Below are 115,343 nucleotides of genomic sequence, written 5' to 3' on the forward strand. Positions count from 1 at the left end.
GCTTTGCTACACTTAATGAATCAATAGCAGGAGCAGTTATGCATACGCATCAACGATTAGGACGCTTTCACAAAGGGAAACGTATGCGTCAGCAGCGTCTGCGTGCACGTATTTTTCATCGAGACTATCTGGCGGCAACCGAAGTGAAAAAACCACGAGTCGTTGTGTTAACCGGGGCGGGCGTTTCCGCGGAATCAGGCATCCGAACCTTTCGCGCGGCCGACGGCCTGTGGGAAGAGCACCGGGTTGAGGATGTCGCCACCCCGGAAGGTTTTCAGCGCAACCCCGAGCTGGTGCAGGCATTTTACAATGCCCGCCGTCGCCAGCTGCAGCAGCCGGAAATCGTGCCCAATGCGGCGCATTTGGCGCTGGCTAATCTGGAAACGCTGTTGGGGGATAATTTTTTACTTATCACGCAGAATATCGACAACCTGCACGAGCGCGCCGGCAGCCAGCGGATTATTCATATGCACGGCGAGTTGCTGAAGGTGCGTTGCTGCCAGAGCGGACAGATTGTTGACTGGCCGGGCGATCTCTCCGCCGACGAACGCTGTCACTGCTGCCAGTTTCCCGCGCCGTTGCGCCCGCATATCGTCTGGTTTGGCGAAATGCCGTTGGAAATGGAGCGCATTTATCAGGCGCTGGCGCAGGCCGACTATTTTATCGCCATCGGCACCTCGGGGCACGTCTATCCCGCCGCCGGGTTTGTGCATGAAGCGCATTCGCACGGCGCTTATACCATTGAGCTGAATCTTGAACCTAGCCAGGTGGAAAGCCAGTTTGATGAAAAAATCTATGGCCCGGCCGGCACGGTGGTGCCCGAATTCGTCAGCGCCTGGCTGACGCGACGGAAAAATATAGCATTTTGATCAGACCGTTAACAAAGTTCGTTATTAGGGAGAGCGTGGCGAGGGGTCGTAGCGGCGTAAGCCGCCGACAAATTTGCCGGGAGCAAATTTGAACAGCATTTATGCTGGCCCGCAGGGTGGGACACAAGGATGTGTCCCATAATAGCCCCTCGGTACGGTAGGCCCGGGTATCTCAAGCTTATAGACGAGTTTGTCCGTAATCTCATTTTAATGATTTCGTTTTCGTTGCCCCGCCTTTTATTCGATTAGCGAATAACTAATAAACTTTATATTATTTCCTTACATTGACTGGCTCGGTAGGATCTCTCCGAGCCAGGTCATTAACACATTCTTTCTTTTGCGGCCGGATAGGATCATGTGACGATATCGGCGCGATGAGTTTATTATAAAGTGTGATTTAACTCCTTAATAGTTAAGAAATAAAAAAATAATGGGATGTGCTTCATAATGATTACTCTCTCGAATGTCTCGAAAGTATTCGATAGTTCCACTGGCTCCATCCGCGCGGTAGAAGACGTAAGCCTGAGCGTTAAAACCGGGCAGATTTACGGCATCATCGGCTACAGCGGCGCCGGAAAAAGTACCCTGATTCGCCTGTTGAATGGCCTTGAAACCCCCACCGGCGGTTCGATTGTGGTTGACGGGCAGGATATCGCCAAAGCCAACAGCGCTGAGCTGCGCGCGGCGCGTTTGCGCATCAGCATGGTTTTCCAGCACTTTAATTTGCTGTGGTCGCGAACGGTAAGTGAAAATATTGCCTTTTCGATGCAGATCGCCGGGGTCAAAAAAGCGCAAATCAAGGCCAGAGTGGCGGAACTGGTCGCCCTGGTGGGGCTGCAGGACAGGGAAAACGCCTATCCTTCCCAGCTAAGCGGCGGACAAAAGCAGCGGGTGGGTATCGCCCGCGCATTGGCGAACAATCCTGTGGTGCTGCTGTGCGACGAAGCGACATCCGCGCTCGATCCGCAAACCACCGACGCTATTCTTGATTTGCTGCTGGATATCAACCGCAAGCTGAATCTGACCATCGTGCTGATCACCCATGAGATGCACGTGGTGCGAAAAATTTGTCAGCGCGTGGCGGTGATGGAAAACGGCCGCATCGTGGAGGAGGGCGCGGTGCTGGATGTTTTTACCCATCCTCAGCAGGCGATTACCCAGCAGTTTGTCAGCCAGGTGACGCAGTATGAAGAGGCGCAGGAGAGCTTTAATCCGCTGCTGGTGGAGTCGCTGTCCGGCGCGGTGGTCAAACTGACCTTTGTCGGGGTACAAACCCGGCAGCCGGTGATTTCGGAATTAATCCAGCGTTACGGTCTGACCGTTAATATTTTGCACGGGAAAATAACCCAAACGTTAAATGGCGCATTTGGCGAACTCTATGTTCACGTCGCAGGGAATGAGCAGCAGTTGGAAAACATGCTGGCATTGGTACAGGAAAGGAACATTACCGCCGAGGTGATTAAACATGCTTGAGACACTGTTCCCTCACCTGCAGGTCGACCGTCTGCTTGATGCGACTTATGAAACGATTTACATGACGGCCATCGCCGGGCTGGCGACCTTTGTGCTGGGGGTGATACTGGGCGTACTGCTGTTCCTTACCTCCCGCGGGCAGCTGTTGCAAAACCGTCTGGTGTACACGCTGGTTTCGGTGGTGGTAAACGTATTCCGTTCCATCCCGTTTATCATTTTGATCGTGCTGCTAATCCCGTTTACCCGGGTTATCGTCGGCACCATTTTAGGCGCCAACGCGGCCCTGCCGGCATTGATTATCGGCGCGGCGCCGTTTTACGCCCGCCTGGTGGAAATCGGCCTGCGCGAAGTGGATAAAGGGGTAATCGAGGCGGCCCGCTCGATGGGGGCCAGAATCAGTACCATCATTTTCAGGGTGCTACTGCCCGAGTCTTCACCGGCGCTGGTTTCCGGTATTACGGTAACGCTAATCGCGCTGGTGAGTTATACCGCTATGGCGGGTGTTATTGGGGCCGGAGGGCTGGGCAACCTGGCCTATCTGGAGGGTTTTCAACGCAATCACGGCGATGTGACGCTGGTGGCGACGATAATGATCCTGCTGCTGGTTTTCATTATCCAGTTTATCGGCGATACCGTAACGGCAATTCTTGATAAACGTTAATACTATAAAAGGAATGATGATGATGAAGACGCGTAAAATTTTAATGCTGGCTTATGCCTCTCTGACCGCACTGAGCGTGACCGCGTTTTCAGCGGTCGCGGACACCAAGCTGGTGGTGGGAGCCTCGAACGTTCCGCACGCCGAAATTCTTGAACAGGCGAAACCGATTCTGGCGAAAGAGGGCATAGACCTCCAGATCCAGCGATTTCAGGACTATATTCTGCCGAATACGGCGTTAGCCAGCCGTGATATCGACGCCAACTATTTCCAGCATGTTCCCTATCTGGAGAGCGTACTGAAGGATCACGCCGGCGATAAGAGCTACGATTTCGTCAATGCGGGGGCGATCCATATCGAACCGATCGGTATTTACTCCAAAAAGCACAAGAGCCTGCAGGATCTGCCGGAAAACGGCAAGCTCATCCTCGGCGACGCGGTGGCTGAAGAAGGACGTATCCTGTCCATCTTCGAAAAGGCGGGGGTGATTAAACTGAAGCCGGAGGTCAAGCGCGTTGACGCCCGTATCAGCGATATCGTCGAGAACCCGAAAAAGCTGCAATTCCTGCCGAGCGTAGAGCGCGGCCTGTTACCGCAGGTTTATGCCAATAACGAAGGGGATGCGGTGGTTATCAACGCCAACTACGCCATCGATGCGGGTCTGAATCCGACCAAAGATCCCATCGCGGTAGAGAGCGGCGAAGATAATCCGTACGCCAATATCATCACCGTCCGTCGCGGCGACGAAAACAAACCGGAGATTAAAGCGCTGGTCAAGGTTCTGCACTCCAAGGAGATACAGGACTTTATCAAACAGAAGTATGCCGGCGCGGTTATTCCGGTAAATTAATAATCTTTGCGATATGGATATAAAAAAGCGGAGCATCAGGCTCCGCTTTGCCATTGACAACCCCGGCCGGCCTCCCCCTTGTCACTGTCTCTTAGTCACATTTACTGTTAACGGTATATGTAAGCTCAGTGCAATTTCGTGCGCGAAAAGAAAGGGATTTTTATGCCACGTCCTAGCACGCGCCCGACTCAGGGCGCTCAAACGCCGCAGCCCTGAGAACCCAGGCTATCGGCTGAAATTATGCCGCTGCGCGGTGCCTTCGGCGCCCATGACCGCTATTCGAGCCACCAGTGACGGAATACTCGTCTCATCCCTGAGACTCGCTCTACCGGGCCAGCGCAAGCGCTGTTCAAAAACGCTCCCGACGTTTTTGTCCGACGCGGCACTGGTTTTCGCAGCATCCCTGCTGCTCACTCGGCGGTCAAGTTCACCTCAGCATAATTTCTTACGCCGGGTAACGGCAAAACCCGTCATGAACCCTTGCATTTGTGTATAAGAGACAGTTGTCAGGGGGAAGAGCTAACGTCATCCGTCAGGCGCAATCCGCTGCGCCGTTTTCTCCTGCTGCGTCGCAGTACCATCCGCACATTCATTGATCTGATCAACGGCGAACGTGGCCGAGTGATTAAAGAAACAGAACTCGCATTCATCGCAGCGGGCGTGGGAGGCGGCGGCTGATGGCGGGATATCGCGGGAACGCGATAGCCGTTGGATGGCACTGCGCAAAATCGTCAACATGGTCCTATATCCTCGCTGAAGCCTGTCGGGACGGTCGCCGGTCATCAATAAATGAGAGCTGTTCTCATACGACTAATCGTAGCCGATATTTTGTCAAGCGCGGAATGGCGAATGTCAATGTGCGTCAACGGGCGCCGCGTGACAATCAGGCGCGGAAGCGGCCGCTAAAATCGGTTACCATAGCGCAGACGCCTGTCGGGACAGGCGTCTTTCCTTTGTCGCGGATGGATTATGCAGCCTTTGAATTCGGGGTATACCCAGTTAAAACAGCGGCAGCGCGTGCGGGATCGCCGGCGGTTAATCCTGCTGTTCCTGCTGACGCTGTCGACGCTGACCATCGGCCTGTGCGCCGGCGAACGCTGGATTTGGCCGTTACACTGGCTGGATGAAAGCCAGCGCATCTTCGTCTGGCAGCTGCGTTTACCCAGAACCCTGGCGGTGATGCTGGTAGGGGCGAGTCTGGCGATGTGCGGCGCGGTGATGCAGGCCATTTTTGACAACCCGCTGGCCGAACCGGGGCTGCTGGGCGTCGCCAACGGCGCGGGCGTGGCGCTGGTGCTCAGCGTACTGCTGGGACAGGGCATGCTGCCGGTATGGGCGCTAAGCCTGAGCGCCATCGCCGGCGCGCTATTGATTACCTTTCTGCTGCTGCGCTTTGCCCGCCGCCACGTTTCCAACGCCCGTCTGCTGCTGATTGGCGTGGCGCTGGGCATTATCTGCAGCGCGGTCATGACCTGGGCGGTCTATTTCAGCACCAGCCTGGATTTGCGTCAGCTGATGTACTGGATGATGGGCGGATTCAGCGGAATAGACTGGCGGCACGGCTGGCTGATGCTGGCCCTGCTGCCGCTGATCCTGTGGCTGAGCCGCCGGGGAGAGGTGCTGAACGGGCTGGCGCTGGGGGAAATAGCGGCGCGCCAACTGGGCGTGTCGGTCTACCACTGGCGCAACCTGCTGGTGTGGGTGGTCGGCGCGCTGGTGGGGCTAAGCGTGGCGCTGGCGGGGGTGATCGGCTTTATCGGTTTGATTATTCCCCATATGCTGCGCCTGTGCGGGTTAACCGATCAGCGCTATCTATTAACCGGCTGCGCGCTGGCCGGCGGTTCGATTCTGATGCTGGCGGATACGCTGGCGCGCATCGCGCTGGCTTCCGCCGAGTTGCCGATTGGCGTGGTTACCGCTACGCTGGGAGCACCGTGGTTTATTTGGCTGTTGCTGCGCAACAGACTTTAGTGTTTTGCCGCGCGGACAAATAAGTGACGACCTCCCTTCTCGCAGGATAAAAAGGAACAAGACGATGAGTAATGAAATCTATGCTATTCCGCTGAAAACCATTACCGGGCAAGAGACGACGCTTGAGCCCTATCAGGGCAAGGTGGCGTTAATCGTCAACGTTGCCTCAAAGTGCGGGTTGACCAAACAGTACGACGCGCTGGAAAAAGTCTACCAAACCTATCGCGATAAGGGTTTTGTGGTGCTGGGATTCCCGTCGAACGAATTCGCCGGGCAGGAGCCGGGCAGTGAGGAAGAGATTCAGGCGTTTTGCCGCACAAATTTTGGCGTGCAGTTCCCGCTGTTCAGCAAAATCGAAGTCAACGGCGCCGGCCGTCATCCGCTGTACCAGCTTTTGATCCGCGAGCAGCCGGAAGCCGAGGGTTCGCTGCTGAGCCCTTTTTACGCTCGCCTGGTCAACAAAGGCCGCAAACCGGCGCATCCGGAAGATATCTTATGGAATTTTGAAAAATTCCTGGTTGCCCGCGATGGCAGCGTGATCGCGCGTTTCTCCCCCGATATCACCCCCGACGACGCGGTGATTATCAAGGCCATCGAAGCGGCGCTGGCAAAATAGTTGGCGCCGCACTCTGCACCCTTGTTGCAACTGCGGCAGGCGGGGGTTTTCCCCCGCCTGTATCCGGTTGACGCCGCCTGCTGTTCCGGCCGGCTGCTGCACGTTATCGGCCCCAACGGCGCGGGGAAAAGCACGTTGCTGTCCAGGATCGCGGGCATGCTGGCCGGCGAGGGGACGGTCTGTCTCTCCGGCCGGCCGCTGGAGGCGTGGTCCGCCCGGGATCTGGCGCGGTGCCGGGCTTACCTTGCCCAGCAGCAGCCTGCCGTATCGATGATGCCGGTGTTCCAATACTTACGCCTGCACCAGCCGCCGCTGGCCGATGAGGCGGTTATCGAAGGGGCCGTCGATTTTCTGGCCGCCCGGCTGATGCTGGCCGATAAACTGCCCCGCTCGCTGACCCGGCTTTCCGGCGGGGAGTGGCAGCGCGTCCGCCTGGCCGCCGCGTTATTGCAGATTTGGCCGCAGGCCAATCCCCACGGCCGCCTGCTGCTGCTGGATGAACCCGGCAACAGCCTGGATGTGGCGCAGCAGGTTGCGCTGGACGATCTGCTGCGGCTGCTTTGCCGGTCGGGATTGACGGTGATTGTCTGCTCCCACGATCTCAACCACAGTCTGCACCATGCCGACGATATCTGGCTAATGTCAGGCGGAAAACTGGTCGCCGCGGGAGAGACCGAGCAGGTTATGCAGCCGCAGACGCTGTCGTCCGTGTTCGGCGTCGATTTCCAGCGCTGCCGGGTTGACGGCCGCCACTGGCTGATACCCCGTCGCGCCTGACGTTCGGCGGCGGAAAACATCGCCTTTACTTGCCAGTTACGCCCTTTCAACGCTAAATTACATGCATATCATTCAGATAGTTATACTCCGCCGGTTTTCTGCATCAATCCGCGGATTTTCAGGTAAAAAAGCATGATACGTCTAAAGCAGCTATTGATGTTGGCAAGCCTGATACTGGTGGGGTGCGGCAGTCATCGCAATCCGCCGCCGGATGCGCGACTGAGCGATTCGATAATGGTGGTGGCGCAGTTGAACGATCAGCTGAATCAATGGTATCGCACGCCTTACCGCTATGGCGGTCTGGATCGTAACGGTATCGATTGTTCCGGCTTTGTCTACCTGACCTTTCGCGACCGCTTCGGCATCCGCCTGCCGCGCAGCACCGATGCGCAAACGGAAATAGGGGCACGCGTGGACCGCGACAGCCTGATGCCGGGCGACCTGGTGTTTTTCAAAACCGGCAGCGGCGGCAACGGTCTGCATGTGGGTATCTACGATAAAAACGACCAGTTTATCCACGCCTCCACCAGTCAGGGAGTCATCCGCTCATCGCTGGATAACGTCTATTGGAAGCGGGCATACTGGCAGGCCCGCCGTATCTGATTCGCCCTTGAGGGCGTCTATGGAGTCTTATGTCTTCTCTGCGTCTATTGCTCTCCGACTCTTTCGACCCGTGGTTTAATCTGGCGGTCGAAGAGTGCATCTTCCGGCAAATGCCGACCACGCAGCGGGTGCTGTTTTTATGGCGCAACGCGGAGACCGTGGTCATTGGCCGGGCGCAGAATCCGTGGAAAGAGTGTAATACGCGCCGCATGGCGCAAGACGGCATCAAACTGGCGCGGCGCAGCAGCGGGGGCGGGGCGGTATTTCACGATTTGGGCAATACCTGTTTCACCTTTATGGCGGGCAAGCCGGAATACGATAAAAGCGTTTCAACCCAAATCATCCTTAACGCGCTGGCGGCGCACGGGATTAACGCCAGCGCCTCCGGCCGTAACGATCTGGTGATTGATACGCCGGACGGCAGCCGAAAAATATCGGGTTCCGCCTACCGGGAAACCAAAGATCGCGGTTTTCATCATGGCACCCTGCTATTAAACGCCGATCTGAGTCGTTTAGCCGACTATCTTAATCCCGACGTGAAAAAATTACAGGCGAAGGGAATTACCTCGGTGCGTTCGCGGGTAGCCAATCTAATTGAGCTATTACCGACGCTTGATCATCAGCAAATATGCCGGTCGGTGATACAGGCCTTTTTTGATTATTACGCCGAACGCTGTGAGGCGGAAATTATTTCCCCCGCCGCCTTTCCGGATTTACCGGGATTCAGCGAGCAGTTTGCCCGCCAGAGCAGCTGGCAGTGGAATTTCGGACAGGCGCCGGATTTTAGCCATTTACTGGATACCCGTTTTGCCTGGGGAGGCGTTGAATTACATTTTGACGTTGAGCGCGGCGTAATTGTCCGCAGCCGGATTTTTACCGACAGTTTACAGCCGGCTCCGCTGGAAGCCCTGGCGGCGGCCCTGCGCGGTACGGCGTACCGACCGGAAAATATGGCGGGTATTTGTCAGCAATTGAGCGCGGAATTCCCGCAACAGCACCATGAATTACAGCAAATGGCCGCGTGGCTGGCGGCAGGCATTGAGTAATATACGGCGCTTCCGTTTTTCGGTTTCCTCTGAGTGAAAAATATACAGTACTGGTCTATAGATTAGGTTGCTAATTTTATTAGGCTATAGCTGCTGTATGCTTATCCGGCTGGAAGTGGACTATGTTAGTGAGTATGTTTTCTGGCCTATTTATAGCCTGGAAGGGCGCTTATTGGCGGTTGAAATGATCAGCCGGTTTAATAGCCGGTCCGGAAATCTGAGTATCCCGCCTGATATTCTTTTCAATGTGCTGAGTAAATCGCAAAAGCATGATTTTATTAAAGAACAGCTGGCATTTATAACAAACAATGCTGACTGGTTTATTGATAAGCGTATTCTGCTGGCGCTGAAAGTTGACGCTGATACGGTGGATTTTCTGTTAGCGTCAAAGACGGTGCGCAATGACATTACCAACCTGCCGTTCGTTCAGCTGGAAATTAATGAGCTCTTTCCTGATTTGATGCAGGGAAAAGAAAATACCCGTCTTTTGAGATTGAGCAAATCATTTGATCTGTGGCTGGATAACTTTGGTTCGGGAAAAAGCAACCTGAAACCGTTGCATGACGGCCTGCTTAGTACGCTGAAAATGGATCAGCATCTGGTGGAGCATCTATTATCCCGATCGTCGAACACGTTGATTATGGAGCCGTTATTACGGATCATTAAAAACTATTACCCGCGAGTGAGGGTTATCGTCAAAGGCATCGATACCGCGGATTGTCTGGCTAAAGTCAGTAATCTGAATATTAATGGACTGCAGGGAAATCTCTGGCCGGCGGTTCACTTAGATGAGCTGAAAACGCAGATTGATTTTTCTCGCTAAGCCTTATTTTTACCCCCTGGTTATTAGGCGCCGAAGAATATCCCCACAGTTGGATGGGTGTTAATTCCCCGATGGCCGCTCTACACTTTGCGGTAGAGGGGAAAAACATGCCGCAGAAACCATCGTTCATCAATCACTACCATCAACAGTTGCCGGGCTTCTACACCGAACTGCAACCGACGCCGCTGCAGGGCGCGCGTTTGCTCTATTACAGCCGCGGGCTGGCGGATGAGCTGGGGCTATCCGCGCAATGGTTTACCCGTCAGTATGACGCGGTGTGGCGCGGCGAGGCGCTGTTGCCGGGCATGAAGCCGCTGGCCCAGGCGTACAGCGGCCATCAGTTCGGCATGTGGGCGGGGCAACTGGGCGACGGGCGCGGCATTCTGCTGGGCGAACAGCAGTTGGCGGACGGCCGCAGCATGGACTGGCATCTTAAAGGCGCCGGGCTGACGCCCTATTCCCGCATGGGGGACGGGCGCGCGGTGCTGCGCTCGGTTATCCGCGAGTTTCTGGCGTCCGAAGCCATGCATCATCTGGGTATCCCGACGACGCGGGCGCTGACCATTGTCACCAGCGAGCAGGCGATAGCGCGCGAACGGGAAGAACCGGGGGCGATGCTGCTGCGCGTGGCGGAAAGCCATGTGCGCTTCGGCCACTTCGAACATTTCTATTATCGCCGCGAAGGCGAAAGGGTTCGCCAGTTGGCGGATTTCGTCATCGCCCGCCACTGGCCGCAGTGGCGGGATGACCCGCGGCGCTATGCGCTATGGCTCGGCGATGTGGTGGAGCGCACGGCGCGGCTGATTGCCCACTGGCAGAGCGTCGGCTTTGCCCACGGCGTGTTGAATACCGACAATATGTCCATCCTCGGCTTAACCATTGATTACGGACCGTTCGGCTTTCTGGATGATTACCAGCCGGACTATATCTGCAACCACTCCGACCATCAGGGACGTTACGCCTTTGATAATCAACCGGCGGTCGGGCTGTGGAATCTGCATCGTCTGGCGCAGTCGCTATCGGGGCTGATGGACACCGAGGAACTGGAAACGGCGCTGGCGCGTTATGAGCCGGCGCTGATGCAAAAATATGGCGAGCTGATGCGCGCCAAATTGGGGCTGTTTACCGCGGATGCCGAGGATAACGCGATTCTGGTGGAACTATTGCGCCTGATGCGGCAGGAGCGGCGCGACTATACCCGCACCTTCCGTCTGCTGGCCGACGGTGAAAAAAGCGACGCGCTTTCCCCGCTGCGCGATGAGTTTATCGATCGTCCGGCGTTCGATCGCTGGTTTGCGGCGTACCGTAAACGTTTGGCGCAGGAACCGCAGCATGACGCCGAGCGCCGGCAGCGAATGAAGGGCGCCAATCCCAACTATATTCTGCGCAACTATCTGGCGCAGCAGGCCATCGAACGGGCGGAAAAAGAGGATATCAGCGTGCTGGCCCGCCTGCATCAGGCGCTTTGCCGGCCCTATGAGGAGCAGCCGGAAATGGACGATCTGGCGGCGTTGCCGCCGGAGTGGGGCAAGCATCTCGAAATATCCTGCTCCAGTTGAAAACCGGTCGCTCCCTGAGTGACCGGCATTGGGCTACTGGCGCAGATGCACCTGCGGGATCGGGTAGTCGGGGTGCCGGCCGACGTTCAGGTCGGCCTGATACCAGCGGGTCAGTATTTCCGTTTGCAGCACCTGATGCGGCGAGCCTTGCGCCACCAGTTTCCCCTGATGCAGCAGCAGGATCCGGTCGGCGTACAGGGCGGCCAGATTAAGATCGTGCAGCACGCAGCAGACGGCCAGCGGCTGCTGCCGGGTCAGCTGTTTTAACAGGCGCAACAGATGCTGCTGATGGTAGAGATCCAGCGCCGAGGTGGGTTCGTCAAGGAACAGCCAGCCCGGCGTCGGCTGCGGGTGCCACAGCTGAGCCAGCACGCGGGCCAGCTGTACCCGCTGCTGTTCGCCGCCGGAGAGATGGCGGTAATCGCGATTCGCCAGATCCAAACAGCCGGTCTGCTCCATCACCCGGCGGATAATCTCATCATTCCGCCGGTCGCGTCCGTAAGGGGAGCGGCCCATGGCGACCACATCGCGTACGCTGAAGGCGAAAGCCAGTCCGCTGTGCTGACGCATCACCGCGCGGGTTTTCGCCAGCGCGCCTGGCGCCCAGTGGGAAAAGGGCTTACCGGCCAACAGACACTCCCCCTGATGCGGCGTCAAATACCCGGTCAACAGACGCAGCAGCGTGGACTTGCCCGCGCCGTTGGGGCCGATAATCGCCACGATTTCGCCGCAGTTCACCTCCAGCGAAACCTCCTCGGTGAGGTAGCGTCCGCCGATACGATAACTCAGATTATGGGCCACCAAGGCGTTATCCCGTCCGGCGCTATTCATTTCCGCGTCCTTTATGCTGCACGATCAGCCATAAAAAATAGGGGCCGCCAATCAGGCTGGTCAACAGCCCGACGGGCATCTCCGCCGGAGACAGCAGGGTACGCGCCAGGGTATCCGCCACCAGCAGCAGGCAGGCGCCCCCCAGTACCGAGCCGGGAATAAGCCAGCGGTGGTCGGCGCCCAGGTGCATGCGGATCAGATGAGGGATCACCAGCCCGATAAAACCGATCACCCCGCTGACGGCAACCGCCACGCCCACCAGCAGCGAGCTTAACAGCAACAGCGTATATTTGGTGCGCTTCACGTTAACGCCCAGATAGTGCGCCTCTTCGTCCCCCAGCTGTAACAGGTTTAAGCGTCGGGTCTGATACAGGGTGATCGCCATGGCGGGCAGCGTCAGCGTGGCCGCCACCAGCAGCATCGGCCATTGCGCCTGTCCCAGACTGCCCATGCCCCACAGTGAAAACTGACGCAGCTGCTGGTCGTTGCTGATATAGGTCAGCACGCCAACCACCGCGGCGCACAGGGCGTTAAGGGCGATGCCGGCCAGCAAGAGCCGCGTCAGTCCGCCCTGTTCGCTGCGGCTAAGGATAAAAATGATCGCGGTAATCGCCAGACTGCCGACGAAGGCCGCCAGCATCGGGCTGTAAAGCGACAGCAAGGGCGGCAGGCCGAGCGGCAGAACAATGGTCAGCGCCACGCACAGCGCCGCGCCGCTGCTGATCCCCAGCAGGCCGGGGTCGGCCAGCGGATTGCGAAACAGCCCCTGCATGATGCCCCCTGAACAGGCCAGCGCGCTGCCGACCAGAACGGCCAGCAGCACGCGGGGCAGGCGGATATGCAGCCAGATATGCCATAGCGGATCGTCCAGGGACGTCTGCCACAGCGTGTGAAACGATAGGTTGAGCGCGCCCAGGTTAGCCGCGCATATCATCAGCGCCAGCAGCAGCAACAGCAGCCCCGCCAGCCAATAACCGGGATGTAGCCGTGGCGTCATTTTATCTGTTCTGCGGCCTGACGCAGCGTGGCCATCAGCGCCGGCGTCTCCAGCGTAAAGCCGAGTATCGCCATGTCGTCAACCACCAGCAGACGGTTGTTTTTGCCCGCCGGCGTCAATGCCAGGCCCGGCAATTTCCAGATTTGCGCTTCGCCGCCCAGGCTCTTCAGCCCCTGAGTGGAGATCACAACCAGGTCGGGAGCGCTGGCGATCACCCCTTCCTGCGATAATGGCTGATAGCGTTGGCTGCCCTGCATGGCGTTGTGTAACCCGACGCTGCGGAAAATGGTATCGGCGGGGGTATTCTGCCCGGCCGCCATGGCCGTCATCCCGCCGTGGCTGAGGATAAAAAGCGCCTTAACCGGCAGCGGGGTGTCGGCGACCTTGTCCAACTGCTGGCGGTAAGCGTCAGTCAACGCCTTGCCTTGCGCCTCTTTATCTAACGCCTGGGCAATGACGTTAATCTTTTGCGGCACGGTTTCCAGCGCCGGTTTGGCCGGCACATTGATCACCCGGGTGCCGCTTTCCGCCACCTGCTGCAACACCAGCGAGGGCTGCGACAGTTCGCTGGCGATCACCAGCGAGGGCTTCATCGCCAGAATGCCCTCGGTATTCAGCTGGCGCATATAGCCCACGTCGGGAAGTCTGGCGGCGGCATCAGGATGCAGACTGGTGCTGTCTCTGGCGACCAGATCTTTTTCCGCGCCCAGCGCGTAGATGATTTCGGTGACGTCGCCGCCGACGGACACAATGCGTTCCGCGGCCGAAACGCTGAGCGGCAGGAGCGTCAACAACGGCAATAGCCAGTTTTTCATGCGGCAAGATCCTTACGTGGTTTCAGCGCGGCTATCTGCTCGCGCCACTGCTGCTGTTCGGCGGTGCCTTCGGTGCGCTGGCCGAATAATTGCGCGATTTGCGTACCGTCCGCGGCATACAGTTCCAGACTGGTCACGATACCGTCGGCGGTCGGTTTGCGCGTGACCCAGCTCTCGGCGATGGCGTTCTCAATCAGATGCAGCGTGAAATCCTGATTAAAGATATTAATCCATTCGGCATGCTGCTCCACCCGTTCCACGCGTTCGATTTTACCGGTAAAAATCTGCACGCAGCCGCGGTTGCCAACAAATACCATAATTTCATTCTGCGCGTCTTTGGCGGCGAACAGGATCTGTGATAGCGCATGGTTATCAACCTGATAAGCCAGGTCGTCGCTGACGGCGCGGAACGCCTGCTGGCGGGTGAGATTGTAGCGTTTCAGCAGGATAAAGAACTGGTGAACATCGGTCATCGCCCGCCAGTCGGCTTCGAATTCCGGGTTATGCTGCGCCGCCGGTACTGCTGCTGCGTCGGCGGCCGGCGGGCGGATCAGCAGCGCGGGGTTTTCGCCGCTGGCGAATGTCGCGATAACCTGCCGCCAGGCCTGACTGTCGGTGTCGTCGGTGGGGTAAACCTTCAGAATGGCGTCACCCTGATGGTCGAAAAACTGAATGCTTTCACGCTCTCCGCGCGGCGTGGTTTCGCGCAGGAAGAAGGCGGAAGCCCATGAGTGCAGAAATAGGCGTAAATCCAGTTCGCGCGGATTTAGGATCAGGCCGGCATGCCCGTCCAGATGCTGATTGCGATAATATCCGACGTGCTCATGAACGGCGTACTCATTGCGCGTAATCGACTTGGTCTTGCCAACCTGCTCCAGCGCGCCCAGCCAGCTTTTGGCGTCTCCTTGCAGGCGCTGCGCGTCATGCCCGACGCGCGCGTGCGTTAATTCCGCTTCGCTGATGCCGAGCAGGGCGGCCAGATCGCGGGCGTATTTACGCGGATGCGCAGTTTTAGCATCGAGGTATTGTTGGTAAAGTGAAGTCTGCATCATCGCTTCCTCATTCTTTGTCATAGTCACAGCATAGCCACATTGGTCAGAAATTAATGAGAATCATTTTCATGTAACAAAAAAGTTACATCAAGTGAAATTTTCTTAATCCATCAGGATGAAACGGCGACCGGGGCGGGGAAAATGCAGGCTGACGGCGAATTAATTCAGTTGATAAATACCTGACTGCCAGGGTTGCAGCTCCAGTTTGCCGGCATTGGTCCGCACCTGTTCCTTCATGCCGCTTTCCAGCAGGGTTTTCTTGATTGAGAACGACTCAGGCAGCGCATAGCTGACGGGCTGTTCCCAGAAATTTACCACGATAAGATATTTCTCGCCGTCCAGAATACGGGTATAAGCATAGACGTCGTTATTGTCGGGATCGAGATACTGATAAGCGCCGTAGATTAATGCCGGGGTGGCGCGCTGGGTTAACGCCATCGTGGCCAGCGCTTTGGCGGAAAGTTCGCGCCACTGCGCACGATCGTCACCGAAGTGCGACACCAAACGGGGATTATCGTGATTGTTCAGGAAGAAGGTATTCCAGCCATATTCGCCGGTCATGTTATTCAGACGGTTATTAATCTGACGAAATTGCGATAATTGCCACGTTTTCTTGCGCCATCTCTCCTCAGACGAGCGGTCAACGCGGATCAGATCGAATAGGTCGCTGCTATGGTTAACCACCACGTCGATCATCATATGCATGTCGCGTTTTTTCATCTCGGCTATCAGCAGCTCGAAATCTTCCATGGTGCCGTATTCGCGTATTATTTTGCGGTAGTCGCGGATATCGTAACCATTATCCACATTCGGCGAGTCATAGTGCGGATTAATCCAGATGCCGTTAACGCCGAGATCTTTTAAATAATCCAGTTTTTCGGTAATTCCTTTCAGGTCTCCGATGCCATCGCCATTGCTGTCTTTAAATGAACGAGGGTAAATCTGATAAAACACGGCCTCTTTCCACCAGGAAGGATGGACCGAAGCGCCATCGTTAATTGCCACAACGGATGAGCTCTCTATGCCGTTATCCTGAGACGATGCGCTGCATAAACCGGAGAAAGTCAAACTCGCCAGTAATATGGCGCTGAGTGTTAAACGTTTTTTTAGCATAATCATATAATAAATAGAGTTACTTATAATTGGTTTTTTTATGACGCTTAAATTATTAATCGCCATGCCGTTTTACATAGGGTGTCAGGCGCGAAGATGGAATTAATTGCTATAAAAACAATATAATGTAACCGCAATAAGTCATATGTCTTGACTTTGAATTGCGCACTTTACCGGGGAATTAATAATGGTCAACTTATAGTTTGCCGCGGTGATTTTATTGTGCGGGAAATAGCGTATCGAGGTGGGCTTAAAAATAAAAACTTAGCGGAATTATAATATTAAACTTATTTTTAAACCAAGGTAATAAAAAGCGCTCAAATAATAATTTGAGCTTTGAGTGACGGCGGCGCATTTTTGCTTGAACCGCCAATTAGTACATGCGCCGGCTCATACCAAGAATATCAATGACTCTGGCGGAAATTTCCTCAACCGAATAATTGGTGGTATTGATATATTTAATCTGGTGTTTGCGAAACAGTGCCTCGACCTCGTTCAACTCCATACGACACTGGCGCAGGGAAGCATAGCGGCTGTTGCCTATCCGTTCTTCACGAATGGCCGCCAGTCGCTCGGCGTCGATGGTCAGCCCGAACAGCTTGTGCTGGAAAGGTTTTAACGCTTCAGGCAACCGCAGGTTATCCATATCGTCGGCAATAAAGGGATAATTGGCGGCGCGGATACCGAACTGCATCGCCAGATAGAGACTGGTGGGCGTTTTGCCGCAGCGCGATACGCCAAGCAGGATGACCTGCGCCTGATCGAGATTGCGCAGTGAAATACCGTCGTCATGAGCCAGCGTATAGTCTATTGCGGCAATGCGCGCGTCATATTTACCCAGATTGTTGGCCGTCAGTCCATGGGTGCGGTTGGCGATGGGGGTGGGCGGAATATTGAGTTCTTCCTGTAAGGGAGCCACCAGCGCCTGCACGATATCCTGGCAGAACCCTTCGCTGCCGGTGATGATGTTGCGCACCGTCGGGGTGACGATAGAGTAAAAAACCAGCGGCCGCACGCCGCTCTGGTGATACAGGGTATTGATCTGCTCGCAAACGGCTTTGGCCCGCGCTTCACTCTCGACGAAAGGCAAGGTATAGCTGACGGTGTTCACCGGGAATTGCGACAGCACCGCATGGCCGAGCACTTCGGCGGTAATCGCCGTACCGTCCGAGACATAAAATACGTTTCTTTCCACGTAAACTCCTTAAATGTTTTTTGCCGCCCAATCTCATCAAAATTGTGTTTTGTAGATACTTTTATTAAAACAGCTTTTCATTATCTCCATGATAAAGATAATGAACTTTTACCATATTGGATTTTTAGCTCATTAACCAATTTTGAGCGATGAAATGGGGTTTTTTCCCAGGTTGATCGATTCACCTGTCAATACTTTATAAATCGCTATGCTACGCTGATTAGGTTGAGACTGATTCTTGACTGAATATTTCCATACCCTAAATTGTATGCAGAAAGGATTTTTTCGATGTCCAATAACGGCCCTGATTTGCGTAATGTCCTCTGGTATAACCAGCTTGGTATGCACGACGTTGAGCGGGTGGGGGGCAAAAATGCCTCTCTGGGTGAGATGATCACCAACCTTTCCGAACTGGGCGTTGCCGTTCCCAATGGTTTTGCGACAACGGCGCAGGCGTTTAATGATTTTCTTAACCAAAGCGGTATCAATCAGCGTATCTATGAATTGCTGGATCATACCGACATTGACGATGTGAACCAACTGGCGAAAGCGGGAACGCAAATCCGCCAGTGGATTATCGATACCCCTTTCCAGCCGGCGCTTGAGCAGGCGATCCGCGCTGCGTACCAGCAGTTGGCCGAGGGGGAGAAAGACGCCTCCTTTGCCGTGCGTTCTTCCGCCACCGCGGAAGATATGCCCGATGCGTCCTTTGCCGGACAGCAGGAAACCTTCCTCAACGTTCAGGGCATTGAGGCGGTGATGACCGCCGTGAAGCACGTCTTTGCCTCTCTGTTTAACGATCGCGCCATTTCCTATCGCGTTCATCAGGGATACGACCACCGCGGCGTCGCGCTGTCGGCGGGGGTTCAGCGCATGGTGCGCTCCGATCTGGCCGCCGCCGGGGTGATGTTCACCATCGATACGGAGTCCGGCTTTGATCAGGTGGTGTTTATTACCTCCGCCTATGGTCTGGGCGAGATGGTGGTGCAAGGGGCGGTGAACCCGGATGAGTTTTACGTGCATAAACCCACCCTGCGCGACAACCGGCCGGCCATTGTGCGCCGTAATATGGGGTCGAAAAAAATCCGCATGGTATACGCCGCCAGCCAGGAGCACGGCAAGCAGGTGCGGATCGAGGATGTACCCGAGCAGCAGCGTGCCCGCTTCAGCCTGAGCGATGATGAAGTACAGGCGTTGGCGCGTCAGGCGCTGCTGATTGAGCAACACTACGGCCGGCCGATGGATATCGAATGGGCGAAGGACGGTCACAGCGGCAAGCTGTACATCGTTCAGGCGCGTCCGGAAACCGTGCGTTCCAACGGGCAGGTGATGGAGCGCTATCATCTGCCGGCAGGGGGCGAGGTGCTGGTTGAGGGCCGGGCCATCGGGCATCGCATTGGCGCCGGCGAGGTAAAAGTCATTCAGAACATCAGTGAAATGCACCTGATTAATGCCGGCGACGTGCTGGTTACCGATATGACCGACCCCGACTGGGAACCGATCATGAAGAAAGCGGCCGCCATCGTGACCAACCGCGGCGGGCGCACCTGCCATGCGGCGATTATTGCCCGCGAGCTGGGGATCCCGGCGGTGGTGGGCTGCGGAGACGCCACCGAACGGCTGACAAACGCCCAGAAGGTGACCGTCTCCTGCGCGGAGGGCGATACCGGCTATGTTTACCACGACCTGCTGGATTTCACGGTGAAAAGCTCGCAGATTGATGCGATGCCGGACCTGCCGCTGAAAATCATGATGAACGTCGGTAATCCCGATCGCGCGTTCGATTTCGCCTGTTTGCCGAACGAGGGCGTCGGGCTGGCCCGTCTGGAATTTATCATCAACCGGATGATTGGCGTGCATCCCCGCGCGCTGCTGGAGTTCGACCAGCAGACCCCGGAGCTGCAGAGTGAAATCAAAGCGCTGATGAATGGCTATGACGATCCGGTGGAGTTCTATATTGCCCGGCTGACGGAAGGCATTGCGACCCTGGGCGCGGCGTTCTCGCCGAAACGGGTGATCGTACGGCTGTCCGATTTTAAATCCAACGAGTATGCCAATCTGGTGGGCGGCGCGCGCTACGAACCGCAGGAGGAAAACCCGATGCTCGGCTTCCGCGGGGCGGGGCGCTATGTTTCCCCGGATTTCAAAGCCTGCTTTGCGCTGGAATGCGCGGCGGTGAAGCGCGTTCGCAACGATATGGGGCTGAAGAACGTGGAGATTATGATCCCGTTCGTACGTACCGTGGCGCAGGCGGAAGCGGTAATCGACGAGCTGGCGCGCCAGGGGCTGCGGCGTGGGGAAGACGGACTGAAGATCATCATGATGTGCGAGATCCCCTCCAACGCGCTGCTGGCGGAGGAGTTTCTGGCTCACTTTGACGGCTTCTCCATCGGTTCCAACGACATGACCCAGTTGGCGCTGGGGCTGGATCGGGATTCCGGCGTGGTCTCCGAGCTGTTTGACGAACGCAACGATGCCGTCAAGGCATTGCTGTCAATGGCGATCAAGGCGGCGAAGAAACAGGGTAAATACGTGGGTATCTGCGGCCAGGGTCCTTCGGACCACGAAGATTTCGCCCTCTGGCTGATGGAGCAGGGCATCGATAGCCTGTCCCTCAACCCGGATACCGTGGTGCAGACCTGGCTGAATCTGGCCGAACACCAGTAACCCGGTAAAATAATGCGCCCGGTAACGCTTGTTTACCGGGCGTTTTTTTAGCGGGCGATAAGAAAGGATTTGAACTGCGGCGTCATTACGGCGCTGAAGCCTTTATCGGTTTTGGTGATTAAGTAAACCGCCAGTCCCTCCTGCTGCGCCAGTTTTAACGCTTTTTCCGTGCCCAGCACCATTAACCCGGTGTCCCAGCCGTCAGCCTCCAGCGCCGTTGGCGCGATAACGCTAACCGAAACCAACTGATGGGTGATGGGTTTGCCGCTCGCCGGATCGATAACATGGGAATAGCGTTTGCCGTCCTGTTCAAAGTAATTGCGGTAGCTGCCGGAGGTGCTGATGGCGTATCCCTGTAAATCGACCGCCGCCTGAATGGCGTTTTCCCGATCGGTCGGTTTCTGGATCGCCACGCGCCAGGGGACGCCATCGGCATTGACCCCCCGGCTGGATATTGCTCCGCCCACGGAAACCAGATAGTTGGCGATGCCTTTGCGCAGCATCAATTGCGCCAGAACGTCGGCGCCGTAGCCTTCCCCCAGCGTCGACAGATCGACATAGAGGTCGGGGAGATCTTTTTGCAGCCATTCGCCGCGTTGATCGCTGAGCAGCCGAAGATGGCTTAACCCGACGTTCTGCCGGGCCAGATCGATCTGCTGCTGGCTGGGGATCTGCGTGGGCTGTTTTTGCGGACCGAATCCCCACAGATTGACCAGCGGCCCGACGGTAATATCCATGGCGCCGTCGGTTGCTCTGCCGATACGCTGCGCCGCCAGAATAATGTCCGCCATGCCGTTGCTGACGGGTCGGGGCTCGCCGCCGCGATATTGATTGAATCGCGATAGCGTCGAGTCGTTACGGTAGGTGGAAATCTCGTCATTGGCCTGCTCCAGCAAGCCATCGATCTCCTGCTGCAGCCGTTCCTTGCTTTCCGCCACTTCGCCGCTGATTTTGACGCTATAGAAAGTGCCCATGGTTTTTCCCTCAATGGTCAGCAGCGGACGAGGGGCGGCGACCTGGGGGGCGCTATCGCAGGCCGTAAGCAGGCAGAGCACACAACCAACAAGTAGTAATCCCCTGGCGAGATTAGTCATGAAAAAACTCCCAAGAATAAAGCAAGGCGCTAACAAATAAAGCAAAGTGCGAGAAATGCAAATAGCAGATTAACAAAAACCTGGCCGACCGCAATTTATGGCGAGAAAAGCGATGGGGCGGCCTGAAGGAAGAGACAAAAAAAAGCCCACCTCAGGGGATGGGCAAAGACTACACACAGCAATTCGTTACTAACTTTGACGAGGAGAAAACCTCATTGACAAACAGTAGGTTAAAGCTAGCTTTAAAATCTATGCTAGAGATTATGCTAAGCCGAGTCATTAAGAATCATCCTAATGGTTAATTATTTTTTAAGGATTGAGAAAGAGGTAGGTTATTACTGCAATAAAATTACACCGATAATCTGAAATAAGCAAAATTTTTAGGAATAGTCCCGCAAAAACCAGCGTTAATCATTAGATTTTTTTATTTATTGTGAGGTGGTAGCCACGGAAGATCTCTTTCGTGGCCGCCGCTATTGCATGGTGCCGCCTACTTTTTGTCGGTGTCCTGCTCAAGAGGAACGATATTTCCCGGTTCGGGAATTTCCTCCATCCAGGCGAAAATCAGCCGGTAGGATACGGCAAGTACCACCGGTCCGATAAACAACCCGATCATACCGAAAGCCAGCAATCCGCCAATTACGCCGCACAGGATTAACAGCAGCGGCAGGTCGGCCCCCAGGCGAATCAGCACCGGGCGGATAAAGTTATCGATGGTGCCGACCACGCAGCTCAGGACCAGCAGTACCGTTCCCCAGGTGGTGTCTCCGCTCCAGTAGAGCCAGATAATGGCGGGGATCAGTACCGGGAGCGGGCCCAACTGCACCAGGCAGAACAGAAACATCAGCACCGTCAGCAAGGTGGTGTACGGAATGCCGGAGATGAACAGCCCAAGGCCACCCAGCAGCGACTGAACGATGGCGGTCACCACCACGCCCAGCGCCACGGCGCGAATGGACTGCGCCGCCAGGATCACCGCGGTATCGCCGCGCTCCTGCCCGAGGCGGATAGCGAAATGGCGCACCGCTTTGGCGACGGCTTCCCCTTTATAGTAAAGCAGCGCGCTGAATAACAGCATCAGGGCGCAGTGCACCAGGAAGCGGCCGACGTGCGCGGCCTGCGCCACCAGCCAGGTGGCGGTTTTGCCCGCATAGGGCTGAATTTTGGAAAACAGGCCGCTGCCGCTGCTTTGCAGCAAGGTTTGCCAACCGCTGAACAGTTTGTCTCCCACCAGCGGAATAGAGGTCAGCCACTCCAACTGCGGCAGCGAGAAATTTTCCTGGCTGGCTCCCCAGCGCATCAGCGCCGAACTGTTGTCGATGGCGCTACTGACCAGTACGGCAATCGGCAACACGAACAGCAGAATCAGCAGCAACGTCATGGCAAGAACGGCCAGGGAACGTCGCCCCCAAAGCAGATGCTGAAGCTTAATCATCAGCGGCCAGGTCGCGATGACCACCATAGAGGCCCAGGCAAACCCCAGAATAAAGGGTTGCACCACCCAAAAGCAGGCGATGATCATAATGGCGATAAACAGCAGGCTAAATAATATTCTGGCCAGGTCGAAACGCTGTTGTTGAGATTTTCTTATCAATGAATAATACCTCGGTAAGTAGACATAATGTCTGAAAGCAACGCCGCTTTGGCAAGGCGATGAAAGCGGCAATGATTTATCATGAGATATTTCCGCCGTTTTTAACAGTCCGTTGAACAGATTGTTGGTCAAAGGGTGTAAACCCGTTACGCCGTGTGTTTTTTATCGATTCAGCGGCGCGGCCGCGTGAAATATGATAAAACGTGATAAGTCTGATGGTCGGATAAACGGACGGCTGGATTACAGGGATGGTTGGCGCAAATCGTTTCATCACAGACACCTAACGTCATATTGGCAAACATTTCTTGTTCGGACAGGGTCAAAAAATAATGATCCCACAGATCTCTCAGTCTCCCGGGCTGGTTCAGCCGGTGCTTAACTTTTTGGAAGCATTGAAGCACAGTGGATTTACCGGCGATACGGCGACAAACTACGCCGATCGCCTGACGATGGCGACAGACAATAGTATCTATCAGCTGTTGCCGGATGCGGTGGTTTTCCCCCGTTCCACCGCCGACGTGGCGATTCTGGCGCGTCTGGCGGGGGAGACGCGCTTTCTCGGTCTGACGTTCACGCCGCGCGGCGGCGGCACAGGAACCAACGGTCAGGCCCTGAATAAGGGCATTGTGGTGGATATGTCGCGTTATATGAACCGCATCCTGGAGATTAACCCGGAGCAGGGTTGGGTCAGAGTCGAGGCCGGCGTGATTAAAGATCAGCTCAACCAGTATCTTAAACCGTTCGGCTACTTTTTCGCCCCGGAGTTATCCACCAGCAACCGCGCCACGCTGGGCGGCATGATTAACACCGATGCCTCGGGACAAGGGTCGCTGGTGTACGGTAAAACCTCCGATCATGTGCTGGGCCTGCGCGCGCTGCTGCTCGGCGGTGAAATGCTGGATACGCAGGCTATGCCCGTGGCGTTGGCGGAACAGTTGGCGCGGGAATCCTCCGCGGTCGGGCGGATTTATCATACCGTGCTGCACCGCTGCCGCGAGCAGCGTCAGCTTATTGTCGACAAATTTCCCAAATTGAACCGTTTTCTTACCGGGTACGATTTGCGCCATGTTTTCAGCGATGACCTGCAAACCTTTGACCTGACGCGCATTCTTACCGGGGCCGAAGGGACGCTGGCGTTTGTTACCGAAGCCAAGCTCGATATTACGCCGCTGCCGAAAGTGCGGCGGCTGGTAAACGTCAAATATGACTCCTTCAACTCGGCCCTGCGCAATGCGCCCTTTATGGTGGAAGCGCAGGCGCTGTCGGTGGAAACCGTGGACTCCAGCGTATTGAATCTGGCGCGCGAGGATATTGTCTGGCACTCCGTCAGAGAACTGATTACCGATGTGCCTAATCAGGATATGCTGGGGCTGAATATCGTGGAGTTCGCCGGTGATGATGAAGCCTTGATCGACGGGCGGGTGCGCCAGCTCTGTCAACGGCTGGATGCGCTGCTGGCAAGCGGCGAGGCCGGGGTTATCGGCTATCAGACCTGTAACGATCTGGCGGACATTGAACGCATTTATGGCATGCGCAAGAAAGCGGTCGGTTTGCTGGGAAACAGTAAAGGGCTGGCGAAACCGATCCCGTTTGCCGAGGATACCTGCGTGCCGCCGCAGCATCTGGCGGATTATATTGCCGAATTTCGCGAACTGCTGGACAGCCACAACCTGACCTACGGTATGTTCGGCCATGTGGATGCGGGGGTGTTGCACGTACGCCCGGCGCTGGATATGTGCGATCCGCAGCAGGAAATGCTGATGAAGCGGCTTTCCGATAAAATTGTGGCATTAACCGCGAAATACGGCGGCCTGCTGTGGGGAGAGCACGGCAAAGGGTTTCGCGCCGAGTACAGTCCGGCGTTTTTCGGCCCCGAACTGTATGCCGAGCTGCGGCGCATCAAAGCCGCGTTCGATCCCGATAACCGGCTTAATCCCGGTAAAATCTGCGCTCCGCTGGAGCTGGATGCGCCGATGATGAAAGTGGACGCCGCCAAACGCGGCACCTACGATCGTACCATTCCGCTGGCGGTGCGTGGCTCTTTCCGCGGCGCGCTGGAGTGTAACGGCAATGGCCTATGCTTCAATTTTGATGCCCGCAGCCCGATGTGTCCTTCGATGAAAATCACCGGCAACCGCATCCATTCGCCGAAAGGCCGGGCGACGCTGGTGCGGGAATGGCTGCGTTTGCTGGCGGAGCAGGGGGTTGATCCGCTGGAACTGGAGAAACGACTGCCGCAGCAGAAACTCAGCCTGAATACCCTGATCCAGAAAACCCGCAATAGCTGGTATGCCCGTCAGGGCGAGTATGATTTTTCCCATGAGGTGAAAGAGGCGATGTCGGGGTGCCTGGCTTGTAAAGCCTGCTCGACGCAGTGTCCGATCAAGATTGACGTACCCGGTTTTCGCTCCCGTTTCCTGCAACTGTATCACACCCGCTATTTGCGGCCGGCGAGGGATTATCTGGTGGCCGGGGTGGAGAGCTATGCGCCGCTGATGGCGCGCAGTCCCAAGACCTTCAACTTCTTTTTGAAAATGCCGTGGGTGAATGCGCTGAGCCGTCGGCAGATCGGCATGGTCGATCTGCCGTTGCTCTCTTCTCCGTCGCTGCGCCAGCAGTTTGCCGGTCACCGCGCCGGTAAAACCACGCTGGAACAGCTGGAAAAATTGTCCGCGCAGGAGCGCCGGCAATATGTATTAATCGTTCAGGATCCCTTTACCAGCTATTATGATGCGCAAGTGGTGGCCGATTTTGTGCATCTGGTGGAGAAATTGCGCTTGAAACCGGTGCTGCTGCCGTTTTCTCCCAACGGCAAGGCGCAACACATTAAAGGCTTTTTGCAGCGCTTTGCCAAAACCGCGGCGAAAACCGCCGATTTCCTTAATCGCGTCGCCAGACTGGAGATACCGATGGTCGGCGTCGATCCGGCGCTGGTGCTGTGCTATCGCGATGAATACCGGGAGATACTGGGGGATAAACGGGGCGACTTTAAGGTGCAACTGGTGCATGAGTGGCTGATGACCTCGCTGGCGGGAAAAACCGCTCAGGCCGTCGCCGGCGAATGCTGGTATCTGTTCGGACACTGCACGGAAACCACCGCGTTGCCCGCCAGTACCCAGCAGTGGGTGGATATTTTCTCCCGCTTTGGCGCCCGGCTGGAAAACGTCAGCGTCGGTTGTTGCGGCATGGCGGGAACCTACGGCCATGAAAGCAGCAATCTGGCGAATTCGCAGGGTATTTATGCGCTCTCCTGGCAACAGGCCCTGCAGAAGTTGCCGCAACAGCGCTGTCTGACCACCGGCTACTCCTGCCGCAGCCAGGTGAAACGGATGGAGGGTCGCGGGCTGCGTCATCCTCTACAGGCCTTGCTGGAGATTATCTGATGCTATGGAAACGACAGGTTACCCTCGAACAGCTTAATCAGCAGAGTCGGGGGTGTATGATTGGCTTGCTGGGGATCCGCTACACGCGGATAACGGACGATTGCCTGGAAGGGATGATGCCGGTGGATGACCGTACCCGCCAGCCGTTCGGCCTGCTGCACGGCGGGGCGTCGGTGGTGCTGGCCGAGTCCCTCGGTTCGGTGGCCGGCTATCTGTGTACCGAAGGGGATCAACAGGTGGTGGGTATGGAGGTCAATGCCAATCACCTGCGCGCGGTGGTTGACGGCGAGGTGCGCGGCGTGTGCCGCGCTCTGCACGCCGGGCGACGCAATCAGGTATGGCAGATAGATATTTTCGATAGCCGGGATCGCCTGTGCTGCACCTCACGCCTGACGACCGCGGTAATTACGCCGTAGCCCTGACCGACAACCGCACCGGCCGCATTTTGCCGTCCGCTGCGGTTGGTTTGTCAGGTCGTGGCTTATGCGCTATGGGCCGTCAGGGCAAAAAGGGAACCCGCTTGACGAAATCGCTCTGGAAAGCGGTGGCTTTATCCCACGAACCCTGGATGCTCAGTTGGTGGCAGATGGTCTTTAGCGTATTGCGTGCGAAGTAGTAGCTCTGGACCCGGAACAGGTGGCAGCGCTCCTCATTATTTATTTCTTTAATCAGTCGGTTATGTAATTTTACCAAGGCGTGGAGATAGCTGGCGTCGTCGCCGTTTCTCAGACAAAGATCGACCATATCCATGCAGGCGTTATGATAGCGTCTTAGATGGTCGATATGGCTTCCCGGCCGATTCAGACGCGCCTCCGCCATATAGAAATCCACGGTGGCGTTGCGGATTTGGAATTTATATTCGTCAATCTGATGTTGCAGCCAGGCATTCACGGAAAGCATGGGATCTCAACCCTGAATATCAAATGATAATCATTATCATATTTATAAAAATAGTCGGGATCAATGGCTAAAACGATCGCTAGCCATAAAAAATCGCCGGGAGCGATTTTCAACGTCGCTTGCGACGGCCCGGAGGGTGACGGGCAGGGATAGCCCGTCATAAAAATTTGCTGCTGATGAAATTAAATCATCATTTACTTTCCCTGTTTTATAAATAGGTATCCTCGATGAATGTTATACTAATGATAATAAATTGATAACTTTTCCCTGGGCGTGACCGGCAAGGGATATAATTTAGTCTTTGTTTATCAATGGATTAATCTGTAATTCACCGGGCGATTTTCGCCGGGGAGGGCGATGCGCGCGGGCGGCCGCCGCCATGCAAAAGCAAATGTTACGAATAGCCCTGCAAAACAAGAGGTTGAAGCTATATCCATTATCACTAACATTAGGGGAAACCAGCCTGAAACTGGTACCACACGTAATGAGGTATGCCTTATGCAAACGGAAAGTGTAGGAACGTTTTCACTGGATGAAAATATCTGGCAGGGACTGACGCTGACGGATAGCGCGGCAAAACAGATAACCAACTTAATGCGGCAGGATGCCGCGATAAAAGGTTTACGGCTTGGCGTCAAACAATCCGGCTGCGCCGGGTTTGGCTATGTGCTGGATCTGGTGCGCGAGCCCGAACCGGATGACCTGTTGTTCGAACGCGACGGCGCAAGACTTTACGTACCGCTAAAGGCGATGCCTTTTATTGATGGCACCGAGCTCGATTTTGTCCGTGAAGGGCTGAATCAGGTGTTCAAGTTTAATAATCCCAAAGCTCAGCATGCCTGTGGATGCGGCGAGAGCTTCGGCATTTAAGTGATGAAAAATTATGGCACGTAGCACAGTAGATGTACCCGATGATGTCCAGATCTGGATGGGAGACGGCCGTTACAAAGAGGGCTTCTTCACCGAACTGGCGACGGATGAACTGGCACGCGGGATTAACGAAGACGTGGTCCGGGCGATTTCGGCCAAGCGTAACGAACCCGAATGGATGCTGGAGTTCCGGCTTAACGCCTATCGGGCGTGGCTGGAAATGGAAGAGCCTCACTGGCTGAAAGCGCATTATGTCAAGCTCGACTATCAGGATTATAGCTATTATTCGGCGCCGTCCTGTGGTCACTGTGACGACACCTGCGACTCCCAGCCGGGCGCTACCCAGCAGTCCGGCATTACGGACGTCAACAATTACCTGACCAGCGAGGTTGAAAACGCCTTTAACCAACTGGGCGTACCGGTGCGCGAAGGCAAGTCGGTCGCGGTGGACGCGATTTTCGACTCCGTTTCCGTGGCGACGACCTACCGTCATGAACTGGCCGAGCAGGGCATCATTTTCTGTTCGTTCAGCGAGGCGATTCAGGATCACCCGGATCTGGTTCGCCAGTACCTCGGTACGGTGGTGCCTTCGAACGACAACTTTTTCGCCGCCTTGAATGCCGCGGTCGCCTCCGACGGCACCTTTGTCTATATCCCGAAAGGCGTGCGCTGTCCGATGGAGCTGTCCACCTATTTCCGTATCAACGCCGCTAAAACCGGGCAGTTTGAGCGCACCATCCTGATTGCCGACGACGACAGCTACGTCAGCTATATCGAGGGGTGTTCGGCGCCGGTACGCGACAGCTATCAGCTGCATGCGGCGGTGGTTGAGGTGATCGTCAATAAAAACGCCGAAGTGAAATATTCCACCGTGCAAAACTGGTTTGCCGGTCAGGACGCCGAAGGCGGGATTCTGAACTTTGTCACCAAGCGGGCGCTGTGCGCCGGTGAGTATGCGAAAATGTCATGGACGCAATCGGAAACCGGTTCGGCCATTACCTGGAAATACCCCAGCGTGATTTTGCGCGGCGACAATTCGGTGGGCGAGTTTTTCTCCGTGGCGCTCACCAACGGTCGCCAGCAGGCGGATACCGGCACCAAGATGATCCATATCGGTAAAAACACCCGCTCCACCATCATCTCCAAAGGGATTTCCGCCGGCCACAGCGAAAATACCTATCGCGGGCTGGTGAAGATCATGCCGAGCGCCACCAACGCGCGCAATTTCACCCAGTGTGATTCCATGCTGATCGGCAGCGACTGCGGCGCGCATACTTTCCCGTATGTGGAAGTGCGCAACAACACCGCGCAGTTGGAGCACGAGGCGACCACCTCGAAGATTGGCGACGATCAGCTGTTTTACTGTCTGCAGCGCGGCATCAGCGAAGATGACGCCATCTCGATGATCGTCAACGGTTTCTGTAAGGATGTTTTCTCTGAGTTGCCGCTGGAGTTTGCGGTCGAGGCGCAAAAGTTACTGGCGATTAGTCTGGAACATAGCGTGGGTTAATTCGTCGGTTGCCGATATTTCTTATCATCGGTCACAAAAATGATGAGCGTCACCAGATGTAAGACGCCGGAAGGATAGAGCATGTTAAGTATTGAAAATCTGAAAGTCAGCGTAGAAGGCAAAGAAATCATTCAGGGGCTGAATCTCCAGGTCAAGCCGGGTGAGGTCCATGCCATTATGGGGCCGAACGGTTCCGGGAAAAGCACCCTCTCCGCGACGCTGGCCGGGCGTGAAGAGTATGAAGTGACCGACGGCACGGTGAGTTTTAAAGGAAAGGACCTGCTGGAGCTTGACCCGGAAGACCGGGCCGGCGAAGGCATCTTTATGGCGTTTCAGTACCCGGTGGAGATTCCCGGCGTCAGCAACCAGTTCTTCCTGCAAACCGCGGTCAACGCCGTGCGCAAATACCGCCAACTGGAGCCTCTGGACCGTTTCGACTTCGCCGACTTTATCGAAGACAAAATCAAACTATTGAATATGCCGGAGGATTTGCTGACCCGTTCGGTGAACGTCGGTTTTTCCGGCGGCGAGAAGAAGCGTAACGACATTCTGCAAATGGCGGCGCTTGAGCCGGAGTTATGCATTCTGGATGAAACCGACTCCGGCCTGGATATCGATGCGCTGAAAATTGTCGCCAACGGCGTGAATTCGCTGCGCAACCAGCAGCGCGCATTTATTATCGTCACGCACTACCAGCGTATTCTGGATTATATCCGGCCCGATTACGTTCACGTCCTGTATCAGGGGCGCATTGTTAAATCCGGTGATTTCTCGCTGGTGAAACAGTTGGAGGAGCAAGGCTATGGCTGGCTTACCGACCAACAGTAAAACCAATACGCAGCGCAAACAGGAACAGGCCTTGCAGCAGTGGCATAACCTGTTTGAAACCTATAGCGCCCGGCGATCGGCGGAGGCGCATCGGCACTGGCAGGAAGTGCGGCGCCTGGGGTTGCCGCAGCGTAAGCACGAGCACTGGAAATATACTCCGCTCGACGGGCTGCTGGCGCACGAGTTTGTGCTCCCCAAGGCGCCGCAGGTCGACAGGGCGGCGCTGGATGCGCTGGCGTTGCCGGTTGACTGCTGGCGTCTGGTATTTATTGACGGCGTGTTCAACGAGCAGCTCAGCGATACCCAGTGGGGGCCTTATCAGGTTGATATCAACGCATCGCGCGCTCAGGGCGAACTGCCTGCCGCCGTCCAGCCCGAGGTGTTTCTGCACCTGACGGAAAGCCTGGCCGCCGCCAGCACGCTGATTCGCCTGCGCGCCGGGCAGCAGGCGGAAAAGCCGCTGTATTTGCTGCATATCAGCAGCGGTCGGCAGGACGCCGCGCTGAATACCGTCCACCATCGCCATCACCTGAACGTGGAGCGCGGCGCTGGCGCGAAGATTATCGAACACTATGTCAGCCTGGATGAGCAGGCGCACTTTACCGGCGCGCGCCTGACGATCAGCGCCGGAGAAAACAGCCGCGTCGGTCATATCAAGCTGGCGTTTGAAGCGGCGGCCGGCTACCACTTTTCCCATAACGATCTGGTGCTGGCGCGCGACGCGCAGGTGCGCAGCCACAGCTTCCTGCTGGGCGCGGGGCTGACCCGCCACCACACCAGCGCGCAGATGAACGGCGAAGGTGCCAATCTGGCGATTAACAGCCTTATCATGCCCGTCGGCAGCGAAGTGTGCGATACCCGCACCTATCTGGAGCATAACGACGGCTACGGCGAGAGCCGCCAGCTGCATAAAACCATTGTCAACGACCGCGCCAAGGCGGTGTTTAACGGTATGATCAAGGTCGCTCCCCGCGCGCTGAAAACCGACGGTCAGATGACCAACAATAACCTGCTGCTGGGGCGGTTGGCCGAAGTGGATACCAAGCCGCAGTTGGAAATCTATGCCGACGACGTGAAATGCAGCCACGGCGCCACCATCGGCCGTATGGACGAGGAGCAGCTGTTCTACCTGCGTTCACGCGGCATAACCCGGCAGGACGCGCACCAGATGATCATCTTCGCTTTTGCCGCCGAGTTGACGGAAGCCATTGCCGATGAGTCACTACGGGATGTGATCTTAAAACGTATTGCGCTGCGCCTGCCGAACGCACAGGACGATTTATTGAAGGCGGAGCTATGACTTATCCAATCGAACGGGTTCGGGCCGATTTCCCGCTGCTGGCGACGGAAGTGAACGGACAACCCCTTGCTTACCTGGACAGCGCCGCCAGCGCACAAAAACCCCAGGCGGTGATCGACCGTGAAACGGCGTTTTACCAGCATGAATACGCCGCCGTCCATCGCGGCATTCATACCCTGAGCGCGCAGGCCACCAGCGCCATGGAGGGCGTACGCGAACAGGTCGCCGCCTTTATCAACGCAGCTTCGGCGGAAGAGATCGTCTTTGTTCGCGGTACCACGGAGGCCATTAATCTGGTGGCCAACAGCTACGGACACACGTTCCTCCAGCCCGGTGACAACCTGCTCATTACCGAGATGGAGCATCACGCGAATATCGTTCCCTGGCAGATGCTGGCGCAGGCGCGGGGAATTGAAATCCGCGTATTGCCGCTGGCGGCGGACGGAACGCTGGACCTGACCCGGCTCCGCGCCTCGTTGGATGACCGCACCCGCCTGGTGGCGGTGACCCATATTTCAAATGTGCTGGGCACCCTGAATCCGGTGAAAGAGATTATCGCGCAGGCAAAAGCCGCCGGGGCGGTGGTTCTGGTGGACGGCGCGCAGTCGATTATGCATCAGCCCGTCGACGTGCAGGATCTGGATTGTGATTTCTTCGTCTTTTCCGGGCATAAAATCTACGGTCCGTCGGGGATCGGCGTGTTGTATGCCAAAAGCGCGCTGTTGCAGGCGATGCCGCCGTGGGAAGGCGGCGGGGCGATGATCCGCGAAGTCAGCCTGAGCGCCGGCACCACCTATGCCGATGCGCCATGGCGTTTTGAGGCCGGTTCGCCGAATACCGCCGGCATTATGGGGCTGGGCGCGGCGCTAAGCTATGTCACGGCGCTGGGACGCGAGGCGATCCAGCGCTATGAGTCCGCGCTGATGAGCTATGCGCTGGAGGCGCTGGCCCAGGTTCCTGATTTGACGCTGTACGGCCCGGCGGAGAGAAAGGGCGTTATCGCCTTTAACCTCGGGCGGCACCATGCCTATGATGTCGGAAGTTTCCTCGACCAGTATGGAATTGCCATTCGCACCGGTCACCACTGCGCGATGCCGCTGATGGAGCACTATGCCGTTTCCAGTATGTGCCGCGCCTCGCTGGCCGTTTATACTACCCGCGAAGAAATAGACCGGCTGGTTGCCGGGTTGCAACGTATCCATCGATTACTGGGCAACTAAGCGCCGCTTTGTCGCCTGGGGAGGAAAAAATGGCAAGTCTGCCGGATCCGCAGAAATTGGTGCGTAATTTTTCGCGCTGTCATAACTGGGAAGAAAAATATCTTTATATTATTGAATTGGGTGCGCGGCTGGAGCCGCTGCCCGAGGCATGGCGCCGGCCGGAAAATCTGATTGCCGGTTGCCAGAGTCAGGTATGGATAGTGATGCAGCCTGATGATCAGGGTCGGGTGACCCTGCATGGCGACAGCGATGCGGCCATCGTCAAAGGGCTGATCGCCGTGGTGTTCAGCCTTTATCAGGGGCTGAGTGCGCAGGAAATCGTTGCGCTGGACGTGCGTCCTTTCTTTCAGGAACTGGCGTTGACCCAGCATCTGACGCCATCCCGCTCCCAGGGGTTGGAAGCCATGCTCCGGGCCATTCGCGCGCGGGCGGCGGGGTTGTCCTAAGCGTTCGCCATTTACTTCTTATTTCCGCGAAAAAACGCCCGGCCTTCAATCCGGGCGATGTTTTATAGCGCGCAATCCTGCGGGACTCATTTTGAAGTATCCTTCTGATATTTCAGAATGAGTCCCGTAGATTTATCCCCCGCCAAAATTTATCCTGAAACGGATATTTGTAAAGAATTGAATATCAATCCCTTGATTTTCAAATAAAAGATAATTTTGTTACCACAATGCTAATATTGCATAAGCATGATACCGGTTGCTGAATAAAGAACCGGACATCGTTTATAAACCTGCATAAATCAGTGACGTAGGGAACTTTGTATGAAACGCGCGTTAACTTTACTTGGTCTGGTATTCGCCACGTATCTGGCAGGCAGCGGCGCAGCCGGCGCCACGGAATATCCGTTGCCGCCGCCGGGCAGTCGCCTTATCGGCGAGAACATCGCCTATACCGTCCCCGATGATGGCCGTCCGCTGGAAGCTATTGCCGCTGATTTCAAGATTGGCCTATTAGGCATGCTGGAAGCGAATCCCGGAACCGACCCCTATCTGCCGCAGGCCGGTTCGACCTTAACCATCCCCACGCAGATGCTGCTGCCGGATACGCCGCGTGAGGGCATTGTGGTCAACCTTGCGGAACTGCGGCTTTATTATTATCCGAAAGGTAAAAATACCGTCATCGTCTATCCCATCGGCATTGGTCAACTGGGGCGCAAAACTCCGCTGATGGTCACCTCTGTTTCTGAAAAGCGGGCCAATCCGACCTGGACGCCAACGGCGAATATCCGCAAACATTATCTGGAAGAGCAGGGCATTACGCTGCCGGCGGTGGTACCCGCCGGGCCGGATAACCCGATGGGACTGTTCGCGTTACGTCTGGCGGCGCACGGCGGCGTGTACCTGATTCATGGAACGAATGCGAATTTTGGTATCGGCATGCGCGTCAGTTCCGGCTGCATCCGCTTGCGGCCGGACGATATCGAAGCGCTGTTTAACGCCGTTCCGGTCGGTACGCGGGTGCAAATCATCAATGATGCGCTTAAAACATCGGTTGAGCCGGACGGTAAACGTTACGTGGAGGTTCACCAGCCGTTGTCCAAAACCGATCGGGATGACCCGCAGACTATGCCGATCAGCATCAATAAAAAGACCAAAAAATTTATTGATGACGATGAGACCGACGCCAAAACCGTCGCGGACGCCATCGTGCGGCGTTCCGGGATGCCGATTCTGGTAAATGTCGGGCAGGATATCAATACCTATCAGGAGCCTATACAGTCGGTCTCTGAAGACGCAGCGTCGCCGCAGGGCGCGCCAATCACCTCCGTCAGCGCCTCCCGGTAAGATAGCGGGAATAAACCCGGCTGAGGGCGTTCTGTGGCCGGGGTGGGTGCCGCGCTACGGCGCGCCCCGACAAGTGCAAGCCTGTGAAGCGAAAAAACGCAGACAAAAAAATGGCGCACAATGTGCGCCATTTTTACTACTTAACCAGTTCGATTACTTTTTGTAAGTGCGAACTTGGTTGTCCAGACGCTGGTTGGCACGAGCTGCGTCGTCTTTAGCAGCCTGTACGTCAGAGCGGATTGCGTTCACGTCGTTGCTCAGTTGGTCAACTTTAGCGTTCAGAGTCTGAACGTCAGAAGACAGCTGGTCAATTTTAGCGTTGCTGGAACAACCAGCCAGCAGTGTAGAACCCAGAATTACCGCGCCCAGTACCAGTTTAGTACGATTCATTATTAATACCCTCTAGATTGAGTTAATCTCCATGTAGCATTACAAGTATTACACAAACTTTTTTCTAATGAGAATAAATTTTTGATGAGAACATGCTTAATTTTGATCGTTCGCTCAAAGAAGCAGCGAGTTTTGCGGAACAATGAAAAAAGTAAAGAAAACAGCGTCATTTCCATCGGAATAGTCTGAGCTTTTTGCTATTAAAATGGCCTGTCGAATAAAGGAATTAATTTAGCGCGCTACGGATAAGCATGATAACCGCAGAATATATAAAAGCGCCGTCAAAGGCGCTTTTTTAATATGTGGAAGCGTAACGGATTTACAGACGGTGCACCGACGCGGTATTGGTGGTGCCGCTTGGCACCAGCGCGCCGGAAACCATCACCACCACATCGCCGGCCTGCGCGTGGCCGCTGTTTAGCGCCGCTTCCTTACCGATACGGTAGAAATCATCGGTGGAGGCGATTTCTTTTACCAGCAGCGTATCCACGCCTTTGCTCAGCAGAAGCTGGCGGGCGGTGAGCTCATTGGTCGTCAGCGCCAGGATGCGGGCATTGGGGAAGTATTTACGGATCGACTTGGCCGACTTGCCGCCGCTGGTCGCCACGACGATAAGCGGCGCGTCCAGTTTCTCAGCCGTTTCAACCGCGCCGCGGCATACGGCCTCGGTGATGCGCAGTTTACCCAACGGCTTGATGGCATCCAGACGGGCTTTCATCACGGTGTCGGTACGGCGGCAAATGGTCGCCATGATAGTGACGGACTCAAGCGGGTATTTCCCTTTGGCGCTTTCGCCGGACAGCATCACCGCATCGGTGCCGTCAATGATGGCGTTGGCGACGTCACCGGCTTCCGCGCGGGTAGGGCGTGGGTTTTTAATCATTGAATCCAGCATCTGCGTTGCCGTGATAACGACTTTACGGGCCTGGTTACATTTCTCGATCATCATCTTCTGGGCGAAAATCACTTCTTCAACCGGAATTTCGACTCCGAGATCGCCGCGGGCAACCATAATGCCGTCGGACGCATCCAGAATTTCGTCAAAATTGTTCAGACCTTCCTGGTTTTCGATCTTGGAAATGATCTGGATGTGTTCGCCGCCGTGCTGCTGCAGGTGCGCTCGAATTTCTTCAACATCGGAGCGTTTGCGGATAAAGGAAGCGGCAACGAAATCGACGCCCTGTTCGCAGCCAAAAATCAGGTCGCGTTTGTCTTTTTCCGCCAGAGCCGGCAGCTGGATGGAGACGCCCGGCAGGTTAACGCCTTTATTTTCGCCCAGATCGCCATTGTTCAGGACCCTGCAAACGACTTCATTACCGTTGATGGCGGTCACTTCCATGCCGATCAGGCCGTCATCGACCAGAACGATGTTGCCGACGCTCAGATCTTCAGGGAAGCCGGCATAGGTAACCGCAACGCGCTGGCTATTGCCGATCACGCTCGAGTCGGTGGTGAAGGTGAATGTCTGGCCCGCGGTCAGCGAAACGTCGGCGCCGTTTTCCAGCTTCATGGTGCGGATTTCCGGTCCTTTGGTGTCAAGAAGAATAGCGGCCTGCTTACCGGTTTTTGCCAGCACGGCGCGCAGGTTTTTGATGCGTTGACCATGTTCAGCGTAATCCCCGTGCGAGAAGTTCAGGCGCATAACATTCATTCCGGCGTTCAGCAGATTGCTCAGCATTTCTTCTGATTCCGTTTTAGGCCCGATGGTGCAAACAATTTTTGTCTTTTTCATACGATAGCTTCTACAAGTTGTGATGGATAAAAAGCGAGTGAACCGGCAGTTGGCATAGAGCGACTTCCGGAAAAAATGCGTTTGGCAACGGCCAGGAAGAATAAAGTATAGATGATGAAGCGCGTCCGATTACCGCGTTTGAGCATCGGGATAAGGGTAAGCAATGCCGTTGATAACGGTTCTAATGATAGTGGCACGTCGATTAGCTGAAACCATTCAATCGAAACAACGTTCCGTATTATAGTTATTAGTCAATGAGAAACAAGGTGGTAGATGGCCGCAAGTCGCATATTTTAACCCGTTTACGCAAAAAAAGGACGATTTGTGGTTTTTACCAGACTTAGTTGCGCAACTGCCTGTGATCGGCCTCGGCAATCGTTAAGCAGGGGAGTCATGGTGTTGTATAATAATGTGTTCTCGATCACTTTTTTTCGCAAAAAAGAAAAGGATATGTAAACAGAATGTTTTCTTTCGATCGATATCACGTTTCTGTTCCGACGGAGTTGAGAAGATCATGATTAATGGTAGCTTGTCCACCATTAAGGATTGTTACTGCGTAAGCAGGCAAAACCAGACTCCGTTCTTTCAACGGGCGTCTGGTTTTTTTGTTTCCAGGGTATGAATAATGAAAATTGCCAAGATACTCAACAATAATGTCGTGACGGTTATCGACGAAAACGACAATGAGTCGGTTGTCATGGGCCGGGGGCTGGGTTTCAAAAAACATGCCGGCGATCGGCTGGACGAATCGCTGATTGAAAGAGTGTTCGTTATGAAAAGCAGTGAATTGACATCACGTCTGAAGGAGCTGCTTTCCGAGATCCCGCTGGAGGTGATCACGACCGCCGATAAAATCATTTTGCTGGCGAAGGAGCGTTTGCCGGGAAAGCTGCAAAACAGCATCTACATTTCGTTGACCGATCACTGCCATTTTGCGATAGAGCGCCACAGGCAGGGGATAGATATCCGCAATGTATTGCTATGGGAAATCAAACGTCTTTATCCAAAAGAATTCAGCGTAAGTCTGGAAGCGTTGGATATTATTGAGCAACGCCTGGCCGTACGCTTGCCGGAAGACGAAGCCGGTTTTATTGCGTTACATTTAATCAATGCCCAGCTTGATAGTGAAATGCCGGAAGTGATTCAGATAACCAAGATCATGCAGGAAATTCTGAATATTGTTAAATATCAGTTAAGTCTGGATTATAATGAACAGGCCTTAAGCTATCATCGCTTCGTTACCCATCTTAAGTTTTTTGCGCAACGGCTGATTGGGAAAAATACGGTATCCAGTGATGATGAATCACTACACGATGTGGTTAAGGAAAAATATCAGATAGCCTATCTCTGCGCTGAAAAGATACAGATGCATATCGAACAACAGTATCAATATCATTTGACGAAAGAAGAGTTAATGTTCCTGACCATCCATATTGAACGGGTAAGAACAGAACCGTTGGAAAAAATCAGACGGTGAAGTAAAAAGGAAAGTTTGCTATTCATCACAGAATGCTGTTAAGAGGGAATAAGTTACTTGCAGCGACGTTATCTTGGATAATAGAATTTTCCCATTAACAGTTTTAAGAAAATCTGGATTGTAACTGTATCGCTGGCTATCAGCTTTACAGGCAAAACCTAAACCGATTCTTTCACGAGCCATGATGGTGACGAGAGAAAAACGGTTTAGGTTTTTTTCGTTTAAAACGGCATTGGGCGCTCATAACGCTCTGATTTATTTGTGTTGTTGCTGAGTGTTAAGGATAGACAATGAAATACAAGACATTAGCTGGTGAGATACTTGAAGGCGTTGGCGGCAGTAGCAATGTGAACAGCGTGTTGCATTGCGCTACGCGACTGCGGTTTAAATTAAAGGACAGAAAGAAGGCGGATATTACGGCGCTTAAGAATAATCCGGGAATTATTATGGTGGTCGAAAGCGGCGGTCAGTTTCAGGTGGTTATCGGTAATCATGTAAACGAGGTATATAATGATTTTCTTAATGTTTCAGGCATAACCGACTGCTCTGCATCCGATAACGATGACGGACAGTCAAAAGAAAATCTTTTCTCACGCTTTATCGATATTATTGCCGGCATTTTTACCCCGCTGATGGGGATTATGGCCGCATCAGGGATATTGAAGGGATTTCTGGCGCTAAGCCTGGCCTGCAATTGGTTAACTGAAAATAGCGGAACCTATAAGATTTTATTTTCAGCCAGTGATTCATTATTTTATTTTCTTCCGATTATTCTAGGTTATACCGCAGGTAAAAAGTTCGGCGGCAATACCTTTGTCACCATGACCATTGGCGGCGCGCTGGTTCATCCGACCATGCTCGCCGCATTTAATGCCATGTCGGCCGCGGATTATCAACCGCAGCATTTTCTGGGGATCCCGATTACCTTTATCAATTATGCGTCATCCGTTATTCCAATCATTTTCGCATCATGGGTTTCCTGCCGGTTGGAAAAGCCATTGAATGCGATATTACATGCCAATATCCGTAACTTTTTTACTCCGGCGCTGTGTCTGCTAATTACCGTGCCGCTGACGTTTTTATTGATCGGCCCGATAGCGACCTGGCTGAGCCAGCAATTGGCTAACGGTTATCAGCTTATCTATGGCGCCAGCCCGACGATTGCCGGGGCGTTTATGGGCGCCATGTGGCAGGTTTGCGTCATCTTCGGCCTGCACTGGGGATTTGTTCCACTAATGATTAATAATTTCAGCGCATTGGGGCATGACACATTGATGCCGCTGCTGCTGCCGGCGGTGCTGGCGCAGGCCGGCGCGGCGCTGGGGGTGTTTTTACGTACGCGGGATATGAAACTGAAAGGCATCGCCGGGTCGGCATTTTCAGCGGGGATCTTCGGCATAACCGAACCCGCGGTCTACGGCGTTACCCTGCCGCTGCGCCGTCCTTTCTTCTTTGGCTGTATCGGCGGGGCCATTGGCGCATCGATCATCGGCTATTTCCACACCACGCAGTATTCGTTCGGGCTGCCGAGCATCTTCACCTTTACCCAGCTTATCCCCGCCACCGGGATAGATGTCTCGGTGTGGGCGGGCATTATCGGTACGGCGATCGCCTTTATTTTCGCCACCACGGCCAGTTGGCTGTTTGGTATAAAATCCGCCCCCGAAGCGGAAATTCCGGCGGCATCCGACACTACGCGAAAAGGAACCGCTTTGACACGCCAACAGTCCGTCGGCAGCCCGATCGCCGGTGAGTCCCTGCCATTGGAACAGGTTGGCGATCAGACCTTTGCCAGTGGTTTGCTGGGAAAAGGTATTGCCATCAAGCCGCAGTCCGGGCGAGTGGTTTCGCCGGTCAATGGTACGGTCGCATCGCTGTTCAAAACCAACCATGCGATCGGCCTGGAGTCTGATGAAGGCACCGAAATATTGATTCACGTCGGAATTGATACCGTAAAACTGAACGGACAGCACTTTACCGCTCACGTTAAAACCGGGGATGCGGTGAAGCAGGGCGATCTGCTGGTGGAATTTGATTATCAAGCCATTGAAGCGGCAGGATATGACATCACCACCCCGGTGATTATCACCAACAGCGACGACTACATCGATGTGTTGCCTGCGGCGCAGGGGGCCGTATCCGAACAGGCGCCGTTGTTAACGCTAGTTCGTTGATTTAAAACATTTAATAATCGAATTGAGAAGGAGATTAGCCATGAGTCATCGTTTTCCCGACAGTTTTTTATGGGGCGGCGCGCTTGCCGCCAATCAGGTGGAAGGCGCTTACCTGACGGACGGTAAAGGGTTATCCACCTCCGATTTGCAGCCGCAGGGCGTGTTTGGCGAGATAGTGGAAAGAACCGCGGGAGACAGCGGAATAAAGGATGTGGCGATCGATTTCTACCATCGCTATCCGGAAGATATCGCGCTGTTTGCCGAAATGGGCTTCAAGTGTCTGCGCACGTCGATCGCCTGGACGCGCATTTTTCCACAGGGTGATGAGGAGACGCCGAATGAAGCCGGCCTGGCATTTTACGATCGCTTGTTTGACGAGATGGCCAAACATCACATTCAACCATTAGTGACATTATCACATTATGAAATGCCGTATGGCCTGGTGAAAAACCATGGCGGCTGGGGCAATCGGCGGACGATCGCCTTTTTTGAACGCTATGCCCGCACGGTGTTTCAGCGTTTTCAGCACAAGGTGAAATACTGGCTGACGTTTAACGAAATCAATATGTCGCTGCATGCCCCGTTTACCGGCGTCGGTCTACCGGAAGAGAGCGACAAAGCGGCCGTTTATCAGGCTATCCATCACCAACTGGTCGCCAGCGCGAAGGCGGTGAAAGCCTGTCATGAAATTATTCCCGATGCAAAAATCGGCAACATGTTGTTAGGCGGGCTGCTGTACCCGCTGACCTGCAAGCCAGCCGACGTGCTGGAAGCCTTGCAGCAGAATCGGGAGTGGATGTTTTTCGGCGATGTCCAGGTGCGCGGCGCTTATCCCGCCTATATGAAGCGCTTCTTTAAACAGCGTGCCATCGAGTTGCAGATCACCGATGACGATCGGGCCTCGCTTAAAGAAACCGTCGATTTCATTTCCTTTAGCTATTACATGAGCGGCTGCGTGACGACGGATGAGCAACTTAACCAAAAGGCGCGCGCGAATATCCTGAATATGGTGCCGAATCCGCATTTGGACAGCTCGGAATGGGGCTGGCAGATCGATCCCGAAGGGCTGCGCATCCTGTTGAATGTGCTGTATGACCGCTACCAGAAACCGCTGTTTATCGTGGAGAACGGTCTGGGCGCCAAAGACCGGATTGAAAGCGATGGCAGCATCAACGACGACTACCGCATTCAGTATCTTAACGATCATCTGGTTCAGGTCGCTGAAGCGCTGGAAGACGGCGTCGAGGTGCTGGGCTATACCAGTTGGGGGCCGATCGATTTGGTGAGCGCGTCGAAAGCGGAAATGTCGAAGCGCTACGGTTTTATTTATGTCGATCGTGATGACCGGGGCGAGGGCACGCTGGAGCGCAAGAGAAAGAAAAGCTTTTACTGGTACAAAGGGGTTATCGACAGCAATGGGGGATCGCTGAAGTAAATCCGCAGCGGGTGAATTACGGCGGGAAGATAAGCGACAGCCATCGCTTATCTTCAGGTAATCGCCACAGTCAACAGGACGAAAAATGAACAGAAGAGAACTGTTAATTAAAGCGGCAGTTGTTGCATCTTGTATTAAGGCATTGCCCCTGCGTGCGGAAGAGAATAAAGCGAGCTAATAGTTATTGCCATGCCTGGAGTTGTACGCCGAGTTATTTTATTCGTAACCGTTTTACCGCATAGGGAAAATAACAATAAATAACCATCTCTGCGAGCTATTTTTAACGTTATAAGGGAACTTTGCCATAAAAAATAGTCAGTGCAGCTGCATCGACGCCATTTTATAAAAAATGAAGATGATGACTCCGTTCATCAGGAATTTTCTTGTCTCTCATTCAACCATGTATTGTACTTGGAATAATATTATGCATAAGAAAAATACTCTGAAGCTGATTGTATTATTAATATCTTCAGCGCTTGTATCCAATAGTGCTATTGGCGCCAGATTGACGGTCGAAGAAAGACTGGAGTTATTGGAAAAAGAATTGGCGGAGAATAAACAGGCGTTGCAATCGACAAGAAAAGAGTTACAGGAATATAAAACCCTTGTCGATAAGCAGCAAACGCTCATCGCGGCCAATAGCGCCGGCCTGACGGGCAAAGAGCGTATTGCCGTACCGGTAAGCGCCACAGCGGGAGAAACGGCGCAGGGCGCATCCGTCACGGCGGGCGCGTCGACCACCGGCGCCGCGCGGCAGCAGGAGCTGACGCTGGATGAGATAAGTAAATACGTTAAAGACGATATCGGCTTCAGCTATCGCGGCTATTTCCGTTCCGGTTGGAGCACCGGAACGCGTGGCGCGCCGAAGTCCTACGCCATTGGTTCCGTGGGGCGCTTTGGCAATGAAAATGGCGCCTGGTTCGATCTGGAACTGGCGCAAAAAGTGTACGATCGCGATGGTAAGATGGCGAAGGCCGTGGTGATGCTGGACGGTAACGTCGGCTTGCAGTACAACGGCGGATGGTTCGACAGCAGTACGGAAAACGTGCTCGCTTTTTCAGATATCTATCTGACCACCAAAGGATTCCTGCCCTTTGCGCCGGAAGCCGATTTCTGGGTGGGGAAACATAATTTGCCGGTCTATGAGATTCAGATGCTGGATTGGAAGAGCCACCGCACCAACTCCGGTTCCGGTATCGGCATTGAGAACTGGCAGCTCGGCCCCGGCAAGCTGAATGTGTCGCTGACCCGGCAGGATCTGAACGCCCACGCGGTGGATTACGACGCCTCGGGCAATAGCCAGCAAGTGAATACCAACGGCATCGATCTGCGCTATAAAGAGATCCCGCTGTGGGAAAACGCGACGCTGGAGGTGTTCGGCAGATATGTAATGGCGAACCGCAACGACACCAACCGCAAGAATGAAGACGACGGCAGCTATTACAGCGTGAAGGACGCCTGGCACGCCGGGGCCATTCTGCGGCAAAATTTCGCCGGCGGCGGGTTCAATGAGTACACCTTGCAGGCGGCCGATAATTCCATCGCCAGCGGTTTTGCCCTGATTTCCGATTCGAATCCTTCTTACGGCTATGGCGACGACTACTACGGCGAACACTCCTATGGCAAGGCATACCGCCTGATTTCCCAGGGGGAAATATATTTGCGTCCCGATATCATCATGGCTAATGCCCTGGTCTATGCCTGGGGCAGCGATATCTACAGCTACGATACCGGCGCCCATAGCGATTTCGAAAGCGCACGCGCGGTTATTCGTCCGGCCTATATTTGGGATAATAACAATCAGACCGGCGTGGAACTGGGCTGGTTCGATCAGAAAAACCGCGCCGGCGGCGTGGAATACCATGAGTCCGGTTACAAAACCACGCTGTTCCATACCTTTAAGGTGGACACCAGCCTGCTGACCTCGCGTCCTGAAATTCGCTTCTATGGCACCTATCTGAAGGCGCTGGATAATGAAATCAGCCAGTTCCAGTTTGCCGATGCCAAGAGCGATCAGTTTACCGTCGGGGTACAGGCGGAAGTTTGGTGGTAAGCAATGTATTTTATGGCGGGCGTTCGTTCTGCCCGCTACCCACCTAAATATTTTATTTTGAGTATAACCCTATGTCTATTAAACGGTATTTTCCTCAAATGGTCAGGATCGGCGTGGCGCTGCTGGCATGCTGTTCCTTTATTGCTGCGGCTCAGTGTCAGCCTTTCGAGGTTGTGCAACATAAACAGATTCGCGTCGTCATCAGCGCCGATGCCAAAAACGAAGCGGATGATGATTTTGCGGTGGCGCATGCGGTATTGACGCCGACGATGAAGGTTAAGGGGCTTATCGCCGCGCATTATGCCCGTACCGCACCGATGATGAAGCGCGATGGCGAAAACAGCATGATGGAGAGCTACAACGAGTTGCAGCGTTTGATGAAGGTGATGGGAAAAGCGGATGTGCCCATCTATCGGGGCGCAAAGCGGGAACTGGCTGAAGGCGACAAACAGACGGAGCTGAGCGAAGGCGCGCAAGCGTTGATTCGAGAAGCACTGAAAGAGGATAGTAACCCGCTGTTTGTTCTGGTGATGGGGCCTATCACCGATATCGCCGCCGCGTTGCGGGCCGAACCGCGCATTGCTTCCAGAATGACGGTGGTGTGGATCGGCGGCATGCCTTACCCGCAAGGCGGATGGGAATACAATATGTTCAACGATCCTGTCGCCGCGAATGAGGTCTTTAAGTCGCAGGTTGCGCTGTGGCAAGTGCCGCACAATGTCTATATGTCGGTCCGAGTCTCGCTGGCGGAACTGGCCGCAAGAGTCAAACCGCAAGGTGAAACAGGAGAATATCTGTGGCGGCAACTGATTGATTTCAACAAGATGATTTCCGCCGTTATGAAAGATGTGCCCTGGCCGAAAAGCGAGGTGTGGGTATTGGGGGATAATCCGTCCGTCTCTCTGCTGCTCGACGAGCATGAATACAACTATACCCTGCGCGATGCGCCGCTGCTGAATGACGATCTCACCTATGCTCCGCAGCCCGGCGCGCGCCAGATTCGCGTATATAACGCCGTTGATGCCCGTTTCACGCTGGAAGATTTCTACGCCAAGCTGGCGCTAACCTGCGGGGATAAAAAATGAGCAAGTCTTTTCACACAGCGCTGAAGTACGGCAATGTGAGGAGCATACGATTATTTTGCCATCTCCGACCGCCTGAGCTGTAGCACCACGGAAAAACGTTCTTCCGGATGCACCGTCACCGAAATGACAAATGCCCGTCCCGTAACGTCCAGATAATGCCGCACGATCTTCAGCGCGGCGGCGCCGGTTTTCAGCCGCAGCGCTTTCGCCATCGCGCCATTCGTCACGGTGCAGGCGCGGATCTCCTGCCGGACTCCCGCCACGCGTCGCCCAAAACGGCTTTCGATCAGGGAGCAGACCAGCGTGCCCGGCTGCCGGTGCACATCCGCCACGATTTCCGCATAATCCGGCTCGATATAGATATCGCTCCAGCCGATCGGCAGACGTCCGCTTTCCTGTAGCCGCAGGCCCGAAATGCGCAGCCACAGACTATCCGGGGAGCAGGATAGCTCTCTGGCCAGTTCGCCCGTCACTTGAACAGGGCCGATGTTCTGGACTGCGCGGATATGTTCCTTACCGAATTGGATCAGCTCATCAAGCGACGCCAGCGTCGGTTGAAAATCGTTGCGTACCTGAGTGGCGGTAACCCGTGTGCCGACATTTTTCCGGCGCGTAACCAAGCCGAGCTGTTGCAGCTCATTAAGGGCGGCACGCACGGTGTGACGGCTGGTGCCATAGAGTTCGCACAGCTGGAGCTCGGTAGGTAACAGCGAACCCAGCGGAAAACATCCCTGCGTAATACCTTCCATTAACTGGCGCGCCAGTTGGGTGTAGTTGAGCTTGCCCATTTTTATAACCGTTAAGCCATTTAAAATAATTATAAAACTAAGTGAATACGCGGTGCGTCACAGAATGTGAAAACGACTACTGTTCCGTAACAAAGAAACACATTATTTTCAAAATGTACGAACATATTTATACAAACAAGTTCGGACATATCGAGTGAGGGCTTCCGATGGTTCCGCATCTTAAGGTCCTCTGGTTACATCTTTTTTCTAAATCATGGGGGATACAAACGCAATGAATACTTCCCATGTCACAACAGGCACAGCAAAACGGCCCCCCTGGTATCGTCGTCTGGGAACCCAGGTTTTCATCTCACTCATTCTGGGGATTGTCGTCGGCTTTATTTTTCCGTCATTCGCCACGCAATTCAAGCTGTTGGGCGATATGTTTCTCAATCTGATCAAGGCCGGCGTCGCGCCGTTGGTCTTCCTGACCATCGTTCACGGCATCGCCTCCGCGGGCGACGCCCGCAGCGCCGGGCGGGTAGGCTGGCGCGCTTTCGTCTACTTCGAAGTGGTATCGACCTTCGCCCTGCTCCTGGGGCTGATGGCGGGTAATGTCATCAAGATCGGCAGCGGCATGTCGCCGCCGGAAAACGGCGCCCCCGCGCTGGATATCCAGGCCGCGACCACGCCCGGTTTTGGCGAATTTTTGCTGCATATCGTGCCTGACAATTTCATCGGCGCCTTTGCTAAAGGGGAACTGCTACAGGTGGTGGTACTGGCGGTGATGGTGGGTATCGGCATCCTCGCCATCCCGGCCGAGCGCCGTAAGCGGGTCAACGACAGCCTGGATATGATCTCCGAAGTGCTGTTCGCGTTTATTAATCTGGTGATGAAACTCGCGCCGCTGGGCACCTTCGGCGCGGTGGCCTACTCGGTGGGGAGCAATGGTTCCTCCGTATTACTGGCCCTGGCGGAACTGGTGCTGGTGTTTTACGCGGTGATTGCGCTCTTCGTTATCCTCGGCATGGGGCTGATCGCCCGGCTGGCGGGGTTTAGTCTCTGGCGCTTCCTGCGCTATATCAAAGATGAGCTTATCATCGTCCTCGGCACAGCTTCCTCCGAAAGCGTTTTGCCGCGCATGCTGATCAAGCTCGAACGCCTGGGGTGCGCCAAGCAGACCGTGGGGCTGGTGCTGCCGACAGGTTATGCCTTTAACCTTGACGGCACATCCATCTTTATGTCCATGGGCGTGATGTTTATTTCCCATGCCTACGGCATTCCGCTGTCGCTGGAAACCCAGATCGGCATCTTGCTGCTGATGCTGCTGACCTCCAAAGGGGCCGCGACGGTGTCCGGCGGCTCGTTCGTGGTATTTGCCGCCACCGTGACATCGACCGGCATCCTGCCCGTTGAGGGTCTGGCGCTGATTTTCGGCGTCTACCGCTTTATGTCGATGGCGATCGCCACCTGCAACACCGTCGGCAACGGCGTGGCTACCGTGGTGGTCGCCAAATGGTCCGACACTTTCGACGCCAGGCAGGCCGAACGGCATCTCTACCCGGAGCTTTACCCGGAAACGGCGCAGGAAGATGAAGCGTTGGATAATGGCGAAATGCTGCCCGAACATCAGGAGTCAGAGCAGATGTCGCCGCGGCCATGAACGCCATCTAAAAAACTTCATTATCAATCTATTGGGACAAGTTCTAAGCTTTCCCAATATGCGCATTTCCTCTCATACCGCCCATTTGTTAATAGTGTGTGTCTTTTAGTTTAATGATATTTGGAGACGGCATGGAAATATACTGGTACCTCACGGCGCCGGACGGTCCGCAGCCGTGGACCGCCTCGGGCAGTCGTCAGGTTAACTACGCTTACTTTCAGCAGATCGCCCGCGCCGTCGATCATCTGGGGTTTACCGGCGCGTTGCTCGCCACCGGCGCACACGACCCCTGGATTCTGGGCGCTGCGCTGATCCCCTACACCGAACGGATGAAGTTTCTTATCGCCATTCAGCCGGGTTTAATTTCACCGACGCTGTTGGCCAAGATGGCCGTCACTTTCAACCAGTTTTCCAAAGGCCGAGTGTTGCTGAATGTGGTGAGCGGGGATAAAAACACGCTCGGCGCCTACGGGCTGCATCTCGATCATGACGCGCGCTACGACCTGAGCGATGAATTTCTTCAGGTGCTGCGTCCGCTGCTGGCCGGGGAAAGCGTCACCTTCGAGGGGCGGCATCTGCATATCGATAACGCCCGACTTGCCTTGACCAATGGCGGCTACTCGCCGCCGCCGCTGTGGTTCGGCGGCTCGTCGGAAGCGGCGCAGGAAGTGGCGGCGAAGCACATCGATACCTATCTGTCGTGGGGCGAAACGCCGCCGCAGGCGGCGGAGAAAATCGCTCAGGTCAAGGCGCGCGCTGAAAAACACGGACGTCGCTTGCGGTTTGGCATCCGCCTTTACGTTATTGTGCGCGAAACCGATGAACTTGCCTGGCAGGCCGTCGACGCGCTCTATGCCACTATGGACGAGCAGGCTATCGAGGCGAGGCAACGGCTCGCCGGCGGCTCCGACTCCGTCGGTCAGTCGCGCATGAGCGCATTGCACAACGACCGAAAACCCGACGACCCGCGCGAGCTGGAGATTTATAGCGGCCTGTGGGCCGGCATCGGCCTGGTGCGACCGGGGCCGGGTACCGCCATCGTCGGCAGTCCGGAAACCGTCGAACGCACGCTGCGCGCCTATCAGGAAGCGGGCGTCGATGTGTTTATTCTCTCGGGTTTTCCCCTGTTGGAAGAAGCCTATCGTTTCAGCGAATTGGTGTTGCCGCGCCTGGCGCTCGCCCCGGCATCGGATAATGCCGATAACGCCTTCACCTGGGGCAATCTGTGGGATCGTCCGGTCGGCGCAGCGGGAAAGACATAATGAAAATACGTCTTGGCAGCCATCCCAATAACTTATCGCTGTTTATCCTGCGTCACCGCGGCGTGATCGAACCGCTGGCGGCGGCACGCGGCTGGCAGGTGGAGTGGCTGGATTATCAGCAGGGCGCGCGCAGCGGCGAGTGGCTGGCCGCAGAGCGCGTCGATGTGGTCGGCACCGGCTCGACCCCGCCGATCACCGCGCAGACGGTGGGTCTGGCGGTGGCCTATCTCGCCAGTTCGCCGCCGCGCGACGCCAGTTGCGCATTGCTGGCGCGCGCGGGGCGGGATCTCTCCTCGCTGCGGGGTAGGCGACTGGCGGCGATGGTGGGCTCTTTTACCGATCACTTCCTTGCCCGCTTACTGAAAAAGCAGGGTTTGCTGCGCGATGACGTTCAGTTGCTGGACATTCAGGGCCAGTCGGCGCTGGATGCGCTGCTCGGCGGTGAAATCGATGGCTGGCTGGCGATTGATCCCTGGCTCACCCGCGCACGCGCCGCGCCCGGTATCGTGACGCTGGCGTCGGTGGGGGACGAGATCGTCAATCGCTCGGTGTTCTGGACGCGTCAGGAGTGGCTGAACCGCCACCCCGACGCCGCCGCCTGGGTGGTGCAAATACTGGGGGAAAACGATCTCTGGATTGGGCAGAATACTGACCTCGCCGCGCGCTTGCTGGCCCGGCATCTCAACCCCGCCATTCGGACGATGGAGTGGCGACAGAGTCTGGAGGCGCGTCCGTGGGGGATTACGCCCACTGACGACGGACTCATCGCCGAACAGCAGCGGCAGGCGGACGACCTTTTTGCGGTGGGATTCATTTCTTCCGCCTTAACGCTTTCACATCGGAGAACAGCATGACATCCCGGATGACTCGCATAGCTCTTGGCGCGTTGCTGCTTTGCGCCGGCGCGGCCCACGCCGCCGAAACCATCACGTTGCGCATCGGCTTCCTGCACGGCCCCACCGATCTGGCGCTGGCAAAGAAAAAAGGCACGCTGGAAAAAGCGCTGGCGGCCCATCAGGTCAAGGTGGTGTGGGCGGGGCCGTTCTCCGCCGCAGCGCCGGCCTATGAGGCGTTGAATGCCAGCTCTATCGACCTCACCACCGGCAGTTCCACGGCGTTTGTCACCGCAATCGCCGCCGGTTCGCCGTTGCGCTTCTTTGCCTACCAGGCGATGCCCGTCGACGGTGAAGGGATTGTGGTGAGAAACGCCAGCGACATCCGTTCACTTAACGACCTGCGCGGTAAAAAAGTGGCGGTGAATAAAGGCGGCACCGGCGAATATCTGCTATCCCGGGCGCTAAGCCGCGCCGGCATTGCGGAAAATGAGGTGCAAAAATCCTATCTCAGCCCGTCGGACACGGGCAGCGCCTTTGTCGGCGGCCACGTTGATGCCTGGGCGGTCTGGGATCCCTTCCTCTCGCTGGCGCAACAGAGCTACGACGCCCGGCTGTTGAGCAACGGCAGGGAAGTGGGGTCGGAAAATGCCGCCGGTTACTTTGTCAGCGAGACATTTTACCGTGCCCATCCGCAGGTGCTGACGTGGATCTATGAAGTGTTGCAGCAGGAGAATGCCTGGGCCAAGGCCCATCCGCTGGAGGCGGGCAAAATCTGGGCAGCGCAGATGGGACAGTTGGGAGAGGGGCTGGCGGCCCAGCTCGGCCGCGTCAACACCGTGCCGGTCACGCCGGTGGATGACGACGCCATCTCCCACATCGAGCATATCGCCGACTGGTATCTGCAACAGGGTCTTATCGCGCAGCGGCCGGATATTCGGCAGCACGTCGTCACGCTCGCGCCCTGAGGATCTCACGGCGGCGCGCTCGCTGATAAAATCGATGCGGGCCGCCGGATGCGCGCCCAACATCCATTGTTTAATACTCCGGTCCAATCATTATTTGAGTCAACTGAGACTTTTGAGGTTATATCTCTCTTTTTTTACTAAACGCCGATCCCGGCAGGCGTTATTAGCGACAACCGGTAATCACCCTGGAGTTATCAAGTGATCTAATTGCTATTGGGCAGGAGACCCGGCCGGGGCGTAGATAGCCGTCGCTTTGCGGTGCTCGTACAGCGCTTGGGAGATATCAAAGATTTCCTGCACGTCGAGTCCTGACTCCGTCTCTTGGCGAGACCGAAAGAGAAAGGGACCTATTGATTAATAGCAATGCCGACGAACGTCTATGGAACATTGAATTGGTACGACCGAGTGGACTCGAACCACCGACCCCCACCATGTCAAGGTGGTGCTCTAACCAACTGAGCTACGGTCGTACAGGGGATGGCGCGTTTTAATCATTGCTAACTAAATTACTAACCGTTTGATTAAAATGCTTTTTTTCATTCCAGCCTATGGAATGGACGCTATTATGGACTGCTCCGGGGCGGATGGCAAGAGCTTTGTCCATCCATCTTCGTCAGGTGCTGAATGTTTAGCCGCTTTCGCCGTCTGAGTCGTCAGAGCGGTGAAAGCGGACCGAGGTTAGCGTTGCATCCCCCAGCGTTTGATGGTGATGCGCTCGATGGTGGCGAAAATCAGCGTTTCCACCAGCAGGCCGATAATGATCACCGATGCCAGACCGGCAAAAACCCGATCGGTATAGAGTTCGTTACGGTTCTGGAAGATATACCAGCCCAGGCCCCCCTGACCGCTGGAGGCGCCGAACACCAGTTCGGCGGCGATCAACGTTCGCCAGGCAAAGGCCCAGCCGATCTTCAGGCCGGAAAGAATGGACGGCAACGCCGCCGGCATCAGGATGTGCCACACGTAGCGCAGTCCGCTTAATCCGTAGTTGCGTCCGGTCATGCGCAGCGTTTCGGATACCCCAAGGAAACCGGAGTAGGTATTGAGCGCCATCGGCCACAATACGGAATGGATCAGCACAAAAATCAGGCTATTGGTGCCAAGGCCGAACCACAGCAGCGCCAGCGGCAGCAGCGCGATGGCCGGCAGCGGATTCAGCATCGAAGTGAGCGTGGAAAGCAGGTCGCGTCCCAGGCGGGTGGAGACGGCCAGGGCGCTGAGCGCCAGCGCCAGCAGGGTGCCGATAATATAGCCTTTGACCAGCGTGCCGAGGGAGATGGCGATTTTCGCGGGCAGTTCGCCGCTGCGCATATCGTCGACAAACGCCGCTGCCGCCTGGGTGAAGGTGGGCAGCAGCAAATCGTTATCCTGCCAGCGCGCCGCGCCTTCCCACAGCAGCGCCAGCAGGATCAGCAGCAGGGTCTTGCGCACCCCGCTAAGGTTCCACAGGCGATTAAGCAGCGGCAGCGGTTGGGCGACCTTGACATCGGTCAGCGGAGCCAGATCTTTCAGATATTCCGGTCTGACGGGTGGAAGTTGACTCATGGTAAACCTTTTCTATCGCATTATTAAACGGGGATCAGCGGGTATGCTGTCCGGCCAGTGAACGACGCGGGGCGGTGTCCGCAGAGGTCGCGGCCGGTTCCGGTTCCACCGGCTGTCCGGCGGGAAACAGCAGATCGTGAATACGGCGCGCCGCCGTCTGAAACTCGCTGCCGCCTTCGTTATTGTGTACGAACTGATGGCTGTTGAGCTCGGCGCGCACCCGGCCGGGGTGCGGCGAAAGCAACAGAATGCGGTTGCCCACCACCAGCGCTTCCTCTATGGAATGGGTGACGAACATCAGGGTGAAGCGGACTTCATCCCACAGTTCCAACAATTCTTGCTGCATTTTCCGGCGGGTCAGCGCATCCAGCGCGGCGAACGGCTCATCCATCAGCAGGACTTTCGGTTTCATCGCCAGCGCCCGGGCGATGGCCACGCGCTGCTTCATCCCGCCGGACAAGGTGTGCGGCCAGGCATTGGCGAAATCCGCCAGGCCGACCTTCTCCAGATAATAGAGCGCCTGATCCCGCGCCTCGGCGGCGGACAGCTTGCCGGTGACCCGCAGCGGGAACTGGGTGTTTTCCAGCACGGTTTTCCACGGCGGCAGTTGATCGAACTCCTGAAACACCATCATCCGATCCGGGCCGGGTTTGGTGATTTCCTCTCCCTCCAGCAGGATACGGCCGTCGACCGGGGGCAGGAATCCGCCCACCGCTTTCAGCAGGCTGGACTTGCCGCAGCCCGAGGGACCGAGCAGGATAAAACGCTCGGCGGGAAAGATATCGAAACTGACATCGTGGGTAGCGCGAACCCGACGTTCGCGGGTGGCGTATTCCAGACTGACCCCCTCCACCTGCAACAGCGGTGTCGTGGGGGGCTGCGATGACTGAAAAGGCATGATTTCCCCTCTCGTTATTATTCAGGATCCAGCGTGACGAACCGGCCGGCGCCGAGGCGGCCGACGATTATGGTCACATCTGATGTGCATATTCCGCCGGGTCGATGGCGGCGTCTATCAATGTGAAATGCCGGCTGGCGACGGCTTCGCGCAGGGCGCGGTCGAACTCGTCGATATCGCTTACCCGTATGCCCCGCGCTCCCAGCGCTTGCGCCGCGCCGGCGAAATCGGTGGAGCGGTAGCGTACGCCGCGCTCCGCCAGCCCGCTTTGGGACTGCTTCAGGCGGATCAGCGATAGCGCGGCGTCGTTAAGCACCACCACCACCAGCGGCAGATCCCGTTCGCCGGCCAGCGTCAACTCCCCCAGCGTCATCAGCAGGCCGCCATCCCCGGTCACGGCGACGACCGGCCGCTGAGGATATAGCGTCTGGGCGGCGATGGCCGCCGGCAGGCTGTAACCCATGCAGCAAAATCCGTTTGACTGTAGCAGTTGGTTGGGGCGGCGGCAGCGCAGGATATGGTTGGCCAGTATCCGGTGCGCGCCAACGTCCAGCGTCACCAGCCACTCATCGGTCATCTGAGCGTCAAGTACGCCGAATAGCGCCGCCGGACTGATGTCCTGGTGATTGACGCCTGGGGACAGCAACTGCGCGATACGGGCGCGGTGACGTTGTAAATCGGTCGCCTGCGCCGACGGATAGGGATCGCCCTCCCACGCCTGACGCAACCGTTGCAGGTTGCCGTGCAGATTGCCGTAGTATTCGCGGCCGGCGGGAAACATCCGCTGATCCAGCGGCGCCCAGTCCAGAGTGAGTACCGATTTTTCGGCCGGCCAGGCATCCAGCCAGGCGTTGCGCAGCTCAATCGGATCGAATCCTATCAGCAGCAGCACGTCGGCGGCGTTGATGGCGTCGCGTTGCACCGCGTCCACCACCGGACTCAGCCCCAGCGCCCCGATACTGTGGGGATGGTATTCGCTGACGATGCCTTTGGCTTTGTAAGTGGTGAGGAACGGCAGTCCGCTGGCGTGGATAAAATCGCTCACCGCCTGCGGGCGCGGCCCGTAGAGGGCGCCCTGTCCAATCAGCGCCAGCGGGCGTCTGGCCTGCCGCAGCAGGGTGAGGATATGGTCGCGATCCTCTGACGACAGATAGCCGCCGGCGTGGCGAGTCTGCGGCGTATAGGCCGCTTCGCCGCTGGTTGCGCGGCTTACATCCGCCGCCACGTCGAGGAAAACCGGACCCGGCGGATAGCGGGTGGCGATATCCAGCGCCTTGGCCGCCTGCTGCGCCGCGCGCGCCGGATTAAGCGTATCGGCATACCGGGTGATGGGCCGCATCAAAGCCAGCTGATCGATAATCTGATGGCTGTAAATGCCGCCCGCATTCCGCTCGGCGCTGCCGCCAAGCACCAATAGCGCGCTGCGATCCTGCAAGGCGCCGGCGATGCCCGACGCCATATTGGCCAATCCCGGCCCCAGCGCCGGCAGCACCACGCCGGGCGTGCCGGTCAGCCGATAGACCGCGTCGGCCATAAAGGCGCAGGACGGTTCCGAGCGGGCAAGGAAATAAGGGATATCCCGTTCCTCGCAGGCGCGCATCAGTTCCAGTACGTCGTTGCCAGGAATACCGAAGACGAATCTGGCGCCGAAGTTGGCCAGCGTTTCGGCGACGGCGTCCGCTACCTTGCGGGTGGCGGCAGGGCCGCCGACGCCCGCCGCTTTACCGGAGAAAGGTTCGGCCGCCGCGCCGGCGCCGGAATCCAGCGACATCAATCAGCTCCCCGAGGCCACATGCGGATCGTCAAAGAAGTAATCCTTCACCGATTCGGGTTTGTTTTTGATGGCCCCTACGCGATGCAGGAACTGCCCCAACTGCAAGGTATTCTGCGGGGTGATGCTGAATTTCGACTCGGGACTCTTGAGGATATCCAGCAGCAGTTTTCGGTCGATTTTGGATTTGGTGATGCGGATAAAGGCATCGGCTGCTTCTTCAGGATTCTGATCGGCAAATTCCGCCGCTTCGGCCAGGGCATTGACGAACACGCGGTAAGTGCGCGGATTTTCCTTGCGGAATTTTTCCGTGGTGTAAAGCACCACCGGCGACGTCGGGCCGCCCTGCACGTCATAAGAGTTCAGTACGATATGGGCATTGGGGTTGCCGGCCAGCTCCTGTTCCTGGAAGGGGGCGTTGCCGAAGTGGGCGGTGATTTCGGTTCCGGCGCTGATAATGGCCGCCGTGGCGTCTGGGTGGGGCAGCGCCACCTGCAGTTTATCGAGGCGATTGAATTCCTTATCGCCCCACAGTTTCGCCGAGGCCTGCTGCAGATAGCGCGACTGAACCGATACGCCTACCGCTGGCACCGCGATGCGATCCTTGTCGGTGAAGTCGGCGATGGATTTCACGTTGGGATTGGTGCTGATCAGGTAGTAAGGAAACTGGCCGGTCGCCAGCACGGCCCGCACGTTCTGACGATTTTTTGTGCGGTCCCACAGGGTAAACAATGGGCCGATGCCGGCGCCGGCGATATCTACCGAGCCGGACAGCAGCGCATCGTTGACCGCCGCGCCGCCGGAGAGTTGCAGATAATCCACTTTGACTTCCAGCCCGTCGGCCTTGGCGTGCTTCTCAATCAGCTGTTTATCCTGCGCCACGTTAAGCAGCAGATAGACGATGCCGAACTGCTGCGCAATGCGCAACTGGCCTTCCGCATATGCCTGAGTCGGCAGGGCCAGGGCCGATGCCAGCAGGCTGACGGCCGAAGTCAGGCCGATCAGTTTGCGGGAAAAACGGCCGGTCGGACTTGCCGCGCGATTTATTTTTTTCATACCCAGTACCCATTGGAAAGTGTGATAGACAAATTGGCCGATCAAAAGCGTTCGTCGTCGAACGGGGAAATCTGCGTAAAATCTCGGGGCCGGGGTTTATTTAACAAAATAGAAACAAAATTAAAAAATTTCCGGAGCCAGACATTTTAGCCAGATCATGAACTTGGCCAGTTGATGGTTAAATAAATATTGTTTATTACATTAGTTAATATATTCCTGCGCTAACGGAATATGAAGCGAAGCATAAGTTAACCTGCCGTTTCTGATAAAGCGCATTTTGTAATAAGCTATGTGTAATGGTTATTTCATTAGGTAAAATTAATACCCTTACGGAAAAAACGGATAAGTATCGGCTAGCTAATAACACGTTTCCTGTTTGGTGGCGAGTTTTTTATTATTGGTTTGTGCAGCTATGCTATCCGGGATAAATAAAATGATGCTTTTATTATTGACGAGTGGATAAATTTATCTTTTATTTTAGTTGGTTACGTTATTTTTTGGCGCAGTGGCGGTTAAGTGGGCGCGTTTGAGATGGGTTTTTATCTTTTGCGAATTTTAGCTTTGCTTATTCATATTAATTGTTAGAGTATTTAACCCTGTTAATTATAGTGTTTTATTGCGGCGGGTTTTTATCATCTATCTCGATGATAGTCTGGTCGCCGTATTTTCTTACGGCGGTCGGATTAATTATTGCCGTTATTTGTTCTCGGTAAATTGGCCGGCGGTAATTACCGTCGGCGATATCTATTCATAATATATAAGCGAAGGATTGGGGCCGGTGGAGCATTTGCGCCGGCGATGCGTTTTTGGCCCGGATCATACGGCGAGTCAAAAAATAAATGGCTAACGAACAAAACACACTACGGGTAAAAATCGCCCGCGGCGAGCCGGGTATTAGGCATGCGGTCTATTCGGTGCCCCGGCGGGATAATCAAACGGTGCTGGACGTGGTGACAGAAATCCAGCAGCGGCAGGATCCCACGCTGTCTTACCGTTTTTCATGCCGGGTCGGGGTGTGCGGTTCCTGCGCCGTCATGGTCAACGGCACCCCGCGCTGGGCCTGCCGCACGCACGTCAGCCGGGTGGCCGACAAGGGCGAACTGGTGCTGGAGCCGTTGCGCAATCTGCCGCCGATCAAGGATCTGGTGGTGGATATGCGCGAGTTTTTCACCAAGTGGCAAAAGGCCGGCGGCGAGTTCAGCTCCGGCCGCGACCGCCGGCAGGAACCGGCGCGCATCGATCCGCAGGGCGCCCGGCGGCGTCTCGCCGGCGAGGCGATTGAGTGCATCAACTGCGGCATTTGCTATGCCGCCTGCGACGTGGTGGCCTGGGATAAGCGCTACCTCGGCCCGGCCGCGCTGAATCGCGCCTGGACGCTGATCAACGATGAGCGGCACCAGGCGCACGCCGACGTGAAAGCGCGCGTCGCCGATGGCGGCGGCGTCAGCGCCTGCCATATGCAGGGCAATTGCATGGCCTGTTGCCCGGTAGGGCTGAGTCCGACCCGCAGTATCGCCGGTCTGAAACGGATTTCGCTGTGGCAATGGTTCGTTAAGGCGTGACCCATGGAAAGAAAACTGTTCATTATTCAGCGCCTCAGTACCTTGCTGCTTATCCCTTTCGTACTGGTGCATGTGGGCGTGATGATCTATGCGACGCACAGCGGCCTGAGCGCCGGAGCCATCCTGGGGCGTACCCAGGGCAGCGTCGGCTGGCTGCTGTTCTATTCAACTTTCGTCCTCTGCGTCGCCGTGCATGCGCCGCTGGGCGTGCGCGCCGTCTTGAGCGAGTGGACCGGCATCGGCTACCGCGCCGCGGACGGCATCAGCCTGGGGCTGGCGCTTCTGCTATTGATCCTTGGCATACGGGCGGTTATCGCCGTGGGAGGGTTATGAACGCGTTACGCCGTCAAAAAGGCTATCTGGCTTTTATCGGCCACCGGCTGTCCGGGCTGGCGCTGACGCTATTTCTGCCGCTGCATTTTCTGGCGCTCGGCCTGGCGCTGGAGGGGGAAGCCGGATTGGAGCGCGTGATCCGCTTTAGCGATCTGCCGCTGGTGAAAGCGGCGGAGTGGGGGCTGGTGGTGGCGCTCTGTCTGCATGCGAGTTTCGGGCTGCGCCTGCTGGCGCTGGAAATGCTGAACTGGCGCGATATCCGCCAAGCGCGCCTGGGCTGGATTGGCTGGGGCGCCGGTTTTTCCCTTATCGTCGGCACCGTCTTTATTATGGGGGTGCTCTAGCCATGCAGCTTGAGAACCTGAAAACCGACATTCTGATCCTGGGGTCCGGCGGCGCCGGTCTGTTTGCCACGCTGCACGCGCGCCGGGCGGATCCCTCGCTGGACGTGACCGTCGCCACCAAGGGGCTGCTGGGGAAAAGCGGCTGTACCCGGATGGTGCAGGGCGGTTATAACGTGGCGCTGGCGGCCGGCGATTCGGTCGAGCGGCACGTGATGGACACCCTTAACGGCGGCAAATGGCTGCCCCGTCAGGATCTGGTGTGGCGGCTGGTGGAAGGCGCCATAGAACGGGTGCGCGAACTGGAAAACGAAGTCGGCTGCTTTTTTGACCGCAACCCCGACGGCACCCTGCATCAGAAAGCCTTTGCCGGTCAGACCTTCGATCGCACGGTGCACAAGTCCGATCTGACGGGCATCGAGATCATCAACCGACTGATGGAGAAGGTGCGCGGCGCGGGCGTGCGTGAGCTGGAAGAGCACCGCGCCATCGAGCTGATCCCGGCGGCGGACGGCGGCGGCATCGCCGCGGTGCTGTTTATCGATCTGCGCAGCGGCGTCTACCGTCTGGTTCGGGCTAAGGCGGTGCTGCTGGCTACCGGCGCCGGCCCCACCATGTTTCGCTACCATACCCCTTCCGGCGAGAAAACCTGCGACGGTCTGGCGATGGCGCTGCGCTACGGTCTTAAACTGCGCGATATGGAGATGGTGCAGTTTCATCCCACCGGACTGCTGGGCGGGCCGGACACGCGCATGACCGGCACGGTGCTGGAAGAGGGGCTGCGCGGCGCCGGCGGCTATCTGCTCAACGGGCTGGGCGAGCGCTTTATGCAGCGCTACGATCCGCGCGGCGAACGCGCCACGCGCGATGTGGTCAGCCGGGGGATTTATGCCGAAATGCGCGCCGGGCGCACCGGACCGATGGGCGGCATATTCATCCAGATGAAACACCTGGGCGAGGAGAAAGTGCGCCGGCTGTTTCCCGGCATGGTGTCCCGCTGCGCCGACTGCGGCTTCGATCTGGCGGGCGGACTGGTGGAAGTGGTGCCTACCGCGCACTATCTGATGGGCGGCGTGGAGTTCGACGCGGACTGTTCCACCGCCTCTCCCGGTCTGTATGTCGCCGGGGAGGATAGCGGCGGCGTACACGGCGCCAACCGGCTGGGAGGCAACGGCGTGGCCTGTTCCACGGTATTCGGCGGCATCGCCGGCGACGCCATGGCGGCCTACCTGCGGCAGGGCGCGGGCTGGCGGGAACCGGATCGCGCACGCATCGAGGCGGGCATCGCCCGCGCCGAACGGGCTTTCGCCGCGCCGCCGGGGCCGCTGGCCCCGCTGCGCGAGACGCTGGCGCAGACCATGTGGGATCATGTGGGCGTAATGCGCACCCGGCAGGGCATCGAACGGGGCGCGGCGGCGCTGGAACGGTATGGGCGCGAACTGGCGGCTATCGGCGTGCGCGACGGCGAACGCCGCTACAACCTGAGCTGGCACGACTGGCTGAATACCGACAGCCAACTGCTGATCGCCCGCACCATCGCCACGGCGGCGCTGGCGCGCAACGATAGCCGCGGGGCGCATTTTCGCGAAGACTTTCCCGCCACCGGCGATCTCAACGCCAGCTGCTACACGCGCATCAGCAGCGTGGACGAGGGCGCGACGCTGGTGCTGGAACAGGTGCCTGTGGCGTTTGATATCGTCGCGCCGGGGGAAACTCTGCTGACGGAACCGCCCGTGCGGGAGGCGATATGACGCCGAACAATCAGGAGAGGGCATTATGAGCGTTGCCATCCAGCGGGTGGAGCAGGCCGCCTACGAAATCATGAAACTGGCGGCCATCGATATCCCGGCGGATTACCGCGACAAAATCAAGTCCATGCGGCGCGAGGAGAGCGGCGCGCTGTCGCGTTTCGTGCTGGATACGATGATCGAAAACTGGCGGGCCGCCGGCGAGGATCGCCGACCGATGTGCGCCGACACCGGGCTGCCGCGCTATTACGTCAAATGGGGCAATAACGCGGCGGTGGATAGCGGCTTTGTCGGCGTGGAGCGCGCGCTGCGCCGCGCCACCGCCCGGGCGACCCAGGATATCCCCCTGCGCCCCAACCGGGTTCATCCTTTATGGCGCACCGAGTTCAACAACAATGTGGGCATCAATGCGCCGGAAATCGAGTGGTCGTTCGAGCCGGACGCCGACTGGGTGGATATCACCACCGTGCATAAGGGCGGGCTGTTCGGCACCGACTACCGCATGCTGTTCCCCGGGGACGGCATCGACGGCATCAAGCGTTTCGCGCTGGACACCCTGATCGCCTTTGGCAAGCGCGGGCTGGCCTGCCAGCCGGCCATCGTCGGCATCGGCATCGGCGGCTCGAAGGATACCTGCATGCAACTCGGCAAGCAGGCCGCCTGCCTGCGGGTGGTGGGCGACCGTAACCCGGACCCGCGCATCGCCGAACTGGAACTGGAGATCCTGACGCTGGGTAATTCGCTGGGCATGGGCGCCATGGGGCTGGCGGGGCGCTCGATGGTGGCGGATTGCCATATTGAAGTGGGCTATACCCATACCGGCGGCATGCCGGTCAGCCTGCATACCTTTTGTCTCGCTTCACGCCGCGCCACGGCGCGGGTTCATGCCGACGGCTCGGTCAGCTATCGTACCGACCCCGTCTGGTTCACCCCTTACCTGAGACGCGAGAGTGTGGAATGGCCGGAAAATCTGACGAGTTGAAAGTGGTCGAGCTGACCTTGCCGGTCTCCGCTCAGGCGCTCGCCCAGCTGGAAATCGGCACCGTGGTGTATCTGCGCGGTAATGTCTACACCGCCCGGGAAGGCGTCTACCGCATGATCCTCGATGAGGGGCGGCCGCTGCCGCTGGATCTGCGCGCGCTCAGCCTGGTGAATTTCCACTGTTCGCCCGCGGCGGCGCCGGACGGCGACGGCGGTTACCAGGTGGGCGCGGTCACCGCCACCGCCAGTTTCCGCTTTGCCCGCTGGATGGAGCGCTGGCTGTCGCTTAGCGGCAGCAATATCATTCTCGGCAAAGGAGGCATGCCGCTGGAGCAGTACCGCCAGGTGCTGGTGCCGGCCGGCGCCGTCTACCTGACCACGGTGGGCTATGGCACCGGCGCGCTGCTGGGACGCGGCATCAAACGGGTGATTGACGTGCACTGGCTGGAAGAGCTGGGCATCGCCCAGGCGATGTGGCTGTTTGAGGTGGAGCGCTTCGGCCCGTTTATCGTCGAGAGCGATTTGCGCGGCAACTCGCTGTTCGAACAGCACAATCAGATCATCAATGCCGGCATCGACGTCCTTTATCAGGGGCTGAAGCCGCCGACGCTGCACCGCTACGGCGAAACCGACGATCGCCGGCAGGAGCTGATGTAAAAAAACGGCGCCGCCCTGTCCGAAGATCGGCGGAAAAGGGGAATGATAAGCTAAAATAAGTATTTATATACTCGGGTTGACTATGGCTAAATAGCACACCTTTTCATTGAGTTAACCTGTTTATGTCGAACCTATTTCATTTCTCTCTTGCTTTGGTGGTTATCCTGGCGCTGGCTCTGCCGGTGAGCTACGACCGTAAAAAAATCCGCGTCCTCCGTCTGGTTCAGCTTATCGTGCTGGAAGCGGCGCTGGCTTTCTTCCTGCTGCATGCGCAAAGCGGGCTTTTTGTGGTGCGCAAGGTGGCGGGCTTTTTTGAAGCCCTGCTTGGCTACGCGGCGCAGGGCACGGATTTTGTCTTTGGCGGGATGAGTCAGCAGGGGCTGGCGTTTGTTTTTCTTGGCGTGCTGTGCCCGATTATTTTTATTTCGGCGCTGATCGGCATCCTGCAACACTGGCGTATTCTTCCGCTGCTGATTCGGGGAGTGGGCACCGTGCTGTCGAAAATCAACGGCATGGGCAAGTTGGAGTCGTTTAATGCGGTAAGCTCGCTGGCGCTGGGGCAGTCGGAAAATTTTATCGCCTACAAAGGCATCCTGGCCGACCTCTCTCCCCGGCGTCTCTACTCCATGACCGCCACGGCGATGTCGACGGTTTCCCTGTCCATCGTCGGGGCGTACATGACGCTTATCGATGCGCAATACGTGGTGGCGGCGCTGATACTGAACATGTTCAGCACCTTTATTATCCTATCGGTCATCAATCCTTCCGCCCCCGGCGATGAGCCGGAAGTGCGGCTGGAAAAACTACATGAGTCGCAGACCTTCTTTGAAATGCTCGGCGAGTACATTCTGGCGGGATTCCGGGTGGCGATGATTATTCTGGCGATGCTGATTGGCTTTATCGCCCTGATCGGCGCCGTCAACGCCGCCTTTACCGCGTTATTCGGCATGAGCTTCCAGCAACTGCTCGGCTATGCATTCTATCCTTTGGCCTGGCTGGTGGGGATCCCGGCGCAGGACGCGTTCAAGGCGGGCGCCATTATGGCGACCAAAGTGGTCTCAACCGAGTTTATCGCCATGATCGAGCTGAAAAAAATCGTCGCCGAGATGTCGGCGCGCGGCGTGGGGATCCTGTCCGTCTTTCTGGTGTCGTTCGCCAACTTCGCGTCCATCGGCATTATCGCCGGTTCGATTAAAGGGTTAAACGAGCAGCAGGGCAATACGGTTTCCCGCTTCGGGTTAAAGCTGCTGTATGGTTCAACGCTGGTGAGTCTGCTGTCCGCCGCGTTCGCCGGTCTGGTTCTTTGAACGGTCCGCGGGGATAAAGGCGGCAACCCTTCTCACCTGCATGAACATCCGCATGGTGATGTGAAGTCCCGGGCGGGATATCGAGGACGTTTAGCCGGTTGCGGATATTTATTATCCGCCTCGGGAAATTCATAGGGTTCTGCCGGTGACGCTTTCCTTCCGTCGCCATTCGCCGGCGGTTTATAAGGCAGGGACATTGGTTCGAGCGCTTTATGGGCGTGATTTTAATTGGCTATGCCGCGCGACTGCTGTTTGTCAGTCTCTGACCGCGCTGGCGCCAACCCGCCCGATAATCACCCCTGCCGCAGCGGCGCACGCTCAGGCGGTTTGCGAAAACGACGGTGCGCTGAAGTGGGCTTTCCGCTCCAGCGCGTGGGAAAAGTCGCTCAGCGAGGCGGTCAGGCGGGCTTCCAGCGACGCGCTCAATAGCGGCGTATGATCGTAGTGGGTAATCTGACTGTCCTCGGCGAAGACGCCGTGCAATATTTCCTGCGCTTTCAGCGCATTCAACACCGGTTTCAGGGCGTAATCCAGCGCCAGCATATGGTTGGACGAGCCGCCGCTGGCCAGCGGTAAAATCACTTTATTTTCGAACGCCCGCTCCGGCAGCAGGTCGAGCAGGGTTTTCAGCGCCCCGGTAAAAGAGGCTTTGTACACCGGCGTGCTGATAATCACCCCGTCGGCGGCGGCCAACTGGTCGATAAAAACCTTTAGCCCGGGGCTGTCGAATTTGGCGTACAGCAGATCTTCCGGATTAAAATTAAATAGGTTCCAGGGAATAACGTTAATACCCTTTTCTTCAAGCCAGCGTTGGGAAAATGTCAGCAGCGCGCTTGAGCGGGAGGGAAAACGCGGACTGCCGGCCAGGGTAATAACGTTCATTCTATCTCCTAAAGATAACATCATGCTGAGGAACGGCCGTAAGCCGCCCTATACTCATTAACGTGGTTTACAGTTGGTTAACTAATCTATTACCTGAGTGATAACAGTAGAAATATGATTTCCAGCTGTTTATATCTGGAATCCGCAAATAGCGGATAATAACGCCGCTCGTGCCTGAGTGTTTCCCATAAATTGGAATATGTCACATTGGTGAGTATTTCGTGCGCGATAAAGTCGCCATTTCTCTGTTACGACGTAGCACGCGCCCGACGGCGCTTAATATCTCCCGGAACTATATTCAGCATATATCGGCGCCGACGGCGACGACGAACCGGTGCGCCAAATGGCGTCGCGGATATTGATGGCGCGCGGCAGCAGGCCGAGGGCGAAAAAGCGATCGGCGATGATTTGCTGCTCGCGAATCACGTTGGTATTCATAAGCCGCGTTTTATTGCTGCGGCGCGACAGGGCCAGTTCCAGCGTGGCGCGCGGCAGGCCCAGTTCGGCCGAAAGCAGGGCGGTGGCTTCCGCCCGTTGGTTGTCGATGTAATTCCCGGTTTTCTGCAATGCCGCGAACAGTTGCTGCAGGATATCCTCGCACCGTTCGGAAAACTGGCGCTGCGCCAGATAGAACTGCTGGTTCTGCACCCGCTGGCGGCCGTCGGCCAGCACCCGCAGGTCGCCGTTGCGCTCGGCGTCGCTCAGCAGCGGGTCCCACAGCAGCCAGGCGTCCACCGCCTGATAGTCGCTGGGCGCCAGCGGGTATTTCGGCGGGGCGTAGATAATACGCACGTCCTGCAAGGTCAGCGCGTGTTCATCGAGCAGTTGCAGCAACAGGTAATGCACGTTGGAGCCTTTGTTGACGGCGATGCGCTTGCCGCGCAGCTCCGCGACGCTGGCGATGGGACTGTCCCGCGCCACCAGCAGCGCCACGCTCTGCGGCGCCGGCGGTTCGTAGGCGACGTACACCAGCGGGCAGCCCTGGGACTGGGCGAAAATGGGCGGTACTTCGCCGGTAGTGCCGAAATCGATCTCGTCGCTGTGCAGCGCATGCAGCAGCTGCGGCCCCGCCGGGAATTCGCTCCACGACACGTTGATGCCCTGACCGGCGAACAGCGACTCCAGGCTTTGTCGCGCCTTAAGCACCCCCAGATTGCCGAACTTCTGATAGCCGATGCGCAGCTCACGGTCGAGGGATGGCCCGGCGGCGGAACAGCGCCGCGGCCAGTTCAGGCTCGACGCCGAACTCCGCCGCGGCTTGACCAGCCCCTGATGCGCCAGATGGGTGCGCAGGGTATTGCGGCTGATCCCCAGCATCGCCGCGGTCTGTAGCTGATTGCCGTTGCAGATGTCGAAAGCGTTGCGCACCAGCGATTGGGTGACCCGCTGGTAAATCTGGCCGACGTCGCTCTGCAGGTGGCGGCGGATAAAGCGGTCCAGCTCTTCCGTCTCCGTCGCGCCGGGTATTTCCGCGCTGCTGGTCAGGCGCAGCTGCCGGGGAGTGATCACCGATTCTTTACTCAGCAGCACCGCGTTGTGCAGGGTATTTTCCAACTCGCGGATATTTCCCGGCCACGGGTAATCCATCAGCAGCTGATGCGCCTCGGCGGAGAGCTGAAGCTGCGGCCGCCCCAGGCGATGGGCGTACAACGAGAGAAAATGCTCCGCCAGCAGCGGGATGTCTTCCTGGCGCTGGCGCAGCGGCGGCAGGGTGACGGCCGCGACGTTAAGCCGATAGTAGAGATCTTCGCGGAAGCGTTTTTCGCGGATGGCGTGCGCCAAATCCACATGGGTGGCGGCAATCACCCGCACGTCGACCTTGATGGGCCGCCGCGAGCCGACGCGGGTGATCTCCCTCTCCTGCAACACCCGCAGCAGTTTAACCTGGAGCGAAAGGCTAAGTTCGCCGATTTCATCCAGCAGCAGGGTGCCGCCTTCGGCCGCTTCGAACCATCCCTGATGGGTTTCGGTCGCGCCGGTGAACGCGCCTTTCTGATGGCCGAACAGTTCCGCTTCGGCCAGACTTTCATTCAGCGCGCCGCAGTTGACGGCCAGGAAGGGTCGCTGGCGGCGCGGGCTGCTATGGTGCAAATAGCGGGCAACCACCTCTTTCCCGGTGCCGGTTTCACCAATGATCAGCACGGTGGCATCGGTGGGCGCCAGTTGATCCAGTACGTTCTGAAAGGCGATCGAGGCGGGATCTATCAGTACCGGCTTGTCCGAGGAAAAGGGGCGTGGGTTATGCATAAGTAGCTCCATGGTTGCAGCGGTGTGAAAATCCTATCCGAGTCGCCGGCAAAGGGCGAGAGCCAGGGGGGCGTAAAATGCTGCTTTTGCAGCAGCGGGGGTGGGGGTTCTGTTGCAAATGCAGCAGGAGTTGACCGAAGCCTATTTTTTTAATCTATTGATTTAAATTGTTTTTATTTGATTTTAATCTTGGCATGCATCGTGCTGACATCCTTTATAACGAAAGCCAGTTTTTCTATCTACAAATAAGACATATTGTTATATGGGAAATGCATAATGAGCCAACCGCTGAAACAAAATATCAACGTTTTTTGGTTTTTGCCCACTCACGGCGACGGCCGCTATCTGGGAACCACGGAAGGCGGCCGCGCGGTGGATCTGCCCTATCTGCAACAGGTGGCGCTGGCCGCCGACAACCTCGGCTATTACGGGGTGCTGATCCCGACGGGCAAAAGCTGCGAGGATTCGTGGCTTATCGCCTCGGCGCTGGCGCCCATTACCCGCCGCCTGCGTTATCTGGTGGCGGTGCGTCCGGGATTGCAGCCGCCGTCGCTGGCGGCGCGCATGGCCGCCACGTTGGATCGCTTATCCGCAGGCCGCCTGCTGATTAACGTGGTGACCGGCGGCGATCCGGTGGAAAACCGCGGCGACGGCATTTTTCTCAGCCACGCCGAACGCTATGAGGTGACGCAGGAGTTCCTCACCGTCTATTCACGCTTGCTCAAAGGGGAGAAGGTCGACTTCACCGGCAAACATATCCGCGTCGAGGGGGCGGAAATTCTGTTTCCGCCGGTGCAGGAGAACGGCCCGCCGCTCTATTTCGGCGGCTCTTCACCCGAGGCGATCGACGTCGCCGCCAATCAGATCGACAGCTACCTCACCTGGGGAGAACCGGTCGAGCAGGTGGCGGAGAAACTGGCGCTGGTGCGCCAGCGGGCGGCCGCAGCGGGACGGACGCTAAGCTACGGCATCCGTCTGCATGTGATCGTGCGCGAAACCGAGGAGGAAGCCTGGGCGGCGGCGGACCGGCTGATCGCCCATCTTGATGAGGAGACCATCGCCAGCGCGCAGAAAATCTTCTCCCGCATGGACTCCACCGGACAGCAGCGCATGAGCGCCCTGCACGGCGGTTCGCGCGACAGCCTGCGCATCGGCCCCAACCTCTGGGCCGGGGTGGGACTGGTGCGCGGCGGCGCCGGCACCGCGCTGGTGGGCAATCCGCAGCAGGTGGCCGAACGCATCCGCGAATATCAGGCGCTGGGCATTGAGAACTTTATTTTTTCCGGCTATCCGCACCTGGAGGAAGCGCACCGCTTCGCGGAGCTGGTGATGCCGCTGCTGCCGGTCTCCGAAGCGGCGGAGCGTCAGGCGCGACAGGTGAATACCGGGCCGTTCGGCGAAACCATCGGCGGCGATAAACGGCCGGTTAATAAGCAGGCCAGCGCCAGCTGAGCGCAGGCGTCAAGGAGAGGGATGCAGCGCATGACTGAACGACGGATAGTGATTGTCGGCGGCGGCTATACCGGGACGGCGGTGGCGATTCATCTGGCGCGCGCCGCCCGGCCGGAGCTGGAGATAACCGTGGTGGAGCCGCGGGCGCAGGTGGGACAGGGCGTGGCCTATTCCACCGCCGACGCGGCGCACCGCCTGAATGTGCCGGTGGAAAGAATGTGGCTGTCGCGCGCGGAGCAGGACAGTTTCGAGCGCTGGTTCGAGGAGAACGGCGGCCTGCGCGACGACCCCGACGCCCTCTGGCGGGACGGCAAAATCTACCCGCGGCGCGGCGTGTTCGGCCGCTATATGGCGGAAAAATTCGCCCAGGCGGCGGGCGGGAATTTGCGTCATCTGCAAGACCGCGCCGTGGACTGGCGGGACGGATTTATCGTCACGGAACGGGGCGCCAGGCTGAAGGCCGACGGCGTAGCGCTGGCCGTCAGCCATCCGCAGCCGTCGCTGCCGCGCCCGTTGGCGCAGGCATTGGCGCGCCACCCCGGCCTGATCGCCGACCCCTGGCGCCACGACGCGCTGGATGCGGTGGCGGCCACCGATCGGGTGGCGATTATCGGCAGCGGTTTAACCATGGCCGACGTGGTGGCGTCGTTGCAACGGCGGGGGCATCGCGGCGCCATTGTGGCGTTTTCCCGCCGCGGCCTGCTGTCCCGGCCCAACGTCAGCGGCGACTATCCCGACTGGACGCTGGAGATATCGCCGCAGCAGGCCGCCACGCCGCGCGGCCTGCTGCGGCATATCCGCCGGGAAATTCAGCGCGCCGCCCTCCAGCGGCAGCCGTGGCAAAAAGTGCTGGATGAGATTCGTGTCAACGGGCAGCAGCTGTGGCAGCAGTGGCCGCTGGCCGAGCAGCAGCGTTTTCTGCGCCATCTGCGCGCCTACTGGGACGTGCACCGTTACCGCATCGCCCCGCAGGTCAGCGCGCTATTGGCGCAACAGCGCGCGCAGGGCAGCCTGCGGGTGCTGGCCGCCCGGCTGCAACAGGCGTCGGTCGACGGCGACAACGCCATCGCGCTGCAGCTGCGAAAACGCGGCGGCGGCGCGGAAACCCTGCATGTCGACCGGCTGGTCGTCACCACCGGCCCGGCCCACGGCGCGCTGCTGGAGAGCAATCCGCTGTTTCATGCCCTGGCGCAGCGCGGCGAGCTGCGCGCCGACCCGCTTGGGCTGGGACTGCTGGTCGATGAACACAGCCAGGCGATTGACCGACACGGCCGGGCGAATCCGCGCCTGCTGGTGGCCGGCCCCGCGGCGCGCGGGCGTTTTGGCGAACTGATCGGTTTGCCGCAGGTCGCCGACCACGCCGAGGCCGTCGCCCACCAACTGCTGGCCGCCGTCACCTCCGGCGACGCGCAGCGATGTCCCGCGCCGTCCTGAATCTTCTCTACTGAGTTAACCCGATAACAATAACCCGGCCAAGACAGGGCACCGGTCCGGGATCGCTATGGAGAAAACTATGTCATCGCAACGTGAAATCCGGCTTAACGCCTTTGATATGAACTGCGTCGGTCATCAGTCGCCCGGCCTGTGGGCGCACCCGCGCGACCGTTCCTGGCAGTACAAGGATCTGGAGTACTGGACCGATCTGGCCCGTCTGCTGGAGCGGGGCAAGTTCGACGGTCTGTTTATCGCCGACGTGCTGGGGATTTACGATGTATTGAACGGCAACGGCGACGCGGCCATCCGCCAGGCGACCCAGGTGCCGGTCAACGATCCGCTGGCGCTGATCACCCCGATGGCGCTGGTCACCGAGCATCTGGGCTTCGGGCTGACCGCCTCGCTCTCCTTCGAGCATCCCTATCCTTTCGCCCGTCGGCTCTCCACCCTCGACCACCTCACCAAAGGGCGGGTCGGCTGGAATATCGTCACTTCTTATCTGGAAAGCGGCGCGCGCAATATCGGCCAGCAGAGCCAGACCGACCACGATGCGCGCTACGACTACGCCGACGAGTATCTGGAGGTGGTGTACAAACTGCTGGAGGGCAGTTGGGAAGAGGGGGCTGTTCTGCGCGATCGCCAACGGCGCATTTTCAGCGATCCGAGCAAAATCCATCCGATCAACCATCAGGGCAACTTCTTTCAGGTGCCCGGCATTCATCTGTGCGAACCCTCGCCGCAGCGTACGCCGGTGCTGTATCAGGCCGGCGCCTCCAGCCGGGGCAAACGGTTCGCCGCGCAGCACGCCGAGTGCGTGTTCGTCGCCTCGCCCTCCAAGGTGCTGCTGAAAAAAACGGTGGCGGATATTCGCCGCCGCGCCGCCGAAGCCGGGCGTGACCCTTACGACATCAAAATTTTTAATTTGCAAACCGTCATCGTCGGCGAGACGGATAAGCAAGCGCAGGATAAATGGCGGGAATATAAGTCCTGGGTGAGCTATGAAGGCGCGCTGGCGCTGCTTTCCGGCTGGACGGGCATCGATTTCGGGCAATACCGGCCGGATCAGGTGCTCAAGCATCTGCACACCAACGCCATCCAGTCGGCGGTGGAAACCTTCTCCACCGCCGATCCCCATCGCCAGTGGACGGTGCAGGGGCTGGCGGAGTGGGTGGGGATCGGCGGCTTTGGTCCGCTGCTGGTCGGCGGCGCGGCGACGGTGGCCGACGAGCTGCAGTCCTGGGTGGAGGAGACCGACGTCGACGGCTTCAACCTGGCGTATGCGGTCACCCATGAAACCTTCAGCGACGTGGTGGAACTGTTGATCCCTGAACTACAGCGCCGGGGCGCGTTCAAACGCGACTACGCGCCCGGCACCCTGCGGGAAAAGCTGTTCGGGCAGGGGGCGCGTCTCGGTGCGCCGCATCCGGGCGCCGCTTACCGGCGCGGGGCGGCGCTCAACCCGGCGGCGCAGCAGGCGGTGGGAGAGCGGCTGCCATGATCGATATTTCGCAACTGCATAAACAGTATCGCGGGCGCGACGGCGAACCCGTCGAGGTGCTGAAAGGGGTGTCGTTGCAGGTGCCGGCCGGGTCGATTACCGCCGTGGTCGGCCCCAGCGGCGCCGGGAAATCGACGCTGGCCAAATGCATCAGCCTGCTGGAGCGGCCGAGCAGCGGCAGCATTCAGGTGAACGGTCAGGATTTGTCGCGCCTGTCCGGCGAGGCGCTGCGCCGCGAAAGGCGGGCCATCGGCACGGTATTTCAGTCTTCGGCGCTGCTGCAGCGCAAAACCGCGTGGCAAAACGTCGCGCTGCCGCTGGAGTATCTGGGGGTGATCCCCGCCGAAATCGAACAGCGCGTGGGCCATCTGCTGGAGAGCGTCGGGCTGGCCGATAAGGCGGGGAGCTACCCGGCGCAGCTGTCCGGCGGCCAGCGCCAGCGCGTCGGCATCGCCCGGGCGCTGGCGCTCAACCCGTCGGTGCTGCTGGCCGACGAGGCCACTTCCGGGCTCGACCCGGCGTCGACGCGCGCCATTCTGACGCTGCTCAAGCGGCTGCGCGACGAGTTTGGCCTGTCGATTATCTTGATTACCCATGAGATGGAGGCGGTGCGCAACGCCGCCGATGCGGTGGCGGAACTGCGCGACGGCGTGATCGTGCAGCAGGGGGCGGTGCGGGATTTACTGGCCGCGCCGGATTCGCTGCTCGGACGGCAGCTGTTCCCGCTGGAAGCCGTCGACGCTCAGGGGGATCTGCTGCTGCACGTCACCTATTCCGCCCGGCAGCCGGTGGCCGCCGACTGGATCAGCCACATCAGCCAACTGCGTCAGCTGCGCATCGACCTGCTCGGCGGTCATATCGAACGCGTGGGCGGTCAGCTGGCGGGACGGCTGCAACTGGCGGTGCGCTTTCAGGGCGGCGCGGTGCCTCCCGAGGTGCTGGTGGAACAGCTGCGCGACTATGGGGTTATCGCCCAGGTGGTGGACGCGTCCCCGGCATGGCGGGAGGCGGTATGACGCAGGCGGCAAGCAACGTTATCAGCCAGGACACCCCCTGGGATCAGATTCATCGCCTGATGCTGCCGGCCTACGGCGAAACCTGGCTGATGGTCGGCATCGTGATGCTGTTCGTGGTGGCCATCGGCGGGGCGGTCGGGGTGGTATTGTTCAACACCTCGGCGCGCGGCCTGTTTCCCCGTCCTCTGGCGCACCGGACGTTGAGCTGGCTGGTGAATATGGGGCGCTCGCTGCCGTTTCTGGTGCTGATGGCGGCGATTATCCCGTTTACCTTCTGGCTGACCGGCACCACCATCGGCATTCCGGCGGCGGTGATCCCGATGATTGTCGCCGGCGTGCCGTTCTTCGGCCGGCTGGTGGAGAATGCCCTGAACGAGCTGCCGCCGGAGGTGACCGCGGTCGGGCTGGTGTCCGGCGGCTCCCACTGGCAAATCATCACCCGCGCCCAGCTTAGCGAGGCGCTGCCGGCGCTGGTCTCCGCCATTACCCTCAATCTGATTTCGATGATCGAATACTCGGCGATCGCCGGCACCATCGGCGCCGGCGGCATCGGCTATCTGGCGGTGGTGTACGGCTATCAGCGTTTCGATCACCACATCATGATCGCCACCATTGTGGTGCTGATCGTCACCATTCAATTGATTCAGTTTCTCGGCGACCGGCTGGTTGCCGCACTACGTCATCCACAGGGAACGCATTAATTATGACCAATCACGCTTTCACATTACGTAAAAAACGGCGCTGGCCGTGGTGGCTGGCGCTGGCGGTTGTCGCGGCCATCGCCCTCGGCGTCGGGTATTTCGCCCAGCAGAATACGCAGACGGTGAACTTCGGCAGCACGCTGAAGGTGCATTTCGAGCCGGCGATGGCCGGGGAGGAGCGGGTGATCCAGTACGTCGCCGAGCATATCGCGCCGGATTACGGCCTGACCCTGATTGCCAGCGGCTTGCAGGACCCGGTGCAGGCCAACCGGGCGGTGGCGGAGGGAAAATACGCCGCCACCATTTACCAGCATCAGTGGTGGTTGAAACAGGTGGTGGACGCCAACGGATTCAAGCTGACCCCCACGCTGCCGGTGTTCCAGTGGGCGTTCGGCATCTATTCCGATCGTTATCGCTCCTTTGACGACCTGCCCGACGGCGCGGAAATCGTCATCCCCAACGACGGCGCCAATCAGGGGCAGGCGCTGTGGCTGTTGCAGCGGCTGAATGTGATCGGTCTCGATCCGGCGATCGAGCCGCGCACCGCCAAATTAAAAGATATCAGGGAGAATCCGCGCCGCTTTAGCTTTAAGGAGCTGGATCTGCTCACCATGCCGCGCGCGTTGAATTCGGTGGACGCCGCCATTGGCTATGTTTCGCAATTCGACGCCGGCAAAGTGCCGCGTGAAAAAGGCATTTTGTTTCCTCCGGCGCCGAAAACCTTCGCCTCGCAGTTGGTGATCGGCAGCGATTATTTAAATAACGAAAACATTATCAAACTGCAAAAAGCCTTTGCCGACGCAAGGGTGCAGCAGTGGTTAAGGGAAACCGACGATCCGCTGGTGAAAGGGGTTTTGGTGCCGGTTTCCGCCGAGTGAGTCACCTGCATAAAATAATCCATAGCGAGAGGGTATTATGAGTACATTAAATATCGATGATGGAATCGATCCGTCATTATCGGCGCCGGTGCGCTCGGCCGGCGACGTGGCGCGGCTGATCAACACCCGCACCGATAGCACCAGCTATGCGCGCATGATTGTGTTTTTGGCGCTGGGCGGGATATTTCTCGATGCCTACGACCTCACCACGCTCTCTTACGGCATTGACGATGTGGTGAAAGAGTTCGCGCTGACGCCGGTGGTCACCGGGCTGGTGACCTCGTCGATCATGATCGGCACCATTGTCGGCAACCTGATTGGCGGCTGGCTGACCGATAAATACGGGCGCTACTCGGTATTTATGGCGGATATGCTGTTTTTCGTGGTCTCGGCGATAGCCGCGGGGCTGGCGCCGAACGTCTGGGTGTTGATCGGCGCGCGTTTCCTGATGGGGATCGGCGTGGGGATCGATCTGCCGGTGGCGATGGCCTATCTGGCGGAGTTTTCCAAATTCAGCGGCAAAGGCAACAAAGCCTCGCGTCTCGCCGCCTGGTGCCCGATGTGGTACGCCGCCTCATCCATGTGCTTTCTGATTATCTTCGGCCTCTACTTCCTGCTGCCCGCGGAGCATATGGACTGGCTGTGGCGCGCCTCGCTGCTGTTCGGCGCGGTGCCGGCGCTGCTGATTATCGCGGTGCGGCGCAAATTTATGAATGAATCGCCGCTGTGGGCGGCTAATCAGGGCGACTTGAAAAGCGCGGTGCGCATTCTGCGCGAGTCCTACGGCATCCAGGCCCATGAAGCGGAGCCGGATCGCCCGCTAGAGGAGAAGCCTAAGCCGCCCAAGGTCAGCTTCCGCGTGCTGTTTCAGAAACCCTACCGTGAGCGCACCGTGGTGGCTGGGGTAATGAATATCTGTATCGCCTTCGAATATACCGCCATCGCTTTCTTCCTACCTTCGATTCTGGCCCGGTTCCTCGGCGCCGGGGTGTTTGAAACCATCTCCGCCTCGCTGGGGCTGAACGCGCTGTTCGCCTTTACCGGCGGCCTGCTCGGTATGCGGCTGGCGTGGAAATTTCCGTCGCGCCACGTGGCGATTGCCGGTTTCGCGCTGCAATTTATCGCCCTGATTGCGCTGGCGCTGATTGGTCAGCCGCAGGCGACCATCGGTATCGTGCTGGCCGTCAGCATGCTGGCGCTGTGGCTGTTTGCCGAAGGTTTCGGACCGGGGGCGCAGCTGATGATCTACCCGGCGCTCTCTTATCCCACCTCCATTCGCGCCACCGGCGTCGGCTTCAGCCGCGCCCTGTCGGGGATAGGCAGCGCGCTGGCGCTGTTCGTGTTGCCCATTTTGCAGGCGCATTTCGGTACCGATATGTTCTGGCTGGTATCGCTTAGCGCCATTATCCCGATTATTTTCCTGCTGGCGGTGCGTCATGAGCCGACGAAACAGGATATTGACGATGACATTGATGAAAGGAGTGAAGCATGAGCGCAAATCCGCTGATTGCCACAGGCACCGATTACGCCCGGCTGGCCGCCCGGTTTCGTCCGATTTTTACCCGCATCGCCGCGGGAGCCCTGGAGCGGGAGCGCTCGCGCCAACTGCCCGATGAGCCGCTGCGCTGGCTGAAGGAGGCCGGAATCGGCGCGGTGCGGGTTCCGCAAGAGCAGGGGGGCGACGGCGCCTCGCTGCCGCAGCTGTTCCAACTGCTGATTGAGCTGGCCGAGGCCGATCCCAACCTGCCGCAGGCGCTGCGCGGACACCTGGGCTTTGTGGAGGATCGCCTGAATGCGCCGGACAGCCCCGAGCGCGAGCGCTGGCTGCGCCGCTTTGTCGCCGGCGAGACCATCGGCAGCGCCTGGAGCGAAATCGGCGCGGCGAAGCTGGGGGAGGTCAACACCCGGGTAACGCCAGCCGCCGACGGCTGGCGGCTGGACGGCGAGAAGTTTTACAGCACCGGTACGCTGTTCGCCGACTGGATTGACGTTTACGCCGAGCGCGCCGACAACGGCGGATCGGTGATTGCGCTGGTCCGCGCCGCGCAGGAGGCGGTACAGCGCGAGGACGACTGGGACGGTTTCGGCCAGCGCCTGACCGGCAGCGGCACCACCCGCTTCAGGCAGGCGTACGTGGAGGCCGAGCACGTTTACGATTTCGCCGATCGCTTCCGCTACCAGACCGCCTTTTATCAGCAGGTGCTGCTGGCGGTGCAGGCGGGCATCGGCAGGGCGGTGACCCGCGATGCGGCGCAGGGCGTCAGCCGGCGCAAGCGTATCTACAGCCACGGCAACGGCGATCTGGTCAAGGACGACGTGCAGATTCAGCAGGTGGTCGGGCAGATATCGGCCTGGTCTTACGCGGTGGAAGCCACGGTTCTGCAGGCGGCGATATCGTTGCAGCGCGCCTATGAGGCGCACTTCAGCGGCGACGAGGCGCTGGAGCTGGAGGCGAATATCGCCGCCGAAGTCGACGCGGCCAAAGCCCAGGCCATCGCCACCGAACTGATTCCCAAAGCGGCGACGGAGCTGTTTAACGCGCTGGGCGCCTCCGATACCCGCGCGGATAAGGCGTTGGATCGCCACTGGCGCAATGCGCGCACGGTGGCGTCGCACAATCCGGTGATTTACAAATTGCGCAATATCGGCGCCTGGGAAATCAGCGCCACGCCGCCCACCTTTATCTGGCATATAGGGAATAGCCATCGCGCGGGTTAACGTCATTACTACGCCGGGCAACTCGCCCGGCGTAAGGGTAACCTATCCCTGACAACGTTGCGTTGTTCGGAATCATTCCCGTCTTTTGCCGTTGGCCGGCGTAAAAAATTATGCTGAGGAATCGGCGGTCTCCCGAATGAGCAGCAGGGATGCTGCGAAAGCCAGTGCCGCGCCGGGAGCGCGTCAATGGCGGTTCGACAGGAGACCGCTGGTTCCGAAGGCACCGCGAAGCGGCATAATTTCAGCCGAAAGCCAGGGTTCTCAGGGCTGCGGCGACTGAGCGCCCTGAGTCGGGCGCGTGCTACGACGTGGCATAAAAATACCTGTCTTTTCGCGCACGAAATAACACTGAGCTTACATATATTGTCATATAACGTTATCGGTAATTTGTGACTAAGAGCCAGTGCTAAGGGGGAGGCTGGGAGGGGTTTTTTTACCAGGCATTATCAAAACCACAGGCCGGGCAGTGTGCCCGGCCTGTATATCAAACGGCGTTGCCGAATAAACAGGATAACCGGCGGCGATCAGCCGTCGTTACCGTCGCAGGTACGCGGCGTAATATTCTTTTCCTTGGCGTAGGCGCTGGCCGACTTTTCGATAATCGGACGCAGCAGCGCCCAGTCCGGGGCGATCCAATCGCTGATCACCTTCCAGCTCACGCCGTCCCATTGCTGGAACGTCACCCGGCCCTGGCCTTCATGATCCTCGCAGGTAACGTTGATGGAGTGAAACAGTCCTTTCGCCCCCAGCGCTTCCACCCGCGCCGGGTCAAGGCGCAGATGCTCAAGCCCCCAGCGGATTTCATCGCCGGTTAAGGTACGATGACCATATTTCTCCTGGGCGATGCGAATCGCTTCCACATTCAAAATACCGTTGACGATGCCCAGATTATGATAGACGCTGCCGATGCGCTTGCGGTCCTGCAAATTCCCCTTATTGGCGCCGTAGACGGTATCGACAATTTCTTTAACCACCGGATAGGACGCGCCCGACGCCTGGGTGGTCAGGGCGATATACCCTTTCGCCGCGCTGCCCGCCGGGATAACGTCCTCCTCCGAGTTCGACCACACGTTGCCGATGATCTGGTCCGCCGGGAATCCCACTTTCTGCGCGGTTTTCAACGCCACCGGATTCATCACGCCGAATCCGCGTAAAACCACGTAGTCCGGTTTGGCGCGCCGGATGGTAAGCCACTGCGACTGCTGTTCGTTGCCGGGGTGCGGCACTTCAATCTGTTGTAGTTCAAAGCCATACTTTTCGGCCAGCAACTGATAAATCGGGATGGTTTCTTTGCCATAGGGCGAGCCGTGATACAGCACGACGATCTTTTTGCCCCGCAGCTTTTCCTCGCCGCCTACCTTGCCGCCGATAAAGCTGATAATGCCGGAGGTTTCACTGTAGGGGTTGAGCAACAGCGGAAAGACGTAAGGGAAAACCCGGCCGTCCGTGGAGTCCGTTCTGCCGTGATCGATGGTGATCAGCGGCGTCTTGTCCCGGGTTACGTCGTCGATCATCGCGTAGGCGATCCCCACGGAAAGCGGGTTCCATGCGGCCGCGCCGGGGTGATTTTTCTGGCGCTTATAGCACTCCACGCCGCGCTCGACCTCATATTGGGTTTCACACTCGTCCCAGCTCAGCTTGACGCCGTTAACGCCGCCGTCCCGCGTGTTAATCAGCGTCAGATAATCGATAAAGCCGCCGAAAAAGCCGCTTCCTGCCGCGGCGTAGGGACCAACGCGATAGCTCTGTAACGGGAAGTACTGCTCGTCCGCCGCACCGGCGGTCTGCGCTAACTGCGCGCCCAGCAGTAGGGTTCCGGCGATGATATTGACCAGCCATTTTACTGGCGATGCAGGTTTGACATACGTTGTCTTCATGATAATGCCCTGTTTAATTTATTATTTTATTTGGTGCGTCCGTGTCAGCTCCAGGCGTGCAGCGGAGGATTGACGCCGTTCAGGGCGTAATTGCCCAGAATGGCGTATTTCCAGCGCACCGGATCGTGGAGCGTATGGGTGCGGGCGTTGCGCCAGTGGCGATCGAGGTTGTGCTCCGCCAGCGTTGAGCGGGTGCCGGCCAGTTCGAACAGCCGGTTGGTGGCCTCGATGGCGATTTCGGTGCTCAGCACTTTGGCTTCGGCGACGGCGATCTGCGCGCGGGCGACATTCTCCGCGTTGGGTTGCGCCACCGCGCGATCCACCGCCAGCCCGGCTTTTTCCTGTATCGCTTCCGAGGCGTGTAGCCGTAACGTCAGATCGCCGATGCGTTGAATGGTGTAGGGGTCCTGCCAGGCATGATCCAGGCCGCTGTCCACCCAGGGACGCGATTTTTCACGAATAAAGCGGATGGCGTCGTCGATGGCCGCCTGGGCGATGCCGTTATCGATGCCGACCTGAATGATCTGGAAGATGGCGCCGTCGGCGGTGGGCGATTTAAACCCTTTATAGGCGGGAACCAGATAGGACTTGGGCACTTTGACGTTTTCCACCAGTACGGTGCCGCTGGCGGTGGTGCGCTGGCCGAAGGAGGACCAGTCGTCGATCACCGTCAACCCCGGCGCGTCGCGCTCGGCGATGGCATACCAGGCGCGCCCCTGATCGTCGAGCGCGACGATGGGCACCAGATGCGCCAGCAGCGCGCCGCTCGAATAGAATTTCTGGCCGTTGACCAGCACGTGGTCGCCGTTATCGACAAAAACGGTTTGGAAATCCGCCGCGCGTTTGCTGTTGAATTCGGAAAAGGCGTTGCCGAAACGCACGCCTTGCAGCACCAGGCCGAACAGCTCCCGTTGCTGCGCCTCATCGCTGACGGAGCGGATAGCGGCGATGATGCCGAGGTGGTTTTGCGAGATTTGCGCAATGGAGGGATCGGCGGCGGCGATTATCTGCACCACCTGGGTCAGGGTGGCGTAAGAGACCTCCGGCCCGCCGAAGCGCTTGGGCACGTTGATCGACCACAGCCCGCTTTGCGAAAACGCGTCCAGCTCGTCGATCGGTAAAATGCGCTGACTGTCGCGTTCGGCGGCGCCGGCGGCGAATTGCTCCGCCAGGGCGTGGGCCACGGCGATGGCTTCCTCATCGCTGCCGATGATATGGGCGGGTTTGTCGGGACGCGGATAACCCGGCACGCCCTGCGGCGCGCGTGGTGAAGCTGTCTCTGGCGTTTGAAGGTTACTCATATCGTTCTCCTTTAGGGTAGGTGTCAGGCTGCAAAGCCGAGATAAATTTTCTGCACGTCTTCACGCTGGCTGAGTTCCGCCGCCGGGCCGGAAAGGGCCACGCCGCCGTTATCCAGAACGTACGCCCGATGGGCATGCCGCAGCGCGACGGTGGAGTTCTGTTCCGCGACCAGAATCGACAGCCCCTGCTGCCGATTAAGCCGCGTTAAAACGCTAAAAATCTCTTCGACGATCCGCGGGGCCAGCCCCATGGATGGCTCGTCCAACAGCAACAGGCGCGGACGGGACATCAGCGCTCTGCCGATGGCGGCCATCTGCTGCTCGCCGCCGGAGGCCAACCCGGCCTTCAGCGTGCGTTTGTCTTGCAGCCGCGGAAAGATGTCATAGACCTCCGCCAGGCCGCGGCGGATATCCGCCCGCGATGCGGCGCGGCCAAGCGCGCCGGTAATCAGGTTCTCCTCGATGGTCAGCGAGGGGAAACAGTGTCTTCCCTCCACCACCGGCACGATGCCGAGCCGCACCAGTTGATGCGGCGCCGCGTTGGTGATCTCCTTGCCGCCCCAGCGGATCTCCCCGGCGCTGACCTGACCGCGCCGTGCGGGCAGCAAATGCGAGATAGCCTGGAGAACGGTGGATTTCCCCGCGCCGTTGCGCCCCAGCAGGGCGACGATTTCGCCTTCTTCTACCCTGAGGGAAATGGCCTCAAGGGCGATGATATGGCGTTGATAGCGTGCGCTGAGGTTCGATACCGTCAACGCATGCGGTGATTCAGGCGCCATGCTTCCTCCTGCGAACGGTCAGACGATCCAGCCGCTGCGTCAGCGCCGCCAGACCTTTGGGTTCGACGATCAGAAAGCCGATGAGTATCAGGCCCAGGATGATTTGCTGGAGCAACTCCAGTACCCCGGAGTCGACGCGCTGCCCCAGCAGCCACTCGCCGCCGCGCGACAGCAACAGGGGAAATACCGTCAGCAGCGCGGCGCCGAGAAACGCGCCGCGCACCGTACCCAGCCCGCCGATAATGATGATGAACAGGATCTGGAAAGAGCGGTCGAGATTGAAACCGGCGGGTTCGATATTGCGCAGATAGGTAAAGGACCACAGCACCCCGGCGATGCCGATAATGAATGAGGAAAAGCCGAAGGCGATCATTTTGGTGCGCAGGACGGGCACGCCAATCACCCGTGCCGCCAGCGGGTTATCCCTGACGGAAATAAAGTCGCGGCCGACCGACGATGCCGCCAGTTGGACCACCAGCCAGGTCAATAGGCTGACCACCAGCAGGGTGAAAAAATAGCGGCTCGCCGAACTCTCTATTACCCAGCCTCCCCACCGCAACGGGGCCGCCGAAACCACGCCCGACGGGCTGTGATTGGAAAACCAGCCGAAATTATTCAGCGCCCACTGGACGAAAAACTGCGTCGCCAGCGTGGAGATCGCCAGGTAAAAGCTGCTGAGCCGCAGGCTGGGCAAGCCGAAAACCAGCCCAAGCAGCGCGCTGATGGTTCCCGCCAGCAGCAGTACCGCCGGCAGCGGCAGAAAGGGCAGCCGCAGTATCAGGTTTAAGGCGGCGTAGGCGCCCACCGCCATAAAGGCCGCGCTGCCGAGCGAGACCTGCCCGGTGTAGCCGGCCAGTATATTCAGGCCGAGCGCGGCCAGCGACAGCGCCAGAAACGGCGTTAGCACCGCATCGAACAGGTATTCGTTGGCGAACAGCGGGACCAGCGCGTAGGCGATGACCAGCAGCGCAATCAGCGCGGGGTTTAACGCGCGCGGCAGGGCGCGGCGCAAAGCGGATGTCGGATGCGGCATGGTTATAGCCTCGCCAGATGGCGGGAACCGAACAGTCCGGACGGTTTCACCAGCAGAAAGAGCAGGGCGACGGCGTAGGCGATCCAGCTCTCGATGCCGCCGCCGAGCAGCGGTCCGAGATAAACCGAGCCTATTTTCTCGATGGCGCCCACCAGCAGTCCGGCGATAATCACGCCGCCTATCGAATCGAATCCGCCCAATACCAGCACCGGCAGGGCTTTCAGCACCACCAGCGATAGGGAAAACTGCACCCCGAGGCGCGCTCCCCACAGCAGACCGGCCACCAGCGCGACGATCCCGGCGGCGGCCCAGACCACGCCCCACAGGCGGCCGATATTCAGGCCGACGGCCAGTCCGGCAAAGGCGTCGTCGGCCACGGCGCGAAAAGCCAGCCCGGTATGGGTGTAGCGGAAGAACAGGCTTATCGCCAGCACCAGCAGGGCGGCGACGCCGGCGGCGAACAGATCAAAAATGCTGATCATCACGCCGAACGCCTCAAAGGGGAGGTCGTCGATGCCTAAATCCAGGGCGTGTACCTGGGTGCCCCAGATAAGCTGCGCCGCGCCTTCTATGACGTAGGAAACGCCCAGCGTGGCGACAAACAGAATGATCGGCGGCTGATTGACCAACGGACGCAGCACGGTGCGTTCAATCAGCATGCCGACCAGCGAGATGGTCAGCAGGGTAATCGCCAGCACCAGCCACACCGGCCAGCCGCGTTCCACCAGCGAGACGAACGTCAGCGCGGCGAACAGCAGCATGGCTCCCTGGGCGAAGTTGAATACGCCGGAGCTTTTGTAGACCAGGACAAAACCCAGCGCCACCAACGAGTACATCACGCCGGACAGCAGCCCGCCGATCAGCACCTCGACAAAAAAGAGTGCGTCAATCTCCATTATGGCGCTCCCGTCGCGGCGGGTTCGGTCGCCAGCCCCAGGTAAGCGGCGATGACCGCCGGATCCTGACGGATGTCCTCGGGCAGGCCCTCGGCGATGCGGCGGCCGTGATCCAGCACCAGGATACGGTCGGACAAACTCATCACCACGCCGATATCGTGTTCAATCAATAAGATGGTGGTGCCGAAACGTTCGCGGATCTGGCGAATGGTTTGGGTCAGCCGTTGTTTGTCGGCCAGCGTCATGCCGGCCATCGGTTCGTCCAGCAGCAGCATTCTGGGGCGGGCGATCAGCGCCCGCGCCAGTTCCACCCGTTTTTGCAGTCCGTAGGAGAGGCTGGTTACCGGACTGTCCGCGACGGCCTCCAGCCCGAAAAAGCGCATCATCTCCAGCGCCTGGGCGCGGGCGTCGGCTTTTTCCCGGCGCGCCTTCGGCAGCCCGAACAGCTCGCTGAACAGCGAGGATGCTTTACGGTGCGCCAGGCCCTGCAACACGTTATCCGTCACCGATAGCCCGCCGAACAGCGCCAGATTCTGGAAGGTGCGCGCCACGCCGGCGCGCGCCAGTCGCTGCGGGAGCAGCGCGCGGTAGGAGCGGTTATCGAGGACGATTTCCCCGGCATCCGGCCGATATAAACCGGAGATAACGTTCAGCAATGAACTTTTACCGGCGCCGTTGGGACCGATAATCGCCAGAATGCTGCCGGGTTTGGCGTGCAGCGAGACATCGGTTAACGCCCTGACGCCGCCGAACGACAGCGAGACGCCGCTCAGGGATAACTCGGCGCCGCGCGTATCGCGCTCGGCATGGCCGGCTATCTCGCCATCCTGGCACGCGTGCCGCAGTTGCTCAAAGCTCTGCATTGATGATGCATCAAAAACCATACTGACCTCCTCAACGTGGCGGCAATCAGGTGGCCGACGTCGCCGTGCGCTGATATTGGCTTTCCAGTTCGCGAACCAGCGGAATAACCTCTTTGCCGAAGAACTCCACCTCTTCCTGAAAGTGCAGGAACGCCAGCAGTAGCAGGTCGACGCCGGCGTGTTTGAGTTCGATAATCCGCTCGGCGATTTGGCGCGGCGTGCCGATCAGATTGGTTTTGAAGCCGTCGTTGTACTGCACCAAATCCTCAAACGTCGATTTGGCCCAGTTGCCTTCGCCCTCCGGCGAGGCGTTGCCGGCGTTTTTGACCTCATGCTGGAAGCCTTTTACCGCGTCGGGATTGGCGTTATCGATAATCTCCTGCAATACTTCGCGCGCTTCCTCTTCGCTGTCGCGGGCGATAACAAAACCATTTACCCCGATTTTGACCCGGTGCTGGTTTTCAGCCGCCTTGCGCTGAACGTCGTCCACCTGCTTTTTAATCTCCGCCACGCTATTGCCGTTGGTGAAATACCAGTCGGATACCCGCGCCGCCATATCGCGCGCGGCGCGCGAACTGCCGCCCTGAAAAATTTCCGGCAGCGGCTGCAGGGGTTTGGGCTTCAGCGAATAGTCGCGATAGCGATAAAAATCGCCGGCGAAGGTGAAGCTGGTTTCGGTCCAGATGCCGCGCAGGCAGCGGATAAACTCTTCCGAGCGCAGATAGCGCTCCTCATGGTCGAGCCAGGGTTCGCCGATGGCTTTGAACTCGCCGCGGAACCAGCCGCTGACGATATTCACCGCGATACGCGCCTCGGAAAGATGGCTGATCGTGGCAATCTGTTTCGCCGCCAGCGTGGGGTTCCAGGGACCGGGCAACAGCGCCGCAATCACCTTGAGCTTTGTGGTTGAATCCAGCAGCGCCTGGGAGAAAGAGACCGACTCGTGCTGATTATCGGCGCCATATCCGGCGGTAAAGCGGATTTGCGTCAGGGCATAATCGAAGCCGGCCTGTTCGGCGATTTGCGCCAGCTTGCGGTTATAACCAATATCCCAACCGGTGCGCTGCGGTATGCGGCTGATCACCAGCCCGCCGGAAACATTGGGAACCCAGTAAGCGAACTGGATAGGTTTTTGGGGCGTTATGGGTGTCGACATAATGGCTCCTATTAATTTATTGAAATATAATGAATATTTATTTGGCGACTGGCTGAAAAAGCCCTTATAGAAAAATAAACACAAATGATTATCTATTTTTTATATAACACTTTGTTTCTGTGTTGGGGAAACTTCAAACTTTTTCTTATAAGAGGAATAGCAGTAATCATGCCAATACGAATATTTAAATTAACGGTTTAAAATCAGAGTGTTATGTATTAGAGGGGGAAGGGCGTGCTTCGTATGCAACATGTTTGTTATTGTATTGTTGCAAACGAAGCAGGGTATGGATTACATCACGCGTCCGTCGTCCTGAATCAGCGTGGCAAGCGGGGGCGCTCGCGGCGGAAACCCAGCCCAATAATGCGGCCGGTCAAATGCGGTAACCAGGGCTGGCGGATAAGCCGCATTACCAACGCCGGCGGACGTCGGGCGGCGGCGTGGGATGGTTTATCCCCTTTGCCGGTCATCATGATTTGCAATCGTTGGATAAGCCGGGTGGGCAATTCGCGTCGGCGCTGTACGCGATTCAGGATGTGCAGGCCGACCGGGCCGCGCGCCAGAGGCGCGGCCAGGATATTGGCGGCGGCCACGGCGTCCTGAATGGCCAGATTTACCCCTACGCCGCCGATGGGGGACATGGCGTGAGCGGCGTCGCCGATGCACAAGACGCCCGCCGCCGCCCAGCGATCCAGCCGGTCGATGCGAATATCCAGCAATTTGACATGCTCCCAGTCCGCTACGGCGGACGCCAGCCGCTCGACGCCGACGGGCGATACCGCCGCGACCTGTTGCAGCAGCGCCGGCAGGCCGCGCTGCTTAATGTGGGGCAGGGTGCCTTTGGCGATGCTGTAGCCGCACTGCCAATAATCGCCCCGATCCAGCATGATAAAGTTGTTTTTGGGGCCGCCGTGCCCGCTGGCCCAGTTTTCGTCGCCGACGGCTTTGGGCAATTTCATCCACAATACATCCCGCGGCATGCCGAAGCTGCGGCCGGTCAAACCGGCGGCCTGACGCACCACCGACTGGCGGCCGTCGGTGCCTATCACCAGTCCGGCGCGGATCGGCAGTTTGTCTCCGTTGGCATCCAATGCTTCCACGCCCTTTACGACGCCATTTTCCCGCATCACTCCCACAACCTTAGTCGATCGCAATAGCCGGAATCCCGGCAGCGATTGACTCTGTTCGGCTAGAAAATTGAGAAAGTCCCACTGCGGCATCAGCGCCATAAACCGGCACAGACACGGCAGGCGGCTGAAGTCGGCCATGGCGATCTTTTCGCCATTAAACTCGCCGATAAGCTTTTCCACCCGCTGATGGGGCAGGCGCAGTAATGGCTCCAGCAGCCCCAGACGTTCCATAATTTCCAGCGTTGAAGGGTGGATGGTATCGCCACGGAAATCACGCAAAAAGTCGGCATGCTTTTCCAGCACCAGAACGGGGATGCCGGCGCGAGCCAGCAGATAGCCGAGCATCAGTCCGGCCGGCCCTCCGCCGACAATACAGCAAGGCGTTTCCAGAATGTTATCGGTCATAGGCATATCGTCATATAGAGAAAAATCTAATGATAGAAGCTTGGCATCAAGTTGCAAATAAGTCTCATTAACATGGCGGCGTGTATTTTGGTCTAATGCCTGGGGGGAGCTATGCCGTTAGCGGCGCTCTGTTTCATAGGCCGCAACGATGGCCGCTCCCAGCGCCGCGGCGCCAGTCAGCAGCCACAGCGCTTTGCTCCAGCTTTCGGCACCGGCGCCGTTCCCCAGCAGCAGGCTGAGCAAGGCCAGCGCCAGGGCGCCGGCGGTGTACTGGCTGGTCACCATCAACGCGCCGGCAGCGCCCTGATATTCCTGCGGCACGTCGCGTAATCCAAGTTGAAACATCGCCGGATAGATGATGCCGTGGCCGATTCCGCTGGCGACGATAGCGGCGATAAACGAGGCGGAGAACGGCTGCAAAGCGGCGTAAGCCAGTAATCCCAGCCCGAACGCGGCGCCGATAAATCCCCACAGTAGTAAACGGCGCGCATCCCGGCCTTTGGCTAAACGCGCGAACAGCAGGTTGCCGACCACAATCAGCAGCGCCAGCGGCAGAAATAGCATCCCGGTGGTGAGCACGTCCAACTGGTAGTAGCGCTGCCAGAGCAGCGTCATCACGTAGAACTGGCTGCCGACGCTGGCCATATAGCAGGCGCTGGCGATACAGCCGATGCGCAGGGTGGTCAGCGCACGCAGGGCCGGATGAAGCAGCGGACGGCGGGCGAAGGTTTCATGCAGAATAAAGGCCAGCACCAGGGCCGCCGAGAGGCGATTGGCGAGATAATCCGCCGCGCCGGTCTCCGCCAGACGGGTAAGGGACCAGACGACGCCGGCGACGGCGGCGCTGCCCAGCAGGGCGCCCAGCGACAGCGACTGCGGTTGCCGGGGCGCGGGAACAGCGGCGAAATGGCGCTGCACCAGCCAGAGCGTCAACAGGCCCGGCGGCAGGTTCACCCAGAAGATCAGTCGCCATTCGATATGGGTCAGCACGCCGCCGAGAAACACGCCGGCCACCAGACCCGCCGCGCCGGTGGCGCTCCATACCGCCAACGCCCGGTTGTAGGCGTCCCCCTGAAAGCGTTGTCTGAGCAGCGCCAGCACCGCGGGCTGCATCACCGCCGCCGCGGCGCCCTGTCCGGCGCGCGCCAGCAGCAACATCGCGCTCTCCTGCGCCAGCGCGCCGCATACCGAGGCCAGCAAAAATAGCCCCATCGCCAGGCGAAAACTGCACCGCGCCCCAAACCGATCGCTTAGCCAGCCTCCGGTGAGCAGCAGCCCGGCGAACGTCAGCCCGTAAAGCGAGACGATCCAGGGCGTCATCGCCGGGCTTAGCCGCAGCGCCCGCGACAGCTCCGGCAGCGCCACGAACATAATGGCGTAATCCAGCGCGATAAGCGCCTGCGCGATTCCCGGCACCAGCAGCGGCAGCAATATAGCGCCGCGCCGGGAAGACGTTGGGGTGGTCAGGCATGTCATGCAGCCTCCTGTGGCGTGAGTGTTTTAATTGGCAAGGGTGAAAAAAATTCATTAATACTTTGTTAAAGCAACAGATTACTTGCTGTAATAACCCCTATTCAAAGTCATTATTTTCAGCTATGGATGAATTGAGCTCATGATAAGAAAGCGACGTCTTCCTCCGCTGGCGGCGATCCGCACCTTCGATGCCGTGGCGCGCCACGCCAGCTTCAAACTGGCGGCGGAAGAGATTGGCGTCACCGCCACCGCCGTCAGCCATCAGATCCGCGTGCTGGAAGAGGCGCTGGACACGCGCCTGTTCCAGCGTTCCGCTAAAGCCGTCACGCTGACGGCGGCGGGGGAGATCCTGCTGCGGGCATCGGGCAAGGTATTCACTACGTTGCGTGAAGCGGTGGAGGAGATCGCGGCGGCCCGCCGGCCTGCGTCGCTGACGCTGAGCACCACCAGCAATTTTTTAAGCCACTGGCTGGTGCCACGCCTGCCGGCGCTGAAACGGCACTGTCCGCAGGTGGAACTGCGTCTGCATAGCGGAACGGAACTGGTTGATGTGCGCGGCAGGGATATGGATGCGGCGATCCGCTACGCGGAGCAGGTGGATCCCGACCTTGACGCCGCGCTGCTGTATCAGGACCGCTTTTTGCTGCTGGCCAGCCCGGCGCTGAATATCCGTACCCCGGCGGATTTAACGGGCGTGCCGCTGTTTCATATTGAAAACCGCCATATTCCCCAGCCGGAACCCGACTGGGCGCATTGGCGCGACGCGTACGGCCCGGCGGATCTTGACGTTGGCGCGGGCATTCGCTTTGACGACGAGGCGCACGCCGTTCAGGCGGCGATTGCCGGACAGGGGGTAGTGATCGCCAGCCAACTGCTGGTGCAGGATGCGTTGGAAAAACGGCTGCTGGTCGCGCCGCTAATCGGCGCTCTGCCCGGCGGCCGCTACTATTTCGTCACCGGCCGGGAAAAAGCGTCGCGGGATGACATCCGCCAGCTGCGCGCCTGGCTGTTGGCGGCGTTTCCGGCAGGGGATGATGAGCGAGTGGGCAAGGCATAACGGGAGGAATCAGCCGTTGGCGCCGATTATCCGATGACAGGGAATCACGATACCGACCGGATTGGCGCCGTTGGCCAGCCCGACGGTGCGTACGGCCAGCGGGTTGTTGATGCGCGCGGCCAGCGCGCCGTAACTGAGGGTTTCCCCGGCCGGGATATCGCGCCGCAGCGGGGTAGCCATGCGCTCCAGGAAAAAACGTTGTGATTTCATTTGGTTTCACTTAAAGAACGGGGCAGCCATCCGCGGAACCGCGCCGGCAGCGGCAGGCGGGTGGCTCATACGAAAAACTTCATTCCAAAGGTTCTCCGTAAAGGCCAATCAGCCGGCGTACAACGCCGTTGGTCCAGCCAAAACCATCCTGAAGCGGGTATTCGCCCCCGCCGCCTTCGCGCGGGGTGCCGCCGGCGATATGGTATTTTTCAATCAGTTTATGGTTTTGGCGGTAAAAAAGGTTCACCGTTTTTAGCCAGCTGCGGGCAATTTCATCGCCAAGCGCGTCGTTGCCGTACAGTTTAAAGCCCTGAATGGCCATCCATTGCAGCGGCGCCCAGCCGTTGGGGTTATCCCATTGCTCACCGGTTTCATACTCGGTGGCCATGATCCCTCCCGGCGTGAGCAGGCGCGCGCGTACCGCTTCCGCCAGTCTGTCGGCCTGTTCGTGGGTGGCGAGTCCCACATACAGCGGTACGATGCTGGCGGCGGAGAAGAGCGCCATCTGCTGGCGGCGCCAGTCATAGTCGCGAAAACATCCTTGCTCCTCATCCCACAGATAGCGGTTAACGGCCGTGCGCCGCGCTTCCGCCTTGTGGCGAAATAGCGTCTCCGTCTCTCTATCCCCTTTCAAACCGGAGATATTGGCGATGGCGCCCTCCAGCTTGTAAAGAAAGGCGTTGAGATCCACCGGGATAAACTGCGTGGTGCGAATACTGGCGAGACGATGCGCATCGCGCAGCCAGCGCGACGAGTAGTCCCATCCCGAAGCGGCCCCCGCCCGTAGATCCCGGTAAACCTCATTTGCCGGACGGGTGGAGTGTCGCGCGGTTTCCACATCTTCGCGCCAGGATTCGTCGCGCGGGGTGTCCCTGTCGTCCCAGTAGCGGTTAAGCAGCGCGCCGTCCGGCATCCGCACTACGTGGCGATAGGCCTGGTTCAGCGCCAGCGATTCGGCGCCGTCCATCCAGAAAGCATACTCCAGCAGCAGATGCTCCAGATAACGGCGGGCGCCGCGCACACCGTCCTCTTCAAACAGTTCCACCATCAGCGCGAACACCGGCGGCTGCGAACGGCTGAGGTAATAGGTGCGATTGCCGTTGGGAATATGCCCGTAGGTTTCAATCATCCAGGCGAAATTATCCGCCATACAGCGCAGCAGGTCGTTGCGCCCGCTTTCCGCCAACCCCAGCATGGTGAAGTAGGAGTCCCAGTAGTAGGTTTCGCTGAAGCGGCCGCCCGGCACTATATAGGCCTGCGGCAGCGCCAGCAGCGACGACCACGGAATATGGTCCTGAGGCTCGCGCGTCAGCACGATCCACAGATTATCGATATGCTCTTTAAGGGAGTGCTGCGGATTGGAGATATAATCGCTGTCACGGCTTTCCGGCAGCCAGAAATGCGCTTCGACAAACTGCCTCAGGTCAAAATCGGGTTTGTTTTTCACCCGGCGGTAGCGGATAAGAATATCCAGCGGATCCATTTTGGGCGCGCAGTCGGGGAACGTCTTGCTGTCGTCGAAAATACGCGAGGACTGTACGCGCTCGAACAACTCCAGATAGCGATCGGCGGGGGTCAGCGCATCGGAAGGCGGCAGCCCTTCGATCATTTCCGGTTCCGGCTCCGCTTCGAGCATGTAATCCAGCGTTAACTCGACGGGATCAAGTTGGTATTGGCGATTTTTGTCGATGTCGAACTCCGCTGATTCAGCAACCGGTAATTTCGTATTGAACATGGGCTACAAACCTCCGCATGGCGTGGTAAAGATAAGGGATGTTGTCCAGGGTCTCGCTATTAAGTATAGACATCTGTTTCATCACCTACAGCAAAAAGTGTGCTACCCATCACGTTTTCCTATGACCGCCAAAGGCGAAAAATCATATAACTCGTTATTTATAAAAATAAAAAAACAACGCGGCATAACCACGCCATGCCGCAATCCGGCGCGTTTTGTTTGCAACGATTGATGTACGGCCCCGGTCAACGGGGCGGGACAGGGAAGGGATGAGGTTCGCCGCCGTCTGCAGCCAGGGCGGCGTTTATGAAGTCGGCGCTTGGGCGGCCGCGCCATACGCGGCGCTGCGCGGCTGGATGGTCCGCAGGTCTTGCAAATAACTATCACGCCAGCGCGCGATATCATTTTTGTGCAGCACCGCCATCATGTCGTTGTAGCGCGAGATACGCTCGGCCAGCGGCATGGTCAGCGCTTTATCCAGCGCCGCAGCCACTTCGTCCCGATCGTAAGGGTTGACGATAAGCGCGGCGGTCAGTTCATTGGCGGCGCCGGCGAATCGCGACAGCACCAGTACTCCCGGATCGTCAGGATCCTGTGCCGCCACATACTCTTTCGCCACCAGGTTCATGCCGTCGCGCAGCGGGGTGACCAGCCCGACATCCGTCAGACGAAATATTTTCATCAGCAGCCGGCGGTCGAAATGCTGGTTGAGATAGTAGAGCGGCGTACTGTTCAGGGTGCCGTATTTGCCGTTAATCCGTCCGACTTCCATCTCCAGTTGATGGCGAATATCCTGATAAGCTTGCACATCGCCGCGCGAGGTCGGGGCGATTTGCGAATAGCGAACATTGCCGCGATGCTGCGGGTAGTGCTCCAGCAAGGCCTCATAGGCAAGAAAGCGTTCCGGCAGCCCTTTGGAATAGTCCAGCCGTTCGCAGGAGATAATATTCTGCGCATCGCCCAGTTCGCGTTTCATCGCCGCCATTTTGGGCGGCAGCGGGCCTTCCGCCATCTCCTTGATGCTGTCCGGCGCTATGCCTATCGGATAAACCTCCGTCATAAACGTATTGCCGAAAGCGCGATGGGTTTTCGCCCCGATCGGCTGCAGCGCGGTCAGTTGCCCCAGGTTGTCGAGAAACGCCATGCGGTCGTTTTCCGTCTGAAATCCGAGCAAGTCATATTCGCACAGCATTTTCAGCAGTTCTTGATGGGTGGGCAGCGCATTGAAAATTTCCGGCGTCGGGAAGGGAATATGCAGGAAGAAACCGATACGGTTATTCACCCCTATTTTGCGCAACGCGGCGGCAAACGGCAGCAAATGATAATCATGGATCCACAGGATATCGTCCGGTTTGATCAACGGCTGTAACCGTTTGGCCAGCAGTTCGTTAACCCGACGGTAGCCTTCCCAGGCTTCGCGCTGAAACTGCACCAGGTCGATACGATAATGAAATGCCGGCCAGATGACGGTATTGGAAAACTGACAGTAGTAGAGATCGTAATCGTTTTGATTGAGCGGAAGCGCGGCATAAGTGATGCCGTCCACTTCCTGCAGATTCAGATCGTCCTCATCTTCACCGGATATTTCGCTTATCTCGCCGTTCCAGCCAAACCACAATCCCCCGGTGGCTTTCAATGCATCCAGAATACCTACGGCCAGTCCGCCGGCGCTGGACTTCGACTTATCAGGAATAGCGATACGATTAGATACGACAACCAGGCGACTCATAGCTTTAACTCCTTAGCGACGTTATCTTGCTTTAGTTGTAATAGTAATTGTTCAAGCCAGTGGTAAACGTCCGCTACCCGTCCGAGGCGGTAGCGGGCATGGCCTGAACCGTCTCCGACCTTAACGGAAATGCCCTGCATGGCATTCACTGCCAGAAATCCTTTCTCATCCGTCAGGTCGTCGCCAACAAAAACCGGGATGCGTCCGGTGAAAGGGGCTTCCTGCATAAAGGCGTTAATCGCCGCGCCCTTGTCGGTTCCTCGCGGCTTTATCTCCACCACGCATTTGCCGGGCTGGAGCGATAGTTGAGGAAAGCGCGCCACGGCGGACTCCGCCAGAGCTACTACCTGCGGCTGATACGGCATCGCCTGGCGATAGTGCAGTGCGAAAGCCATGCCTTTGGCCTCCAGCAAGGTGCCCGGCAGGGCGGCTATCGCGGGCTCCAGCATTCGCCGCAGGGATTCCGTCACTTCCGCCGGCAGCGTGACGCGATGCAGGTTACCCGCGCCGTCGCGCCGTTCGGCGCCGTGTACCCCGGCCAGCGGCAGCCTGAGCGGGGCGATCAGTTTATCCAACTGTTCGATGGGGCGGCCCGATATCAGCGCCAGCGCGCCGTGACACGCGGCCGACAACGCCTGCAAATTGACGCGCACATCAGCAGGAATGGCAACGGCGTCCGGCTGCGGCCGAATCTCCGCCAGCGTGCCGTCCACGTCGAAAAAGAAGGCGTATCGCCCGCCGTTCAGTATGGGGAGAGGCGGGGTGTCGGTGGTGTTTTCCGTCGCAATGGTGGTCAAACCGATCCTCCTGTCTGTATGGTGTGGGTATCGCACTTTGTTACGCTGTAACCTATTGCGCGTCCTGCCGTCATAATACCATCGTCCGCGCCAGGTGAGATCCCCGCTTCGCCATCGCGCGAGGCGTGTCTGCTGTTACGGTGGAACAAGGAAAACGCCGCAACGGGAACAATATACACATGCAGCGAATGGGCAGGATAAAACAGCTTATTTTGAATAAATCTGTTGATGGAACGCTCTATAACTGAATAAATATAACCCAATAATCACCACCTGATTGTGAACATCATTGCCATTCAGTGTAGCCGCTGGCGGATATTTTTCCAGACCGGCGGCGGGACCCAGCGCGGCGGGTAAGGGTTGCAACAGGTTCTGATGCAGCTTGCGGGTCAGCGGTTTCAGCGCCGCGCCAACCGCACCGAACCAGCCCGCGAGGGTACTGCGAGGGAGGTCGACGCCGCTGCGTTGATATATCGCCTGCTGACGGTAGAGCGGCAGGTGGTCAAGGCTTTTGGTTAGAGGATGCATAAGGAGATGGTATGATTTTAGCGTTAAACGTCGGTAAAAAAGCGCGCGGCGCTTTGCTGTTTTCGCTTTGTTCAGCGTTGCCCCCGGCTGCCGTTGATGCGGCGGCGGTGCCCGCGGGAGTGCAACTGGCGGAAAAACAGGAGCTGGTGCGCGGCAACGGTTCCGAACCCGCCTCGCTCGATGCGCATAAAGTGGAAAGCGATGTCGAAGCCAATATTATTCATGATTTTTTTGAAAAACTGATTGCGGTGCGTGATGACGGCAGCATTTCCGGCGGGCTGGCCGAAAAGTGGGAGCAGCAGGACCATCAGCTCTGGACGTTCCATTTGCGTCCGGATCTGAAGTGGTCCGACGGCACTCCGCTCACTGCCGACGATGTCGTCTTCAGTTGGCGGCGTCTGGTCGATCCGCAAACCCTTTCCCCCTATCAGTCCTATATCCCCAACATGCATGTGCGCAACGCGGCGGATATCGCGGCAGGGAAGAAGCCCGCCAGCGAGCTGGGCATCAGGGCGCTGGATAGGCGCACGGTACAAATCGAGTTGGATCGGCCTTTGTCCTATTTTCTGGCGATGGTCGCCCATTTTGCCGTCGTCACCCTGCCGCAAGCGGCGATTGAAAAGTATGGCGATAAATGGACCCAGCCCGGCAATTTCGTCGGCAGCGGTCCTTTTATCCTTGAGGAGTGGGTGGTCAACGAGCGCATTGTCGCCAAACGCAATCCCTATTATTGGGATAACGTCCATACCATACTCAACAAGGTGACCTATCTGCCCATCGTGTCAAACACGGCGGAGGTGAATCGCTACAAGACAGGGGAGGTGGAGGTGACTTTTACGCTGCCGCCGCATCTGTTCAAAGCGCTCAAGACGGAATTGCCCGATCAGGTTAAGGTGAACCCGCAGTTATCGACCTACTACTATAAATTCAATACGCAAAAACCGCCGTTTAACGACCCGCGCGTCAGACGGGCGCTGGATCTGGCGCTTGACAAAACGGTGATTGCCGAAAAAGTGTTGGGCATGGGACAAGTGCCCGCCTATAGCATCTTGCCGCCGGGTATGGCGGGCTATACCAGCCAACAGCCCGAATGGGCGGCCTGGACCCAGCAGCAGAGAAACGCCGAGGCGAAAAAGCTGCTGTCCGCCGCGGGGTTCAGCGCGCAGCGGCCGTTAAAGTTCGACCTGCTGTACAACACTTCCGAGTCGCATCAGCGGGTTGCCATCGCCGCCAGCTCCATGTGGAAGCAGGTGCTGGGCGTGGAGGCGCGGCTGAAAAATCAGGAGTGGAAGACCATGCTGGACACCATGCGGACCGGCGATTTCCAGGTGGTGAGATCGTCCTGGGCGGCGGATTATAACGAGCCTTCCACCTATTTTGATATCCTGCGTACCGGCAACAGCAATAATCAGGGGCGATTCACTCATGCCGAATACGACGCCCTGCTGGATCGCGCGGTCAACGCGAACTCGGTGGCGGCGCGTAATAGCGACGACTATCATCAGGCGGAAAAAATTCTTCAGCAGCAGGTTCCGCTGCTCCCCATCTATTACTATGTGCGCGCGCAACTGGTGAAACCTTATGTCGGCGGATTTAAGCCCGACCAGAAAGCGGATATATACAGCAAGGATATTTATATCATCAAGCATTAAGAGGAGATAAATGCCAGGGGGTGCCTGGCATTCGCCTTGACCGGCCGTTATTTCATATCCAGCAGATGTCCCATCTTGGCGGCTTTGGTCGCCAGATAGCGTTCGTTTTTCGGGTTGCGGCCCACCACTAACGGCACCCGCTCGACAATATTAATGCCGGCCTCATTGAGGATTTTTACTTTTTGCGGATTATTGGTCAGCAGGCGGACTTCATCAACGCCCAGCAGTTTGAACATATCGGCGCATAGGGTGAAGTCGCGTTCGTCGGCGGCAAAACCCAACTGATGGTTGGCTTCAACCGTATCGGCCCCCAGATCCTGTAACGCATAGGCGCGAATTTTATTCAGCAAACCGATATTGCGGCCTTCCTGCCGATGGTAGATCAATATACCGCGGCCTTCTTCGGCGATATGGCTCAGCGCGGCTTCAAGCTGAAACCCGCAGTCGCAGCGCAGGCTAAACAATGCATCACCCGTCAGACATTCCGAGTGCACTCGGGCCAGAACCGGAACCGAGCCGGAAATATCACCATAAACCAATGCGAGATGATCATGTCCCGTGGCGATCTCTTCAAATCCCACCATCAGGAAATCGCCCCAGGAGGTGGGTAATTTGGCATCTGCCACCCGTTTTAGCTGCATGTTATTCTCCCAAAAAACAAAAAATGCTGACGCGCATCCTACTGCCGGATGGGGGCTTTGACCAGCGAAAAACCATAGCTGGAAAGTTAAGGCATTGCACTCGCCGATCGTGCTTAAACGACGCGGAAATAGTGAGGTGATGGTTTTCCCGTTGACGAAACCGCGGGCTATTTTATGCCATACCAACGGCCGATGCCGGTTTTTCTGCTAGAATTGTGAAAATATTATTTCAGACATGACACTGAATTATAGGGAGAAATGATGTACGACATCGCCAAACGGACCACTATTGGTGCACTGTTTTTGCTGATCATGCCGTTGATTATTTGGGCCAGCGGGTGGCAGTGGCAACCGGAATATAGTGGCTTATGGCTGCGTATATTGTTCTGGACGACGGAAACGGTGACGTCGCCCTGGGGGACGTTAACCAGCATCATTCTGGGCCTCTGGTTTTTGTGGTGCTTGCGCTTTCGTCTGAAACCCGCGCTCGGTCTGCTGGCGATCATGATCATCACGGTAGTGATCGGCCAGGGGATGAAATCGGCGATTAAAGAGTGGGTTCAGGAGCCGCGCCCGTTTGTTGTCTGGCTGGAGAATCATCACCAGATTGACGATAGCTATTTCTATTCCCTGCCGCGTAAGGAACGCGCCGACGTGGTAAAAGAGCAACTGCATAACGAACGGCAGATCCCCAGTTGGCTGCGTCAGCACTGGCAGTTTGAAACCGGGTTCGCCTTTCCTTCCGGCCATACCATGTTCGCCGCTACCTGGGCGCTGCTGGGCGTCGGCTTATTGTGGGCGCGCCGGCATTACAAAACGGTGGTGGTTTTAATGCTGTGGGCGAGCGCGGTGATGGGAAGTCGTCTGGTGCTGGGGATGCATTGGCCGCGGGATCTGGTGGCCGCTACGCTGATAAGCTGGCTGCTGGTGGTGATTGCCTGCTGGCTGGCCCAGCAGTGGTACGGCCCGCTTTCTCTGCGGCGTGAAGAGAAAGCCGGACAGCGTCAGGACGACGCCCCGCAGGGGAAAACATAAATCGCCCAAGCGGCGCATGATGCGTCTAATATTATTCCGAATCTCCGCGGACGACCGGCCGTCATCCGCTTTCGCGTTGCTTAATTCCCGCCTTACCCTGCGTTGAATCATAAATGTAAACAATTTGTGAGCTGCTTCGCTATTCCTGTTTTTACCATTGGACAATTTTCGGTTGGCTTGCAAAACTCTTCTTGAATGTTAATTCAATATTGAATATATATTCAGAAAGGAGAATAATAATGAAACCTTACCTACTGAAACCCTGTCTGACGGCCATCATGCTTTCCCTTTCCGCCGCTGCCTTTGCGGCCGACAACGGGTTGATCGCCATTATTACCCCATCCCACGATAACCCCTTTTTTAAAGCCGAGGCGGAAGGCGCCAGGGCCAAGGCCATTGAATTGGGCTACACCGCCCTGGTCGCTTCCCACGACGATGACGTGAGCAAGCAAAACCAACTGATTGAAACGGCGATTGCCCGCAAGGCCAAAGCCATCGTGCTGGATAACGCCGGCGCCGATGCCACCATCGGGCCGTTGAAAAAAGCCAAGGCGGCGGGAATACCGGCCTTTCTCATCGATCGCGAGATCAATGAAACCGGCGTCGCGGTGGCGCAGATTGTTTCCAATAACTATCAGGGCGCGCAGCTTGGCGCCGAGAAGTTTGTTGAATTGATGGGGCAAAAAGGCAAATACGTTGAATTGATCGGCCGCGAGTCGGACACCAACGCGCACGTTCGTTCCCAGGGCTATCACGACGTGATCGACGAATACCAGGATCTGAAGATGGTTGCCCGGCAGACCGCCAACTGGAGCCAGACCGAAGCTTTCAACCGTATGGAAGCCATCCTGCAGGCCAATCCGGATATCGCCGGGGTCATTTCCGGCAACGACACCATGGCGCTGGGCGCCGAAGCGGCGCTGAAAGCGGCTGGGCGGCATGATGTCATCGTGGTGGGGTTTGACGGCAGCGACTACGTGCGCGATTCCATTATCAATAAAGGCAACATCAAGGCGACGGTGCTGCAACCCGGCTGGGAGCAGGCGCAGATGGCGGTGGAACAGGCCGACTATTACCTGAAGAACGGTAAAGCCCGGCATGACGAAAAACAGCTGATGGACTGCATTCTGATTGATGAATCCAACGCCGGCAAGCTCAGTACATTTGCGTTGAAACCCTAAGCGCGGCAATCGTAAAAAGGAGTGACCGGGGGCGCAAGCGCCCCGAGTCAGGCGCGTGCAACAATAGAGGAGCCATTATGCAGCGTTATCAACGATGCCGTACCAGGTGGATCGGTTTATGCGCGCTGTTGCTGTCGGCCTGTACGGTGGTGGATCTGGATGAAAACGGCAAGCCGATTATCCCCGTCGATCCGTCCGCGACCCCGAGCTATAACAACATGACGCCGGATACTATTGCGACCCAACTCTGGCAACCGAAGCTGCTGCCGCTGGCACAGGAAGAGGCGCTGAGCTGGGATGAACTGAAAAAGCAGCAGGCGACGCTGACGGGCGGCGCCGGCAAAGCGGTGTATGCGCGGTTTCAGGGCCAGGTGGTGAAAGTCGATCGTCAAGGCCGTGAAGGACGGTTGGAGATCGCCGTGCAGGGCGAGACGGTTGCGCTGCAACTGGGGCCTATCGTCAAGGGCAATGCGATTCGCGATGCCGCCGGGTTTATTCGCTTTGAGGATTTTAAAAATCAGGTGCAGTTCGCCCAACTGGCGCGTTCGCTTAATAAAAAGGCCATGGAGAATTTGTCCGCTATTGATCAGGGCTGGCAGGGAAAAGATATCCGGGTGCTTGCCGCGTTAAGGCTGAGCGGGCAGGACATCCGCGACGCGGTTCCGCTCGAATTGCTCCCATCCGAATCACCCAGGGAGGCGCAGTAAATGACCCGGAAACCGGACATTGTCATGGCTACCCGCGGCGTCACGATGCTGTTTCCCGGCACCAAAGCGCTGGATAACGTGGATTACAACGTCTATCGCGGCAAGGTGAATGTGATCATCGGGGAGAACGGCGCGGGTAAATCGACGCTGATGAAAATATTGGCCGGCGTACAGCAGCCGACCGCCGGCCAGATCCTGCTGAACGGCGAGGTGGTGCGCATCGCCAATACCCGGGACGCGGCGGCCAAAGGCATCGGCATGGTGCATCAGGAGCTTAACCTGTCTGAAAACCTCACCGTGGCGGAGAACATTTTTCTCGGGCGGGAGATTCAGAAAGGGCTGGCGCCTATCGATTACCAGCAACAGGAGAACATCGCCGCGCAGCTGATGGCGCGCCTCGATCAGGATATTTCGCCGCGCACCGAGGTGGCCGGCCTGAAAGTGGGGCAGCAGCAGCTGGTGGAAATCGCCAAGGCGCTGGCCGAACAGGCCGATATCCTGATTCTCGATGAGCCCACCTCGGCGTTAAGTAAAACCGAAGTGGACATCCTGTTTCGGGTGATCCGCGAGCTTACCCGGCAAAACGTCTCCATTATTTATATTTCCCACCGGCTGGAAGAGCTGATGGCCATTGGCGATTACATCACCATCTTGCGCGACGGCCGTTTTCAGGCCGAAGCGGCGGTCAATGAAATCGACGTGCCGTGGATCATTCGGGAAATGCTGGGCGGCGATCCGGTATCCAGTTTCCTGCAGCCGGGGCGGACTTTCGGCTCGCCGGTACTGGAAGCGGAACATATCACCTGCCTCAACGATGCGGGCAACAAAGTGGTCAACGATGTCTCCTTTATGGTGAGAGAGGGCGAAATCGTCGGCATTTACGGTCTGATGGGGGCGGGGCGCACCGAACTGTTCGAGTGCCTGCTGGGAACGCAGCATGACTATCTGGGCAAGATTTACCTTGATAGCAAGCCGGTGCATACGCGCCTGTCCACCGCCGATCGTATCCGCATGGGCATGAGCCTGGTGCCGGAAGACCGCAAAAAAACCGGCATTTTCCCCTTATCGTCGGTGGCCTCCAACCTGACCATCGCCAGCCTATGGCGGCGGCTGAAATACGGGATGGCGATATTCCACCGGGAGGAAGAGAAAGTGGTCGCCACCACTATCGGCAGGCTGGGTATCAAGGTTTCCTCGCCGCAGGTGGAGATTCAGGCGCTGAGCGGCGGCAATCAGCAGAAAGTGGTTATCGGCCGCTCGCTGCTGACCAGCCCCAAGATCCTGCTGCTGGATGAGCCGACCCGCGGAATCGACGTGGGGGCAAAGGCCGACGTATTTGAAATGATGGTCAAGCTGTCTGAGCAGGGTATCGGCGTACTGTTTTCCACCTCGGACCTGAAGGAAATCATGGCGGTATCGGATAGTATTCTGGTGATGTCGAACGGCAAGCTGACGGCGAATATCGCCCGTCAGTCCGCCAGCGAGTCGGCATTGGTTTCGGCAAGTGCACAAGGGTTCTGACAATGAAAACGACTAACCTTCCGGCGGCGTCCGGCGCGCTATTACCCGGCAAGTTCGTACGCTCGCGTGAGGGCTTGCTGTTGCTGATCCTCAGGCTGCGCACTTTTATCGCGCTGTTTCTGATTCTCGGCTTTTTCGCCTTTACCGTTCCGGGTTTTCTGGCGACCGGCAGCCTGATCATTATGGTCAAACACATCGCCATCAATGCGTTTCTGGCGCTGGGGATCACCTTCGTCATTATCACCGCCGGCATCGACCTGTCGATAGGCGCAACGCTGGGGCTATGCGGCATGATCGCCGGCTATATGATTACCCAGGGGATCGTCCTGCCGATGTTCGGCATCGCCATTTTCCCCGGCGTATGGGTGATAGTGCCGGTGGTATTGCTGATCGGCGCCTTTATCGGGGCGATTAACGGCTGGATCATCACTCGTTACAACGTGGCGCCGTTCATCTGTACCCTGGGTACGATGTATATCGTACGCGGCGCCGCCATGCTGATTTCCGGCGGTGAAACCTTCCCGGGATTGGCGGGGAATCCCCAACTGGGCAATACCGGTTTTGAGCTGATCGGCGCGGGCACGATCCTCGGCCTGCCGTTCGCCATCTGGCTGATGTTCGTGCTGGCGCTGGTTATCGCCTACGTGGCTCGCCGTCTGCCGTTCGGCCGCCATGTCTACGCCATTGGCGATAACGAACGCGCCGCCGAATTATCGGGGGTGAAAGTGCGCCAGGTAAAAGTCTGGGTATACACCATTTCAGGTTTCTGCGCCGCCATTGCCGGGATTGTGGTTTCCTCCCAACTGGTCGCCAGCCATCCGGCCACCGGGACGGCGTTTGAAATGAACGCCATCGCCGCGGTGGTGCTTGGCGGAACCTCGCTGGCCGGGGGACGGGGAACGATACTGGGAACGCTGATCGGCGCTTTTGTCATCGGCATTCTGGCGGATGGTCTGGTGATGATGGGGGTAAGTGAATTCTGGCAGATGGTGATTAAAGGCATTGTAATTATTGTGGCGGTCATCATTGACCAGATGCAAAACCGCATGCAGCACAAGGCGGCGATTGTATCGCAAAAGGTAGCAGCGGAAGGGGCGTAGCGGTCTGGCATTGATTTGCTGCCAATTGCTGCTCAGCAAGCAGGAGGAGGCGGCCGGCGAAACGCGCCAGATCGGAGATGCTGTTTTTTTTGTCTGTTGTGGAATAAATATTCGAATTTGAGTAAAAATTCAAGGCGAGGTGAAGTATGAATCCGTACGCATTGTCGGTGGAGGCGCTGACGCGAAAAGCCCGCGCCATTCGGCGCCGTATCATTAATCTGAATGCCAACAGCCCGGCGGGCGGCCATACCGGGGCCGACCTTTCACAGGTTGAAATCCTGACGGCGCTCTACTTTCGTATCCTGAACTGCGCGCCGGACCGTCTTCAGGACCCGCAGCGGGACATCTATATCCAGTCCAAGGGGCACGCGGTGGGCGGGTATTACTGCTGCCTGGCGGAAGCGGGATTCTTCCCTGAATCCTGGCTGGCGACTTATCAGCATCCGGACTCGCACTTGCCGGGACATCCGGTGAAGTACAAGACGCCGGGGATCGAGCTGAATACCGGCGCGCTGGGCCACGGCCTGCCGGTTTCCGTGGGGATCGCGCTGGCGGCGAAACGGGATAACAGCCCGCGGCGGGTATTTGTGGTGACCGGCGACGGGGAGCTGGCCGAAGGCAGCAACTGGGAAGCGGCCCTGGCGGCGGCGCATTACCAACTGGATAACCTGGTCATCATCAACGACAAGAACAAGCTGCAGCTGGCCGGCACCACCTGTTCCATCATGAATACCGACCCGCTGGCGGATAAATGGCGCGCATTCGGCCTGAACGTCACCGAATGCGCCGGCAATGATATGCGCTCGGTGGTGAAGACGCTGGAGAACCTGCCCGCTAACGGTAAACCCAACGTGGTGATCGCCAATACGGAAAAAGGCGCGGGCGTCTCCTTTATTCAGGGGCGCGCGGAATGGCATCACCGGGTGCCGAAAGGCGAAGAAATCGCGCTGGCGTTGGAGGAATTAAAAGATGAATAACGCAGAACATCTGGCCAGTGTGATGGTCGAGCAATTTATTAACGCGGTTGATCGGGGCATCGATCTGGTGCCGGTGGTGGCCGACTCTACCTCTACCGCGAAAATCGCCCCCTTTGTCAAGCGCTTCCCCGACCGTATCGTCAACGTGGGGATTGCGGAGCAAACCATGGTGGGAACGGCGGTAGGACTTTCCATCGGCGGCAAGGTGGCGGTGACCTGTAACGCCGCGCCGTTTTTGATTTCGCGCGCCAATGAACAGGTCAAGGTCGACGTCTGTTACAACAACAGCAACGTCAAGCTGTTCGGGTTGAACGCCGGATGCAGCTACGGCCCGCTCGCCAGTACTCATCACAGTATCGACGATATCGCGGTGCTGCGGGGCTTTGGCAACATTGAAATCTATGCGCCCTCCAGCCCCGAAGAGTGCCGCCAGATTATCGACTATGCCCTGGAACATCAGGGGCCGGTGTATATCCGCCTGGACGGCAAACCGTTACCGGCGTTGCACGACCAGCATTACCGCTTTGCGCCGGGGCAAATCGATGTGCTGCGTACGGGCCGCGATATCACCCTGGTCGGGCTCGGCTCTACCGTGCACGAAGTGGTTACCGCCGCTGAGTTATTGGCGGAAAAGGGCATCGCTGCTACGGTGGTCAACCTTTCTTCGGTGCGGCCGTGCGATACTCGCCGACTGCTTGAAATTCTGCGCGCCGCGCCGCGGGTCATCACCGTCGAAGAGCATAACGTCAACGGCGGAGCGGGCAGTTTGGTGGCCGAGGTTCTGGCGGAAGCGGGCAGCGGTATTTCCCTGTTGCGCCTGGGTATTCCCGACGGCCAGTATGCGATAGCGGCGGATCGGGCGGCGATGCGCGCGCACCACGGCCTGGACGCGGCAGGCATTGCGCAGGCGGCGCAGCGTCTCTGTCCGGGGGCCTAATCATGTTTACACCGATTATTTTGGCAATAGACGAAGGCACGACTAATGCTAAAGCGGTCGCGGTAGATGCCCAGGGGCGTATTCTGTCCAAGGCGGCGGTGGCCTTGCAGATCGCCCACCCGGAGCCGGGACGGGCGGAACAGGACGCCATGGCCATCTGGCGCGCCGTTTGCCAGGCGGTGGAGTCCTGTCTGTCATCGCTGAACCGGGTGCAGGTGGCGGGTATCGCCATCAGCAATCAGCGTGAGTCGGTGCTGATTTGGGAAAGGCATTCAGGACGGCCTTTGACGCCGCTGGTCAGCTGGCAGGATCGCCGTTCGGAACGCTTTTGCCAGGCCTTGCAGGGCGGCGCCGAAGAAAAGCTGATCGAAGCCCGCAGCGGTCTGCCGCTGGACCCGCTGTTCCCGGCGGCCAAAATCCACAGCATGCTGGCCGAGTTGCCGGACGGCGTATCCCGCGCCGCCCACGGCGAGTTATGCGTCGGAACCGTTGACTGCTGGCTTAACTGGCAGCTCAGCGGCAGCCAGGCTTATTCGACGGATTACTCCAATGCCGCCCGCACCCAGCTTTTCGATATTCACCGCCAATGCTGGGATGAGGATCTGCTGGCGCTTTTCGCTATTCCCAGCGTATGCCTTCCCGCGGTGACGCCTTCGTCGGCGCTGCATGGGTATACCGCGCTGACGGAAATCAAAGGGCTGGCGGCCGGCATTCCGATCGTCGCGCTGATTGGCGACTCCCACGCCGCGTTATACGGACAGGGGATCAATCAAAGCGGCGCCATCAAGGCCACCTATGGCACCGGCTCGTCGTTGATGACCACCATCGCCAACCCGCACGCTCACTCCAGCGGATTAAGCACCACTATCGCCTGGCATGACGGCGAGCTGCGCTATGCGCTGGAGGGAAACATTACCCATACCGGCTCCGGCTTTGCCTGGATAGGCAAGATGCTGGGCATTCCTTCCGTCGCGCAGCTGACGGAGCTGGCCTTGAGCGCGCCGTCGGCGCAAGGGGTGTTTTTCGTACCGGCGTTATCGGGGCTTGGAGCGCCGCACTGGGATACTCACGCCCGCGGTCTGCTCTGCGGCCTGACCGATGCAACCACGCCGGCGACCATCGCCAGGGCGGGGCTGGAATCGATTGCCTACCAGATCGCCGATGTTTTTTTCGCCATGGAGCAGGCGGCGCAATGCGCGCTGCCGGCGCTGCGCGTAGACGGCGGCGCCACGCAAAACCGCTGGCTGATGCAATTTCAGGCCGATCTGCTGCAACGTCCCCTTATTCGCAATCATAACGCCGAGGTCTCGGCGCTGGGGGCGGCCTATCTGGGGGGCAAAACGCTGGGATGGTGGCGTGACGGCGAGCAGATCGCCGCTTTGCCGCGCGAAGTGGAGTTTATCGAGCCGCGGGCGCCGAATGGGGCGCTCCAGGAGAGTTATGCGCAGTGGCAGACGGCGGTGGCCCGCGCCCGTTTCACCCGGTCTCTTTGATATGCCGGGCAACAATAGCTGTGCCTGGCTGATTACTAATAAATGAGGACGACTTAATTATGGCAACCTACACCTATCCTGAATTCGGCGCCGGTTTATGGCATTTCGCCAACTATATCGACCGTTACGCCGTCGATGGCTATGGTCCGGCGCTGAGTACGCTGGATCAGATTAAAGCGGCGCAAGAAGTCGGCGAACTCTCTTACGTCGATTTACCCTATCCGTTCACGCCCGGCGTCACGCTGGCGGAAGTAAAAGACGCCCTGAAAGACGCCGGATTAAAAGCGATTGGCATCACGCCGGAAATCTACCTGCGCAAATGGTCGCGCGGCGCGTTTACCAACCCCGATGCCGCGGCGCGGGCGGCGGCCTTTGAACTAATGCATGAGTCGGCCGGCGTTGTGCGTGAATTGGGAGCGAACTACGTTAAAGTCTGGCCGGGACAGGATGGCTGGGACTATCCGTTTCAGGTAAGCCATAAAAACCTGTGGAAACTGGCGGTCGACGGCATGCGCGATCTGGCCGGCGCCAACCCGGACGTAAAATTCGCCATTGAATATAAACCGCGCGAGCCGCGCGTCAAAATGACCTGGGACTCCGCCGCCCGCACGCTGCTGGGCATCGAAGATATCGGTCTGGATAACGTCGGCGTGCTGCTGGATTTCGGTCACGCGCTGTACGGCGGCGAATCTCCCGCCGACTCCGCTCAGTTAATCATCGATCGCGGCCGCTTATTCGGCATGGACGTCAATGATAATCTGCGCGGCTGGGACGACGACCTGGTGGTCGGCACCGTGCATATGACCGAAATTTTCGAATTCTTCTATGTACTAAAAATCAATAACTGGCAGGGCGTCTGGCAATTGGATCAGTTCCCCTTCCGCGAAAACCATGTCGAAGCCGCCCGGCTATCGATCCGCTTTCTGAAACACGTCTATCGGGCGCTGGATAAACTGGATATTCCCGCGCTGCAGGCGGCGCAGGAAGCGCAGGATGCCTTACGGGCGCAGCGTATCGTACAGGATGCGCTGCTCTCGTCGATCAACGTCGCCGAGTAGGGGATAAACCGCCCGCCGGGTTCCTCCGGCGGGCAATCAGCCTTGTATTACACCAGCGTTTCGGCCGTCAGCCGGTCGGTGATTAGCACGTCAATATAGTTGCCCGTCAACGCGCCCCGAATGGCGGCGCTCTTGTCCACGCCGCCGGCCAGGGCGACCACCCGCGGGCAGCGGCGCAACTGCGACAGCGCCATGCCGATAACCGGATCTTCCTCATCCTGCAATACCGGTTCCCCCCGCGCGTTGTAGTAGTGCAGGCACAGGTCGCCCACCGCGCCGCGCCGCGCCAGTAACTGCAGCATTTCCTCGTGGTAATAGTTGCCGGAATTTTTTAACAACTGCGAAGGTTCCAGTACGCCAATGCCGACCAGGGCCAGACTGACGTCGCTGAATTTGGCCACCACGCTGGACACTTCATCGCTGGTAATCAACCGGGTGCGATCTTCCACCGAGCGTTCTATACTTTGCGCCGGCAGCAGATAGGCCGGGCAGTTGAGCAGGTTGGCCAGGGTTTGCGTCAGGATGGTGGCCTGCACGTTGCCGTTGGGACCGACGCCGCCGAGTAATTGAATCACCCCCCGCGCCTTGGTGCCAAGAGGGTGGAGATTATCCACCATCGCGCGCAGCGTGCTGCTCCATGATGAGATGCCCACCAGATCGTCGGGGCGGATGCTGGTCTGCAGATAATGAGCCGCCGCCGAACCAATGGTCTGTTTCACTTGGGAAAGGTTGGCGGTATCGGCCACATCGACCACAATTGCCTGGTCGATGGCATAGCGTTTCTGAATGGCCGACTCCAGCGCCATAAACATATTGGCGGGCTGAACCACGCTGATTTTGACCACCCCCTCTTTAACCGAGCGGGTGATGGCGCGTGATACAAAAGATTGCGACAAATGGAGAGACTCGGCAATTTCTGATTGTTTCATCCTTTCGCTATAATAAAGCGTGGCGATCTTGACCAATAGTCGCTGTTCATCCTGTTTTGACATGTTTATCCCTCCGGTTGACGCGCGCCTATCATTTTTATTCAGCTTGGAATAAATAACAAGCACCAGCGATGGCCACGGCAGGCGGCAGGGGGAGCGATTCCCCAGTCTGCGGGGGAAATGGTAATTTAATGGGGTTTATCGCCAAAATTTGGCATAATTCATTTAGTTAATAGTAAATAACAGGAAAGAAAACGTGAAATATTTGCTGATTTTTTTACTCGTGCTGGCGATATTCATCATTTCTGTCACACTGGGCGCGCACAACGATCGGGTGATTACGTTTAATTATCTGCTGGCGCAAGGGGATTATCGCGTATCAACCCTGCTTGCCACCCTGTTTGCGCTGGGATTTATTCTTGGCTGGGTAATCTGCGGTCTGTTTTATCTTCGTCAGCGCATTGCATTAGGCCGCGCGCAACGTAAAATCAAGCGTCTGGAACAACAACTCTCTGCCTCTAACGAGGAAAGCGTGGCGCCAGTACAGCCTGCCACCCACTAAGGAATCATTCTCTATGTTAGAACTGCTGTTTCTGTTGCTGCCAGTGGCCGCCGCTTACGGTTGGTACATGGGACGCAGAAGTGCGCAGCAGGACAAGGAGCAGGAGTCCAACCGCCTGTCGCGTGAGTACGTCACCGGGGTGAACTTTCTGCTATCCAACCAGCAGGATAAAGCCGTCGAACTGTTTCTCGACATGCTCAAGGACGACAGCAATACCTTTGAAGCCCATATCACGCTGGGCAATCTGTTTCGTTCCCGCGGCGAAGTCGATCGCGCCATCCGTATCCATCAGGCGCTGACCGAAAGCACCTCGCTTACCTTTGAGCAGCGTTTGCTGGCGGTACAGCAACTGGGGCGCGACTATATGGCGGCAGGGCTGTATGACCGCGCCGAAGAAATTTTCAACCAGTTGGTGGATGAAGAGGATTTCCGCCGCAGCGCCCTGCAGCAGCTTTTGCTGATCCACCAGGCGACCAGCGACTGGCTAAACGCCATTGATGTGGCGGAAAAGCTGGTCAAAATGGGTGAAGATCAACTGCGGGTGAACATTGCCCATTTCTACTGTGAACAGGCGCTGCTCGCCATGGGGAGCGACGATCTGGACAAGGCGCTGGCGTTGCTGAAAAAGGGCGCCGCGGCGGATAAACAGTGCGCCCGCATATCGATTATGATGGGGCGCATCTATATGGCGCAGCAGCACTATTCCCGCGCCGTTGAATCTCTGCAACAGGTGCTCGACCAGGACAAAGAGCTGGTCAGTGAAACGTTGCCGATGCTGCAGGAGTGCTATCAGCATTTGCAACAGCCTCAGGTCTGGGCCGAATTTCTGAAACGCTGCGTGGAGGAGAACACCGGCGCGACCGCGGAGCTGTTGCTGGGCGATATTCTTGAGCAAGAGCAGGGGACGGAAGCGGCGCAGGTATATATCACCCGCCAGCTTCAGCGGCACCCGACGATGCGCGTATTTCATCGGCTGATGGATTTTCACCTCAATGACGCGGAGGACGGCCGGGCAAAAGAGAGCCTGCTGGTGCTGCGCGACATGGTCGGCGAGCAAATCCGCACCAAACCGCGCTATACCTGCCGCAAGTGCGGCTTCACCTCGCAATCGCTCTACTGGCACTGTCCTTCCTGCCGCTCCTGGGCAAGCATCAAACCTATCCGCGGCCTGGACGGCCAGTAACGGTATTGTGGTCCTGAATGCGCAGCGGATTTATCCACTTAGTTACAACATACTAAGAGATGTCACAAATCAGCCGTTTCAGACACTATCGGCGAGGGTATTCGCTTAACAGGCGGCTGGGATTTCCGCCGCCGGGCATGTAGAATGCAGCGGGAATTTTGAACGCGAATCATGGCTAACAGCAACGGGTGACACGTGAAAAACCAGAACAGAGAACGGAATGATCAATCTGCATCATCCCCGATTATTGTGGCGCTGGACTACGCCGATCAAGCGGCGGCGTTGGCGTTTGTCGACCGTATCTCCCCGCGGGACTGCCGGTTAAAAGTCGGCAAAGAGATGTTTACCCTGTTTGGTCCGGCGTTTGTGCAAGCGCTACAGCAGCGCGGCTTTGACGTATTCCTCGATCTGAAATTTCACGATATCCCCAATACCGTCGCCCACGCCGTCGCCGCGGCGGCCGATCTGGGGGTATGGATGGTGAATGTGCACGCCAGCGGCGGGGCGAGAATGATGCTGGCGGCGAAAGACGCGCTATCGCCATTCGCCGGCGACGCGCCGTTATTAACCGCCGTGACTGTGCTGACCAGTATGGAAGCGGAAGATCTGCGCGAACTGGGCATCACCGCCAGCCCGGCGGAACAGGCGGAACGGCTGGCGCAGTTAACGTTTAACTGCGGTCTTGACGGCGTGGTCTGTTCCGCTCATGAGGCGCAGCGTCTGAAACAGCTATGCGGCGAACAGTTTAAACTGGTTACGCCGGGCATTCGCCCCGCCGGCAGCGATGTCGGCGATCAGCGGCGTATTATGACGCCGCGGCAGGCGCAGCGCGCCGGGGTGGATTATATGGTGATCGGCCGGCCGATTACCCAGTCTGCCGACCCGGCGCAAACGTTGCGCGATATCCGCGCCTCGCTGGCGGCGGAGGAGTGATAGATGAGCGGTGACGACGACAGCCGCCTGGTATACTCCACGGAAACCGGGCGCATCCAACAGCAAGAAGAGAAAGCCGCCCGCCCCCGGGGAGACGGTATTGTGCGTATTCAGCGTCAGACCAGCGGACGTAAGGGAAAAGGGGTTTGCGTGATCAGCGGCATCGATCTTGACGACGCCGCGTTGGATAAGCTGGCGGCCGAATTAAAGAAAAAGTGCGGCTGCGGCGGCGCGGTTAAAGACGGCGCCATCGAAATTCAGGGCGATAAGCGCGACCTGCTCAAACAGCTGCTGGAAGCGAAGGGAATGCGGGTCAAGCTGGCCGGCGGATGAGGCAGGCGGCGCGCCGGCCCCGACGCCTGGAAGCGCTTGATCACCACTTGACCGCATCTTTCTGCCAGGCCAGCAGACGATCGCGAATGGCGAACAGCAGCGTTATCAGGGAAGAAAACAGTATCGCCATCACAATCAGCGCGGCGTACATATTGGAGTAGGCCGCCCAGCCCTGCGCCCACTGCAGATACCAGCCCAGTCCCGCCTTCACGCCGATCATTTCCGCGGTAACCAGCACCGAAAAAGAGGCGCCCAGCCCCATAAACAGGCCGGTGAACACGTGCGGCAGCGACGCCGGGATCGCCACGCGCAGGATCAGAAATCTGGAGTCCGCCCCCAGGGTTCGCGCCACGTCGTAGTAATTTTTATCCACGCTGGCCACGCCGGACCAGGTTAATACCGTAAGCGGGAACCAACTGGCCAGGGCGATCAAAAAAATCGCCGCGGCAAAGCTGGAGGGAAAAATGTAGAGCGACAGCGGCAGTAGGGCAATGGGCGGAACCGGTCCGAGAAAACGCAGCACCGGATGAACCCAATAGCCCAGCACCTGCGACCAGCCGATGGCCACGCCGGTAATAAATCCCGCGACGCTGCCGAATAGGAACCCCAGCCCCAGCAGCCTGAGCGAATGCAGTACGCTTTCGCCCAGCCGGGTCCAGTCGGTGGCGTAGGCTTCAACCAGCGCATGGGGCGGGGCGAAAAAGGGGACGGGCAGCAGGGCGAGTTTCGCCGTCGCGATTTCCCACAGGGTGGTCAGCAACGCCAGCGCAATCAGCCAGCGACCGCTGTTGCGCACGGCTTTGGTCACCGGCTGGAAGAACAGCCGCAGGCCGGGGAGCCGTTCCAGCAGCGCCAACGACAAAATGATCGCCGCAAACACCGCGACGATGATATTGGTTTCGGCGACATAGCGCGGCTTGACGAAGCCGGTGACCTTATCCGGCCACAGCAGTATCAGCAGCGCCAGCGCCCCCCACAGCAATGCGGCGATCAGCCCGCTGTACCAGAATGGCGAAACGACGCGAGACAAAGACAAATCGGCGTCGCTTGCCGATAAAAGCGATTTCTCTGACATAAACCCTCACTGCTTGGCAGAAAGTAACTCCCGGATCATGATTCGCGAACGCTTAGCGCACGGTTAGCTATGACTGTGCTGCGCAGAAGCGGAAATATTCAGGATATCAGCAACATAGTGGGAGGCAAAACGCTCGGCATCGGTATCCGGCCGGATGACATTGATGGTTTTCAAGTCGTTGACATATAAAGCCACCTCTTTGCGCAACTGTGCGCCGGTAGAACGATGATTGTGGGTATGTTCGGTCAGAATAGTGGCGATGTCCTTGGCCGGAATATTACTGGGCAGGTAAGGCGCGAAGGTTTCGCCGGTTTCCGTCGGGTGCTGCGCTGTCCACTGCTGGGCATCCAGAATCGCCTGGGTAATGGCCCTGGCAATGTCTGGCTGCTCGCGCACCAGCGTCCCGCGCAGGCCCAATACACAGCAGGCGGCGTTGGCGTACTCCCCTTGCAGATTGTTGGACAACTCCAGCAGTTGATCATTGCGCTTGATCAGCCATGACTGGGGGTCTTCACCGGCAATGGCCTGAACTTCTCCCTTGCGCAGCGCTTCGCCGAACAGATCGGCGGGATACTGCAACCAATTTACCTGCCGGTCTGGATCGATGCCCAGTTTCGCCAGTTGAATGGCGAAAAAATTGCGCACCGGACTGGCCGGATCGCTGACCGCCACCGATTTCCCTGCCAGATCGGCAAGGCTGCGGATATTACTATTTTTCGGCACCAGCAAACGCATGCAACCACCGTGAGTACCGGCGGTCAAAGTCACATCAAATCCCTGTTCCAGCGGTTTTAGCCAGCGCAGCGCCATACCGATGCCCCCATCGGCTTTACCGGTGGCAATGGCCTGCAACAGCGCGTCGGTCGGGCCGCTGAAATTCACCGGCTCCACTTTCAAACCGTATTTTTCAAATAGTCCCTGTCTGAGCGCCACGGATATCGGTGCCTGACAAACCGAGGTCTGACCCCATGCCAGTTTGATGGTGGTGAGCGCGGCGTTTTGCGCCGGGGCGGCAGGCGGCGCGCCCAGCGCGGGAAATGCGCTCAATCCGGCCGCGGCGCCGGCAACACCTAGTGACGCCAGAAAGCGTCGTCTTGAAAGTAAAAATGCGCGATCAGACATAAACATGCCCCTTTGTTTTTAGGTAAATGTGTGTGGATAAAACTTGAAAGGAAGATACCGGCTATATGTTCTTATAAAATGTCATTTGGCGGGAAATAATAAATAACTTTATGTAATTTAATATTCTGAAATACTTATAACGACTTTGTATTGTTATTTTTGTGATGATTTTAACTTTATTAATACATCTGGCGTTATCTGGAAATGCTTATTCATAATTATGCTACCTAAAACAGGTGTCTTTATTCTAGACTGGGGCCGGGATAAAATTTTCCTGCGCTAGCCAATGGATTTATTTTCATGCCAACGTCATTGATTTTATTATTTAACGGAAATGATTATTTTCGGGAGTGTACTCGATATGGCTATTACTCGTGCCGCCGCTGGCGCCTATAAGGAAAATTTATCCGGATTAAATTTAGAGGTTAATCACGTCAGCCACGCGTTTACCCTGGAAGGCACTATTCTGCCGGTACTGAGCGATGTCTCTATTTCGGTGGCGCCGGGTGAGTTTATCGCGCTGCTGGGGCCTTCCGGCTGCGGCAAGTCTACCTTGCTGCGCCTGATCGCCGGTCTGGAAAAACCGTTGCAAGGGCAACTGCTGGCCGACGGAGAGCCCATCACCCGGCCCGATCCCTCCAGGGTGGTGGTGTTTCAGGATCCGACGCTCTATCCGTGGCGCACCGTCTGGCAGAACGTCGCGCTGGGGCTTCAGGCGCGCGGGGAACTGGATGAGGCGGGGAAACAGCGCGTCGATCGCTTTTTGCAGCATGTCGGTCTGGATCAGTTCGCCCGCGCCTGGCCGCGCCAGCTATCGGGAGGAATGGCGCAACGCGCCTCGCTGGCCAGGGCGTTGGTGAACAAGCCGCGCCTGCTGATTCTGGATGAGCCCCTGGGCAAACTGGATTCCCTGACCCGTATTCGCATGCAGGGGGAGTTGCTTAGTCTGTGGCAGGAAAGCGGCTACAGCGCGCTAATGGTGACGCACGATGTGGAAGAGGCGCTGTTGCTGGCCAATAAAGTGGTCGTTTTCAGCCCGCGCCCGGCGCGTATTCTGCAAACCATCGAGGTGACCTTACCTTATCCGCGCCGCCGTAACGATCCTCAGCTGGTTGAGCTGCGTACCCAGGTGCTGGAATTACTGGGAATGGAAGACAATATTGAACCGACCGCGTAATATTTTAACAAGGAGTGACGATGAGCGATCTGAATGAATATCTGGCGCAAAAAAGGGCGGCGCTGTTAATTCGTAATGCCCGCGACCCGGCAGCGATAAAACCGGAGACGATTACCGCCCGCGCCACGGCGGAAGGTCGCAGCGGGATTCGGCATATTCGTATTCGCGAACATCATATTATCAGCGACAGCCCGCCGGATTTCGCCGGATATAATCTTGGACCCGCTTCCCCGGAAATTTTTATCGGTTCGTTATCCAGCTGTCTGACGCATATATTTCTGATTCATGCGGCAGATCGACAAATTCCGCTTTCCCGACTGGAAGTTGAAGTGCAGGCGGATGTTGATTTACGCGCCGGAAAGGAGGGTTATGAAGATATTCCCTTTTATCCTTTTAACCTGCGCTATACGGTGGAAATAGATTCGTCGGCCGATGAAGCGGAAATTACCGCTCTGCATCAGGCGGTGGAAACCTGGTGTCCGGTGCTGAATCTGATTAAACGGCCGCAGCCGCTGGAGGGGACTATCCGCTATCGGCACGTCGCCGCCTGACGGAAAATGAAATGGAGCATTTCAGCTCCATTTCATAAAAACGATGACGGTGATTTGGACGCTTAATCAACCTGGCGGCCGATAATCCCCCCGATAGCGGCGCCGCCCAGCGTGCCTAACGTGCCGCCGTCGGTTAAAATGGCCCCGCCGACCGCGCCTGCGCCCGCGCCAATCGCGGTATTACGGTCGCGCTTGGACATATTCGAGCAGCCGGCCAGCGCCACTGACAGTACGATGGCTAAAGCCGCGCTGGTAAATTGTTTGTTCAGTTTCATATTTTCCCCTTTCACTCTCGGCCTCACTTTTTTTCAGTGAGGAAATATCGTAATGCAACACTTTTACCGCATTAAATAAGCGTACCGCGCCTTCCGTGGCCTGGTGACGAGTATAATCCTCGGTAAAAACCGCAACAGGTAAAAAATCTTAATTCCCTTACATTAGGATAACGATAGCAACAATTGGTAAAGATGGTTGTTTTTTAGCCGCCGGAATGAAAATAAATATCGCGTTACAGCAGAACGCTGCCGGATCTTTAGCGATTTAGCCCATAGCGGCGCTGCCCAGCGGCCGGGAGAATGGCGTTAATACACCATTGAGAGGGCGGACGATGTTAAATGAACTCAGGCAACGGGTACTGGAAGCCAATCTGGCATTGCCGCAACATCGCCTGGTGACCTTTACCTGGGGAAATGTCAGCGCGGTGGACAGGGCGCAAGGACTGATGGTGATTAAGCCGTCCGGGGTCGAGTATGCCGCGATGACCGTGGAGGATATGGTGGTGGTGGAACTGGAGAGCGGCAACGTGGTCGCCGGGACGAAAAAACCTTCTTCCGATACCGATACCCACCGGGTGCTGTACCTGGAGTTTCCCGCCATTGGCGGTATCGTTCACACCCATTCCCGCCATGCCACCATCTGGGCGCAGTCCGGCAGGGATATTCCCGCCTGGGGCACCACCCACGCTGATTATTTTTATGGCGCCGTTCCCTGTACCCGTTTAATGACGGACGAAGAGATTAACGGGCGTTACGAATGGCAGACCGGCCGGGTCATTGTGGAAACCTTTCATTCCCGCCGGCTTTCCCCGACGGATATCCCGGCGGTGCTGGTAAATTCCCACGGCCCGTTTGCCTGGGGAAAAGACGCCGCCGGCGCCGTGCATAATGCCGTGGTGCTGGAGGAAATTGCCTATATGGGCCTATTCTCGCGCCAGTTGACGCCGGATCTGGGCGCCATGCAGCAAACGCTGCTGGATAAACACTATCTACGCAAACACGGTAAAAACGCCTACTACGGGCAATAAGCGCCACAACAAAATCCCTCCGTTGCGGAGGGATTTTGTTTGCCGAGGCTGAATACTAAACGCCTTGCTTAACCATGCGGCGCTTCCTCGCGGAATACGGCCGGCGTTTCTTGAGCCGTCGGCTGCTCGCTTTTCAGCGCGCGGCGGATGATAAACAGCGCCGATATCAGCATGGTGACGGCAACCAGCATAAAGAACCCGCACAGCGCGGCGTTAATCTGGTTGCTGAACACGATGGTCTCCATATCTTTGATGGTTTTGGCCGGGGCGATCAGCGTGCCTTGTTCAATACCGGCGGAGAAACGTCTGGCCTGAGCCAGAAAGCCGATGCTGGCCTGTTCATGGAAAATCTTCTGCCAGCCTGCGGTCATCGAGGTAATAAATAGCCAGATAGTGGGAAGGATGGTCACCCAGGCATAGCGCTGTTTCTTCATTTTGAACAGCACCACGGTGCCGAGAATCAACGCCATGGACGCCAGCATCTGGTTGCCGATGCCGAACAGCGGCCACAGGGTGTTGATGCCGCCCAGCGGATCGATAACCCCCTGATAGACGAAAAAGCCCCAGCCGGAGACGGCGACGGTGGTGCCCGCCAGGTTGCCCAGCCACGAATGGCTGTTCGCCAGCCTGGGGATCACCACGCCCACCAGATCCTGCACCATAAAGCGGCAGGCGCGGGTGCCGGCGTCCACGGCGGTCAGAATAAACAGCGCTTCAAAAAGGATGGCGAAGTGATACCAGAACGCCATCATCGCCCGGCTGTTAAAGATTTCGGTAATGATGTAGGCCATCCCCACGGCGAAGGTGGGCGCGCCGCCCGCGCGGGACAGCACCGAGGCCTCGCCCACGTCTCTGGCAATCTCGGAAAGGGCTTCCGGCGTAATGACGAATCCCCAGCCGTTAATCACCTGCGAGGCATTTTCCACCGTGGTGCCGATCAGCGCCGCCGGCGAGTTCATGGCGAAATAAACGCCGGGTTCAATCACCGAGGCGCAGATTAACGCCATGATGGCCACAAAGGACTCCATCAGCATGGCGCCGTAGCCGATAAAACGGATATGGCTCTCGCGCTCCACCAGTTTCGGCGTGGTGCCGCTGGAGACCAGCGCGTGGAAACCGGAAATCGCGCCGCAGGCGATAGTAATAAACAGGAAGGGAAACAGGCTGCCGGAGAATACCGGACCGCTGCCGTCGATAAAGCGGGAAACGGCGGGCATTTTCATCTCCGGCATGGCGAAGACGATGCCCACCGCCAGCCCGACGATAACGCCGATTTTCAGAAAGGTGGAGAGATAATCACGCGGCGCCAGCAGCAGCCACACCGGCAGCACGGAGGCGATAAAACCGTAAATCACCAGCGCCCAGGTCAGCGAGGTGCCTTTTAAGGTGAAGAAGGGGCCCCAGTACGGATGCGCGGCGATATTGCCGCCATAGACAATCGCCAGCATCATCAGCACGAAACCGATAAGCGATATCTCGGCGATTTTTCCCGGACGCAGAAAGCGCATATAAACGCCCATAAACAGCGCGATCGGAATGGTCGCGGCAATGGTGAACAGTCCCCAGGGGCTGTCCGCCAGCGCTTTTACCACCACCAGCGCCAACGCCGACAGGATAATGATCATCACCCCCAGCGCCCCAAGCATGGTGATCACCCCGGCAAAGGCGCCCAGCT

102 protein-coding genes, 1 tRNA gene, 1 other RNA gene and 1 pseudogene (2 of these 105 running past the window's edge) are annotated in these 115,343 nt (G+C 57.8%); 64 read left to right on the plus strand and 41 right to left on the minus strand.

All coding sequences use genetic code 11. The annotated features are described in order from the left end of the window. The 5 genes from nagK to EH206_RS08505 all read left to right on the plus strand — a co-directional run. Window positions 1-27, plus strand: the final stretch of a protein-coding gene (gene nagK, locus EH206_RS08480; RefSeq protein WP_009112365.1) for an N-acetylglucosamine kinase. 891 nt of this gene lie to the left of the window's left edge; only the last 27 of its 918 coding nucleotides appear in the window; the start codon falls outside the window, past its left edge; its stop codon occupies window positions 25-27. An 11-nt stretch (window positions 28-38) separates the two neighbouring features. Beyond that, window positions 39-869, plus strand: coding sequence for a Sir2 family NAD+-dependent deacetylase (cobB, locus tag EH206_RS08485; RefSeq protein WP_009112366.1), 831 nt, complete (start codon window positions 39-41; stop codon window positions 867-869). Window positions 870-1,316: 447 nt separating this feature from the next. Then, window positions 1,317-2,342, plus strand: a complete 1,026-nt coding sequence (locus tag EH206_RS08495) for a methionine ABC transporter ATP-binding protein (protein ID WP_009112367.1) — start codon at window positions 1,317-1,319, stop codon at window positions 2,340-2,342. Further along, window positions 2,335-3,003 (plus strand): methionine ABC transporter permease, encoded by a 669-nt coding sequence (locus tag EH206_RS08500; protein WP_009112368.1) that lies wholly within the window; start codon window positions 2,335-2,337, stop codon window positions 3,001-3,003. Before EH206_RS08495 ends, EH206_RS08500 begins: the two co-directional genes overlap by 8 nt. Before the next feature lie 43 nt (window positions 3,004-3,046). Beyond that, entirely contained in the window at window positions 3,047-3,850 is an 804-nt protein-coding gene (locus EH206_RS08505; RefSeq protein ID WP_369750666.1) for a MetQ/NlpA family ABC transporter substrate-binding protein, read from the plus strand. A 525-nt stretch (window positions 3,851-4,375) separates the two neighbouring features. Here EH206_RS08505 and EH206_RS08515 read toward each other — a convergent pair. Further along, a complete protein-coding gene (locus EH206_RS08515) occupies window positions 4,376-4,588 on the minus strand; it encodes a hypothetical protein (RefSeq protein WP_009112371.1) in 213 nt (70 codons plus the stop codon). 231 nt (window positions 4,589-4,819) lie between these two features. Here EH206_RS08515 and btuC point away from each other — a divergent pair, with 231 nt between their 5' ends. The 7 genes from btuC (at window position 4,820) to EH206_RS08550 (ending at window position 11,245) form a co-directional block, all read left to right on the plus strand. Beyond that, entirely contained in the window at window positions 4,820-5,821 is a 1,002-nt protein-coding gene (gene btuC / locus EH206_RS08520; protein ID WP_009112372.1) for a vitamin B12 ABC transporter permease BtuC, read from the plus strand. Window positions 5,822-5,885: 64 nt separating this feature from the next. Continuing rightward, window positions 5,886-6,437 (plus strand): glutathione peroxidase, encoded by a 552-nt coding sequence (locus EH206_RS08525; RefSeq protein ID WP_009112373.1) that lies wholly within the window; start codon window positions 5,886-5,888, stop codon window positions 6,435-6,437. Window positions 6,438-6,458: 21 nt separating this feature from the next. Further along, complete coding sequence (btuD, locus tag EH206_RS08530; RefSeq protein WP_009112374.1) at window positions 6,459-7,214, plus strand: vitamin B12 ABC transporter ATP-binding protein BtuD; 756 nt, start codon at window positions 6,459-6,461, stop codon at window positions 7,212-7,214. Between the two features lie 132 nt (window positions 7,215-7,346). Further along, on the plus strand, window positions 7,347-7,817 hold the full coding sequence (locus tag EH206_RS08535) for a C40 family peptidase (RefSeq protein ID WP_009112375.1): 471 nt from the start codon (window positions 7,347-7,349) through the stop codon (window positions 7,815-7,817). A 29-nt stretch (window positions 7,818-7,846) separates the two neighbouring features. Further along, a complete protein-coding gene (gene lplA, locus EH206_RS08540; RefSeq protein ID WP_009112376.1) occupies window positions 7,847-8,863 on the plus strand; it encodes a lipoate--protein ligase in 1,017 nt (338 codons plus the stop codon). Between the two features lie 97 nt (window positions 8,864-8,960). Beyond that, a complete protein-coding gene (locus tag EH206_RS08545; protein ID WP_009112377.1) occupies window positions 8,961-9,686 on the plus strand; it encodes an EAL domain-containing protein in 726 nt (241 codons plus the stop codon). Window positions 9,687-9,793: 107 nt separating this feature from the next. Further along, window positions 9,794-11,245: a protein adenylyltransferase SelO gene (locus EH206_RS08550; RefSeq protein WP_009112378.1), complete on the plus strand. Its 1,452-nt coding sequence runs from the start codon at window positions 9,794-9,796 to the stop codon at window positions 11,243-11,245. Between the two features lie 33 nt (window positions 11,246-11,278). Here EH206_RS08550 and EH206_RS08555 read toward each other — a convergent pair whose 3' ends face one another. From EH206_RS08555 to ppsR, 6 genes are all read right to left on the minus strand, one after another. Next, the gene (locus tag EH206_RS08555; protein ID WP_009112379.1) at window positions 11,279-12,076 is read right to left on the minus strand and encodes a heme ABC transporter ATP-binding protein; all 798 of its coding nucleotides are present in this window, start codon (window positions 12,074-12,076) and stop codon (window positions 11,279-11,281) included. Continuing rightward, a complete protein-coding gene (locus tag EH206_RS08560; RefSeq protein WP_009112380.1) occupies window positions 12,069-13,073 on the minus strand; it encodes a FecCD family ABC transporter permease in 1,005 nt (334 codons plus the stop codon). The genes EH206_RS08555 and EH206_RS08560 overlap by 8 nt, the downstream gene beginning before the upstream one ends. Beyond that, window positions 13,070-13,888 (minus strand): heme/hemin ABC transporter substrate-binding protein, encoded by an 819-nt coding sequence (locus EH206_RS08565; protein WP_009112381.1) that lies wholly within the window; start codon window positions 13,886-13,888, stop codon window positions 13,070-13,072. The genes EH206_RS08560 and EH206_RS08565 overlap by 4 nt, the downstream gene beginning before the upstream one ends. Continuing rightward, entirely contained in the window at window positions 13,885-14,937 is a 1,053-nt protein-coding gene (locus EH206_RS08570) for a hemin-degrading factor (RefSeq protein WP_040343079.1), read from the minus strand. The genes EH206_RS08565 and EH206_RS08570 overlap by 4 nt, the downstream gene beginning before the upstream one ends. A gap of 162 nt (window positions 14,938-15,099) precedes the next feature. Beyond that, window positions 15,100-16,053 (minus strand): alpha-amylase family glycosyl hydrolase, encoded by a 954-nt coding sequence (locus EH206_RS08575; protein WP_136163889.1) that lies wholly within the window; start codon window positions 16,051-16,053, stop codon window positions 15,100-15,102. A 373-nt stretch (window positions 16,054-16,426) separates the two neighbouring features. After that, entirely contained in the window at window positions 16,427-17,248 is an 822-nt protein-coding gene (gene ppsR, locus EH206_RS08580) for a posphoenolpyruvate synthetase regulatory kinase/phosphorylase PpsR (protein ID WP_009112384.1), read from the minus strand. Window positions 17,249-17,536: 288 nt separating this feature from the next. Between ppsR and ppsA the strand changes: the two genes are divergently transcribed. Then, window positions 17,537-19,915 (plus strand): phosphoenolpyruvate synthase, encoded by a 2,379-nt coding sequence (gene ppsA, locus EH206_RS08585; protein ID WP_009112385.1) that lies wholly within the window; start codon window positions 17,537-17,539, stop codon window positions 19,913-19,915. A gap of 47 nt (window positions 19,916-19,962) precedes the next feature. Here ppsA and apbE read toward each other — a convergent pair whose 3' ends face one another. The 3 genes from apbE to ydiK form a co-directional block, all read right to left on the minus strand. Continuing rightward, entirely contained in the window at window positions 19,963-21,009 is a 1,047-nt protein-coding gene (apbE, locus tag EH206_RS08590) for an FAD:protein FMN transferase ApbE (protein WP_009112386.1), read from the minus strand. A 134-nt stretch (window positions 21,010-21,143) separates the two neighbouring features. Beyond that, window positions 21,144-21,250: antisense sRNA RprA (gene rprA, locus EH206_RS08595), an RNA gene on the minus strand. Between the two features lie 249 nt (window positions 21,251-21,499). Further along, window positions 21,500-22,603: an AI-2E family transporter YdiK gene (ydiK, locus tag EH206_RS08600; RefSeq protein WP_009112387.1), complete on the minus strand. Its 1,104-nt coding sequence runs from the start codon at window positions 22,601-22,603 to the stop codon at window positions 21,500-21,502. A 329-nt stretch (window positions 22,604-22,932) separates the two neighbouring features. Here ydiK and ydiJ point away from each other — a divergent pair, with 329 nt between their 5' ends. Then, window positions 22,933-25,986 carry a D-2-hydroxyglutarate dehydrogenase YdiJ gene (gene ydiJ, locus EH206_RS08605; RefSeq protein WP_009112388.1) on the plus strand — a complete coding sequence of 1,018 codons (3,054 nt, stop codon included), beginning with the start codon at window positions 22,933-22,935 and terminating at the stop codon, window positions 25,984-25,986. Next, on the plus strand, window positions 25,986-26,402 hold the full coding sequence (gene menI / locus EH206_RS08610) for a 1,4-dihydroxy-2-naphthoyl-CoA hydrolase (RefSeq protein ID WP_009112389.1): 417 nt from the start codon (window positions 25,986-25,988) through the stop codon (window positions 26,400-26,402). Before ydiJ ends, menI begins: the two co-directional genes overlap by 1 nt. An 82-nt stretch (window positions 26,403-26,484) precedes the next feature. Here menI and EH206_RS08615 read toward each other — a convergent pair whose 3' ends face one another. Beyond that, entirely contained in the window at window positions 26,485-26,886 is a 402-nt protein-coding gene (locus tag EH206_RS08615; protein ID WP_009112390.1) for a hypothetical protein, read from the minus strand. 498 nt (window positions 26,887-27,384) lie between these two features. Between EH206_RS08615 and sufA the strand changes: the two genes are divergently transcribed. The 7 genes from sufA to EH206_RS08650 all read left to right on the plus strand — a co-directional run bounded on the left by sufA (window position 27,385) and on the right by EH206_RS08650 (window position 34,404). Beyond that, entirely contained in the window at window positions 27,385-27,756 is a 372-nt protein-coding gene (gene sufA / locus EH206_RS08620; protein ID WP_009112391.1) for a Fe-S cluster assembly scaffold SufA, read from the plus strand. A gap of 13 nt (window positions 27,757-27,769) precedes the next feature. Beyond that, window positions 27,770-29,266: a Fe-S cluster assembly protein SufB gene (gene sufB, locus EH206_RS08625; protein ID WP_009112392.1), complete on the plus strand. Its 1,497-nt coding sequence runs from the start codon at window positions 27,770-27,772 to the stop codon at window positions 29,264-29,266. 81 nt (window positions 29,267-29,347) lie between these two features. Next, a complete protein-coding gene (gene sufC, locus EH206_RS08630) occupies window positions 29,348-30,094 on the plus strand; it encodes a Fe-S cluster assembly ATPase SufC (protein WP_009112393.1) in 747 nt (248 codons plus the stop codon). Further along, on the plus strand, window positions 30,069-31,394 hold the full coding sequence (sufD, locus tag EH206_RS08635) for a Fe-S cluster assembly protein SufD (RefSeq protein WP_009112394.1): 1,326 nt from the start codon (window positions 30,069-30,071) through the stop codon (window positions 31,392-31,394). The genes sufC and sufD overlap by 26 nt, the downstream gene beginning before the upstream one ends. Continuing rightward, the gene (gene sufS, locus EH206_RS08640; protein ID WP_009112395.1) at window positions 31,391-32,614 is read left to right on the plus strand and encodes a cysteine desulfurase SufS; all 1,224 of its coding nucleotides are present in this window, start codon (window positions 31,391-31,393) and stop codon (window positions 32,612-32,614) included. The genes sufD and sufS overlap by 4 nt, the downstream gene beginning before the upstream one ends. 29 nt (window positions 32,615-32,643) lie before the next feature. Next, window positions 32,644-33,060: a cysteine desulfuration protein SufE gene (sufE, locus tag EH206_RS08645; protein ID WP_009112396.1), complete on the plus strand. Its 417-nt coding sequence runs from the start codon at window positions 32,644-32,646 to the stop codon at window positions 33,058-33,060. Window positions 33,061-33,381: 321 nt separating this feature from the next. Beyond that, complete coding sequence (locus EH206_RS08650; protein WP_009112397.1) at window positions 33,382-34,404, plus strand: L,D-transpeptidase family protein; 1,023 nt, start codon at window positions 33,382-33,384, stop codon at window positions 34,402-34,404. Window positions 34,405-34,557: 153 nt separating this feature from the next. Here the strand turns inward: EH206_RS08650 and EH206_RS08655 are convergent, their stop codons facing one another. Continuing rightward, the gene (locus tag EH206_RS08655; RefSeq protein WP_005970385.1) at window positions 34,558-34,794 is read right to left on the minus strand and encodes a major outer membrane lipoprotein; all 237 of its coding nucleotides are present in this window, start codon (window positions 34,792-34,794) and stop codon (window positions 34,558-34,560) included. 319 nt (window positions 34,795-35,113) lie between these two features. Then, window positions 35,114-36,526: a pyruvate kinase PykF gene (gene pykF, locus EH206_RS08660; RefSeq protein ID WP_009112398.1), complete on the minus strand. Its 1,413-nt coding sequence runs from the start codon at window positions 36,524-36,526 to the stop codon at window positions 35,114-35,116. Between the two features lie 625 nt (window positions 36,527-37,151). Here pykF and licT point away from each other — a divergent pair. From licT to EH206_RS08685, 5 genes are all read left to right on the plus strand, one after another. After that, window positions 37,152-38,003 (plus strand): BglG family transcription antiterminator LicT, encoded by an 852-nt coding sequence (licT, locus tag EH206_RS08665; RefSeq protein WP_009112399.1) that lies wholly within the window; start codon window positions 37,152-37,154, stop codon window positions 38,001-38,003. A 290-nt stretch (window positions 38,004-38,293) separates the two neighbouring features. Continuing rightward, window positions 38,294-40,177: a PTS beta-glucoside transporter subunit IIABC gene (gene bglF, locus EH206_RS08670; protein ID WP_009112400.1), complete on the plus strand. Its 1,884-nt coding sequence runs from the start codon at window positions 38,294-38,296 to the stop codon at window positions 40,175-40,177. Between the two features lie 40 nt (window positions 40,178-40,217). Then, window positions 40,218-41,612 carry a glycoside hydrolase family 1 protein gene (locus tag EH206_RS08675; protein ID WP_009112401.1) on the plus strand — a complete coding sequence of 465 codons (1,395 nt, stop codon included), beginning with the start codon at window positions 40,218-40,220 and terminating at the stop codon, window positions 41,610-41,612. 424 nt (window positions 41,613-42,036) lie between these two features. Then, the gene (locus EH206_RS08680; RefSeq protein WP_009112402.1) at window positions 42,037-43,665 is read left to right on the plus strand and encodes a carbohydrate porin; all 1,629 of its coding nucleotides are present in this window, start codon (window positions 42,037-42,039) and stop codon (window positions 43,663-43,665) included. Between the two features lie 71 nt (window positions 43,666-43,736). Further along, window positions 43,737-44,750, plus strand: a complete 1,014-nt coding sequence (locus EH206_RS08685) for a nucleoside hydrolase (RefSeq protein WP_009112403.1) — start codon at window positions 43,737-43,739, stop codon at window positions 44,748-44,750. A gap of 50 nt (window positions 44,751-44,800) precedes the next feature. Here EH206_RS08685 and EH206_RS08690 read toward each other — a convergent pair whose 3' ends face one another. Further along, window positions 44,801-45,538, minus strand: coding sequence for a GntR family transcriptional regulator (locus EH206_RS08690; protein WP_009112404.1), 738 nt, complete (start codon window positions 45,536-45,538; stop codon window positions 44,801-44,803). Window positions 45,539-45,770: 232 nt separating this feature from the next. On the opposite strand from EH206_RS08690, the gene EH206_RS08695 reads away from it, so the two are divergent. The 4 genes from EH206_RS08695 to EH206_RS08710 all read left to right on the plus strand — a co-directional run bounded on the left by EH206_RS08695 (window position 45,771) and on the right by EH206_RS08710 (window position 50,204). Then, entirely contained in the window at window positions 45,771-47,141 is a 1,371-nt protein-coding gene (locus EH206_RS08695) for a cation:dicarboxylate symporter family transporter (RefSeq protein WP_009112405.1), read from the plus strand. Window positions 47,142-47,272: 131 nt separating this feature from the next. After that, window positions 47,273-48,403 carry an LLM class flavin-dependent oxidoreductase gene (locus EH206_RS08700; protein ID WP_009112406.1) on the plus strand — a complete coding sequence of 377 codons (1,131 nt, stop codon included), beginning with the start codon at window positions 47,273-47,275 and terminating at the stop codon, window positions 48,401-48,403. Then, window positions 48,403-49,257, plus strand: coding sequence for an ABC transporter substrate-binding protein (locus EH206_RS08705; RefSeq protein WP_009112407.1), 855 nt, complete (start codon window positions 48,403-48,405; stop codon window positions 49,255-49,257). Before EH206_RS08700 ends, EH206_RS08705 begins: the two co-directional genes overlap by 1 nt. Before the next feature lie 8 nt (window positions 49,258-49,265). Continuing rightward, window positions 49,266-50,204 (plus strand): aliphatic sulfonate ABC transporter substrate-binding protein, encoded by a 939-nt coding sequence (locus tag EH206_RS08710; RefSeq protein WP_040343767.1) that lies wholly within the window; start codon window positions 49,266-49,268, stop codon window positions 50,202-50,204. A gap of 393 nt (window positions 50,205-50,597) precedes the next feature. Here the strand turns inward: EH206_RS08710 and EH206_RS08715 are convergent. The 5 genes from EH206_RS08715 to EH206_RS08735 all read right to left on the minus strand — a co-directional run bounded on the left by EH206_RS08715 (window position 50,598) and on the right by EH206_RS08735 (window position 55,474). Next, window positions 50,598-50,674 (minus strand) — tRNA-Val (locus tag EH206_RS08715). A 208-nt stretch (window positions 50,675-50,882) separates the two neighbouring features. Continuing rightward, entirely contained in the window at window positions 50,883-51,749 is an 867-nt protein-coding gene (locus EH206_RS08720; protein WP_009112409.1) for an ABC transporter permease, read from the minus strand. Window positions 51,750-51,783: 34 nt separating this feature from the next. After that, complete coding sequence (locus tag EH206_RS08725; protein WP_009112410.1) at window positions 51,784-52,647, minus strand: ABC transporter ATP-binding protein; 864 nt, start codon at window positions 52,645-52,647, stop codon at window positions 51,784-51,786. A gap of 73 nt (window positions 52,648-52,720) precedes the next feature. Continuing rightward, on the minus strand, window positions 52,721-54,418 hold the full coding sequence (locus tag EH206_RS08730) for a thiamine pyrophosphate-binding protein (protein WP_009112411.1): 1,698 nt from the start codon (window positions 54,416-54,418) through the stop codon (window positions 52,721-52,723). A 3-nt stretch (window positions 54,419-54,421) separates the two neighbouring features. Continuing rightward, entirely contained in the window at window positions 54,422-55,474 is a 1,053-nt protein-coding gene (locus EH206_RS08735; protein ID WP_009112412.1) for an ABC transporter substrate-binding protein, read from the minus strand. A gap of 839 nt (window positions 55,475-56,313) precedes the next feature. Between EH206_RS08735 and EH206_RS08740 the strand changes: the two genes are divergently transcribed. The 7 genes from EH206_RS08740 to EH206_RS08770 all read left to right on the plus strand — a co-directional run bounded on the left by EH206_RS08740 (window position 56,314) and on the right by EH206_RS08770 (window position 62,403). Beyond that, window positions 56,314-57,036: a succinate dehydrogenase/fumarate reductase iron-sulfur subunit gene (locus EH206_RS08740; protein ID WP_009112413.1), complete on the plus strand. Its 723-nt coding sequence runs from the start codon at window positions 56,314-56,316 to the stop codon at window positions 57,034-57,036. Window positions 57,037-57,039: 3 nt separating this feature from the next. Beyond that, window positions 57,040-57,369: a succinate dehydrogenase/fumarate reductase transmembrane subunit gene (locus EH206_RS08745; protein WP_009112414.1), complete on the plus strand. Its 330-nt coding sequence runs from the start codon at window positions 57,040-57,042 to the stop codon at window positions 57,367-57,369. Continuing rightward, window positions 57,366-57,713 carry a succinate dehydrogenase, cytochrome b556 subunit gene (sdhC, locus tag EH206_RS08750; protein WP_009112415.1) on the plus strand — a complete coding sequence of 116 codons (348 nt, stop codon included), beginning with the start codon at window positions 57,366-57,368 and terminating at the stop codon, window positions 57,711-57,713. Before EH206_RS08745 ends, sdhC begins: the two co-directional genes overlap by 4 nt. A gap of 2 nt (window positions 57,714-57,715) precedes the next feature. Beyond that, the gene (locus EH206_RS08755; RefSeq protein WP_009112416.1) at window positions 57,716-59,461 is read left to right on the plus strand and encodes an L-aspartate oxidase; all 1,746 of its coding nucleotides are present in this window, start codon (window positions 57,716-57,718) and stop codon (window positions 59,459-59,461) included. Window positions 59,462-59,486: 25 nt separating this feature from the next. Continuing rightward, a complete protein-coding gene (locus EH206_RS08760) occupies window positions 59,487-60,440 on the plus strand; it encodes a fumarate hydratase (protein ID WP_009112417.1) in 954 nt (317 codons plus the stop codon). After that, window positions 60,416-61,096, plus strand: a complete 681-nt coding sequence (locus EH206_RS08765) for a fumarate hydratase C-terminal domain-containing protein (RefSeq protein WP_009112418.1) — start codon at window positions 60,416-60,418, stop codon at window positions 61,094-61,096. Before EH206_RS08760 ends, EH206_RS08765 begins: the two co-directional genes overlap by 25 nt. 122 nt (window positions 61,097-61,218) lie before the next feature. After that, window positions 61,219-62,403, plus strand: coding sequence for a NupC/NupG family nucleoside CNT transporter (locus tag EH206_RS08770; protein ID WP_009112419.1), 1,185 nt, complete (start codon window positions 61,219-61,221; stop codon window positions 62,401-62,403). Window positions 62,404-62,721: 318 nt separating this feature from the next. On the opposite strand, the gene ssuE is transcribed toward EH206_RS08770, so the two are convergent. After that, window positions 62,722-63,285, minus strand: a complete 564-nt coding sequence (ssuE, locus tag EH206_RS08775; RefSeq protein ID WP_009112420.1) for an NADPH-dependent FMN reductase — start codon at window positions 63,283-63,285, stop codon at window positions 62,722-62,724. A 276-nt stretch (window positions 63,286-63,561) separates the two neighbouring features. Next, complete coding sequence (locus tag EH206_RS08780; protein ID WP_009112421.1) at window positions 63,562-65,532, minus strand: sigma-54-dependent Fis family transcriptional regulator; 1,971 nt, start codon at window positions 65,530-65,532, stop codon at window positions 63,562-63,564. 276 nt (window positions 65,533-65,808) lie between these two features. Here EH206_RS08780 and ssuD point away from each other — a divergent pair, with 276 nt between their 5' ends. The 8 genes from ssuD (at window position 65,809) to EH206_RS08820 (ending at window position 75,229) form a co-directional block, all read left to right on the plus strand. Beyond that, window positions 65,809-66,984, plus strand: coding sequence for an FMNH2-dependent alkanesulfonate monooxygenase (gene ssuD, locus EH206_RS08785; protein WP_009112422.1), 1,176 nt, complete (start codon window positions 65,809-65,811; stop codon window positions 66,982-66,984). Window positions 66,985-67,014: 30 nt separating this feature from the next. After that, window positions 67,015-68,418, plus strand: coding sequence for an FAD/NAD(P)-binding protein (locus EH206_RS08790; RefSeq protein ID WP_009112423.1), 1,404 nt, complete (start codon window positions 67,015-67,017; stop codon window positions 68,416-68,418). 79 nt (window positions 68,419-68,497) lie between these two features. After that, a complete protein-coding gene (locus EH206_RS08795; RefSeq protein ID WP_009112424.1) occupies window positions 68,498-69,916 on the plus strand; it encodes an LLM class flavin-dependent oxidoreductase in 1,419 nt (472 codons plus the stop codon). Then, complete coding sequence (locus EH206_RS08800; RefSeq protein WP_009112425.1) at window positions 69,913-70,932, plus strand: methionine ABC transporter ATP-binding protein; 1,020 nt, start codon at window positions 69,913-69,915, stop codon at window positions 70,930-70,932. The genes EH206_RS08795 and EH206_RS08800 overlap by 4 nt, the downstream gene beginning before the upstream one ends. After that, complete coding sequence (locus tag EH206_RS08805; protein ID WP_009112426.1) at window positions 70,929-71,633, plus strand: methionine ABC transporter permease; 705 nt, start codon at window positions 70,929-70,931, stop codon at window positions 71,631-71,633. The genes EH206_RS08800 and EH206_RS08805 overlap by 4 nt, the downstream gene beginning before the upstream one ends. 2 nt (window positions 71,634-71,635) lie before the next feature. Then, the gene (locus EH206_RS08810) at window positions 71,636-72,511 is read left to right on the plus strand and encodes a MetQ/NlpA family ABC transporter substrate-binding protein (RefSeq protein WP_009112427.1); all 876 of its coding nucleotides are present in this window, start codon (window positions 71,636-71,638) and stop codon (window positions 72,509-72,511) included. A gap of 37 nt (window positions 72,512-72,548) precedes the next feature. Continuing rightward, the gene (locus tag EH206_RS08815; RefSeq protein ID WP_009112428.1) at window positions 72,549-74,003 is read left to right on the plus strand and encodes an MFS transporter; all 1,455 of its coding nucleotides are present in this window, start codon (window positions 72,549-72,551) and stop codon (window positions 74,001-74,003) included. Beyond that, a complete protein-coding gene (locus EH206_RS08820) occupies window positions 74,000-75,229 on the plus strand; it encodes an acyl-CoA dehydrogenase family protein (RefSeq protein ID WP_009112429.1) in 1,230 nt (409 codons plus the stop codon). Before EH206_RS08815 ends, EH206_RS08820 begins: the two co-directional genes overlap by 4 nt. A gap of 524 nt (window positions 75,230-75,753) precedes the next feature. Here the strand turns inward: EH206_RS08820 and EH206_RS08825 are convergent. The 9 genes from EH206_RS08825 to EH206_RS08865 all read right to left on the minus strand — a co-directional run bounded on the left by EH206_RS08825 (window position 75,754) and on the right by EH206_RS08865 (window position 86,145). After that, entirely contained in the window at window positions 75,754-77,106 is a 1,353-nt protein-coding gene (locus tag EH206_RS08825) for an ABC transporter substrate-binding protein (RefSeq protein WP_009112430.1), read from the minus strand. Between the two features lie 44 nt (window positions 77,107-77,150). After that, window positions 77,151-78,407, minus strand: a complete 1,257-nt coding sequence (locus EH206_RS08830; protein ID WP_009112431.1) for an SfnB family sulfur acquisition oxidoreductase — start codon at window positions 78,405-78,407, stop codon at window positions 77,151-77,153. Between the two features lie 23 nt (window positions 78,408-78,430). Then, on the minus strand, window positions 78,431-79,186 hold the full coding sequence (locus EH206_RS08835) for an ABC transporter ATP-binding protein (RefSeq protein WP_009112432.1): 756 nt from the start codon (window positions 79,184-79,186) through the stop codon (window positions 78,431-78,433). Then, the gene (locus EH206_RS08840; RefSeq protein ID WP_009112433.1) at window positions 79,176-80,219 is read right to left on the minus strand and encodes a branched-chain amino acid ABC transporter permease; all 1,044 of its coding nucleotides are present in this window, start codon (window positions 80,217-80,219) and stop codon (window positions 79,176-79,178) included. The genes EH206_RS08835 and EH206_RS08840 overlap by 11 nt, the downstream gene beginning before the upstream one ends. A gap of 2 nt (window positions 80,220-80,221) precedes the next feature. Continuing rightward, window positions 80,222-81,115 (minus strand): branched-chain amino acid ABC transporter permease, encoded by an 894-nt coding sequence (locus tag EH206_RS08845; RefSeq protein WP_009112434.1) that lies wholly within the window; start codon window positions 81,113-81,115, stop codon window positions 80,222-80,224. After that, window positions 81,115-81,999 carry an ABC transporter ATP-binding protein gene (locus EH206_RS08850; RefSeq protein WP_009112435.1) on the minus strand — a complete coding sequence of 295 codons (885 nt, stop codon included), beginning with the start codon at window positions 81,997-81,999 and terminating at the stop codon, window positions 81,115-81,117. The genes EH206_RS08845 and EH206_RS08850 overlap by 1 nt, the downstream gene beginning before the upstream one ends. Before the next feature lie 25 nt (window positions 82,000-82,024). Continuing rightward, window positions 82,025-83,134, minus strand: a complete 1,110-nt coding sequence (gene sfnG / locus EH206_RS08855) for a dimethylsulfone monooxygenase SfnG (RefSeq protein WP_009112436.1) — start codon at window positions 83,132-83,134, stop codon at window positions 82,025-82,027. Window positions 83,135-83,451: 317 nt separating this feature from the next. Continuing rightward, the gene (locus tag EH206_RS08860; protein WP_040343770.1) at window positions 83,452-84,675 is read right to left on the minus strand and encodes an FAD-dependent oxidoreductase; all 1,224 of its coding nucleotides are present in this window, start codon (window positions 84,673-84,675) and stop codon (window positions 83,452-83,454) included. Window positions 84,676-84,786: 111 nt separating this feature from the next. Further along, on the minus strand, window positions 84,787-86,145 hold the full coding sequence (locus EH206_RS08865) for an MFS transporter (RefSeq protein WP_009112438.1): 1,359 nt from the start codon (window positions 86,143-86,145) through the stop codon (window positions 84,787-84,789). 139 nt (window positions 86,146-86,284) lie between these two features. On the opposite strand from EH206_RS08865, the gene EH206_RS08870 reads away from it, so the two are divergent. Then, window positions 86,285-87,199 (plus strand): LysR substrate-binding domain-containing protein, encoded by a 915-nt coding sequence (locus EH206_RS08870; RefSeq protein ID WP_040343772.1) that lies wholly within the window; start codon window positions 86,285-86,287, stop codon window positions 87,197-87,199. A 12-nt stretch (window positions 87,200-87,211) separates the two neighbouring features. Here EH206_RS08870 and EH206_RS08875 read toward each other — a convergent pair. The 5 genes and pseudogenes from EH206_RS08875 to EH206_RS23625 form a co-directional block, all read right to left on the minus strand. Beyond that, a pseudogene (locus tag EH206_RS08875) lies at window positions 87,212-87,361 on the minus strand (methylated-DNA--[protein]-cysteine S-methyltransferase); the annotation flags it as partial. A 127-nt stretch (window positions 87,362-87,488) separates the two neighbouring features. After that, window positions 87,489-89,144: an alpha,alpha-trehalase gene (locus EH206_RS08880; RefSeq protein WP_009112440.1), complete on the minus strand. Its 1,656-nt coding sequence runs from the start codon at window positions 89,142-89,144 to the stop codon at window positions 87,489-87,491. 304 nt (window positions 89,145-89,448) lie between these two features. Then, window positions 89,449-90,873 carry an alpha,alpha-trehalose-phosphate synthase gene (gene otsA, locus EH206_RS08885; protein ID WP_009112441.1) on the minus strand — a complete coding sequence of 475 codons (1,425 nt, stop codon included), beginning with the start codon at window positions 90,871-90,873 and terminating at the stop codon, window positions 89,449-89,451. Next, window positions 90,870-91,670 carry a trehalose-phosphatase gene (gene otsB / locus EH206_RS08890; RefSeq protein ID WP_009112442.1) on the minus strand — a complete coding sequence of 267 codons (801 nt, stop codon included), beginning with the start codon at window positions 91,668-91,670 and terminating at the stop codon, window positions 90,870-90,872. The genes otsA and otsB overlap by 4 nt, the downstream gene beginning before the upstream one ends. 207 nt (window positions 91,671-91,877) lie before the next feature. Then, window positions 91,878-92,198 (minus strand): IS66 family transposase, encoded by a 321-nt coding sequence (locus EH206_RS23625; RefSeq protein ID WP_050815596.1) that lies wholly within the window; start codon window positions 92,196-92,198, stop codon window positions 91,878-91,880. An 11-nt stretch (window positions 92,199-92,209) separates the two neighbouring features. Here EH206_RS23625 and EH206_RS08900 point away from each other — a divergent pair, with 11 nt between their 5' ends. Further along, window positions 92,210-93,850 (plus strand): ABC transporter substrate-binding protein, encoded by a 1,641-nt coding sequence (locus EH206_RS08900; protein WP_009112443.1) that lies wholly within the window; start codon window positions 92,210-92,212, stop codon window positions 93,848-93,850. A 47-nt stretch (window positions 93,851-93,897) separates the two neighbouring features. On the opposite strand, the gene ribA is transcribed toward EH206_RS08900, so the two are convergent. Next, window positions 93,898-94,491, minus strand: coding sequence for a GTP cyclohydrolase II (gene ribA / locus EH206_RS08905; RefSeq protein WP_136163891.1), 594 nt, complete (start codon window positions 94,489-94,491; stop codon window positions 93,898-93,900). A gap of 261 nt (window positions 94,492-94,752) precedes the next feature. Between ribA and pgpB the strand changes: the two genes are divergently transcribed. From pgpB to EH206_RS08950, 9 genes are all read left to right on the plus strand, one after another. Then, window positions 94,753-95,526, plus strand: a complete 774-nt coding sequence (gene pgpB / locus EH206_RS08910) for a phosphatidylglycerophosphatase B (protein ID WP_009112445.1) — start codon at window positions 94,753-94,755, stop codon at window positions 95,524-95,526. Window positions 95,527-95,765: 239 nt separating this feature from the next. Continuing rightward, the gene (locus tag EH206_RS08915; RefSeq protein ID WP_009112446.1) at window positions 95,766-96,707 is read left to right on the plus strand and encodes a D-ribose ABC transporter substrate-binding protein; all 942 of its coding nucleotides are present in this window, start codon (window positions 95,766-95,768) and stop codon (window positions 96,705-96,707) included. Window positions 96,708-96,784: 77 nt separating this feature from the next. Beyond that, the gene (locus EH206_RS08920) at window positions 96,785-97,414 is read left to right on the plus strand and encodes a DUF2291 family protein (protein ID WP_009112447.1); all 630 of its coding nucleotides are present in this window, start codon (window positions 96,785-96,787) and stop codon (window positions 97,412-97,414) included. Then, window positions 97,415-98,935: a sugar ABC transporter ATP-binding protein gene (locus tag EH206_RS08925; protein WP_009112448.1), complete on the plus strand. Its 1,521-nt coding sequence runs from the start codon at window positions 97,415-97,417 to the stop codon at window positions 98,933-98,935. It begins immediately after the preceding gene. 2 nt (window positions 98,936-98,937) lie between these two features. Further along, window positions 98,938-100,035, plus strand: a complete 1,098-nt coding sequence (locus tag EH206_RS08930; protein WP_009112449.1) for an ABC transporter permease — start codon at window positions 98,938-98,940, stop codon at window positions 100,033-100,035. A 146-nt stretch (window positions 100,036-100,181) separates the two neighbouring features. Continuing rightward, entirely contained in the window at window positions 100,182-101,012 is an 831-nt protein-coding gene (locus EH206_RS08935) for a transketolase (protein ID WP_009112450.1), read from the plus strand. Beyond that, window positions 101,005-101,949: a transketolase family protein gene (locus EH206_RS08940; protein ID WP_009112451.1), complete on the plus strand. Its 945-nt coding sequence runs from the start codon at window positions 101,005-101,007 to the stop codon at window positions 101,947-101,949. Before EH206_RS08935 ends, EH206_RS08940 begins: the two co-directional genes overlap by 8 nt. A gap of 2 nt (window positions 101,950-101,951) precedes the next feature. Beyond that, complete coding sequence (locus EH206_RS08945) at window positions 101,952-103,442, plus strand: FGGY family carbohydrate kinase (RefSeq protein ID WP_009112452.1); 1,491 nt, start codon at window positions 101,952-101,954, stop codon at window positions 103,440-103,442. Between the two features lie 59 nt (window positions 103,443-103,501). Further along, entirely contained in the window at window positions 103,502-104,500 is a 999-nt protein-coding gene (locus EH206_RS08950; RefSeq protein WP_009112453.1) for a sugar phosphate isomerase/epimerase family protein, read from the plus strand. Between the two features lie 47 nt (window positions 104,501-104,547). On the opposite strand, the gene EH206_RS08955 is transcribed toward EH206_RS08950, so the two are convergent. Further along, a complete protein-coding gene (locus EH206_RS08955) occupies window positions 104,548-105,492 on the minus strand; it encodes a sugar-binding transcriptional regulator (RefSeq protein WP_009112454.1) in 945 nt (314 codons plus the stop codon). A 193-nt stretch (window positions 105,493-105,685) separates the two neighbouring features. On the opposite strand from EH206_RS08955, the gene EH206_RS08960 reads away from it, so the two are divergent. From EH206_RS08960 to yciH, 4 genes are all read left to right on the plus strand, one after another. Continuing rightward, window positions 105,686-105,991, plus strand: a complete 306-nt coding sequence (locus EH206_RS08960; RefSeq protein ID WP_009112455.1) for a LapA family protein — start codon at window positions 105,686-105,688, stop codon at window positions 105,989-105,991. Between the two features lie 13 nt (window positions 105,992-106,004). Further along, complete coding sequence (lapB, locus tag EH206_RS08965; RefSeq protein WP_009112456.1) at window positions 106,005-107,174, plus strand: lipopolysaccharide assembly protein LapB; 1,170 nt, start codon at window positions 106,005-106,007, stop codon at window positions 107,172-107,174. Window positions 107,175-107,369: 195 nt separating this feature from the next. Beyond that, the gene (gene pyrF / locus EH206_RS08970) at window positions 107,370-108,107 is read left to right on the plus strand and encodes an orotidine-5'-phosphate decarboxylase (RefSeq protein ID WP_040343096.1); all 738 of its coding nucleotides are present in this window, start codon (window positions 107,370-107,372) and stop codon (window positions 108,105-108,107) included. Window positions 108,108-108,110: 3 nt separating this feature from the next. After that, window positions 108,111-108,440 (plus strand): stress response translation initiation inhibitor YciH, encoded by a 330-nt coding sequence (yciH, locus tag EH206_RS08975; RefSeq protein ID WP_009112458.1) that lies wholly within the window; start codon window positions 108,111-108,113, stop codon window positions 108,438-108,440. A gap of 40 nt (window positions 108,441-108,480) precedes the next feature. Here yciH and EH206_RS08980 read toward each other — a convergent pair whose 3' ends face one another. Next, window positions 108,481-109,515: an ABC transporter permease gene (locus EH206_RS08980; protein WP_009112459.1), complete on the minus strand. Its 1,035-nt coding sequence runs from the start codon at window positions 109,513-109,515 to the stop codon at window positions 108,481-108,483. 63 nt (window positions 109,516-109,578) lie between these two features. Beyond that, window positions 109,579-110,637 carry an ABC transporter substrate-binding protein gene (locus EH206_RS08985; RefSeq protein WP_009112460.1) on the minus strand — a complete coding sequence of 353 codons (1,059 nt, stop codon included), beginning with the start codon at window positions 110,635-110,637 and terminating at the stop codon, window positions 109,579-109,581. Window positions 110,638-110,998: 361 nt separating this feature from the next. Between EH206_RS08985 and EH206_RS08990 the strand changes: the two genes are divergently transcribed. Both EH206_RS08990 and EH206_RS08995 read left to right on the plus strand, forming a co-directional pair. Next, window positions 110,999-111,814 carry an ABC transporter ATP-binding protein gene (locus EH206_RS08990; protein ID WP_009112461.1) on the plus strand — a complete coding sequence of 272 codons (816 nt, stop codon included), beginning with the start codon at window positions 110,999-111,001 and terminating at the stop codon, window positions 111,812-111,814. Window positions 111,815-111,834: 20 nt separating this feature from the next. Next, window positions 111,835-112,365, plus strand: coding sequence for an OsmC family protein (locus EH206_RS08995; RefSeq protein ID WP_009112462.1), 531 nt, complete (start codon window positions 111,835-111,837; stop codon window positions 112,363-112,365). 62 nt (window positions 112,366-112,427) lie between these two features. Here EH206_RS08995 and osmB read toward each other — a convergent pair whose 3' ends face one another. Then, on the minus strand, window positions 112,428-112,640 hold the full coding sequence (osmB, locus tag EH206_RS09000; RefSeq protein WP_009112463.1) for an osmotically-inducible lipoprotein OsmB: 213 nt from the start codon (window positions 112,638-112,640) through the stop codon (window positions 112,428-112,430). A 332-nt stretch (window positions 112,641-112,972) separates the two neighbouring features. Here osmB and araD point away from each other — a divergent pair, with 332 nt between their 5' ends. Next, window positions 112,973-113,668 carry an L-ribulose-5-phosphate 4-epimerase gene (gene araD, locus EH206_RS09010; protein ID WP_009112464.1) on the plus strand — a complete coding sequence of 232 codons (696 nt, stop codon included), beginning with the start codon at window positions 112,973-112,975 and terminating at the stop codon, window positions 113,666-113,668. Between the two features lie 68 nt (window positions 113,669-113,736). Here the strand turns inward: araD and EH206_RS09015 are convergent, their stop codons facing one another. Further along, a protein-coding gene (locus tag EH206_RS09015) for a carbon starvation CstA family protein (RefSeq protein WP_009112465.1) crosses the window boundary here: on the minus strand, window positions 113,737-115,343 show its 3' portion. It continues 460 nt past the right edge of the window; only the last 1,607 of its 2,067 coding nucleotides appear in the window; its start codon lies off the right edge, out of view; the stop codon is at window positions 113,737-113,739.

The organism is Brenneria nigrifluens DSM 30175 = ATCC 13028 (genome assembly GCF_005484965.1).
Lineage (GTDB): Bacteria > Pseudomonadota > Gammaproteobacteria > Enterobacterales > Enterobacteriaceae > Brenneria > Brenneria nigrifluens.

What these genes read in the sequence shown, in the direction of transcription:
- cobB (WP_009112366.1), top strand. Translation starts at nt 39, where the DNA reads ATGCATACGCATCAACGATTAGGACGCTTTCACAAAGGGAAACGTATG.
- EH206_RS08495 (WP_009112367.1), top strand. Translation starts at nt 1,317, where the DNA reads ATGATTACTCTCTCGAATGTCTCGAAAGTATTCGATAGTTCCACTGGC.
- EH206_RS08500 (WP_009112368.1), top strand. Translation starts at nt 2,335, where the DNA reads ATGCTTGAGACACTGTTCCCTCACCTGCAGGTCGACCGTCTGCTTGAT.
- EH206_RS08505 (WP_369750666.1), top strand. Translation starts at nt 3,047, where the DNA reads ATGCTGGCTTATGCCTCTCTGACCGCACTGAGCGTGACCGCGTTTTCA.
- EH206_RS08515 (WP_009112371.1), bottom strand. Translation starts at nt 4,588, where the DNA reads ATGTTGACGATTTTGCGCAGTGCCATCCAACGGCTATCGCGTTCCCGC.
- btuC (WP_009112372.1), top strand. Translation starts at nt 4,820, where the DNA reads ATGCAGCCTTTGAATTCGGGGTATACCCAGTTAAAACAGCGGCAGCGC.
- EH206_RS08525 (WP_009112373.1), top strand. Translation starts at nt 5,886, where the DNA reads ATGAGTAATGAAATCTATGCTATTCCGCTGAAAACCATTACCGGGCAA.
- EH206_RS08535 (WP_009112375.1), top strand. Translation starts at nt 7,347, where the DNA reads ATGATACGTCTAAAGCAGCTATTGATGTTGGCAAGCCTGATACTGGTG.
- lplA (WP_009112376.1), top strand. Translation starts at nt 7,847, where the DNA reads ATGTCTTCTCTGCGTCTATTGCTCTCCGACTCTTTCGACCCGTGGTTT.
- EH206_RS08545 (WP_009112377.1), top strand. Translation starts at nt 8,961, where the DNA reads ATGCTTATCCGGCTGGAAGTGGACTATGTTAGTGAGTATGTTTTCTGG.
- EH206_RS08550 (WP_009112378.1), top strand. Translation starts at nt 9,794, where the DNA reads ATGCCGCAGAAACCATCGTTCATCAATCACTACCATCAACAGTTGCCG.
- EH206_RS08555 (WP_009112379.1), bottom strand. Translation starts at nt 12,076, where the DNA reads ATGAATAGCGCCGGACGGGATAACGCCTTGGTGGCCCATAATCTGAGT.
- EH206_RS08560 (WP_009112380.1), bottom strand. Translation starts at nt 13,073, where the DNA reads ATGACGCCACGGCTACATCCCGGTTATTGGCTGGCGGGGCTGCTGTTG.
- EH206_RS08565 (WP_009112381.1), bottom strand. Translation starts at nt 13,888, where the DNA reads ATGAAAAACTGGCTATTGCCGTTGTTGACGCTCCTGCCGCTCAGCGTT.
- EH206_RS08570 (WP_040343079.1), bottom strand. Translation starts at nt 14,937, where the DNA reads ATGCAGACTTCACTTTACCAACAATACCTCGATGCTAAAACTGCGCAT.
- EH206_RS08575 (WP_136163889.1), bottom strand. Translation starts at nt 16,053, where the DNA reads ATGCTAAAAAAACGTTTAACACTCAGCGCCATATTACTGGCGAGTTTG.
- ppsA (WP_009112385.1), top strand. Translation starts at nt 17,537, where the DNA reads ATGTCCAATAACGGCCCTGATTTGCGTAATGTCCTCTGGTATAACCAG.
- apbE (WP_009112386.1), bottom strand. Translation starts at nt 21,009, where the DNA reads ATGACTAATCTCGCCAGGGGATTACTACTTGTTGGTTGTGTGCTCTGC.
- ydiJ (WP_009112388.1), top strand. Translation starts at nt 22,933, where the DNA reads ATGATCCCACAGATCTCTCAGTCTCCCGGGCTGGTTCAGCCGGTGCTT.
- menI (WP_009112389.1), top strand. Translation starts at nt 25,986, where the DNA reads ATGCTATGGAAACGACAGGTTACCCTCGAACAGCTTAATCAGCAGAGT.
- EH206_RS08615 (WP_009112390.1), bottom strand. Translation starts at nt 26,886, where the DNA reads ATGCTTTCCGTGAATGCCTGGCTGCAACATCAGATTGACGAATATAAA.
- sufA (WP_009112391.1), top strand. Translation starts at nt 27,385, where the DNA reads ATGCAAACGGAAAGTGTAGGAACGTTTTCACTGGATGAAAATATCTGG.
- sufB (WP_009112392.1), top strand. Translation starts at nt 27,770, where the DNA reads ATGGCACGTAGCACAGTAGATGTACCCGATGATGTCCAGATCTGGATG.
- sufC (WP_009112393.1), top strand. Translation starts at nt 29,348, where the DNA reads ATGTTAAGTATTGAAAATCTGAAAGTCAGCGTAGAAGGCAAAGAAATC.
- sufD (WP_009112394.1), top strand. Translation starts at nt 30,069, where the DNA reads ATGGCTGGCTTACCGACCAACAGTAAAACCAATACGCAGCGCAAACAG.
- sufS (WP_009112395.1), top strand. Translation starts at nt 31,391, where the DNA reads ATGACTTATCCAATCGAACGGGTTCGGGCCGATTTCCCGCTGCTGGCG.
- sufE (WP_009112396.1), top strand. Translation starts at nt 32,644, where the DNA reads ATGGCAAGTCTGCCGGATCCGCAGAAATTGGTGCGTAATTTTTCGCGC.
- EH206_RS08650 (WP_009112397.1), top strand. Translation starts at nt 33,382, where the DNA reads ATGAAACGCGCGTTAACTTTACTTGGTCTGGTATTCGCCACGTATCTG.
- EH206_RS08655 (WP_005970385.1), bottom strand. Translation starts at nt 34,794, where the DNA reads ATGAATCGTACTAAACTGGTACTGGGCGCGGTAATTCTGGGTTCTACA.
- pykF (WP_009112398.1), bottom strand. Translation starts at nt 36,526, where the DNA reads ATGAAAAAGACAAAAATTGTTTGCACCATCGGGCCTAAAACGGAATCA.
- licT (WP_009112399.1), top strand. Translation starts at nt 37,152, where the DNA reads ATGAAAATTGCCAAGATACTCAACAATAATGTCGTGACGGTTATCGAC.
- bglF (WP_009112400.1), top strand. Translation starts at nt 38,294, where the DNA reads ATGAAATACAAGACATTAGCTGGTGAGATACTTGAAGGCGTTGGCGGC.
- EH206_RS08675 (WP_009112401.1), top strand. Translation starts at nt 40,218, where the DNA reads ATGAGTCATCGTTTTCCCGACAGTTTTTTATGGGGCGGCGCGCTTGCC.
- EH206_RS08680 (WP_009112402.1), top strand. Translation starts at nt 42,037, where the DNA reads ATGCATAAGAAAAATACTCTGAAGCTGATTGTATTATTAATATCTTCA.
- EH206_RS08685 (WP_009112403.1), top strand. Translation starts at nt 43,737, where the DNA reads ATGTCTATTAAACGGTATTTTCCTCAAATGGTCAGGATCGGCGTGGCG.
- EH206_RS08690 (WP_009112404.1), bottom strand. Translation starts at nt 45,538, where the DNA reads ATGGGCAAGCTCAACTACACCCAACTGGCGCGCCAGTTAATGGAAGGT.
- EH206_RS08695 (WP_009112405.1), top strand. Translation starts at nt 45,771, where the DNA reads ATGAATACTTCCCATGTCACAACAGGCACAGCAAAACGGCCCCCCTGG.
- EH206_RS08700 (WP_009112406.1), top strand. Translation starts at nt 47,273, where the DNA reads ATGGAAATATACTGGTACCTCACGGCGCCGGACGGTCCGCAGCCGTGG.
- EH206_RS08705 (WP_009112407.1), top strand. Translation starts at nt 48,403, where the DNA reads ATGAAAATACGTCTTGGCAGCCATCCCAATAACTTATCGCTGTTTATC.
- EH206_RS08710 (WP_040343767.1), top strand. Translation starts at nt 49,266, where the DNA reads ATGACTCGCATAGCTCTTGGCGCGTTGCTGCTTTGCGCCGGCGCGGCC.
- EH206_RS08720 (WP_009112409.1), bottom strand. Translation starts at nt 51,749, where the DNA reads ATGAGTCAACTTCCACCCGTCAGACCGGAATATCTGAAAGATCTGGCT.
- EH206_RS08725 (WP_009112410.1), bottom strand. Translation starts at nt 52,647, where the DNA reads ATGCCTTTTCAGTCATCGCAGCCCCCCACGACACCGCTGTTGCAGGTG.
- EH206_RS08730 (WP_009112411.1), bottom strand. Translation starts at nt 54,418, where the DNA reads ATGTCGCTGGATTCCGGCGCCGGCGCGGCGGCCGAACCTTTCTCCGGT.
- EH206_RS08735 (WP_009112412.1), bottom strand. Translation starts at nt 55,474, where the DNA reads ATGAAAAAAATAAATCGCGCGGCAAGTCCGACCGGCCGTTTTTCCCGC.
- EH206_RS08740 (WP_009112413.1), top strand. Translation starts at nt 56,314, where the DNA reads ATGGCTAACGAACAAAACACACTACGGGTAAAAATCGCCCGCGGCGAG.
- EH206_RS08745 (WP_009112414.1), top strand. Translation starts at nt 57,040, where the DNA reads ATGGAAAGAAAACTGTTCATTATTCAGCGCCTCAGTACCTTGCTGCTT.
- sdhC (WP_009112415.1), top strand. Translation starts at nt 57,366, where the DNA reads ATGAACGCGTTACGCCGTCAAAAAGGCTATCTGGCTTTTATCGGCCAC.
- EH206_RS08755 (WP_009112416.1), top strand. Translation starts at nt 57,716, where the DNA reads ATGCAGCTTGAGAACCTGAAAACCGACATTCTGATCCTGGGGTCCGGC.
- EH206_RS08760 (WP_009112417.1), top strand. Translation starts at nt 59,487, where the DNA reads ATGAGCGTTGCCATCCAGCGGGTGGAGCAGGCCGCCTACGAAATCATG.
- EH206_RS08765 (WP_009112418.1), top strand. Translation starts at nt 60,416, where the DNA reads ATGGCCGGAAAATCTGACGAGTTGAAAGTGGTCGAGCTGACCTTGCCG.
- EH206_RS08770 (WP_009112419.1), top strand. Translation starts at nt 61,219, where the DNA reads ATGTCGAACCTATTTCATTTCTCTCTTGCTTTGGTGGTTATCCTGGCG.
- ssuE (WP_009112420.1), bottom strand. Translation starts at nt 63,285, where the DNA reads ATGAACGTTATTACCCTGGCCGGCAGTCCGCGTTTTCCCTCCCGCTCA.
- EH206_RS08780 (WP_009112421.1), bottom strand. Translation starts at nt 65,532, where the DNA reads ATGCATAACCCACGCCCCTTTTCCTCGGACAAGCCGGTACTGATAGAT.
- ssuD (WP_009112422.1), top strand. Translation starts at nt 65,809, where the DNA reads ATGAGCCAACCGCTGAAACAAAATATCAACGTTTTTTGGTTTTTGCCC.
- EH206_RS08790 (WP_009112423.1), top strand. Translation starts at nt 67,015, where the DNA reads ATGACTGAACGACGGATAGTGATTGTCGGCGGCGGCTATACCGGGACG.
- EH206_RS08795 (WP_009112424.1), top strand. Translation starts at nt 68,498, where the DNA reads ATGTCATCGCAACGTGAAATCCGGCTTAACGCCTTTGATATGAACTGC.
- EH206_RS08800 (WP_009112425.1), top strand. Translation starts at nt 69,913, where the DNA reads ATGATCGATATTTCGCAACTGCATAAACAGTATCGCGGGCGCGACGGC.
- EH206_RS08805 (WP_009112426.1), top strand. Translation starts at nt 70,929, where the DNA reads ATGACGCAGGCGGCAAGCAACGTTATCAGCCAGGACACCCCCTGGGAT.
- EH206_RS08810 (WP_009112427.1), top strand. Translation starts at nt 71,636, where the DNA reads ATGACCAATCACGCTTTCACATTACGTAAAAAACGGCGCTGGCCGTGG.
- EH206_RS08815 (WP_009112428.1), top strand. Translation starts at nt 72,549, where the DNA reads ATGAGTACATTAAATATCGATGATGGAATCGATCCGTCATTATCGGCG.
- EH206_RS08820 (WP_009112429.1), top strand. Translation starts at nt 74,000, where the DNA reads ATGAGCGCAAATCCGCTGATTGCCACAGGCACCGATTACGCCCGGCTG.
- EH206_RS08825 (WP_009112430.1), bottom strand. Translation starts at nt 77,106, where the DNA reads ATGAAGACAACGTATGTCAAACCTGCATCGCCAGTAAAATGGCTGGTC.
- EH206_RS08830 (WP_009112431.1), bottom strand. Translation starts at nt 78,407, where the DNA reads ATGAGTAACCTTCAAACGCCAGAGACAGCTTCACCACGCGCGCCGCAG.
- EH206_RS08835 (WP_009112432.1), bottom strand. Translation starts at nt 79,186, where the DNA reads ATGGCGCCTGAATCACCGCATGCGTTGACGGTATCGAACCTCAGCGCA.
- EH206_RS08840 (WP_009112433.1), bottom strand. Translation starts at nt 80,219, where the DNA reads ATGCCGCATCCGACATCCGCTTTGCGCCGCGCCCTGCCGCGCGCGTTA.
- EH206_RS08845 (WP_009112434.1), bottom strand. Translation starts at nt 81,115, where the DNA reads ATGGAGATTGACGCACTCTTTTTTGTCGAGGTGCTGATCGGCGGGCTG.
- EH206_RS08850 (WP_009112435.1), bottom strand. Translation starts at nt 81,999, where the DNA reads ATGGTTTTTGATGCATCATCAATGCAGAGCTTTGAGCAACTGCGGCAC.
- sfnG (WP_009112436.1), bottom strand. Translation starts at nt 83,134, where the DNA reads ATGTCGACACCCATAACGCCCCAAAAACCTATCCAGTTCGCTTACTGG.
- EH206_RS08860 (WP_040343770.1), bottom strand. Translation starts at nt 84,675, where the DNA reads ATGCCTATGACCGATAACATTCTGGAAACGCCTTGCTGTATTGTCGGC.
- EH206_RS08865 (WP_009112438.1), bottom strand. Translation starts at nt 86,145, where the DNA reads ATGACATGCCTGACCACCCCAACGTCTTCCCGGCGCGGCGCTATATTG.
- EH206_RS08880 (WP_009112440.1), bottom strand. Translation starts at nt 89,144, where the DNA reads ATGTTCAATACGAAATTACCGGTTGCTGAATCAGCGGAGTTCGACATC.
- otsA (WP_009112441.1), bottom strand. Translation starts at nt 90,873, where the DNA reads ATGAGTCGCCTGGTTGTCGTATCTAATCGTATCGCTATTCCTGATAAG.
- EH206_RS23625 (WP_050815596.1), bottom strand. Translation starts at nt 92,198, where the DNA reads ATGCATCCTCTAACCAAAAGCCTTGACCACCTGCCGCTCTACCGTCAG.
- EH206_RS08900 (WP_009112443.1), top strand. Translation starts at nt 92,210, where the DNA reads ATGATTTTAGCGTTAAACGTCGGTAAAAAAGCGCGCGGCGCTTTGCTG.
- ribA (WP_136163891.1), bottom strand. Translation starts at nt 94,491, where the DNA reads ATGCAGCTAAAACGGGTGGCAGATGCCAAATTACCCACCTCCTGGGGC.
- pgpB (WP_009112445.1), top strand. Translation starts at nt 94,753, where the DNA reads ATGTACGACATCGCCAAACGGACCACTATTGGTGCACTGTTTTTGCTG.
- EH206_RS08915 (WP_009112446.1), top strand. Translation starts at nt 95,766, where the DNA reads ATGAAACCTTACCTACTGAAACCCTGTCTGACGGCCATCATGCTTTCC.
- EH206_RS08920 (WP_009112447.1), top strand. Translation starts at nt 96,785, where the DNA reads ATGCAGCGTTATCAACGATGCCGTACCAGGTGGATCGGTTTATGCGCG.
- EH206_RS08925 (WP_009112448.1), top strand. Translation starts at nt 97,415, where the DNA reads ATGACCCGGAAACCGGACATTGTCATGGCTACCCGCGGCGTCACGATG.
- EH206_RS08930 (WP_009112449.1), top strand. Translation starts at nt 98,938, where the DNA reads ATGAAAACGACTAACCTTCCGGCGGCGTCCGGCGCGCTATTACCCGGC.
- EH206_RS08935 (WP_009112450.1), top strand. Translation starts at nt 100,182, where the DNA reads ATGAATCCGTACGCATTGTCGGTGGAGGCGCTGACGCGAAAAGCCCGC.
- EH206_RS08940 (WP_009112451.1), top strand. Translation starts at nt 101,005, where the DNA reads ATGAATAACGCAGAACATCTGGCCAGTGTGATGGTCGAGCAATTTATT.
- EH206_RS08945 (WP_009112452.1), top strand. Translation starts at nt 101,952, where the DNA reads ATGTTTACACCGATTATTTTGGCAATAGACGAAGGCACGACTAATGCT.
- EH206_RS08950 (WP_009112453.1), top strand. Translation starts at nt 103,502, where the DNA reads ATGGCAACCTACACCTATCCTGAATTCGGCGCCGGTTTATGGCATTTC.
- EH206_RS08955 (WP_009112454.1), bottom strand. Translation starts at nt 105,492, where the DNA reads ATGTCAAAACAGGATGAACAGCGACTATTGGTCAAGATCGCCACGCTT.
- lapB (WP_009112456.1), top strand. Translation starts at nt 106,005, where the DNA reads ATGTTAGAACTGCTGTTTCTGTTGCTGCCAGTGGCCGCCGCTTACGGT.
- yciH (WP_009112458.1), top strand. Translation starts at nt 108,111, where the DNA reads ATGAGCGGTGACGACGACAGCCGCCTGGTATACTCCACGGAAACCGGG.
- EH206_RS08980 (WP_009112459.1), bottom strand. Translation starts at nt 109,515, where the DNA reads ATGTCAGAGAAATCGCTTTTATCGGCAAGCGACGCCGATTTGTCTTTG.
- EH206_RS08985 (WP_009112460.1), bottom strand. Translation starts at nt 110,637, where the DNA reads ATGTCTGATCGCGCATTTTTACTTTCAAGACGACGCTTTCTGGCGTCA.
- EH206_RS08990 (WP_009112461.1), top strand. Translation starts at nt 110,999, where the DNA reads ATGGCTATTACTCGTGCCGCCGCTGGCGCCTATAAGGAAAATTTATCC.
- EH206_RS08995 (WP_009112462.1), top strand. Translation starts at nt 111,835, where the DNA reads ATGAGCGATCTGAATGAATATCTGGCGCAAAAAAGGGCGGCGCTGTTA.
- osmB (WP_009112463.1), bottom strand. Translation starts at nt 112,640, where the DNA reads ATGAAACTGAACAAACAATTTACCAGCGCGGCTTTAGCCATCGTACTG.
- araD (WP_009112464.1), top strand. Translation starts at nt 112,973, where the DNA reads ATGTTAAATGAACTCAGGCAACGGGTACTGGAAGCCAATCTGGCATTG.